Source organism: Cyclobacterium xiamenense (genome assembly GCF_042140265.1).
Lineage (GTDB): Bacteria > Bacteroidota > Bacteroidia > Cytophagales > Cyclobacteriaceae > Cyclobacterium > Cyclobacterium xiamenense_A.
In genome coordinates this window covers 4,477,712-4,593,054 of the sequence record NZ_CP159481.1, presented here as the reverse complement: position 1 = coordinate 4,593,054, position 115,343 = coordinate 4,477,712, and the positions used below count along the sequence as shown (strand labels likewise).

Genomic DNA, 115,343 nt, shown 5'->3' with positions numbered 1-115,343 from the left:
ATTTTTTCCCAGCGAAACCATAATGCCATCCACCCGGGCATCCAGTAACGCGTCGATGGTTTCTACTTCTTTCTGGTAATCGTCATAGGATTGGCTAATCATGACTTTGTAATCCCGCGCATTGGCGTATTCTTCAATACCCCTGACGATGGAAGAGAAAAAGTTACGGTTGATCGTGGGGACGATAATGCCAATAAGTTTGCTCTTTCCATGCCGCAGAGCCGCGGCAATTCGGTTGGGCTTGTAGTTAATGGCTTTGGCTGCTTCCAGAACCATCTTCTTGGTAGCCGGGCTGATCCGGGGGTGGTTATTTAACGCTCTGGACACGGTGGAGGCCGTTACTCCGATTTCCGTTGCAATGTCATGAATTGTGATTTTTTCTTTTTTTTTCATCTGTGCGCTTCGGAAAAGCGAATGGTAAAAAACGGTTGTATTGCCGTTTAAAATGAATAATAAGGAAATAATCCAGCAAATGCAATCGATTGCGCTAATATATGTTTTATTCTTTTGCGATATTCTTTATATTTAATCCGTTGTCGTGTTAGCTACTGCTTTGGATGTTCGGGGCCGTGCTCGAACCACCGCAGTCAACACCTTTTAATGAATCGAACGACTTTCGTTTATCAATCCTATCAATTTTAAAAATCGCTCTATGAAATTCAATAGTAAATTTTGGTCACCTATTGCTGCATCAATTTTACTTTTATCCATCGCATGTACCAACGAGAAAAACGTGGAAAAAGAAGTGAAAACAACCTTTTCTGGTGAGAAGAATGAAATCAAACTGCTCACGCTGGACCCGGGACATTTTCATGCACACCTGGTTAAAAAGTCCATGTACGAGCAGGTAGATCCTAAGGTGCACGTATATGCCCCAGACGGTCCCGAATTAGCTGCGTACCTGCAAGCCATCGAAAGTTTCAATACCCGGGAAGAAAACCCCACTTCCTGGGAATTGGATGTGTACAAAGGAGACGATTACCTGGAACGAATGATTCAGGAACGTAAAGGCAATGTCATGGTAACCGCCGGAAATAACCGGGAAAAGACCGCCAACATTAAAGCCACGGTAGATGCTGGATTCCATGTGCTTGCAGACAAACCCATGGCCATTGACGTCGCGGGATTTGAATTGCTGAAAGAGGCTTTTGCCTCGGCCGAGGAAAACAACGTATTGCTCTACGATATCATGACCGAGCGGTACGAAATATCTACCATTCTTCAACGAGAATTTTCCATGATTCCCGAAGTGTTTGGTACGCTGGTAGAGGGTAGTCTGGAAGATCCGGCTATCACCAAAGAAAGCGTTCATCATTTTTACAAACAGGTATCCGGCAAGCCCCTCATTCGTCCAGCCTGGTTTTATGATGTAAATCAGCAGGGAAACGGTATCGTTGACGTCACGACCCACCTGGTAGACCTGGTACAGTGGGAGAGTTTTCCGGAAAAAATTATCAACTACGAGACCGATATCGAAATGCTGGCGGCCGAACGGTGGACAACGGATCTCACGCTCGAACAGTTTTCCCGCTCCACTGGCCTCGATGCCTATCCCGCTTACTTGCAAAATGTGGTAGAGGACGATACACTCAGGGTCTATGGCAACGGTGAAATAAGCTACAAAATCAATGGCATTCACGCTAAAGTATCGGTGATCTGGAACTACATTGCGCCGGAAGGTTCTGCAGACACCCACTATTCCATCATGAGAGGTACCAAGTCCAATCTGGTAATCCGCCAGGATGCCGAAGAGAAGTACATACCAGAACTCTATATTGAGCCGGTGGAAGGGGTTGCTACCGAAGCCTTCGAGACCGAGGTAAAAGCCCAAGTCGAACGACTTGCGGGTAAATTTGCGGGCTTGGATGTGGTGAAAGTACCGGGAAAAGCCTCCTGGCGGGTGGTCATCCCGCAGGCATTTCGCACCGGTCACGAAGACCACTTCCGAGAGGTAACAGAAGCGTATATCCGGTACCTTACGGCCGGAAAGTTGCCCGAATGGGAGGTCCCCAACATGCTCGCAAAATACTACGTGACTACCCAGGGGCTGGAACTCGCGAAATAATTGAAGCTGTAAGCTAACCTGTACATGGAAAACGATCGAAGAAACTTCATCAAAAAAGCGGGGCTGGCCGGAGCAAGTCTGGCCGCCGGATTCTCTCTGCCTGCGACATCGAATCCCGGTCCAGTGACCGAAGCGAATACGCATCGGGCCCAACAGAGCATTATCGGTCCTTATGGGCCCTGGTTGGATCGCGTGAGGAGTAGTGAACTACCTTCCTTGTCTTTTCGTAACGACTCTTTTTCTGATGTGGCCGAATGGAAAACCCTCGCCCTCGCCCGCACCCGCGAACGGTTGGGTATTCCGGTGATGGGTGAGATTCCGCGCGTAACGATTCATGCCACTCACCGATACGAGGGACTGCTTTTAGAGGAAGTCTCCTGGCAGCTTCCCTATGGGCGACCCACCAAAGCCTTGGTATTGAAACCGGAAAATGCCAGTGGGAAATTACCGGGGATACTGGCCTTTCACGATCACGGGGGCAATAAGTATTTTGGTTGGCGAAAAATCACAAAAACTGGTAAAGATCAGCATCCTTTGATGAAAACCCATCAGGAGCATTATTACGAAGGAATGGCCTGGGCCAATGAAGTTGCCAAACGAGGCTACGTGGTCATGGTGTCTGACGCATTTACCTTTGCCAGCCGACGGGTAATGCTGGAAGATGTTCCCGAAAGCCATCGTTCCGGCCTGACCGACAGCGATCCGGAAAATCCGGCTTCTATTGAAGCATATAACCAATGGGCCGGAGCACACGAACATGTCATGGCCAAATCCCTTTTTTGTGGGGGGACCACCTGGCCAGGTGTTTTCCTGGCAGAGGACCAAATGGCCCTGGATATCCTGGCGGCCCGCCCCGATGTAGATAAAAATCGGCTTGGTTGTGGGGGGCTATCCGGTGGAGGCCTGCGTACGGTGATGATGGCCGGATTGGATCCACGCATTCGTTGTGCCGTTTGTGTGGGATTCATGAGTACCTGGACCGATTTCCTTTTGAACAAATCGTATACCCATACCTGGATGACTTACGTGCCGAGGTTGCCGGAGGAACTTGATTTCCCGGAAATACTTGGTCTCCGAGTCCCGTTACCAACCTTGGTTCTAAACGACGAACAGGACCAATTGTACACGCTTCCTGAAATGAAAAGGGCAGATGCGATTTTGCAAGAGATCTACCAAAAAGCCGGTGCGTCGGATCGGTACATGGCTTCCTATTATCCCGGACCTCACAAATTTGATCAACCCATGCAGCAAGAAGCCTTTGCCTGGTGGGATAAATGGCTGAAAAACTAACCCCATTCTTATGAAAGATTGCCCAATTTACCGCCTCGCCTGCTTAACGGGCATGCTTTTACTTTATCTGGTATTGCCTTTCTCTGTGGCAGTTTCCCAAACGAAACCCTCAGAAATGCTTTGCGTGGGCGCACACTGGACCGAAGACGAAGGCGCCGATTTCCTCCAACGCATGCGGGAAGCCTATCCTTCTGAAAAAGCTTGGGACAAACGCGCAAAGGCCATCCGAAAGCAGCTATTAAAAGGAACCGGCCTGACGAAAATGCCCAAAAAGACTCCATTGAATCCTGTTTTGGGAAAGGTGCGGGTGTACGAGGGCTATCAAGTACAAAACGTTGCCTTTGAAAGCCTGCCGGGAGTTTTTGTGACAGGGAGTATTTACATGCCCTCCGACCCGAGTGGAAAATTGCCCGGAATTCTGAGCCCTCATGGACATTGGGACCAGGAAGGAGAGGTCGGTCGTTACCGTCCGGACGCGCAAAAGCGATTTGCGTCCATGGCACGGATGGGGGCAATGGTTTTTGCCTACGATGCCGTAGGATACGGACAGCAAAAAGAACTGGGATGGGAACACCGGGCAAATGGAGAAATACTTAAGCTGCAGCTGTGGAACAGTATACGAAGTGTGGATTTTATACTTTCGCTGGGCGCCGACCCGGAGCGTCTGGCGGTCACCGGAGCCTCTGGTGGGGGCACCCAATCCTTTCTACTTGCCGCAGTGGACGACCGTATAGACGTTTCGGCTCCGGTAGTCATGGTTTCCGCCCACTTTTTTGGCGGCTGCGTGTGTGAAAGCGGTATGCCGATACACCGTGCCAAAAATTTTCAAACGAACAATGTGGAAATAGCAGGTGTAATCGCTCCCAAGCCTTTATTGCTGGTGTCTGTGGGTGGAGATTGGACAAAAAATACCCCCGAAGTCGAGTACCCGCACCTGCAGTACATCTATACCCTGAAAGGCAAGCCCGAACAGGTGCAAAATGTGCACATTCCCGAGGATAACCATGGCTACGATGCCAAAAAGCGTCAGGCGGTGTATCCCTTTCTAGCCAAACACCTTGGGTTGGATCTTTCGAAAGCGTTGCATGCCGATGGAAGCCTTAATGAAGAAAAAGTGGTAGTGGAGCCGCAGCAGGCCTTGCATCCCTTTGGAGCCGAAAACCCGTTTCCAGCGGGGGGCATTACCTCTATTTTTGATGTAAAATGGGACTGATCGTGGGTAACAAGCAAATAGAAAGGCGAGCGTTTCTCAAAAGAACAGTGGTTTCAGGACTTGCGCTTAGCGGTCTTGCGTCCTGGTACTCCCCTAAGGTCAGTTCAATGAAATTAGGCCTGGTCACCTATTTATGGGGCAAGGACTGGTCCCTTGCCGAACTCATCGCCAATTGCGAAAAAACCGGATATGCAGGTGTTGAATTGCGTACCGAACACGCGCACGGCGTAGAGGCATACCTGAGCAAGAAGGAACGAGAAGAGGTTCGCCGGCGGTTTGAGGACAGCTCGGTCACTTGTATCGGATATGGAAGCAACTTTGAATTTCACAGCCCGGATCCGGCAGTGCTAGTCGCAAATATTCAGCAGACCAAAACCTATATTCAACTATGCCGGGATATTGGCGCTTCGGGGATTAAAGTAAAACCCAATACCCTTCCCGAGGGTGTTTCCCGGGAAAAAACCATTGCTCAAATTGCCAAATCTTTCAATGAGATTGGCCAGTTTGCAGCCGATCACGGCCAATTGATCCGGGTAGAAGTTCATGGAAAGATTACCCAGCAGTTGCCGGTGATGAAGGCGATTTTTGATCAGGTAACTGCTTCAAATGTAAAGATTTGCTGGAATAGCAACGATACGGATCTCATGGAGCCCGGTCTCGAAGCGAATTTTGCGCTGGTGAAAGATCGGTTGGGAGACACTACCCATGTACGGGCCTTCAATGAAAACGACTATCCCTATCAAGAGCTTTTCCGCCTGTTGGATGGAGCAAACTACCAGGGCTGGATTTTATTGGAAGCACATAGCAATCCACCGGATAAAATCGCATCCATGATTACGCAAAAGGAGATGTTTGAACAACTCGTCACCCGTCTATAAATGGCACTACAAATTAACCGAAAATACACATGACCGAACGAAGAGAATTTATTAAAAAGAGCCTGTTGGGTAGCGCGGGCATTGCGATGGCCGGAATGACCATGAGCGCAAAGTCTTATGGCAAGATCTCAGGCGCCAACGAACGTTTGCACCTGGCCGTGATTGGTATCCGCGGGCAGGGAACCAACCATATCAATCAATTTTGCAAATTGAAGGAAAGTCGCAACGTGGTAATCAAGACCCTTTGCGATACAGACGAATCTACCTGGGCAGAAAAGGTGAAGCTGGTCAACGATCGGGTGGGGGACACGCCCGGAACCGCTTACGACATGCGCAGGGTTTTGGAGGATCCGGAAATTGACGCCGTGTCTTTCGCAACTCCCAACCATTGGCATGCACTGGGGACCATTTGGGCCTGTCAGGCGGGAAAGCACATATATGTGGAAAAACCGGCCAGCCACAATGTGTTTGAAGGAAGGAAAATGATCGAAGCCGCCCGGAAATACGATCGTATTGTACAGGTGGGCTTCCAAAACCGTTCCATTCAAAATGTGATGGAGGCAATGAAATTTTTGCACGATGGAAACATCGGGGATGTATACATGGCCCGAGGCCTGTGTTACAAGCCAAGAAATTCATTTGGAATTGCTCGTGACAGCGCACCCCCGGCCGGGCTGCACTACGACCTGTGGCTGGGTCCAGCTCCTTACCGTGCGTACAACGAGAAAAAGGGCCATTACAACTGGCATTGGCACTGGGATACCGGAAACGGAGATACCGGTAACCAGGGACCCCATCAATTCGATATTGCCCGGTGGGGTTTGAATAAAAACGAACATCCGGTTTCCGTCTATTCTACCGGTGGGATTTATGGAATCACGCCCCAGGAATGCTCGCAGGAAACCCCCAATACGCAAACCTCTCTTTTTAAATACGAGGATGGAAAAGTACTGGAGTTCGAAACCCGGGGAAGGTATACCCACGGTGAGTCCAGTTTGGGAATAAAAATTGGAAACATGTTTTACGGCACCGACGGCTACCTGGAATTGAATGGAAGCACCTGGAAAGCCTTTAGAAAAGACGAAAAAGAACCTTTTGCCAGTTCTCAGAAGGCACAGGCCGAAGCAGCTGCTGCTTCCAATGTTTTGGCCGCGCCAGGAGGAGCGGAACATTATGCAAACTTCCTGGATGCCATCCGCGATGGAAAGAAGGAAAGCCTGCATTGCGATATCCGGGAAGGCTACTATTCTTCGGCTTTGCCCTTGATCGCTAATATTTCCTACCGATTGGGAAGAGAGTTGAAATTTATGGGAGAGTACGAGAAGTTTGCCAACGATACCGAGGCAGACACCCTGCTAACCCGACCCAGCAGGCCTCCCTACGTGATTCCCGATCAGGTTTAATCGCCCGACCTGGCGCGGTAGCACGTCAACAAAAAACAAAAGGGGAAGGCAGATTGTCGTTCCCTTTTGTTTTTAACAAACCCGCCTCCCGGAAAGCCATAAAATACGGTGTCCCGGCAGCTTAGCAATGGATCAAAAAAATAACTCAGTCTCGTATGAAATACATTTCGTTTACCCTGCTTTTTGTCTTGATACTTTCTGCAGCAACTCTGGCGCAGGAAGATTTAAAAGTGATTCAACCCCAATGGGTAACCTTTACCGACGGGCCCAATGCCTTGTACAAGTACCAGGCTGCCCAGGCTTTCGACTTGCTGGATGCGAGGGAGGAAGCCGTCGCTCGACTCAAGACATTGGATGAATGGAAAGGGTGGCAAAAGCAGGCAAAAGAAAAACTAATGCAGGCTGTAGGGCCCTTTCCGGATAAAACCCCGCTGCATCCGGAAATCACGCGTACTATTCAGAAGCCTGGCTATCGCATGGAGCACCTGGTGTTTCAGTCACAACCGGGCTTTTATGTTAGCGGGACCCTTTTCATTCCACAGGGCTTGCCTGGCAAAGTACCGGCCATAATTTATTGTTCGGGGCACGCGCTGGAGGCTTACCGAAGCGTTACCTACCAGCATGTAATCCTGAATCTGGTAAAAAAGGGGTTCATTGTTTTTGCATTTGATCCGGTCGGTCAGGGCGAGCGCCTGGAGTATTTTGATCCCGAGACAGGAAATCCGACGATCGGCGGACCCACCAAACAACACTCTTATCCAGGGGCACAAGCTTTTATCGCCGGATCCTCTCAGGCCAGGTACATGATATGGGACGGCATACGGGCGGTGGATTACCTGATTTCCCGACCGGAGGTAGATGCGGAAAGGATTGGGATCACCGGCAGATCGGGAGGAGGTACCCAGGCGGCATACATCGCTGCTTTTGATGAGCGAATTCGTGCTGCCGCTCCTGAAAATTACCTGACAAATTTTAAGCGCTTGTGGCTCACACATGGACCCCAGGATGCCGAGCAAAATTTTTACCGGGGCATTTCCTCCGGTTTGGATCAGCCGGACCTGGTATTGGTGCGTGCGCCGAAACCAAATCTGCTAATCGCTACAACCAGGGATATTTTCAACATAGAGGGGGCAAGGGAGACTGCGGATCAGATTAGCCGCATTTATGCAGCTTACGGAAAACCTGAAAACGTGGAAATGGTAGAAGATGACGATGGCCACGCCTCGACAAAAAACAACCGCGAAGCCATGTACGCCTTTTTTCAAAAACACCTGCAGTACCCGGGAACATCAGTGGATGAACCCATCGATACCCTTTCTCGGGAAGACCTGCGTGTCAGTCAGACGGGACAGGTCCTCGGCAGCTATCCGGGAAGGACCGTATACGAGCTCAACAGAGATCAGCTGACGGGTAATCTGGCAGAGGGAAGCCTTGCGGAGCGCGTCGCTTCTTCCCGCGAACTCGCCGGCTACCGTGAACCCGATCCAGCATCGGACCGCATGATGACCGGTAGGTACCAACGCGATGGGTACACCGTAGAAAAGCATCTTGTACAGGGAGAAGGCGGTTACTGGATTCCTTTTCTACTTTTCAAACCAAACGAAGGAAGTTCGGAAGCGGTACTCTACCTGCATCCGGAAGGGAAAGGTGCGGATGCAGCTGTGGGAGGAGAGATAGAGGCACTTGTCAAACAAGGATCAACCGTATTGGCCCCGGACTTACTCAATACCGGGGAAATGGGAGGGGGAGCCTTTAACGGAGACTCTAATTTTGGAGGAAATTCGTACAACCATTGGTTTGGAAGTATTTTGATCGGTCGAAGCCTGGTAGGCTTGCACGCCGGAGATGCCAATCGCCTTGCCCAGGTGCTGCGGGAAGCTTCGGGTGAGGAAACCATCCGGGGCCTTGCCAAGGGGGCCATGTCGGCCGTCCTCCTGCACGCAGCCAATTACAGCGATGCATACGAATCGATCGCATTAATCGATCCGATGGTTTCCTATCGGGAATTGGTGGAGCGTCGGGACTACGATACTTCTCTTGTACCCTACGCGGTGGCCAATTCGCTTCCCTATTACGACCTACCAGATCTGTTGGAAAACCTTGCGGAAAAACGTCCACTGGTGATCCACGGCAATTCCGGAGATTCATTGACGGAAGGAAATCTGTTGCCCGAGCGGGGCTACCCGGAAAAAATCAACTACTTGCGGTCAGAAGATCCCGAGGAAAGAAGCAGCTACCTAAATCAATGGTTGCACCGCTGAGCTTCTGGGGCAGATTGGGGCCAAAAACGGCTAAATGAGTCACTCCTTGCATTTCCCGGCCGGCGTTTGAGCCGCCCCGGGAGCGCCTTTGAATGTTCCGGGTTCGATGCCCCCGGATTGGTCCGCTGCCTTTTCGCTGGTAAAGAAGCGAGATAAGGTGATGAGAACAAGGGTAAAAACCAAAAAGCCATCCCTTGGGATGGCTTTTTGGTTTTTTATTTTAGTCCTTTAATTGCGATTGATCGCGTTCAGCATATCGAAGGCCAATTCAAGGCGTTTTCCAAAATTTTCCTCTCCCTTGCGTAACCATACTCTCGGGTCATAGAATTTCTTATTTGGATTATCTGCGCCGTCAGGGTTACCCAACTGGGTTTGCAGGTACCCTTCTTTTTCCTGATAGTATTTCAAGATACCTTCCCAAAAGGCCCATTGTAGGTCGGTGTCGATATTCATTTTGATGGATCCGTATCCGTTTGCTTCACGAATTTCCTCTACCGTGGAACCAGATCCCCCGTGGAAAACGAAGTTTACGGGTTTTCCAGTCGTACCAAATTTTTCATTGATATAGTCTTGAGAATTTTTCAAAATGATGGGTTTCAACGATACGTTCCCCGGTTTGTACACCCCATGGACGTTGCCAAAGGCGGCTGCTACCGTGAACAAATCCCCCACCTTTTTTAATTCTTCATAGGCATAGGCCACTTCTTCGGGTTGGGTATACAGTTTGGAACTGTCCACATCGGTATTGTCCACGCCGTCTTCCTCCCCGCCGGTCACTCCCAGTTCAATCTCGATGGCCATCTGAAGTTTGGAAAACTCTTTGAAATAGTCTACAGAAATGGAAATATTTTCTTCCAAAGGCTCTTCTGAAAGGTCAAGCATATGGGAACTAAACAAAGGCTTTTTGAAGGCTTCGAAATAGGCTTTCCCTTCTGCAAGCAAGCCATCTATCCAGGGAAGCAGTTTTTTGGCAGCGTGATCGGTGTGAAGGATAACCGGCACTCCGTATACTTCAGCCATTTTGTGTACATGCATGGCTCCGGAAACACCGCCAGCGATCGATGCTTGCTGCTTGTCGTTGGGCAATCCTTTTCCTGCAAAAAACTGAGCTCCCCCATTTGAAAACTGGATCATCACGGGAGAATTGACTCGTTTGGCAGTTTCCAGTACGGAATTGACTGTATTGCTATTGATACAGTTAACGGCCGGCATGGCAAACTCACTTTCTTTGGCATACGCCAACAGGTCTTTAAGCTCTTCGCCGTATTTTACTCCAGGGTTGAATTTCATAAGGAACGAATTTTTGGTTTTTATCTTGCGGTCTTTTAAAAAGACCGAATCAGATTACAAAGATAGGAATACCGTCGAACAATTGCCTTATGAAGTGCATGAAAAAATCGGATAGACCAAAGAAAGCTAGTGAAAACAGGGATTTTTTCTTTATTAGAAACTATAAAATTTCCTTTTTATCTTTGAGTATGGAAAAAATAACCATTACCGGCGTTCCGGAGCATTTTAATTATCCTTGGATAAAATTGATCGAAAGCCAGCCCTTCCTTAAGGAAGACATTCAATTGATTTGGGAGGAGGAGTCCAGGGGATCCGGCGCCATGAACAAAGCCATCCGAGAGGGAAATTCGGATCTTGCCATTATCCTTACCGAAAGTTTCGTAAAGGATAAGATCGAAGGTAATCCGGGAAAAATAATTGGTTTTCACGTAGATTCACCGCTGGTCTGGGGGATACATGTGCCGGCCAAATCGGCTCTTCAGCACCCCTCCGATCTGAGAAACGTTCCTTTTTTAGTAAGCCGACTGGGTTCCGGATCTCATTTAATGGCTTTCCTTCTGGCCCAAGAGCAAGGCTGGGATACCCGATCGATGGAATTCGAGATAATCGGGAACCTGGATGGTGCCATCAAATCGTTTAAAAGTAGCAATCCGAAGGCTTTTCTCTGGGAAAAATACACCACGCAACCGCTGGTATACGGCGGTGGGTTTCGGCGCATTGGTGAAATCCCTACACCCTGGCCCTGTTTTGTGATTGTGGCCTCTGAAAGCTTTCTTGCGAATCATCCCAGGCTGATGCAGGGGCTTCTTGGCGAAATTTACCGTACAAACGCCCGCCTGATGGCGGATAAAGCAGGGATCGTTCCTGAAATAGCCAACAGGTATAAGCTGGACCAAAAGGATGTGAGCGAATGGTTGCAACAAACCCATTGGGCCACCTCCGAAAAGATTGATCCTAGCCACTTGCAAAAAACCATGGATATCCTGGTACAGCTCAGGTTGATCCAGAAAAAGATGCCTGTGGCGGACTTGTGTTATCAGGGGGGAGCATAAAAAAACATGCTGCCCCGATAGGGGACAGCATGCTGAGTAGTTCGTATACCTGAATCGGGACTAAAAATCGGAATAGTCGGTCGGGCGAAGGAGACGTGTATCGTTTTTTGATACCGTATTGCGGTACTCTTCCAGGTCCTTCATGGCAATCCAGTCCGGATCCACACGAAAAGCATCCCAGTGGGCGTCACGGTCTGCTCTGTTTTCAAAGGTCGTCATGTAGACAAGGTTGGGCATGTTTGCTCCCGCCAACGTTTCGGCGTAGAAAACCGGATTAAAGTTCAATTTGTCAAAAATATCGATCTCGCCGCTGTTGAACATTTTTACTTTTTGTCGGTACAGACGTTCCGTAGCACCTTCGTAACTTCTCAATTCATAGACACGCTCCGATTTTGGCCCACTCAGGTTCGGTGTGGCCATCCGCGGACTTCCAGTAAATGCTTGTAACAAAGAAGTCTCCAGCCGAACGAAAGGTGCTTGATCATGGGCAGCATAGATATAGCTTTTTCCAGCGGTCTGGTAGGCTTGGTCTTTGTCCAACTTCCCCTGAAATTGGAAATACTCCTTGGAATTCCGGAAGGGCAACAGCACGTAGATTTTTTTACCTGCCTCCGCTTCGATAGGTTTAAAAACGCCTACATTGGACACGCCGGCTCGATGAGCGGCGGGGATAAATGCCGATTCCAAATAGTCATCCACCATCTTTTCCTGAGCTTCCGTTTCCAGGTGGTAAATTTTCAATTCGTACAGATCCCTTTTTCCATCCTGGGCCTGGGATTCGGTAAAAGCTGCGAGAAAAGCCAAAATCAAAAAACTACCTCCGAGCAGTAGTGAATAATCTTTAAACATGTTAGTTTGCGTTTAATGTGTAGTTACCGGAACAAAAGTTCCATTTAAGTTGCTAAAATAGATAAAATCGAACTACTTTTAAAAATAAATTATAGCAATGGAAATTTTCTTATTATTTTTGGTTTACCTTTTGTGATTATTGTTAGGTTTTATTCTTTATTAGTTAATTTTAAAAACATGAAGCGGATTTTAGTAACGGGAGGGGCTGGTTTTTTGGGCAGCCACCTTTGCGACAGACTTTTAAGCGAAGGAAATGAGGTAGTATGTGCCGACAATCTTTTTACCGGACGAAGAAAAAACATTCATCATTTGCTCGACAATAAGAATTTTGAATTTCTTAGGCACGATGTCACACTTCCCTTGTACGTGGAGGTGGACGAAATTTATAATCTCGCATGTCCGGCAAGCCCGGTGCATTACCAGTTTGACCCGGTGCAGACTACCAAAACCAGTGTGATCGGTGCAATCAATATGTTGGGATTGGCCAAGCGCTTGAAAATAAAGATCCTCCAGGCAAGTACCAGTGAGGTATATGGGGACCCGGAAATCCATCCCCAGCCCGAGTCCTACAAGGGAAGTGTAAGTGTCACCGGACCCAGGGCCTGCTACGACGAAGGAAAAAGGTGTGCGGAAACCCTGTTTTTTGATTATCATCGGCAACACAAACTGCAGATAAAGGTGATGCGGATATTCAATACGTACGGGCCCCGAATGCATCCTTCGGATGGGCGCGTCGTAAGTAATTTTATTGTTCAGGCCCTGAAAGGCGATGATATCACCATTTTTGGAGATGGAAAGCAAACCAGAAGTTTCGGCTACGTGAGCGATTTGATCGCTGGTATGCATGGTTTGATGAACAGTCCAAGTGACTTTATCGGTCCTGTTAATATCGGAAATCCGGTAGAATTCACCATGCTTGAATTGGCTGAAGCCGTTCTTGAACTTACCGGCTCGAAGAGTAAATTAAAATTTTTACCCCTTCCACAGGATGACCCGATGCAGCGAAAGCCAAACATTGATTTGGCCCGGGAAAAACTGGGATGGGAGCCCAAGGTACAACTCCGGGAGGGCCTGGTGGAGACAATTTCCTATTTTGATCAGGTTTTACGAGAAGGGTCGTACTAAAGACTACGCGGTCTTTTTTGCCAGAGCATTGTTTTCGGATTTCGAAAACAATGCTTTTTTTTTTTTCCTACCGGTTTTGCTACCAAAGGAGCTTTTTCCTTTAGAGACGAAATTTAGTTGTTCAAATAATAAATTTTGTATTTTGTGTCAATTCAGAATAATTATTATTTTTTTTTAAATTTGAATTTATTTTTTAAGAAAAATAATGTGTAAAACCTTTTTTTATTTGTTCGGTGCTGGCTATATTTAACCGGTAAAATACGTCACCTAATCCTACATGCACTCATGAAAAGCAGGTACAAAATTTTTGCTATCGATGATGAGCCTTCCGTTTTGCTAATCATTCAACACTACTTCAAAGGTAAGTTTGAAGTCAATGTATTTAATAAGCCTGCCGATGCCGTTGCAACCATGCACGAAGGTAATCTGCCGGATATTATTATTTGTGACCTTAACATGCCAGAAATCAGTGGAACCGAGTTTGTGGAATTGATTCGCTCCAGCGGATTCTTCTCGGCTATTCCGCTAATCGTTCTTTCTGCGACCGACTCTTCCGAAAAGAAGATCGACATCCTCAATCTCGGCGCGGACGATTTTATGGTGAAGCCATTTAATCCAAAGGAGCTGGAGGCTAGAATTAATTCTATCTTGAGGAGGACCGGTAAACCTTCATTTCAGACGCTGAATGGATAAGTCTATCGGTAAAATTGCGTTGATTTCTGAAAATCAACAACTTGTTCAGGAAATTGCCGAAGCGGTGGAAGGTGTTTTCGAAATGAACACCTTTACTAACGGGATTACCTTTTATAATCACCTTTCCAAGTTGAAGGGTGATGATTTTATGGTGTTGAGCGATTCTTCCTTGCTGGGTGTTCATGGACTTCCGCTGAAGCAAACCATGGAGAAATTGGGTTTTGGTCACCTGCCATTTTTTTTATTGGTGGATCAGGCAAGTCGCGAAGAGATTCAGCAGGCCATTCAGCAGGGTGTTTCTGATTTTATCATGAAACCCATTGACCCGAAAAAGTTGGTCACCCGCCTGGAGTTTCAGGTTCACCATCCCATCGGAAAAACCAAGGATTCCGAGATCGTACCGGTCAAAGAATACACGATGCCGCTAATCAAGCGGTTGTTCGATGTCGTGGTATCCGGGCTCATTTTGATCGGATTGTCTCCATTGTTTTTGGTTGTGGCCATTTTGATCAAACTGGAATCTCGAGGACCGGTTTTTTACTACTCTTACCGGGTAGGGACGGGGTATACGATATTTAAGTTTTACAAATTCCGGTCCATGGATCCGGATGCCGACGCCAAGTTGCAGCAGTTAAAACACCTGAATCAATACCAAAAAGCGGAGGACGCGCCGCAGGAGGAAGTCCAGGCCACTTCTTTTACCGAAGTTAAGGAATTGTGTGAATTTTGTGAACAAGCGGGTGGTGGTTGTCTGCAGCCCATGTACGACGACAATAAAATGGTTTGCGAAAAAATTCTATTGGCAAAAAAAGCGGGTAACCAGGAAGCTGCATTCATTAAAATCAAAGACGATCCCAGGGTTACCCGTATCGGCAAGTTTATCCGGAATACCAGCATTGACGAATTGCCGCAACTGTGGAATGTTTTGCGAGGAGACATGTCGCTAGTAGGCAATCGCCCACTGCCTCTTTACGAAGCCGAAAAGATTACCACGGACAAGTATTCTCTCCGTTTTCTAGGACCTGCGGGGATTACGGGTCTGTGGCAGGTAGAAAAAAGAGGGAGAGGAGAGATGTCCGAAGAAGAACGGTTGAGTCTGGATAACGACTACGTAAAGAATTTTTCCATTTGGTTTGATCTCACGATACTATTGCGCACCGTTCCGGCTTTGTTTCAAAGCGAAAACGTCTGATTTATCAGTTTCCAGAATAAGGATACACGTCCTTCCCAGGTATTGGCGGCAGCTTCCTGATACCGCTTGGCCGCCTTCTCCGGAAGGTCTTGCGCAAGTTCTTCGTCAATGGCCTGGACAAAGGATTGCTTATCTGCTTCCAATCGGATGTGGGGGTGAAACGACCGGATGTCTTCCGAGAAAGGCGTTGCAACAACGGGCTTTCCGGAGGCCAGGTACTCGTTGATTTTTAATGGATAGATACTTTTGGTTACCTTATTGCACAAAAATGGTAGTACCAACAGATCAAAATGAGCTAAATAAGCCGGCAACTGTTCAATTTTCTTTGGTCCGGTAAAATGCAAATTAGGAAGGGCATCCAGGTCAATGTCCGTGTGCCCCCAGTGGTTTCGAGGTCCCACCATCACCAAGGTTTTTTCTGGGTTTTTCTCGCAGATTTCTTGTATGATTTCGTAGTCGATCCGATGGCAGATATTACCGGTATAGCCTATGATAGGCCGGGGTAGCCCGTCTAACTCCCGCGGAAGTGGTAAATCGGCTTCGTAGGCCGCCTTAAACAGATTAAAATCAGCTGCATTGGGGAAATAGGCAACCTTATTTCCGGACAGTTCTTCCAGCTCTTTCTTTAAGAGACGGGAAGTAGCCAGGCTAAGGTCAGCTTCTTGAATCGCGTCGATTTCCAGGTAAGACCCATGCTTTCGCAGATAAGGCTCAAGCGCTCGGATATTGTCCCTGGACTGATAGATAAAGGCCTTTGGGGAAAACCCGGTAGGAAGACTGCTTAGGTAGAGCGGGTTGAAGGAATTGAAAAAAATGAAATCCGACCACCCAAGATGCCGTAGTCCCTTCGTTATTTGCCGACTCAGGCGCCGGTCGTTCCAGCCTGCCAATTTCCGGTACAGCCAGCCCGGAGGCAACCAATTTATCGGAAGCATGAGCGGTGGCGTGAGGGCATACAAGTTGGGGCCGTAATCGGTAAGTGGTTTCAGGCAATTTTCCCCAAACAGCAGGGCACGTTTTCTTGCCTTTACGCTTGGTTTTTTTCGTTCCCGGAAAAAATCCAGTAACGTGAAGGGGTAGTCAACATAGATCACTACCTGGTCCTTGGCGAAAGTTTTTGCCAGGGACCAGGAAGCCGATGAAAAATCACCGTCCCATCGGGACATACTGGTCATGACCAGGGGCAGCTGTTTGAATTTGGAGAGAGAAAAATTGCTCATAAAAATCGAATTTTTTATCGACACAAGTTGTCGAATTCTATTCAAGAAATTGTAAATTTAGGATAAAAATAATCATAAATTTTTGGAGCTTTGATCGTATTTGAAATTATTGCCTGGCTTTGCTGTTTTTACCTTGTTTTTCCCTTCTTGAGTGGTTTTTTTGCGGTTTTGGGAAGGAAGGAATCCCTAGAGGAAAAACCTTTTTATGCGGACTTCGCGTGCATCATCACTGTCTACAAAGAAAAGGACATTGCCTGGCCGCTGGTCCGGGCCTTGTTGAAGCAAGAACACCCGAATTTCAGGATATACCTGGTAGCAGATGGAATCGAGGAAGCATTTGAGGCAAAAGTGCTGGACGAACGACTTTCGATTTTCCAGCCCCGTTCGTTTTTAAATAGTAAAGTCGCGTCGATTGCGATGGCATTGGAAAAGATGGCAACCCGTCATACGCATGTAGTTATTTTTGACCCGGATAACCTGGTGCCCCCCCATTTTCTACGGGTCATTGACCGTTACCATGCCAATGGCTTTCAGGCGGTGCAGGGCAAGCGCATTGCTAAAAACACGGAGGGAACCTATGCGGCGCTGGATGCACTTGGTGAATATTATTACGATTTTGCCGTGCGGAACGTACCCTACCTGCTGGGATCTTCCTCTACCATTGCCGGGTCCGGTATGTCGCTGGAGATTGATTTGTACCGGAAAAATATTGCGGGAGAAATGCAGGTTTTGCAAGAAAAAGGAGTGGTCGTTGCCGAGGATAAGTCCTTGCAGTTACAGCTGGTGGGACAGGGTGTTCGGATTGCCTATGCCGGTGCAGCCGTCCTGTTTGACGAGAAAATTACCGCCGCAGCCCAAATCGGCAGGCAGCGTGGTAGGTGGCTCAACAGCTTTTTCGGTCAATTACCCGCTTCCCTTCGCCTTTTGGCCAAGGGCCTGACGCAGCTGGATTGGAACCGCATCTATTTTGCGCTGATGGTGGCCATGCCTCCCATGGTGATGCTTATAGGAATAAGCGGAATGGTGGCGCTGATAGCCTTATTCGTGAATGTCGGCTACTTCTTCTTGATGGTTGGCTGCCTATTCGTGTTTGGGTTGGGTTTTTTAACGCTGCTGACCTTTAATCACACGCCTTCTGAAGTACTCCGAGCCATACCGAAAATTCCACTTTTCGTTTGGGGGCAACTCTCCGGCATGCTCCACATACGCAAGGCCAACAAGGATTTTATGGCCACCAGCCATCAGGAGATAAGCGAAATCGAGCCACTTTGGGCCAAACGGAAAGTGGAATTCAGACACCTGGAAAATTGGTGGAAATGAATCCTGCCTTTCTGGGATTAGCGTCTTGCCAGTTTTTCCCGGACAGAGCTTACCATGCTGGGGTACATGCGAAAGGCCTGCACCAGGCACTGAAAAAAGCGGATGGGCAGGTATTTTCTCAGGATCAGGTGCTTGATAAACGCTGTGCAGAAAACCGCGGCGACCAAGCCATATGCTGCGCCGGATAATCCAACCCAGCGTATAAACAGCCAGCTCAATCCCGCCCCGTATACGAAGGTACCGAAGACCATGAGCATGTTGACAAAGGGTTTGCCAATTGCGTCCAAGAACACACCCGATTGGCGATCAAACGGTCTGATTAAGGCTAAAAATGCCATAATTCGCAGGAAAGGAACGGCATCCAAATACGCTTCTCCGGCAACGAATAAGACAATATAATGTGCGAATAGAAGGCAGAACAGCCAAAAAGGGCCGGTCAGGCTTAACATCATTCCCAATGTTTTTTCGTAGAGAATCCCCAGACTGTCTGTTTTTTTTGCGTCATGGGCTTCCGCGGCCTTGGGATAGCTGATAGAGGCAATGGAGTTTACCGGTATTTCCACCACATTCATCACCCGCCCGGCTGTATTGGCCAGGGCTACCTGTACGGGCGACAGCAAGGCGCCGAGTAGAAATTTATCCAGTCCATTGGTAAGCATGGAAATCAGGTTGGTACCAAAGACATATTTCCCAAAATGAAAGACCTTTGAAAGCCAATAGTTTTTCACCTGCCACTGAATCCGAAAATACTTCCGCACCTGGTAAGCCGACATCAGGGTGGCCAAGGCAAATGCCGCGTTTTGGTACCAGGCAAGCGCAAAGAGCGTCAGTTCCATTTCCAGCAGGTAGCTTAGGGCGATGATCAGAAAAAAGGGGAGGCTCTTGCTAATGCCAGCGAAGAAATACGCTTTGAAGTCGTATCGCGCTTGCATTAATACCAAATTGTGGGTATGAAAAACCAATACAGGTAAAACCCAGGCGTAAATTAGTAGAATTTCTGCCAACTTTGGCGCATTGAAGAGGCTGGCAAGGGGAGAAGCCCCCAGTACTAGCAGCAGGGCAAGCAAAAGGGTTAACAGGAAATTCAGTAGAAGCGCGGCGGTTTGAATTTTCCGTTGGACCAACAAATTTTTACCTACGATAAATTTAATCATTCCATTCTGAATAAAGCCGTTGCGCGCCATATCCAGAATAGCAGTGATGGTGATCAGCAACACCCATACGCCAAAATCCTCGGGTGAGAAAATCCGCACCAGCAACATGAAGCCCACAAAGCCCAGAAGAAAATCCACTCCGCGGTGCATCATGGTAAAAAAACCACTCGTTAGCCAGTATTTCTTATCGCTCATGTGTTGCGAACGAGTTGTTTGTAGCAGTCCAGTGTAAGGCGGGCGCCTTTTTTGTAATCGAAAAGGGGTGGGCGTCGATAGCCTTTTTCGATGCATTCCGCGCGGGCGTCCGGGTGGGTGAGCAGGTATTCGATTCCTTCGCTAAGGCTGAGCGGATCGGTGGGATCGATGAGCATGGCAGCATCGCCTGCTACTTCGGGCATGGAGGAAGTAGTAGAGGTAATGACCGGGCATCCGCAGGCCATTGCTTCCAAAATCGGAAGCCCAAAACTCTCGCGAAGCGAGGGGTAAAGAAATAGAACGGCCTGGCTGTAAATTGCGGGAAGGTCTTCGTTTGGGATATATCCTGTGAGGTGGATCTTGGCGAGCAATTGGGGGGAACCAATTTCGGAAAGCATGGATTGCAGTATTTCTTTTCCGATATCGGGCATGACCAGGTCCGGGAAAGGCACTTTTCGGGATTCCAGGAGAGCCAATCCTTTCAGTACACCTCGCAGATTTTTTTTGGGATCGGTATTGCCCAAAAACAGGATGAAAGTTTCGGGAAGCGCGTATTTTTTTCGAACCGCTTGCTGCCTTTCGATCGATTCTTTTTGAAAATGACCGGCCACCCCGTTATAGACCACCTGTACATCGGAGTTGTTCATCCGAAAGTGTCGGGCGATGCGCTCTTGTTCGAAGGCGGAAACGGTAAAAATAGCGACGGCCTTTTTGACCACCCTCGGTACGTTCCACCGGCGGTATAAATTGCCGAACCGTTGGTACAGCGATCCCTCTTTCAAGTTGATTTTTTCCAGGTAGATGATATCGTGGAGGGTAATTACCAACGGGGCCTGGCAATTTACAGGAGCGGTATTGCTGGTGCAATGGAGCAGGTCAAGTTGGTATGAACTCACCGCTTTTGCCAAATGGTATTGTTCCCAGACCGGGTAAGGGCTGGGAGGTAGCGGAACAATGGTAAAGTTTTCCGTTGGGCTCAAGGGGGAAGTATCCTCCATTTCGTTGACAAAGATGAAATACCGGTTTTCCCGGTCCATTTCCTGCAGGTTTCGGATAAGCGCCAGGGCCACCATGTCCATACCGTGTCGTTTTTTACGAAAAATGCGCTGCGCTTCAATTCCGATTCTCATGGTGGATTAGGGTTAGATTTTCTTGAATGTTTTGCATAAAAAGTCCCGCCACAGAACCATTGAGGTAGGTTTTGGCATGTGCCCACTCGCCTTGGGTCAGGTGCACCAGGATATTTTTGGGTAAGGCTACGGCAAAGTAGTAGGCGGCGGTAAAGAAAAACAGGGGCCAGGTCACATTTCTGCGCAAAAATAGCCAGCGGTTTCTGCTCATGTAATAGGTCTTCAGCAGAGAGTTTTTCCCCACACTCATGGACTCTTTGTGCAATACATGGCTTCCCGGCTCGTACCACAGGGTGTAGCCTGCATCTTTGATGCGTTCGCAGTAGTCCATTTCCTCGTAATACAGAAAGTAGAGTTCGGCCATCATGCCAATTTCACGCACCACGGACCTGGGAATAAACATGGCGGCGCCATGTGCCAGTTGGGTGGGTTCGGCCCGCTGGTACTGGCCGCGATCCTTTTCCAGGTATCCCTTTCCTTTTCCCCTTCCGGTGATGGGGTTAATCGCAGAAAACCCTGCGTATTGGATCGTATCGGGTTGGTCGTAGTATAAAATCTTGGGGCAAATAAGACCTGCTTTTGGACTGGTGTTTGCTCGTTCGAACAACACGTCCAGGATGTCTTCGGCGACCTCGGTATCGTTGTTTATCAGAAAGAAATACTCCCCTTTTGCAACTTCCATGCCCCGGTTGTTTCCGCCCGCAAACCCCTCATTTTCGGGGTTCCGAACCAGAACGGTATTCGGGTAGCGTTCGGTAATGAGCCCCGGGTCTTCGCTGGATGCATTGTCTACTACAATGATTTCAACATTCGGATAGCGGACCTTCTGAAAGGAGGCTAAAAAATCCAGGGTATGGCTCAATCCGTTGTAATTGATCGTGATGACAGAGATCAGTGGCTTATCCATGATTATCCAATTTGGTGGCGTTTGGTTCGAGTTTTGGTGCCAGGTACAGGTAGGCCCAGGACATGTACAGAATGATTCCCGTAGGCATTTGCCCCAAAAGGGGGTTTCCAAGCGAAGCGGCTGCAATTCCCACATAACCGGAGAAAAGGGCTAGTAATTTTTGCCGCAGACGGGGATCTTTTACCTGCCATATGCGCAAAAGGCCCATCAATCCAATAAAGGCGAGAATACCAATGTGCAGGTACAGCCCGACAATTCCCATCTCTGCCCAGATCTTAATAAACCAGCTATCGTTGGGTGTTTCTGCCAGGAAGGTTCCGGGACTAAAGCGCTGTCCCCAAAATCCGGAAGTGCCGATACCTCCGCCAAAGGGGCGGTTTTTTAAGTATGCGGAGAATTTTGCTTTGTTTTCCAACCTTACGTTGAGCGAGGCATCGTTGGGATCAAGTGCGGAACGAAGCCGCCGGATCTGGTAATTTTCATTGCCGATGCTGGTGAATTTCAGGAAAATAAAGACCAGACTAAGCGCTCCTAGTCCAATGGCCATTAATTTAAAATTTTTCGATGCGAAGAGGTAAGCCAAAGAACCTGCTACTGGCACCATTAGCGCTCCGCGGGTACCGCTCATGATCATCAGATAGAAAAATAACAGTGCACAGGTGGCAAAAATCAACCGTTGTTTTACCCGGAAGGGTCCCAGTGCCAACACCAGTGCGATCATGGCCGAGTGAGCGATCCCTGCGCCGAACTGCCCCGCATCTGAAAAGAAGCTGAATACCCGTAGGTTTCCAAACAAGACGTGAGTGGATCGGGATCCCGCGTCCAGCCACCGGTTTTCCGCAAAGTCCAGACCGATGTAATACTGCCGCAATCCCCAAAAAGACGCCAGGATGGACAATGTAAAAATAATTTTAATCATCCGGTTCAGGTCTTTTTCTGTATTGGCATACAGCAAGGTCAGCGGGACAGTCAGGAACATGTAGAGGGCCGTGCCTCGTACCGCATAGACCCAGGCAGTCACGCTTCTGGCCTCGGGATTAAAAATCTCCGCTACGTTGTAGGCCATCCACAGCAAGGTCACTGCCATTAATGGATTTTTCAATCGATTAAAATCGGTTTTTATCCGGTTATGAAATATTGCGCTGAGGATTACAAGGACCAGGGCAAAATCGACGGTCAGCCCAAGCGGCAGGTTGGGAATGTACCTGGCTGCCCCGATGGAGACAAATGCAAGGACCAACGCGGTATACAAGGCGTGATTGGGATTCCATAGTATAAATATGCCGATACCCACACCTATTGGCAGCGCAAAAAGTGTGGCGATCCCGATCAACTCCGCCTGAACGATCCATAGGCTGATCAGCAAGGATAGAAGTATCGCAACAATGGGGAAAGCGAGCTGGGTTCGGGCGTACTCCATGTCCTTCAGGAAAGGTATTTTTTGACTTTTGCACGCAAAAAGGACCGGTTTCGCGGGATCTCTCCATTCATGTCCTCCAGTTCATCCGCTTGCAGCCGGTTTAGCCAGACAGTATGGGGTATTTTTACCATTTCTTTCAGGCTTTCGTGGAAGCGCTCGTCGGCCGGTTTCCAATTGCGTTGGCCGTCCAGTACCATGACCATCACATTGGCCTGGTTGATCAACTGGTAATTCAATGGCACTTCTTCTATCGGGGGTAATTCCCATAAAATAAACTCTTTCTCGGACTGAGCAATCCGCTCTTCCCAATAGGTGTCCTGTTGGTCGTAAAGGATGGCCTGCTGATCGTAGGAAAGCGTATCGCAGGGCATTTCTTCGGTGTCCCGTGAATGACCCCAGTACACGATGTCTCGGTGTTGCAGGTTCAATTCCTCTACCAGCTTACGGATCAGAAAAGTTTTTCCCTCAGCAGGTTTAAGACTGTAAAAAAGGACGATCTTTTTTCCTTGCCTGGGGAGGTATTTACCCAGATTATTGTACACCTGCTTTCGCAACCGGTTGTACAGGATGTCTTTTTTCACTGCACCACTCAAGCCGGATTCATCGATCCAGGCGCCGGAGACCTTCAGTCCGGTTAGTTTTTCTGCCTCCGGAACAGATTTAATGGTACGGTCGATAAAAAAGGAAAGGATCGCAACGGAAAGCCCTAAAAAACCAGTAGCCAGACTTCCTCCGATAACAAAAATTAACCGTTTTGAAGGAAGCGGCTTTTTAGGATAGTATGGCTCATCGATTAGTCGTTGGGGAGAAGACATTTGCAGATCGTATTTTTGAAGGTAGGCCATGTTTAATCCATGTAGGATGGACAGGTATTGGTCTTCATTCACGCTTACTTCCCGTTCCAGTTTTTTCAATTCGGCACCTAAGGGGGCAAATTCCTGAATTTTTTCCGACAGATACGCTTTTCGGCTTTGCATGACATCCAGTGCTTGCTTTTGCTCTTCAAAAAGAATCTTAAGCCGCAACCATTCTTCCAGGACAGTTTCCCGCTCAATACCTTGCAGTGAATTGCTGTTTCGAAATAGTGCTTTTGAATCCTCGGAGATTTGTTCTTTCAGGGTAGCGATCTCTTCCTGTAATTGCCCGATCCTTGCTTCGGCACTGTTTTGGGCCTGCAAGCCCTGGATTTCCATGTCTCGGGTCACAATTTCATCTTGAAGTTTCGAGATATTTTGAATGATCACTTGTCTTTTGTCAAAGTTTTCAAACATCTGCTGGATTTCATTTAAATTGGATTCCGTTCCCGATAACACCCGTTTGGATCGCTCCTCGTCCTGTTCGTGCTCCAATTTGGCAATATCCAGGTATTTCCCCTGTTCGTAGTAGTTTAGGATCCGGTTTTCTGTCATAAAAGACTTGAGCTTTTCCTCCGCATCCCGCAATTTACCCTGGGCCATGTCCAGTTGGCTTTGGAAATAGGCAATGGAATTGATATTCTCCGTTTGCTTCATGCCCGAATACCGCTCCATGAAAGCCTCAGAAAGTAGCCGTAAGGTGTGGTAGCAAACGCCCGGATCGTCGGTCCGGTAGGCCAGCTCCATCATGTCGCTGGAGAATTTCCTGGCAACACTTAATCGTTGTAAAATTTTCGTGGTCGAATAGTGCCGGTGCTCGCGCAGCAGGTATTCTATCGGTGAATCGGGTACACTGGTGTAATGGGCTTTCACCCGGAGGAGTGTTTCCTTCTCGTCTCCGGGCACCGATAACTCCTGCCAGAGAGCCGGTTGAATGTGCTGCTGAAGGTCCAGAAAGCAATCATTGTGGATTACGGTAGGATCGGGTTCCGGTAGGGATATATGAAGGGCGAGCAGGCGAAGTGAAGCCTCTTCTATCGTCTCCCGTGATTTTACGAGAAGCGTAAGGTTATCAAATAAGTTATTGGAGGTATAGAAATCCATTCGGATGGCACCTCCATCAGTGGCTCCGCGATTACTGGTTGGATTTGTAAATACAATGGTATTGCTTTCGTACTCCCTTGTCATGTTTTGCGTCAGAAAAAATACCGCAATACCTACCAGAATCGGAGGCAATAGAATTCGGAATTTATTCTTCCAAAGAAGACGAAAAAGTTGCTTAAGGCTCATTTTTTTGAACAATTTGCTTCAACGAAACGCCAGTCAATAATTCCAACTTTTGAACGGCGACAAAAAAACTACTCCTTGCATTTTCATATTCGGATTGGGCGATGGTATGTATTTCTGCATTCCTCATGTAGCTGGAGGCATCCAGATTTCCCAAATTAAATTCCATTTCTACCTGTGAAAGGTTGGTTCTTGCCTTTTCCTGCATTTGCATGCGGATCTTCATCAGTCGTTGGGCAAGGATTAGGTTATTGTATTGTTCGATGACCTGATCCGCTATTACCAGTTCCATTTCCCGGGTTTTATAATACGTGGCCTCCATTTCCTTTTTTTGGAGATTGATGCGATCCCCCCGATTCAAGATTTCAGACAATGGGATACTCAGGTTCGCACCGGCCCTGTACCCGTTTGCAATGTTTGACAGGTCGGCTCCCTGTGTTCCCGTCGTAACGATGGCCTGATTGCCATAGCCGTAATCCACGTAACCCCGTAGCAGACTCGTCCAGGATTTTCTGGCAAGTTTTAATCGTGACTCGGCCGACCCGATCAGCGCTTCGTTCAGACGGATGGTTGGATGCTGTGCGATTGCCATATCAATCAGGCTGTCCAACGGAGGTAATTGTTCCTCCAGGGATAGGTTCAGATCGATGTCCTCATAATAGGTTGTGGCCTGCTGGGCACGTAAGCTATCGAGGGAAATAGAAAATCCCAAAAAGTAAATCAGGCCAAGGAAAAGTAACCATGAAGGGTTTTTTAACATGAATTTCATTTATTTATATATCAATGACAAAAATCGAATTATGTAAAATAAATTTCTGTTTTTGACTTAATTTTAAAATAAAAGTAACAAAATTTTTAATTTATCCTTTTTTTTTGAATTTAAATTTTCACCCCATATATTCATTAATTATTTAGAAGAACCATGATTCAGCAGCAATTAGCGGAGAGATTATCCCGAAAAAGCGAAGCGATTTACGGTAGGGAAGCACATTCCACAGGCGAGAAATTAGGCCTTTACCTGGCGTTTTTTAGCGAACTGGTACAGGGTGTTTTTCGGATTATTAATGCAAAATACCGCCTGAGGAAATGTGTTGCGGTGGGTAAGCTGGTGACGGTCCGGGGTAACCTCCGGGTGGAAGGGTTGGGAGAAATCCGAATCGGTGATCGTTGCACCCTATGGTCTCATATGGGAATCACTCAGTTGTATGCCGACAGGGGCGCGGAATTGGAAATTGGGGAGGGTACCTTTATCAATACCGCCTGTATCATTTCTGCGAGCGAACGAATCTCGATAGGCAAAAACTGTCAGGTTGCCAATCAGGTTATCATCATGGACGGGGATTTTCACGGCGTGGAAAACCGTTCGGAAAAAGGAAAGTCAGGAGCCATTACCATCGAGGATGGCGCATGGCTTGCCACCCGATGCATGGTGTTAAAGGGTGTGCACATTGGCAAGGGTGCGACGGTAGCAGCCGGGTCGGTTGTCACCAAAGATGTACCACCGTATACCCTTGTGGGAGGAGTACCTGCACGGGTGATCAGAAAATTGCCGGTACCCGAGTCAATGCCAGCGATGGAATCGGATTCAAAGTTTTAGTTTTTGAAACCAGTATAAACGTATCCAGATAATATGAATCGTTGTGTAGTTATCGATGACGATGCGGCCAGCATAGCAGTCTTGTCGCATTATATTTCCAAAACAAAGTCGCTGGAACTGGTGGCTACATTTACGGATGCAATTGAGGGATTAAACTTTCTGGTGGAAAAGAAAGGAACGATTGATTTGATTTTTCTGGATATTGAAATGCCCGAAATGAACGGATTTGAGATTCTGAAGCACAGCCAGTACGATGGGGCGCTGATTGTCATTTCGGCCAATCACGAAAACGCCATATCTGCTTTTGAGACCAATGCCTGCTTTTACCTTCCCAAACCCTTTTCGTACACTCAATTTCTAAAGGGGATTGAAAAATTCAAAGAGGCGGAAGTTAGGATTGACCCCAACTCCTACTCCCGGGATTTTATTTTCGTAAAGGACGACCGGCTATACAAGAAAATACTGTTTGCAGACATTAGTTATTGCGAAGGCAAGGGGGACTACATCAGCCTCAAATGCAAAACACAAACCTATACCATCAAATCGACCATTTCAAATTTTTTAGATAAGCTCGCCTCGAATCCGGAATTCGTGCAAGTACACCGTTCTTACGTAATCAACCTTCATTACCTGACGGATTTTGATAGCGATACCGCGGTGGTCGATGGAAAAATCATTCCCATCGGTGCCAAGTACAAGGAGCAATTAAAAAACAGTGTCAATTTTTTGTAGCCATCCGGCATCCGGCTCCTTTTCAGGAACGGCAGGAATTCCGGGCAGGTTTTTGACCGGATCTAATCGGAGTCCACATGCTGTTGGATGAGTTTTGTCACCAGCGCATTCTCTTTAGAAAAATCTTCCAGTAGTTTCGCGATTGTTTCTTCTTCAAATGTTTCTAGCGACTCAATCGTCACTGCAATGGCATACAGCACATCCAGTCCGGCAGTCAGTGCAGAACCCTTTACCTTATGACCCTCGGAGGAAAGTCCTTCCAGGTTTTTTTCGGCAAAGTGTTTCTTTAGAATTTGGTCGGATTGCTTTAATTCGTTGACAGTCAGCTTGAGAACTTCCTTGATTACCGCGGGTTCATTCCCCAGGTACTCGATCACTTTACCTAGATTAAAGTGGGACCGCAATTCGTCTTCAGTAAGGTTTACTTGTTCTGCCAAGGCCGATTCCCCTCCGGGAGCGGGTTCCCGGGCTGGCAGCTTTTTGGCAGGCAGCCATTGCTCAAAAATGTGTCGGATATTTTTTTCCACGATGGGTTTGGCAACAAAATCCACCATTCCGGATGCCAGACACTTTTCCCTTTCCCCTTTGATATTACCTGCGGTAATGGCCACCATAGGAATATCTTTGAGTGCCGGGGATTCCTTGATCCGCTTTGCAGCCTCATGGCCACTGAGAACGGGCATCTGTATGTCCATTAAGATAATATCTGGTTGATGTGCTTCTGCCATTTGCACCGCTAATAGGCCATCTGTTGCCTCCAGAATTTCCGTATCGGGTGACACCTTTAGAATGATGGTTTTTGCCAAAAACATGTTAATGGAGTTGTCCTCGGCGATGAGCACTTTAAAATTATCGCGGAGTGATTTTTCGGCCGAGGGTACTGGGGCGGCGGGTGCCGGTCCCTCATTGCCTGGGTTAAGCTGGGCCAGCGCATCGTACAGGTCTTTGATTTTAATGGGCTTGGCCAATTTGATGCAGATGTCTAATTCCCTGCACCTTTTATGAATGTAGTCGTCGTCGGCCGAACTGTGTAGCAAGACGATGGGTAGACTCGCTTTTTCATCCGAAAAATTCTTTCGTATTTTTTCGGCTGTTTCCAGTCCATCCATATACGGCATGTTCAGGTCCATCAAAACGGTATCGTAGCCTCCATTCGATTCGATTTTTTGCAAGGCATCGAAGCCGTTGGTCGCTTCCTCCATTTGAATGCCTTTTAGAGAAAACATTTCCTTCAAAATTAGTCGGTTGTTTTCGTTGTCATCCACAACCAATACCTTTTTGATAAAATCCGTATCCGATTTTTTGATGAAGTCTCCGTTTTCTGTCGCCAGTTCGATGTCAAAATAAAATTGGCTCCCTTCTCCCAGGGTACTGATTAGTTTCAATTCAGACCCCATCATGGCCAATAGCTTGTTCGAGATGGTAAGCCCCAATCCGGTACCTCCGTATTTTTTGGTGGTGGAGCCATCTTCCTGGGAAAACGCATCAAATATTCTCTTTTGGTTCGTTTCGGAAATACCGATCCCCGTATCACGAACTTCAAACCGAATTAGCTGTTTTCCATTCGCACGGACTTCCAGGGTTTGTACTTTTAGTTCGATTTCCCCTTCTTTGGTGAATTTTACCGCATTGCCAAGCAGGTTGATCAGGATTTGTTTGAGGCGGATATCGTCAATATAGATGAATCGGGGAAGCCCTTTTTCCAGATTGAGCAGCATTTCCACGCCTTTTTTCTGCGCCTGGTACGAGACTACATCGGTGGCCTGGCCCGCCAATTCAAAAACATCGGTTTTGCTGATGTCCAACTCTAGTTTGCCCGCCTCGATTTTTGAAAAATCCAGGATATCGTTAATGATGTTGAGCAGGGTGTTCGCCGACTGGTTAACAATACCTATGTATTGATTTTGAACCTCATTCAGTTCGGTTTTTAGTAGAAGGTCCGTAAAGCCAATGATACCGTTGAGCGGGGTACGGATTTCGTGACTCATATTCGCCAGAAATTCGGACTTCGCCAGACTTGCTTTTTCGGCAAGTTCTTTTGATTCTACCAGGTTACGCTCCAGGATATTGCGGTCAATGGCATTGGAGATGCTGTTTGCAAAGCTTTTGAGCAGGGACAATTCCGCCTGGGACCATTGCCTTTCCAGTTTGCAATCGTCGTACCCGGTAAACCCCCAAAATCCTTCCTCGGTAAAAATCGGAATTGCCAGAATGGACTTGATGTGTTGTTCTTCCAGAAACTCCCGGGTGGACGAAGTCTCCGGCATCTCCGAAATGACGGCCTGGAATACCTCGTTGTTTTCCATGGGTTTGACAAAGTCCCCGAAAATATTGATCGGCACGTCCTGCAGATCCGGGTTGTTTACCTGAGGGTCCACTTCATCGGCACTCCACTCAAACCGTTGAGAGGTGAGGATCGTACCGTCAGGGGATTTGCTATTTTCCCAATAATATACCCGATCCACATCTGCAGCCTTCCCAATAAGCTCCAGACTTCTTGAAATGGCTTCGTTTAGGTTTCGGTTGGAAAGCAGTTCGTCGGTAGCTTTCGAAATGGCTGAAAGCATTTGTTCTTTTTGAATCAGCTGGTTTTCCCGATTTACTGCGTCGTCTATGTCTTGAATCGTTCCAAAAAGGTACAGGCATTTTCCTTCTTCGATGTGTGCTTCGCCAATACTGCGCACCCAAATTTCCTTCCCGGCATCGGTGACGATTTTTAATTTTTCATCCCAGGCTTTACCGTATTCCTTCGCCAGCGAAAAAAGCTCTTCCATGCGTTCCCGATAAAACCCGTCTTTGTAAAACCTGTAGGAGTCCTGCAAATTCGGTTTGTATCCCTCATCTACCTCAAAGATCGCCTTGGTAATGTCGGTCCAGCTCAAAAAATCCTTCTCTACATCGTATTTCCATCCGCCGATTTTTGCCATCATGTGCGTTTGATTCAGCAGCTCTTTGGCATTTTGAATGGTTCGTTCCAGCCGTAGTCGTTCGGTAATGTCGATGGAGTTGCCGATAACGTAGCTCTTGCCTTCATGGTCCTTTTCCAGGGTATTGCTGTAAAGCCAGACTTTCAGCGTTCCGTTCGCCTGACGGGTAGTCATCAGGCCTTGTGCTTTCCCGTCATTTTTTAATTCCTCAAAATAGCTGTCTATATCGGAATGAAAACGGGATGGAATGATGTCCCATAGCTTTTTGGATACCATTTCTTCTACGGTGTACCCCAGAAGACGCGCTCCGTAATTGTTAAAGCTCAAGAAATTACCCTCCAGGTCGTGCGTTAGCATTAATCCCTGACTGTTTTCAAAAAATGAGCGGAACTTTTCCTCGCTGGAAAGCAGCCGCTCTTCCTTGTCTTTCTCTTCGGTAATGTCCCTTCCGATAGCGAAGATCCATTTGTTTTTTAAATCACCCGTTGCCGTCCAGGCGAAGGTTCTGTAGCCTCCCCCATGTGTTTTTAGGCGGTGATTGAAATTGCTGCTTGCCTCACCTTTGATCAACTTGTTGATTTCCACCATGGTTTGATCCACGTCTTTTGGATGGATGTAGTCGGTCATCGGCTTTTCCGAAAGTTCTTCTTCTCCGTACCCCAGCAGGGTCTCAAATGCTGCATTTACCTTGATGAATTTCCCATCAAACCGTATAACGGTAATCAGGTCCTGAGAAAGTGACAGGGCTTTGCTGAGAATGCGGTCTTCGAATATCTCTGTTTTGATACGAATTTGTTCCCAGGTGGCTTTCGACAATAGGCTTAAATTTTCCGCTATCCTTTCGGTATGCTCCCGGGGTTTGCTGTCCATTACCACCAGGTAACCCAAAATCCTCTCACCTGATTCGGGCACCGGTTGAACGGCCAGGTAGCCTATTTCATGATTCTCCCTTAAAAAGTCGCTGGTTTCAAGCTCATTTTTTTTGGATACATCCGGTAGTTCTTCGAATGCGTTGGCGTCTGTTATCCACTGGCAGAAAGGATCACTTGTGGAGATGGCCGAGGATGAAATTTTCTCCGATTTGGACTTAAACCAGAGCCCTTCATTATCGGGAAAAGCTATAAATGCGTGCGCGCATTCGGTAAGTTTTTTGGCTAACAATACAATCCGGTCAAAATTTTCATTGGGAACACCTTTTCCCAGGTAAAAACCGGAAATTTTTTCGGCTTTGTTATTTCCTCTTAAAGAATTACCTTTATTCATGGTGCGAATACTGAAGGTTGGCGGTTAGTACAATTTATAAAGTTACGACGAAAATAATGACAATTGCTCAAAGAAATGAATCGCCGGTTTCAATGAGTAAAAAACGAAAATTTTTGGTTGATTCAGCAATGCTTTCCAATCATTCCACTTATTTTTACAAATTCGATATTTTAATTTAAAAATCAAATCAAGGCGCAAAATTATATCCCATGCTTGATGTATTGTTTTGGATGGCCATTGGCATAGTTTTTTATGCTTTTTTAGGATATGGCCTTGTCTTATTCATTTTGGTTAAGGCAAAAAATGCTTTTTCATCTCCTCGAGACCGTCACGAACCGGAGGAATGGCCTAGGGTGAGTTTGGTGATTCCCTGCTTCAATGAGGCGGATATCATGAAAAGCAAAGCGACGAATTCCCTTTCGCTGGAATACCCGGATTCCAAATGCGAGGTGGTATTTATTACGGATGGGTCTACGGATAATTTTCGTGAGGCCCTGGCCGAGTTTCCCAAGGTAAAAATTCTCCACGAGGACCGAAGGGCTGGCAAGACAGCAGCTGAAAACCGAGCCATGGAGGAAATCGATACCCCCATTGTGGTATTTACCGATGCCAATACCTTGCTGAATAAAATGGCGCTGAAAAATATCGTGCGCCATTTTTCTGACGCGCAGGTGGGATGCGTTTCCGGCGAAAAACGGGTGTTGATAGAAGAAGTCGATTCGGCCAGCTCCGCAGGCGAGGGGATGTATTGGAAATACGAATCCTTTCTGAAAAAACTGGACTCCATGCTTTATTCCGCTGTGGGAGCGGCGGGGGAACTGGTGGCCTTTCGTTCTTCCTTATACCAGCCTTTGCCGGAAGATACCATTCTCGATGATTTCATGCAGTCCATGCTCATTGCGTCGGCGGGGTACCGGATTGTCTACGAGCCCGAGGCGTATGCGATGGAATCAGGCTCCGATTCGACCGGGGAAGAATTGAAACGAAAGATCAGAATAAGCGCAGGTGGCTGGCAATCCATGAAACGGTTAACTTCCAAAATCACACCCTTTAAGCAACCGCTATTGTTTTTTCAGTATTTTTCCCATCGTGTACTCAGATGGACCGTCACGCCTTTTCTACTGGTGTTCATCTTCATTGCCAACCTGTTTTTGTGGGACCAGGGTTGGGTATACCAGGTAGTGATGGTGGGGCAGTTTTTTTTCTACCTTGCTGCTGCGTTGGGCTATGTTCTGGAAAACCGAAAGCTTCGGATAAAGGTACTTTTTGTACCGTATTACTTCTGCCTGATGAATTATGCCGTCATTGCCGGGCTGATTCGGTTTTTAAAGGGTAGCCAAAAAAGTACCTGGGAAAAAGCCAAAAGAAGACAAGCCTGAACCTCGTCGGTACTTGCTGCATTCCGGTTTCTTTAAGGATAGGGCAGGCGGCGCTTTTTGGAGGATTGCCCCTTATCCGGCACCGGACGCTTGTGCGCACCTGCCGATTGCTGTCAGGGAGTCCGAAGTCACAAAGGCTAGAGATAGGGTGGTAGTACCCATTCCTTCAGGTGCAGGATAGTCCATTAACCGTCGGATGCAGACCTTGGATAAAACTAACCCACATTGGCCATTTTCAAGGCCTTCCGCTTTTGGAAAAACGTCCGCCAGCGGGGAAACTACCCGGCCGGGCAGAAAACCGGATTCCGGACATACGGAATCATTTCAGCCTGGAACCGAATGGACAGGACCAAAGGAGGCTTTTTGCTTGCGCATTCGTTCGAGTGCAGGATGTCCCAAGTCTGAGGCAACCGGGGAACCTGCTCAATGCCTGTCGATCCCAATTTTGGCACAGGGTGTCAGCCATATTGCCGCTACCAGGATGACCCCTGGCGTTGACAAATTGGATTTTTAATTAGGATACCTTCGGATCGACCGGCAAATCGGTAGCCAAAACGGTCGGAAACGGGTAGCCTGCTCGTGTACGTCAAACAGTGGACCGACCTCTCCAGACCTGCTATCCCGGAGCGTAGTTCCTTTTTTGGCAAAAGGCGGAAATGCGAGCCAGGTAGCCACCGCATTTGATACCGGACCGGGAGCCTGGTATTCAGGCAACGCCGTGAGGATGGCGGCGACTCTCCGTGCAGGATCGCAACGAAATCTTTTCACAGGGTTTACTTGAATGGGCGCGCGTTTTTATCGGGCCGTTGCGGGTATTAAATTGTTTTGCTAAAAAAATTACCCTATTTTCACCCCAATATAAACCCAACTACCAACATGAAAATCCTACTATCGCTTGCCTTGCTACTGGTATTCGGCCATGCACAGGCCCAACAGGAAAAACCACACCCTTCGGCGGCATTTGAGTTTAAGATGCTACCCACGGCAGCACACGAGCGTGGGGAAGAAAGAAGGTTAATGGATTGGCCCACGAAAACGCTGGAAAATTTCCGCGTGGCGCACCGGGTACTTACCAAAAGGGATCCGCTGTTAGTGAAAGAAGACCGTGAAATGTTGGTTTTGGTCACCGCCGGTGGCCTTAGATTTCAGACGGGGGAGACGGTCGAGACCCTTGGCGAGCGAAGTGTCGCATGGCTGCCCCGGGGGGCGGAGGTCCTGCTATCCCCGCAGAATTCCCAGGTTTCCCTGTATTTGATCGCGTGGGATGTATACCCGGCTTCCGGGGAAACCAATGTTGAGGGTTGGAAGCCCAGGATTTTTCACTATGCCTCAATGGACTATCAGGAAACGAGCAAAGGGGGCAGGCGTTCGGTGATGCGAGCCGCCACCGAAACCCTTCAGGAGTTGGAGATGCACATCACCACTTTAAAGGAGGGTGAAAAAAGTCACGATCCTCACGTGCATGCCGACGAAGAGATTATACTCGTTTTACAAGGAGAGGTAAGCGAACACATCAACGGTACGGAGTACCGGCTAGGGGAGGAGTCGCTGGTGTTTTTATCCGCTATGGATCCCCACGGCATCCGCAACGTGGGAACAGGGGAATGCGAGTATTACGCCATTCGGTGGATTACAGCCAAAACCGGAAGTGGACAATTTTGAGGCGCAACTCCTTAAATAAACGTAATTTTTTATTTAAAATGAAATAGGGTATATTGTACCGGCTTGATTTTCAAACCAGTTATACCTTTCCGGTGCTTTTAGCAAGTTGAAGCCCGATCCTACGAAATCATTCCATGGGAGTTTTACACAAACATACGGATAATGAATTGCTGGTTTGCCTTCGTCAGGGAGATGGCGCGGCTTTTGACGAACTTTATCGACGGTATGCAAAAAAGCTGATGGCCTTTTCCCGTACCTTTTTTTTTGACCAGCACCTGGCGGAAGAGGCTGTGCAGGTAGTTTTTGTTAGGATTTGGGAGCGGCGGGATAAACTGGATGCGTCGAAGTCGTTTAAGAGCTACCTGTTTCAGGCAGTGAAGCATTACATGTACAATCACGTTCGGGACCGGAAAAAGGAATGCTGCCTGGAAGAAGCAGCCGGACAGGTCGAATTTACAGAACAGCAGCGAGAAAGTGAGCGGGCTTACCAGGAATTGGAAGAGCTGGCGATGGAATTGATCAACAACCTTCCCAAGGTACAACAAGAGGTATTTAAGCTAAACAAGCTGAGTGGTTTGAATAGCGAACAGATCGCTGTTCGAATGAATCTCTCCAAACGTACCATCGAACACCATATTTACCTGGCTACCAAAACGCTGAAAAAAAACCTCCTTCAGTACCCCTCCTTTCAAATGCTATTTTTCTTCAGCATCAACTTTGAAGTCATTGCCTGATTCCGGATACTTACGGAATATGGGTTTGTTGTTTGTTGGAATCATGTAATCGGAAAATTATTTCGCATTTTTTCATTTTTCATTAAGTAAATCAACTGGCTGCCGGTTTATACACCAAACAGCAATAAGCCCAGTGAAAAAAGAGCAACTCATTCGATTTTTAAACGGTACAGCCAGTAAAGCCGAGCAAAAGCAGGTGCTGAATTGGTTGGAGCAGGAGGGTGCCAGGGAAGTTTTTGACCAATTTTTAAACGAAACCTGGCGGCATTCCCGCCCGGATAGGGACGATCCCACCGACTACGAAGCCCTATTGGAGCGGATACACAAAACAATCCGCCCAAAGTCAACAAGCAGAAATAGTGGTTCGGGCCTTTCCTTGGGAAAGATTTTTCGAGTGGCGGCCTCTTTTCTATTGCTGACCGGCAGTATTTTCTTTTTAAGGGAAGGCATGCAGTACCAGAAACCCGCGCCGGTTGCGATTGCTCAGACCACAATTACGAAAAAAACCGGGGATGGAGAAAAGCTGACCCTGCAGATGCCGGACGGTACCCATATCACCCTAAATGCAAACTCTGCCTTGTCGTTTTCTTCCGGATTTGGGAAGCAGGACCGGGTCGTTTACCTGCAGGGAGAAGCCTATTTTAGCATTGCGAAAAATCCACGGCTTCCCTTTCAGCTACATACGGGGGAAATGATTACGACGGCTCTGGGTACGGAATTCAATGCCTATGCGCGTTCGGGGAGGTTCGCGCTAGCCCTTACAGAGGGGAGGGTGGCCGTTGATGCAGCCAAAAAAAGAGTGGAACTGGAACCGGGTCAAATGGCTACGTTGCATACGGAGCGAGAGCCAGATGCTCTGGATGTACGCCCTTTTGACATAGACAGGACCGTTGGATGGAAGGAGGGGCAACTGGTACTTGACAGAAAGCCCCTAAAGGCATTATTGGCTGACCTGAGCTCCTGGTACGACGTGGAAATGAAAATTGATCCGCGTTTGGATCTGAATGCCCGGGTCATTGGAACCTTTCGAAACAAAAATCTGGCGGACGTATTGACGGGCCTGGGTTTTTCCATGGGCTTTGATTTTGAAATAAACGATAAAATGGTTGTCATAAAAAAAGAAAGCCTATGAACTAAGCAAAAAATGCAGGGCAAAACTCCCATCGCCAAATGAAATGCTTTACCCTGCAGATTTCAATCAGTAACAATTAAAATCCTTTAAAATTATGAAAAGAAAACTACTGTACCTAATCAAAATGGTATCGAAGAACCTACTGTACGGATTGGTACTTCAATGTCTGCTCCTAACGACATTGATGGCGCACGAGATGCACGCCCAGATTATACCCATCGACGAATCGTATATAAGGCTGAAAAAAGCCGATTGGGACCTCAGAGAGGTCTTCCGCGAAGTGGAAAAAGCAACGGATTACCAATTCGTATTTCCGGAAGAAATATTGACCGCTTCGACCCAACTGACCCTTACTAGTAAAAAACAAACGGTTAACGAGCTGCTTGTGGACATCGCACTCCTCGCCAACCTGCGATTCAAACAGGTCGATAATTCCATATACGTAGCGAAGGGTAACCGCTCTCTAGCTGAATCGGCCGTGGAAATTCGCATCGAGGCCCGCCCGATTACAGGGAAGGTGGTCGATGTCAATGGTGAAGGTATTCCCGGAGCCACCGTCCTGGTGGAGGGTACTGCCACCGGCACGGCTTCGGATATCGATGGAAACTTCAGCCTGGAAGTACCGGACAATGCTGTTCTGGTCATTTCTTACATCGGCTACGAGTCTCAGCGAGTAGAAGTCGGCAATCAAAATGAACTCACGATCACCCTTTCCGAAGACCTTTCCTCCCTAGAGGAAATCGTGGTAGTCGGCTACGGTACGCAGAAAAAAGTGAACCTTACCGGAGCCGTGAGCACGGTCACTTCGGAAGACATTGTGAATCAACCGGTGGGGCAGACTTCTATGGCACTGCAGGGAGTTGCGCCCGGTGTGACCATCACCCAGCGAAGCGGGCAGCCCGGAAGAGACGGAGGCGCCATCCGAATCCGCGGCGTGGGAACCCTGGGGGATTCCAATCCGCTGGTCATGGTGGATGGCGTCGAGACCAGCATTGATAATGTGGATCCCAACGAAATAGAAAGTATTTCCATTTTGAAAGACGCCTCTTCGGCCGCGATTTACGGTGCCCGGGCAGCCAATGGAGTGGTCTTGATTACCACCAAACGAGGTGTAGAAGGCGTTCGGGTAAACTATAATATGTACGCGGGCTTCCAGATGCCTACCCGGTTGCCCTCGATCGTGGGAGCCCTGGATCACATGGAAATGGCCAATGAAGCTTTTACCAACGTAGGCAATGACCCCCAATACTCCGAGCAATTTCTTGCCGATTACCGGGCCGGGATGCCTTCCGATCAGTACCCCGATACCGACTGGCAGGCGCTGACCATGAAAAACTCGGCCTTTATGCAAAATCACAATGTCAGCATCAATGCCGGCAGTGAGAAAGCCAGGGTGTTTGGTTCCATCAGCTACCTGGACCAGGACGGGATTATTCCCAATACCGATTTTAACCGGTTTAACCTGCGGCTCAATTCGGACGTAAACGTATCGGATAAACTTACCCTGTCCACGGATTTATTTTTGAGCAGGTCGTTTCAGCGCGAACCATCCTCCGGTACGGGCTACGTGTTTCACTGGATGCGCCGTATTCCGGCCAACGAAGTAGGAATTCTATCCAACGGACGATACGGAGAAGGCTGGAACGGGGACCATCCGCTGGCCCGGGCCCGGGACGGTGGCCTGCGTACCGTAGAGAGCCTGGATGCCATTCTCAACTTTCGTCTGAATTACAAATTCACCGATTGGCTATCCGCTGAGCTGATGTATGCACCGAAGTTTTGGAATCCGCATACCAAGAGTTTTTCGAACATCACCCAGACCTATGCCCGCGATGGGGAGACCCCTACGCACTTCGTGCCGCAGCGGAATTCCCTCACCGAACGGTACGATCGGGAATGGTACAATAACATCCGGGCCATCGTTTCAATGAACAAAACCTTTGGCGAGGTGCATACCCTCGGGATCACGGCAGGTTACCAACAGGAAGACCAAACCAATCAGTGGATTTCCGCTTATCGGGAGGTATTCCCGCTTCCACAATACCAGCAAATCAATGCCGGCAACCGGGCAAACGAGCAAACGGGCGGTGCGGCTTCTCACTGGGCCCTGCAGTCTGTTTTTGGCCGGGTGACCTATAATTACGACGAACGGTACCTGCTCGAAGGAAATGTGCGCCGGGACGCATCGTCTCGTTTTGCAGAAGGAAACCGGTCGGGTGTGTTCCCCTCGTTTTCCGCTGGATGGCGAATTTCTGAGGAGCGCTTCATGCGGGGTTCATCCGGTATCATCGACCAGTTGAAACTACGTGCGAGTTGGGGCCAATTGGGCAACCAAAATATTGGCTTGTATCCGTTTGCAGCGTTTATGTCACTCGGGGGCAGTGGCCAAGACTACGTGTTTAACGGTGCCAACGCGCCCGGTGCCGCATTAAATAGCATGGCCAACTCCGCCATACAATGGGAAACTACAGAGACGACAGATATCGGACTGGAATTTAATCTTTGGGGCAAACTGGATGTTACCGCCGATTACTACATGAGAAGGACAAAGGATATTTTACTTGCCCTAAACATCCCCCAAACCATCGGTCTGAGCGCTCCTTTCCAAAATGCGGGAGAGGTGAAAAATAACGGATTCGAATTGATGGTAAACTACCGAAACAAGATCGGCGAGCTAAATTACAGCGTCATGCTCAACTATTCGGATGTGCGCAATGAAATTGTGGATATGCGGGGTATTGAAAATACCGGATTGACCGTAAACAGGGAAGGGTATCCCATTGGATCGTTCTTCGGCTACATTTCCGAAGGTTTGTTTCAAACTCAGGAGGAAGTAAACAATCACGCCGATCAGTTTGGTAACGTTGCTCCCGGCGACATCAAGTACCGGGATGTAGACGGCGATGGCATGATCAATGACCGCGATCTGGCGGTGATCGGAAGTCCTATCCCGAGACATACCTTCGGCCTACGTCTGAACGCAGATTATAAGGGATTTGATTTTTCCCTGTTTCTGCAAGGTGTTGGCCAAGCCGATGGCTATTTGTTTGGACAGGGGATTATGCCCTTTTTTCTCGGAGGAACCGTCCATGAGCAGCACAAAGACCGCTGGACGCCGACCAATACGGATGGATCCTTTCCCCGATTGGCCTGGAATCAAACCAATAACGAGCAGAATTCAAGTTTTTGGATGCGCAACGCGGCCTATCTGCGGGGTCAAAACCTTCAACTAGGCTATTCCATTCCAAAGCGCGTGCTGGAACCGATGAATATTGGAAACGTACGGGTGTACCTGAGCGGAAGAAATCTATTTACCGTTACGGATTTTTACGAAGGATACGATCCGGAAGCACCGGTCAGCAATGGGGGCTGGTACCCGCAGATGACCACCTACACCATGGGCTTGAATGTCAACTTCTAAACAGCAGCAACCGATGAAAAATCTATTTAAATATATCTTACTGATACCGATTTTGCTCCTTGCGTTTTCTTGTGAGGACGCGTTTCTGGAGCGGCTTCCCCTGGATTCTCCCTCCAGTGAAACCTTTTTTGAAAACGAGACCGAATTGGAAATGGCTGTGACGGGCGTGTACAATCGCCTCTGGTACTGGCCGGCAGGGATTGCCTGGTTTTTGTCTTTTGATTTTGCATCCGATGACGGCTGGGATCGAAACGGTAGCCCCTTGCAGGCCTTGGGCCGGGGTGAACAAAATGCAGATAATTCGTATACCAATGGTTTTTGGGCCCACTTTTACCGGGCGATCAACCGTACCAATTTTATTACCTCGCGGGCAGAACACCTACGGGACGAAATGGATCCGGCCGACTATGACCGGCTGGTAGGAGAAGCTCGTTTCCTGCGCGCTTACTTCTACGCCTACCTGGCGGAATTGTATGGAGATGTTCCATTGGTCACCGGTACGCTTACCCTCGAAGAATCGCAAACTCCGCGTACCCAAAAATCAGCGGTCATTGATTTTGTTTTACAAGAACTCAACGCGATCAAACCCCACCTTCCAATGAATGTTGGGGAAAAGGGTAGAATCAGCCGGGGTACGGTTTTGGCGCTTATGTCTCGCGTGGCCTTATGGAACGAGCGATGGGATGTGGCTGCTACGGCAGCGAAGGAATTGATCGATTCCGGAACCTATTCCGTGGATCCCAATTATGAGGGTATGTTTACCTTTGCCGGGGATAATTCTCCGGAAGTAATCACCCGCATTCAATACCTACGTGGGGTACAAACCCATAACCTGCCTCGAAATTTCTGGTCGCGCATGGCGCTGGGGCACTCCAATAAAAAACCGCCGCAAGACTTCGTAGATACCTACGATTGCACGGACGGTTTGCCCATTGATGAATCGCCTCTGTACGATCCACAACGGCCCTTCGCAAACAGGGATCCACGGTTGCATTATACCCTGGTGGTACCCGGCACCCGATTGGTGAATTGGATCTATGAAACCCACCGGGATAGTACCATGACCTGGGAATTTCGCGGGGAGGATAGTGTACGTGTACCGAATATCGAAGCACAGCATGCCTTTGCTTCCTTCACCGGATATTTGTACCGTAAGCACATTGATTTGGCAAATTATCCGACGGATGTAGGCTCAACGGACCAAAACCTTACCATTTTCAGGTTCGGCGAGGTGTTGTTGAATTATGCCGAGGCGAAAGTCGAACTGAACCAAATTGATGAGAGCGTTTACGATGCGATCAATATTCTGCGGCAGCGAGAATCCGTACAAATGCCGCCCATTGCTCCCGGTAAGACGCAGCAAGAAATGAGAAATCTGGTGCGAAAAGAACGGCGGCACGAATTGGGTATGGAAGGCTTTCGCTATTTTGATATCCGTCGCTGGGGAATTGCCGAAGAGGTGATTCCGGGCCCTTACCGCGGCAGGGTAAACCGCTACGGTGAAGGAGGCTGGTTAAGTGAAGCACCGATGATCGATCCCATTGGTACGCCAAGCTACGACCATATTAGCAATGTGGGCGACATGGTCGTGATCGAGACCCGCAATTTTAATCCCGATCGAGATTACCTGTGGCCCATTCCACGAATTGAATTGGAAACGAATACCACATTGACTCAAAATCCGGGTTATTGATCCTGTACCAATGCACCAGCATGTGGTAGCCTTGGAATCCTGCCGCCCACCCAGGCGGCGGGATTCCGTTTCTTTCGTAATCATGCCTCCCTTGAGGAACGATAGGAAGCACGGGAGACCCTCTGGAAAACCCACTCCGCCTATCAAAAGGGCCGGCTGGGTTCCTTGCTTGCCATACGAGAATTCCGGTGCGCCTGCGCAGAGTGGTCTCGCCTTGGACTACCCGAACGAACCCATGTGGCGGGCGGGGACAGGAGCCTTTTCGGCCATCGGTTGGGACCATTTGGTGCGGGATTTGGCCTAATTGCATTAAAAATCAGCAATAATCGCCGATCAACAGCGGCGGGAACAATAAAAATTGCTTAGATTCAATTTGGTATAATTGCTCAGATTCTATTTATTAAAAATCCAAAATACATGAAAAGTACATTTACGGCTTTATGTTTCCTTTTTTCAATCCTGGCTTTCACTTCAGCCACGGGACAAAGCCAATCGTATGACATCGTCATTTACGGAGGGACCTCCGCCGGAGTAGCGGCTGCCATCCAAAGTTCCCGCATGGGCAAATCGGTCATCCTGATCGAACCCTCGGCACATGTAGGCGGACTCACCACGGGTGGCCTGGGAGCCACCGATATTGGAAACAAACAGGCCATCGGAGGGATATCCAGGGAGTTTTATCGGGGGATCAAACGGTACTACGACGATCCGGACAACTGGACCTGGCAGGAACGATCCGACTATTTTACGCGCCCGGACCAGGGAAGATCCAGAGAGGGAGAGGATGCCATGTGGACCTTCGAACCTTCCGCAGCCAAAGCGGTCTATGCGGAAATGATGGCCGCCGAAACCATTACCCTGGTTACCGAAAAACGCCTGGACCGGGCCGATGGGGTGGAAACTAAAAACAACCGCATTACCGCCATTACCATGGAAAGCGGGGAAACCTACCGGGGCAAAATGTTTTTGGATGCTACCTACGAAGGGGACCTGCTGGCAGCAGCGGGGGTAAGTTACATGGTCGGTAGAGAGGCCAATAGTGAGTTTGGAGAGACGCTCAACGGCGTCCAGGCCAATTATTACAACAGAACCCTGAAAAACAATCTGTCTCGTAATGCCGTTCACCACAATTTCATTCCGGGAGTGGATCCCTATGTGGAAAAAGGAAATCCCGCCAGCGGCTTGCTTCCCTTCATCATCGAAGGTGGTCCCGGTATCGATGGGACGGCGGACAATAAGCTTCAGGCCTATTGCTATCGGATGACGCTTACCGATCATCCGGACAACCGGATTGCCTTTGAAAAGCCCGCCAACTACAAGGAACTGGAATACGAGTTGTTGTTCAGAAATTACGAGGCAGCCACCGGACCACTGGAAGAAATGTATCACTACGGGGATCCCCTGGTGCCCTGGATCAATACCCCCATGCCCAATAGAAAAACGGATACCAATAACCAAAAGGGTTTTTCTACAGATTTCGTCGGTCAAAATCACAATTTCGCCGATGCAAGTTACGAAGAACGAGAGGCCATTGCCCAACGCCATCTGGACTACCAGCAAGGGTTGATGTGGACCCTGGCCTACCACCCGCGGATTCCAAAGAAAGTACGTGATGTCGTTTCTAAATGGGGTATGGCAAAGGACGAATTTGAAGCCCGGGGAGGCTGGACACCCCAGCTGTACATCCGGGAGGCGCGCAGGATGCGCAGCGATTACGTCGTCACCCAACGGGACTGTGAAGGCCTCGAACCGCCGGTGAGCGACGTCGTAGGTTTGGCAGCCTATGGCATGGACTCGCACATGGTGCAGCGTTACGTGGACCACAACGGCTTTGTGCAAAACGAGGGAAATTTTGAAGCACGCGTGGAAGCACCCTATCCCATTCCCTATCGGGCCATTGTTCCCAAAAAGGGGGAAGCAGAAAATTTACTGGTTCCTGTATGCGTGAGTTCCACCCATGTGGCCTTCGGGTCCATCCGCATGGAACCGGTTTTCATGGTATTGGGGCAGTCTGCCGCCACCGCAGCCTCCCTGGCGATCGATCGGGATGTTTCGGTTCAGGAGCTGGATTATCAGGTATTGGGAGCCAAATTGAAGGCCGATGGGCAAATTCTGGTACACCGCTAATCAGGCCGGTATCCCATCCCAGGCTGCGATGTTCTTGTCCTGAAAAAAGAGATTTGGAATCCGTTCTTCCCTTCTCAAAAATGGCAAGGGTATGCCCGGGAGGAGCTTAAATAAAAACAATAGTCCAGGAAAACGAGCCTGCAGGAGGCCGGGTGGGAATTGGCGGTTTCCCCGAAAGCACGTTTGCTATTCGGCCGGCAGGAATAATTCCTAAAATTCGCTACTAGATAAACGATGAACCTACGAAGTCCAATAAAACCCCTCAGTCGTTTCTTACTAAAAAATCGGCAACTCTGCAGGGATAGTCGCCAAAGTTCCGCCAGCCTGAACACAGGGGGTAGCCAGCGGGACCGAATTATCCCTGGTTAAAAAAGGATGGAAACATGCCTTTGGGCATCCCAACTAAAAACAGAGCTAGCCACCTATCACCGAAAAATTTTCACTACACGTTAAATCTTATTTCGAATGATCCAGTTACACCGAATGAAACATGCCCTGCTGGCGCTGGTCCTGCTGCCCTTATGGGTAGCCTGTAGTCCAGGCCAGGAGCAGGAGGAAATCACCGATCTCATCGTCTATGGAGGTACTTCCGGTGCCATAACCGCAGCCATTCAGGCTAAAAAAATGGGCAAATCCGTACTCGTCATTTCCCCGGATAAACACCTGGGCGGACTGACGGCAGGCGGGCTGGGGTGGACAGATACCGGGAAAAAGGAAGTCATTGGCGGTCTTTCCCGGGAGTTTTACCAACGCGTCTACGACAAGTACCAGGAAGAAGGTGCCTGGAAATGGGAGGACCGGGAGGATTTTGGAAACAAAGGACAAGGCACGCCCGCCATAGACGGGGAGTTTCGGACCATGTGGATTTTTGAACCCCATGTGGCCGAAGAAGTCTACGACGAATGGGTCGCCGAGCTGGAAATCGAGGTACTCAGAGACGAATGGCTGGACCGAGAAAACGGCGTGACCGTTGAAGATGGCAAAATCACCGCAATCCGCACCCTCAGTGGAATGGAATTCAAAGCAAGAATGTTCATCGATGCTACCTACGAAGGGGACTTAATGGCTGCTGCCGGCGTGAGTTACCATGTCGGAAGGGAAGCGAATAGCGTATACGATGAAGAGTGGAACGGTGTACAGACGGGCGTATACCACCACAAACACCATTTTAAGGTACTGGACCAGCCCATCGATCCGTATTGGGTTCCGGGAGACCCGTCTTCGGGCCTCTTGCCGCGAATAAGTGCAGAGGATCCGGGAGTAAAAGGTGAAGGCGATAATAAAGTCCAAGCCTACTGCTTCCGAACCTGTATGTCCAACCATCCGGACAATCGGGTGCCCTTTCCCAGACCGGAAAACTACGATTCCACCCAATACGAATTGCTCGTTCGGATTTTTGATGCAGGTTGGAGGGAGTGGTTCGGAAAATTCGATAGGATACCCAATCGAAAAACCGACACCAATAATCACGGCCCCTTTAGTTCGGACAATATTGGCATGAACTACGACTACCCCGAGGCAAGTTACGAACGCAGGAAGGAGATCATCAAAGAACACGAGGACTACCAAAAAGGACTGTTGTATTTTGTAGCCAACGATCCCCGGGTACCTAAAGAAACGCAGGAGGAATTTCAGAAATGGGGATTGGCCAAAGATGAGTTTACCGATAACGGCAACTGGCCCCATCAGATTTATGTTCGGGAAGCACGGCGCATGATCGGTTCCTACGTCATGACGGAAAACGAGTTATTGCAAAAAAAGCCAACTCCTGAATCGGTGGGAATGGGTTCCTACACCATCGATTCCCATAACATTCAGCGATACGTGGACGAAAACGGCCACGTGCACAACGAAGGGGATATCGGTGTACCGCTGCCCCAGCCCTACGAGATCGCCTACGGATCGCTGGTTCCCAAGAAAGAAGAGGTTCAAAATCTGGTCGTGCCGGTGGCGGTTTCTGCCAGCCATATCGCATTCGGTTCCATTCGCATGGAGCCCGTATTCATGATTTTGGGTCAGTCGGCGGCCACGGCTGCAGTCATGGCCATGGAAAAGGGAATTTCCGTGCAGGACCTACCGTATGCCGAACTGCGTACACGCTTGCTTGCCGACGGGCAGGTACTGACCCTGGAAGACCGAATACAATAAACCAACCCGCGGATGAGTCGATGGATAGCGTATCTTTTTTTACTGGGTGTTGGTGGATCCCTGCTGCCGGCTTGCCAGCCGGCTGCCCCGGAGCGCCCTCCAAATGTGCTGATAATCCTGACCGACGATCAGGGATGGGGAGACCTGAGTCACTCGGGTAATCCCCACCTTTCCACTCCGGCTATCGATGGGCTTGCCCGGGAGGGCGTGAGTTTCGATCGGTTTTACGTGTCGCCCGTGTGTTCGCCTACCCGGGCGGAAATGTTGACGGGGCGGTATCACCTGCGGGGAGGGGTAAGGGGAACCTCCGCAGGAGAGGAGCGGCTGGATTTGGACGAAACGACCTTTGTAGAATTGTTTCAGCAAGCAGGATATGCAACGGGTGCATTTGGTAAATGGCACAATGGCATGCAGCATCCGTACCATCCGAATTCCAGGGGCTTTGATACCTTTTACGGATTTTGCTCCGGCCATTGGGGGGATTACTTCAGCCCGCCACTGGAGGAAAACGGCATTCCCGTGCAAGGACAAGGCTACCTACCGGATGATTTGACAGAAAAGGCCATGAACTTTATCGATGCGCACCGGGAAGCCCCCTTTTTGGTTTATTTGCCGCTGAATACACCCCATTCTCCGATGCAGGTACCGGACTCCTGGTGGGAACGTTTCGAAAACGAGCCGCTGGATAGCCTGGTAGCTGGAGAAGATCCGGACTTTACCCGGGCAGCCCTGGCCATGTGTGAAAACATCGATTGGAATGTCGGCCGCCTGCTGGAAAAGCTGGAAAACCTGGGACTTACCGAACATACACTGGTGGTATTTTTTACCGATAACGGCCCCAATAGCTACCGCTGGAACGGAGGCATGAAAGGTAGGAAAGGTTCCACGGATGAAGGAGGGGTACGAAGCCCTTTCTTTATGCAACGAAAAGGCCACATTCCGGAAGGAAAAGTGATTCGGCAGATAGCCGGAGCCATCGATTTGTTTCCCACGTTATTGGACCTGGCGGGATTGACCCACTCCGGTGAAAAGCGCCTGGATGGCAAAAGCCTGAAGCCCTTGATTATGGAAGAAACACCTTCCTGGGCCGACCGAATGCTTTTCAGCCACTGGAATGGAAACAGCAGCTTGCGTACGCAACGGTACCGGCTGGATAAGGATGGAAACCTGTACGACATGGAATCGGATCCCGGGCAGCAGCTACCCGTTCAGGACCGGTACCCGGAGGTAGCGAAGAATCTCAGGGCATCCCTGGCAGATTGGGAAGCCGAGATGGCGGACGAGCGAAAGAAAGATCCGGAGACCCGCCCCTTTACCCTGGGTGCGGCGGAGGCCCCACTGACTCAGTTGCCTGCGCGAGATGGAATGGGACATGGCACGATACAAAGATCCAACCGTTTTCCCAACGATTCCTTTTTCACCCATTGGGTCAGTCTGGAAGACAGCATTACCTGGGAGGTGGAGGTTTTGGAGGCAGGCGACTACCTGGTGGAGGTGTACTACACCTGCCCGATGGAAGATGTGGGATCCGAAATTCGCCTGCAGGCGGGGGAAAACCACCTGGATACACGGGTAGAGGAAGCACACAATCCTCCCCTCAAGGGAATGGAAAACGACCGCATCGACCGCATGGAGTCCTATGTGAAGGATTTCAAACCCATGCTGATGGGTAGCATCGCACTGAAGCAAGGGATACAAACGTTCAGCCTGAAAGCCCTGCGCATTCCGGGAAACCAGGTGATGGACGTACAAAAATTACTCGTCAAACCTATAGAAACGAATTAGCAAACGTAAAAGAAAATGAAACGAAAACTGCTCCTTTGGGCTTCCCTGGTTGGGATGCTCTTTTCCTCCTGCAAGGAAGCGAATGATCCAACGTCAACCCATGAAACCTACGATGTAGTCGTGTATGGGGCTACGTCCTCCGGCGTAATTGCCGCCTATACGGCCAAAACCATGGGGAAATCCGTCTTGCTGGTAGAACCAAGCCACCACTTAGGGGGCCTGACAACCGGGGGGCTTGGTTATACGGATATTGGTAACAAATATGCCGTGACGGGACTTTCCAGGGACTTTTACCGAAGATTGGGCGATCACTATGGAAAATTTCGAACAGTGGATATTCGAGCCCAGCGTGGCTAAAAAGACCTTTCAGGAATACCTGGACCGCGTCGGAATTGAGGTGCAGTACGGATGGAGAATGGAGGCGGCAACGAAAGAGGAGGGTTGGATTACCCAAATCCGGTTGGAGAATTCGGATGATCCTTCTGAGGCAAAACGATCCGTTTCCGGGAAAATGTTTATCGATGCCAGCTACGAAGGAGACCTGATGGCCCGGTCCGGCGTTTCCTACACCATCGGTCGGGAATCCAACGATACCTACGGCGAAACCTATAACGGAGTGCAGTTGATGACGGGGCACCAGTTTCCCGACGGCGTAGACCCCTACCAAATACCCGGTGATCCCTCTAGCGGTCTGCTGTGGGGAATCAGTGAGGATGCCTTGGAACCAGATGGTACCGGTGATGCGAAAATTCAGGCCTATAATTACCGTATTTGCCTGACCAATGATCCGGCAAACCGCATAGAAATCACCGAACCCGAAGGATACGATCCTTCCGTATTCGATTTATTGGTTCGGCTGTTTGAGGCACAACCCGACCGGCGAAGTCTGGGTAATTATTTCATCTGGAGCCGCATGCCAAATAACAAAACAGACATCAACAACCGAGGCGGTTTTTCTACAGATATGATTGGCATGAACCACGACTATCCGGAGGCGGATTATGCCACCCGTCAGGAGATCATCGATGCACATACCCACTATACCAAATCCCTGCTCTATTTTTACAAGACAGATCCCCGGGTACCAAAGGAGCTGCAAGCGGAGATACAGGAATGGGGCTACCCGAAGGACGAGTACACGGATACCGATCATTGGACTCCGCAGTTGTATGTGCGGGAGGTACGCCGAATGGTAGGCGAATACGTCATGACCCAAGCCAATTGCGTGGGAGAAGTGGTGGTAGAGGATGCGGTAGGGATGGCTGCCTATACCATGGATTCCCACAATATTCAGCGCCTTGTGATCGAAAAGGACGGCAAAAAGATGGTCAAAAACGAAGGCAATGTGGAAATTGGCGGGTTCGGCCCTTATCCGATTGCCTACCGTTCCCTTATTCCCAAGTCGGCAGAGGCAAAAAACCTGCTGGTACCCGTAGCGCTATCCGCCAGCCATATTGCCTACGGTTCCATCCGAATGGAGCCCGTGTTTATGGTTCTGGGTCAGTCAGCTGCCGTAGCAGCCAGCATGGCCATTGATGCGGAACAGGCGGTTCAGCAAGTGGATGTGTCCGCCCTTCAGAAAGAACTGAATACCAACCCGCTGGCGGATGGAAGTACGGCGGATGTACTGGTGGACAACGACGATTCGGCGCAGGTGAGCCTGGTTGGAAATTGGGAAACGATGAGTAGGGGAGGCTATGGACCGAGTTTTCTAGTTGCGGGTAGCGCCGGTGAAAGTTCCGCCCGGTTTCGCCCAATCATTACGGATGAAGGAAAATATGGTGTTTACGTTTACTTTTCCCGGGTGGCCGATGCCAGCTCCCAAACGCACCTTGTATTGGGAGATGGATTTGAGGAGCACGAAATGATGATCAGAGAAGCGGACATTCGGGTAGAAGGGCAAACCTCCGGCGAATGGGTGCATTTGGGAGATTTTGATTTCAAACCCGATACCGCGCCTTTTGTGAAGGTCTCCAATAAAAATGCCGACGGCAATGTGGTCGCAGATGCCGTCTTGTGGGTACCGGTACGATGAAAATGCGCGCCTTCGACAGGCTCGGCGGGCCCACAACCTACGGTTCGGTTAAGAAACCCGGGGCAATCCGCAGGATAATCGGTATCAATGAATAGCATTAAACGCATTCCATTAAACTCGCTACCTCTATGCCAAAACTGATTGTTGCCTTATGCTTTGCGCTTTTTTGGGGGCGGCTGTGGGCACAGGCATTCGTTCCGGAAAAACCGGATCCGGCCATGCTCACCCTAACGGTAGATCCGCAAATAAGCTATCAGACCATCGATCATTTCGGGGCCTCCGATGCCTGGTCCGGGCAGTTTGTGGGCAATTGGCCCGAACACAAAAAAAACGCCATTGCCGATTTACTATTTAGTAAAGAAAGGGACGGCAGAGGAGATCCCTTGGGTATTGGCCTATCCTTGTGGCGGATGAATCTGGGCGCTGGTAGCGCCGAGCAAGGGGCTGCAAGCGGAATAAAAGACCCCTGGAGAAGGGCACCTTCTTTTGTGGACAAAGATGGAAATTTCACCGTTAAAGGGCAAAAAGGGCAACTGTGGCTGGCCAATGCGGCTAAGAAAAGGCAGGTGGAATACCTGCTTGCGTTCATCAACAGCCCACCGGTCTGGCTAACCCGAAATGGAAAAGCCTTCGCAGATACCGGCAGACAATCCAACCTCGCACGGAAGAATTACGGTGCGTTTGCAGATTTTATAGTGGCTTCCCTGAAGGGTCTCCGGGAGCAGGGGCTGACCGTCGATTTCGTCAGTCCGGTCAATGAACCTCAATGGGACTGGGAGGATGGCGGGCAGGAAGGAACTCCCTTCTGGAACCACGAAATCGCAGGAATCGTCCGCTCCCTGAACGGAAAGTTGAAAAAGAGCGGTCTTTCTGCCAAGATCGATATTGCCGAGGCTGGCCAAATAGAATACCTATACGGGGAGCACAACCGCCCCGGGAGGTCCAATCAAATTGTTGAGTTTTTTGATAGCAGCAGCCCACATTTCCTTGGGGAGTTGGAACATGTGAGCAAGGCTATTTCCGGGCACAGTTACTTCACCACATCCCCTTTCCAGGAAGCAGTGAGGAAACGGGAATTACTGGCTACGGCCGTGCAGCAGGTCCCCGAATTGAAATACTGGATGTCCGAATACTGTATCCTCGGGGGAAACAATGGGGAAATCTCCGGTAACCGGAAGGATTTGGGAATGGCCCCTGCCCTGTACATGGCCCAAGTGATTCATAACGATCTGGTCGTGGCAAACGCCTCCGCCTGGCATTGGTGGTTGGCCATTTCTCCGTACGATTACAAAGACGGATTGGTATATATTTCCAAATCAGAAGCCGACGGGGAATTGGAAGAAAGCAAACTGCTGTGGGCCCTGGGAAATTACAGCCGTTTTATCCGACCCGGGTACCAGCGGATTTCCGCCAGGCTGCATGGGGAGAATGCTGCGAACGGGAACGTATTGGCTTCTGCCTACCGGGACCCCGACTCGGCGGGTCTGGTGGTTGTTCTGGTAAACGCAAACCCAACCGAGGCAAAGATAGCCTTGCAGCTGAAAAGCGGACAAACCGAGGGAAATTGGACGGCCTACCTTACCGATTCGGATCATGATCTGGCTTTCAGGGAAATTTCTACGTACAAAGAAGTATTGGTTCCCAGCGGTTCTGTGCTTACACTTACCAACGGCGTCTACTGAATCGGAAAGAAACCAATCTGGCGCTAGTCGGACCCGATGGGCCACTGCTCGACCGGACCCTCTGGAGACGGCGGGTTCATTTTTAGTTGGGGTAGTTGTTTTACCCAAAGGGTTGGTACCGGATGAGCCTACGGATACTGCGCCTTTGATGAATTTGCCGGTAGCAAGCAGGGTAGCCAAAAGGGATTACATACCGTATGAATAGTTAAAAAAATACGGTAATTTTGGTTATTTCACTAAACTTTCACTCGCCTATGAACCTCACCAAGACCTCTTCTATTCTGTTACTATCGCTTGTAACGCTTATTCTTCAGTGCAGTCCGGCAGGGGAAAAAAACCAGGATCTCAGCAGTGAGCTAAACGAATGGCTGGACCAGCAATACGAAGAATGGCTGCAGTTTAGCCCCTTGCAATTGACAGCGCAGGGCCGCAAAGAGCGGTACAGCGAAATCGACGACATGAGCGAGAAGGCCGCTAACGAAAAACTGGCCTGGCTGGAAGGCAGCGTGGCGGAAATGCAAGCGAAATTTCCGAAAGACCAACTCAACCCCGAAGCCCAGGTTTCGTACGAGCTATGGCAATACCAGTACGAGATCGCTCGGGAGGAAGCTAAATACCGGCAATACCCCTACGTTTTTCACCAAATGGGCGGGGTCCACGCCGGTCTGCCCAATACGCTGATCAATTACCACAAGGTGCAGGAACCCGCAGACATGGAGGCGCTGATAAGCAGAATAGGCGAAACCGGCAGAGCCATTCGTCAACTACTGGTACGGGCAAAAAAACAGGCAGATGCCGGTATCCGACCTCCTCGATTTGCCTATGAGATCGTTATTCCTCAGGCAGAGGCGCTTATTCAAGGGAAACCGTTCGATTCGGGAGAACAGGGTTCGCCCTTGTGGACCGATGCCCTGACCAAAATCGATCAGCTGCTGGCAGCTGATAAAATTGATGAAAATCAGGCAGCTGCTTTTCGGGAATCTACTGAAACAGCATTGAACGAGCAATTTAAACCTGCCTACGAAGCCTTGATTGCCTGGCTAAAGGATCAGCTTCCCGAGCTGGAAGAAACGCCTACGGGGGTCAGCAGGCATCCGAATGGAGAGGACTACTACCAACTCCGGTTGAAGGTGTCGACGACCACCGACCTCACGGCCGAACAGATCCACCAAATAGGGCTGGAAGAAGTAGACCGCATCCAACAGGAAATGCTGGAAATCAAAGAAAAAGTAGGTTTTCAAGGTAGTCTGGAGGAGTTTTTTGAATTTATCAATACCGACGAACAGTTTTTCTACCCCAATACGGATAGCGGAAGGCAGGCCTACCTGGACGATTTCGAAGGCTTTTTTGGATGCGATTACGGAAAGGCTTCCCGACTATTTTGGTCTGTTGCCCAAAGCAGAATTGCAGGTCAGGCGGGTGGAGGCCTTCCGAGAGCAGGACGGAGCACCCCAGCATTATTCGCGGGGAACACCGGACGGCTCGCGAAAGGGAACCTATTATGCCCACCTGTCAGACATGCGCGCCATGCCCAAGTCAACGATGGAAGGTGTGGCCTACCACGAGGGTAATCCTGGCCACCACATGCAGGTTTCCATCGCCCAGGAGCTGACAGGCATACCCAAATTCCGCACGCAAATGGGTTTCAACGCGTACGTAGAAGGCTGGGCCTTGTACGCCGAGGTACTTGCCAGGGAAATGGGGGGCTACGAAAATCTGTACTACGACTTTGGGCGCCTGGTTAACGAAATCTGGCGGGCCATCCGTCTGGTGGTAGATACAGGGCTGCATGCCAAAGGATGGACGGAAGAAGAGGCCATGCGTTATTTTTCGGAAAATTCCTCCATTTCTGAGGGGGCGATCAGAGCCGAAGTGCGCCGATACATGGTGATTCCCGGGCAGGCCACCGGCTATAAAATTGGGATGCTAAAAATTCAGGAACTGCGTGCATTGGCTGAACAGGAGCTGGGTGAGCAATTTGACCTTGCCGGTTTCCACGATACGATTTTGGGTGGGGGAGCCCTTCCTCTGGGGATTTTGGAAGCCGAGGTAAAGCGGTGGATTGCCGGGGTGAAAGGATCCTAGATCCTGCCTTTTTTCCTTTAGGCGCTGAGGATATTTCAATAGCTTTCGAGGACTACGTTACCTTGAACGTGTTCGTCTTGGACCTGCGATACCGGCACGTTCGGGAAACGACTACCGGAGAGTGAATGGCCCGATAGCTTTTGCATTTCCGCACATCTGAAATTCCCCGATCTCCCCGGAAGAAAAACGCTTACGGTTTTGTATCCATTTCCTTCTCCCAGGCATCTCGCGCTTGGAATAGTTCCCGGACCAACTGCGGATAGTCTTGCTTTAAATCGCTTGTTTCAGACAGATCTCTTTCGAGGTTGTAGAGTGCGAGGGAGCCGTTTTCCCGATCTTCCAGTAGTTTCCAGGGACCTTTTCTCACGGCAATGGCTTCTGGCGTCCGCCAAAACAGGGTTCGCTCCGGCATGACTTTTCCCGAAAGCAAAACCGAAAGAAAGCTCTGGCCATCCAGACGATCCGCTCCTTTCGGATCAGGGAGGGGCTGATCGGTCAAATCAAGAAAGGTTGGCAGCAGGTCGAACGAGGCTAGCGTTGCCTCAGAGCGACTACCGGCCCTAATCTTACCGGGCCACCAGGCGATGCTGGGTACCCGGTGTCCTCCTTCGTACAAATCGGCCTTTTCTCCGCGAAGCAGGCCGTTGGAACCCACAGCAGGCCAGGTATCTCCCTGGTAACTCAGGTACTGTCCGTTGTCGGCGGTGAAAAAGATCAGCGTGTTTTGGTTCAGCCCAGCTGTTTTGAGGTAGGCCATGAGTTTGCCCACATTGCGGTCGAGTGCTTCGATCATCGCCACCAGGGCGTCCGGAACTTCAGCGGGGGCATGGGGCCCTAATTTACTCGCCGGGCCTGGCTTGCTGGAGGTGTAATCGGTCCCTTCTATCCGTGTTTCCAATGCACCGTCCTCTGGGGATTGCCAGGGAAAGTGGACCCCCAGGTGGGCCATGTAAACAAAAAACGGCTGGGTTCTGTGTCTTTTTATGAATTGAATGCCGTTATCGGTAATTACATCTGTGGTATACCCCTCCTGAAAACTTAGGCGTTTGTTATGCCACCAATCCGAATAACCGTGACGATCCAGTTTGGTGAAATAATCGCCGTCCCCAGAGGTCAGTCCTCTGAACTCATCAAATCCGAAATGAAGGGGGTTGGCGCTGGGGTGATTTCCCAAGTGCCATTTGCCAAAAAAAGCGGTGGCATAACCTGCCTTTCTGAGGTAGTCGGCCATGGTCGGCGAGGAATACAGCTCGTCCCCGGCAATGCCTTTGATCGCGCCGATTCCTTTTTCTTGCCAGTCCCCGGGTAAAGGATCCTCGATTCCGAGGCGTTGTTGGTACCTTCCGGTCAGCAAGGCCGCCCGGGTAGGCGAGCACATGGCCCCATTGCTGTGAAAGTCGGTAAATAGCATCCCTTCTTCGGCCAGTCGGTTGAGATGGGGTGTATGGGCTTTTCCCCCAAAATAGCCTCCCAAATCGCCGTACCCCAGGTCATCGGCCAATATGACAATTATATTGGGTCTGGTAAGGTGGGAATTACCGTCCTGCGCTTGTAGGTGCAAACCAACGAGCGCAAGGCAAACCGAGACCGCTAAACGATGGATTTTCATTTTCACAAATCGGATTTTTAATAATACGACAGCGCCTTCCTATCGGGCCATTGGCCGTTGCGGAAGCCGGGTGAATTTACGGAGCCTGTGGTGGAATATAGCATCGCGTTGCGGATCTCTCACCAGCAACTACGGGAACGAATGCTTCTCCAACCCAAATAAACACCCGATCAAAAATGCGCCAATTTCGGATATTTCCTTGAATTTTAAAAAAAAGTTCGTTAACAAAATAAAAAATTTGTTTAACTATTGGATTTTGTTTAAAAAAATTATGTAATTGACCTCTTAATTGTTTCTTGTAATTATTCGTCAAATGTAAAATTAGGTATTGCCTATGAGAGAAGTAGCCTGACAATCGTTGTCTATTGTCCAATCAACAAAATTTTAGTTAAAAATTTATCCAAATGTTCAGGCGTTGCCAAGGCGTACCTGGACCTGACCCATCAACAAATGAAAAATGAGAAAAAACTACTAGTAAGCTCCGTTGGCATAAAAAAGACGCTGTTCTTTTTGATTCAAGGGATTGTGCTGACCTGTGTCGTAGCTACACAGGCATTGGCTGCCGCCGGTTCGGCAGCACCTGCAGCGTTTGAAGCAGCTGCCGCTGACGTGGATATCCGGGTATCGGGTACCATTACCGATGAAAACAGTGCTCCCATGCCGGGAGTAACCATTACCGTGCAGGGAGCATCCATGGGTACGGTTTCCGATATTGAAGGAAAATACAGCCTGAATGCCCCGGATAATGCCACCCTGGTATTTTCTTTTATCGGTTTTAAAACCCAAACCATTCAGGTAGGAAACCGCAGCACCATCAACGTCACCATGCAGGAGGACGTAGGAAGCCTGGACGAGTTTGTGGTGACTTCTTTTGGCGTCGCCCGGGAGCAGCGCGCCCTAGGCTACGCTACCACTACCATTAAATCGGACGAATTGGTCAAGGTGGGGACCCCCAATGTGGCGACTGCCCTGTACGGAAAAGCCCCAGGTGTTCGGATTCAGGCGGGTGCCGGTGGTGCTACCTCTGCGGTAAACATCACCATTCGGGGAATCAACTCCATTACCGGAAGAAACCAACCGTTGATTATTCTGGACGGAGTTCCGATCCGGAACGAGGAGGTAAACAATACCAACTATTGGGGTGACCAACGGTTGCGAGGAAATGGCCTGCTGGACATCAACCCAGAAGACATTGCCGATATATCCATATTGAAAGGGGCTTCGGCGGCCGCATTGTACGGATCCGAAGCGGTAAACGGTGTGGTCTTGATCACTACCAAAAAGGGCACCTCCAAAGGGTTTACCGTTGACTTTAACGCCAATTACGCACAGGATCGCATCGCGTACCTGCCTCGGTACCAGAACGTTCGGGGACCAGGTGCTCCCCAGCACGTACAGGCGCTGAGCTTTGCAAACAATGGCGTAAACGAAGACGGCTTCTTCATTTACGAAGACGGTTCTCGTGGCCTTCCCAATACGAATATCAATTACGGCCCGAGATTTGACGGGCAGCCTGCTCGGTCATGGGATGGGGAAATGAGACCCTACGTGGCGCAGGAAGACAACTATTCGGCCCTGTTTAACGATCCCATCAGTTCTCAGGTGAACGTAGCCATCTCGAATTCTACGGATGTAGCGGATTTTCGGGTGTCGTTGACCCGACAGGATAACGAAGCGTTGAGTTTGAATTCCAAAAACAGCAAGAATATTGCGAATTTGAATGCCACCTTCCGCGTGTCGAAAAAAATTCGGACGGATGTGATGGTAAACTACATCAACCAGTACACGGCCAACCGCCCGTATTCCGTAGACCGGCTGATCAATAATTTTGGTGGAATGATGACCCGCTTTGATAACGGTGCCTGGTACCTGGACAAATACAAGACCAGCCTCGGCTACCGCTTTGTGACCGGAAACGGACAAAGCCTAACTCCCGATGAGAACATTACCCTAAACGGGTTTCAGGGAGCTATTGGCGATTATGTTTGGCGGGTAAATGAGCACCGGGCATCTGAGTTGAGCAACCGGGTTATTGGTAGCATTACCAATTTCATTGATTTTACAGACGAATTGACGCTGCGAGCCAGGATTTCCACAGATTTTACCTATAGAAATAGCGAGAATGAGACATCGACAACACGTCCTTTGGCTTTTGGCCCTTCGGGAGGTTTCAGCATGTCTAACGAGACCTTTAATATCCTCTACGGAGATTTATTGCTAACCTACCGTAAGCAGCTGACCGATGATTTTACCTTCAGCGCAATGGCAGGCTATACCGCCAATAAGGAGAGCTTTTCCATGGTGTCCCGAGGGACCAACGGCGGCTTGAGTTCCGAAAACCTTTTCGATATCGTTGCCTCGGTCAACATACCAAACAATGGCTCCAGAAGAACTTCTCGTGTAATTGACGCGGCATTGGGTACCGTAAACCTGGACTACAAAGGTATCTTGTTTGTAGAAGGAACCATTCGTAGGGACCGCACCTCCACCATGAATCCGGATAACAACGCCTTTGTCTACCCTTCGGCCAATACCAGCTTTATCTTGTCAGATGCAGTGGACCTGCCCAGTTTTGTTAGTTTTGCCAAACTTCGTGGATCCTGGGGTATCGTAGGTAACTATCCGGATGTGTACCGGGCCAATATTGCCTATAACCAAAACACGCTTGGCGTACAGCAGCCAGGAGGATCCCCGGTTTTGTATACCAATATTCCCAGCAGTTTTGGAAACGACGGCATTCGCCCCGAACAAAAGCATGAATTTGAGCTGGGATTGGATAGTAAATTCTTCGCAGGCAGACTTGGACTTGAGTTTTCTTACTACAACGCGCAGATTCGCGACCAGATCCTACCCTTGACTTTGCCTGCTACCTCCGGAGCGAACTCCGTACTGGCGAATATCGGTACGCTGCGAAACAAAGGAATCGAAATCGCATTAAACGGAACCCTGTACCAGGGACGTGGCCTTACCTGGATGGCGGGAGTAAATTTTGCCCGTAACATGAACATGGTAGAGAAACTAGCCAACAATGCCACCGAATTGTTACACGCCGATTACGATGGCAATGCGGCGCAGCTTCGTTCCGTTGTAGGCCGCCCCATGGGAGATTTCTTCGCCCGTCCGGTAGAGACCAATGCCAACGGAGAAAAAATCGTGCAGCCAAACGGGATGTATAAAATCGACGCCAACAATTGGATTTTGGCAGGAAACGCCATGCCCAAAGCAGTGGGTGGAATCTTCAATAATCTTGCCTACAAAAATTTCTCGTTGGACATCTTGGCGGATTTCCAGATCGGAGGACACGTGATGCCTACCGGTATCAACTGGATGATCAGTAGGGGATTGACCGAAGAAAGCTTGAAGTACATGGATGCGGAAAGCGGCGGATTGGCGTACTACGTCGATGCCGACGGCAAGGGCGTTCAGACTTCCAGCCCTCAAGGACCCAATGGCGAGACCGTATACAATGACGGCATGCTGATGGAAGGTGTGACTGCCGATGGCAATCCCAATACCAACGTGATTTCCCAAGCCATGTACTACCAACGAACCTACAACTGGGGTGGTCCGCAATACAGTCAGGCCAGATACGAGCTGTACATCAAGGAAAATACCTACCTGAAATTGCGTGAGCTATCTCTGGGGTACCAGGTACCTACGGCTATCGCTCAGAAATTGGGAGCTACGAGTATCAACGTTTCTGCGTTTGGACGAAACCTGTTTTTCTTCTACCGAAACATCAAGGATCTCGATCCTGAAGTGTTGACAGGTGGCTCCAGGTGGTCGCAAACGCTGACCAGCGCTGGAACGAATCCGGCCACACGTACCGTAGGTTTAATGCTTAGGGCGAGATTCTAAGCGGTCGTTTTACTAAAAAATATACGCATTATGAAAAATAAACTAGTCATACTGAGTCTCGCACTGCTTATCGGTCTCGCGGGCTGTCAGTATTCCGAATTTGAGGAGAATTATACCGATCCTTCCAAGGTATCGGAAACCTCTGTAGAAAAGCAATTTACCGGTTTCATGATTGCAAACCGGACGTACGTACTTCCCAGTTATTGGAATTATTTCGTGGTATTGCGCATCACGCTGAACCGCTATACACAAGCGGTTGGATGGGCCAACGAGGAGAACCAGTACGTACCCGGTTCCGCTGCCATTAACGACCGATGGAATAACTACTATCAGTTCCTCGCACAGTACCGCGAGCTGGAAAAGGTGTATGCGGAACTCACCGATGTTCAGAAGCAGAATAACCGCGTGTTCATGATCGCGGCGGCCACCTATTTGTACGACCATACCCAGAAAATCGTGGATTTGCACGGCGCTATTCCGTTTTCTGAAGCGGGTATGTTGAGTACCAATGGCGGTGATTTCGGAAAATCCTATCCGGGTTACGACGAACCACAGGCCATCTACACGAAGATGTTGGATGACCTGGCAGGGTTTGCGGATGAGCTGCGTACCATGACCATCAATCCGGGAATTCTGACCGGTTTCCAAACCCAGGACCTGATTAACCGTGGGGATATCGACATGTGGTTGAAATACATCAACTCGCTACGTCTGCGCATGTTGACCCGGGTAAGTGGAACCTCGGAATTCTCTTCCCGAGCGACCGCGGAGATCAACGCGATTTTGTCGAACCCCACCAACTATCCCATCGTGTCTTCCAATGCGGATAACATCACTTTCCGGAAGCATGAATTGGGAACCCTAATCGGTGCCAATGATTTTCAAACGGGTCTCGAAGACTGGAACGGTAACATAGCCGGTAAAGTGATTTTGGAACACATGCTCACCAACGGCGATCCCCGACTTTCCTATGTCTTTGAGCCAGGCGAAGCAGCCGAGGGCGAATACATCGGACTGGATCCGTTTTTGAGCTCTTCTGAACAGACCGAATTGATCGGCTCCAATACGGTAGCCATTTACAATCGGTCTACACTGAGCCGAAACCAGTATTTCCCCGGAATGCTGATCAATTCCAGCCAGGTTCATTTTATGGCCGCCGAGCACTACCTCAAGGCCGGGCAGGATGCACAGGCAAAGGCGCATTACGAGACGGGAATACGGGAGTCCGTTCATTACTACGACATGCTTCGTGGCATGAGTAATAACAATGTTTCTCCCGAGCCTACCGCTCCGACGGATGCAGCCATCGATGCTTACCTTGCCGATGCCGACATCAGCTGGGACGGGGCTGCCGACATGAACGAAAAGATGGAGCGGATCGCTCAGCAGCGCTGGCTGCATTTCAACGTGGTGCAGCCCAACGAAAACTGGGCGGAAATGCGGCGTGTGGATGAATTTGAGCTTGAGTTCTGGGAAGATAGCTCCAATCCGCAAAGCCTTCCCCCCAACCGATGGATTTACCCCGGATCGGAAGCTACTTATAACCTGGAAAACTACCAGCGCGTACAAGCGAACGATAATCTAACTACGCCCCTTTTCTGGGACAATTAATTATCGGCAATTACAGGTATTCCTGAGATAAAAAGGGCACCCCCACCGGGTGCCCTTCTTTTTTGCCCGGCGTCCCAGGCAGGCTGCAACTGGAAAATCGACTGACCCTGGCGAACGGATTTGATAAAAAATTTCTATCTTGTTTATAAAATTTTACACACCCTAAATGAATGGTTCTTACATGGCTCGATTTACATTGACAATACCCCTGATTTTCAGCTGTATTTTTACTTTTTTTTCCGGCTGTTCCTCCGAAAAGAATGAGGAGGAAAACCCCGCAAAAAAGCCCAATATCATTGTCATCTACATGGATGACCTGGGATATGGGGACATGAGTGCTTACGAGGCCGGTAGCCTGGAAACCCCAAACATGGATTTTTTAGCAAATGGAGGGATGAAATTCACGAAGGCCTACGCTTCCTCGGCTACCTGTACCCCCAGTCGCTATGCCTTGCTCACCGGAACCTATCCCTGGAGAAACAAAGAGGCGAAAATTTTGCCGGGAACCGCTCCTTTGGTCATTGGTACGGATGAATTGACCCTTCCGAAAATGTTAAAGAAGCAAGGCTATACCACCGCCGTCGTGGGCAAGTGGCACCTGGGTCTGGGGACCGGGCAAGTAAACTGGAACGAACCGATCAGCCCGGGACCGAATGAAGTGGGCTTCGATTATTCCTATATCATGGCGGCTACCCAAGATCGGGTGCCCACCGTCTACCTGGAAAACGGGTTGGTACAGGGCTTGGACCCCGACGATCCCATTGAAGTCAGCTATAGCGAAAATTTTGACGGAGAGCCCACCGGCAAAGACAACCCCGAGTTATTATCCATGAATTGGCACCACGGGCACAACAACAGCATCGTCAATGGAATCCCACGAATTGGCTTTATGAAAGGTGGCGAGAAGGCTCGATGGGTGGACGTAGACATGGCCGATCATTTTTTGGAAAAGGCCAGCGCTTACGTTCGGCAAGATCGGGAAGAACCGTTTTTTCTATACTATGCCTTTCAGCAACCCCATGTGCCGCGCACGCCGCATCCACGATTTGAAGGCAAGTCGGGCATGGGCCCGAGGGGAGACGTGATTTTGGAAGCAGATTGGTGCATTGGACAATTTATGGAAACCCTTAAGGAAGAGGGCTTGCTCGAAAATACCCTGCTGGTATTCAGCAGTGACAACGGCCCGGTACTCAACGACGGCTATTACGACGAAGCGGTAGAAAAACTAGGCAACCATACGCCCTGGGGACCCTTCCGAGGAGGGAAATACAGTTTGTTTGAGGCCGGCACCCGGCTACCTTTCATTACCTACTGGAAGGGGACCATCGAGCCGGGAGAATCGGATGCGCTCGTTAGCCAATTGGATTTGCTAAATTCCCTGGCCGCCTTGACGGGAAGTACCGAACGCAGCCTGGATGGAAAAGACCTGATGGATACTTTTCTCGGTAAGTCGGAGCAGGGGAGGGAGTCCCTGGTATTGGAAGCTACCAGCCGTACTGCATTCAGGCAAGGCGACTGGGCGCTTATCCCTCCCTACGAAGGGCCGGCAGTTAATACGCAGGTAAACATTGAGTTGGGAAACGATGCGGAGTTTCAGTTGTATGATTTGAGCCAGGATCCGGGACAGCGGGAGAACCTGGCGGACAAACATCCCGAAAAGCTAAAAGCCTTGTTGCAGGATTTTATTGAGATCCGTGGGGAAGGTTTTGTGAATACCGAGGCGCTGGAACTGAAGTAATACAGGTAGGCAAGTTGCGTCGGTGGATACCCAGGTCTCCCCGACAGCCGCAGCCTACCGTTTAAAGAAATCATCAAATGAAAGGATATTCCTACCTAATCGTTTCGTTGTTGTTCGGCTTTTTTCTGCCGGGCAATGGAAGCTGCCAGCAGAAACCACGGGTAATCGTGTTGACGGATATCGGAGGAGATACCGATGACGAGCAGAGCCTGACCCGCTTCTTGTATTATGCAGATCATTTTGACATCCTGGCATTGTGTGCCACGAGTAGGATGGGGCACGGGCAAGACGTCCGACCGGAAATCATCCGGGGACACCTGGCTGCTTACGAAGAAATTTACCCCAACTTGCGCTTACATTCCGATGATTTTCCCCATCCAGACTCCCTATTGTCCCGGGTGCGCGAAGGCCTGGGCAATTCCAAAGACCTTGGAGAAGGTTTGGATAGCGAAGCCTCCGAAGCCATTATTGAATGGGTTGACCGATCGGAGCAGCTGGTCCATATCCCGGTTTGGGGCGGTACGCGCGAACTGGCACAAGCACTCTGGCGGGTAAAGCAAACCCGGTCATCGGAGGAAGTGGATGCCTTTTGCAGGAAAATTCAGGTGCATGCGATCGGTGATCAGGACGGGCACCGGGAGTACCTACTATCCGAGTTTAAGGCACTGAACCTGATTGCCAATGGTTTTGCCTGGCAGGGCTTTACGGGGATACGGGAGCTATCCGTCTTTCGGGGCATGTACATGACCGGCGACCAAAGCATGCAGGACGGTGATTGGGTGCGGGCGAATATCCACGGAAATGGGCCGCTCAGCGAGCGGTATCAGCTGCACGGACATGGAACGAACGGGATGAAAGAAGGGGACAGTCCTTCTTTCATGGGTCTGCTTGCTAACGGGCTGAACGTACCGGATCGCCCGGAATGGGGCGGCTGGGGAGGTCGGTACCGACGGCTACGTGGAAATCTCTTCATAGACGCGCCGGATTTTCTGGACGGTACCCTCAACGAACGTCACTCCGTGGCACGCTGGCGGAAGGCGTTTCAATCCGATTTTATGGCCCGGGTGCAATGGGCCCATCGCTCCTACGGAGAGGCGAACCACAATCCCGTACCTGTAGTGAATGGGCAATCCGGTCCCGAACCTCTGCTCATTTCTGCGAAAGCTGGGGAACAGGTACGTCTGGAGACGCAGGGAACCTACGACCCCGACGGGCAGGAACTGGTATTCCACTGGTGGGTATACGAGGAGATTTACCGGCCCGAGACGGACCTTCGGATGGCTTACGAAGCAGGTGGCGAAGCCCTGAGGTTTACCATGCCGGTCCTGCCTCCCAAAAAAGCGGTGCACCTGATTCTTGAAGTGCGTGATGTCGGCCTCCCCTCCCTGACTGCATACAAGCGTATCCTGCTAACTTCTCCGGAATGAAAGTATTTACTGGCGATATGGTTTTTTTTCTGGTCTTGCTGCTGACCGCTTGTGCGTCCCCATCCACTGAACGGATGGTACCGGAAGCGCGCTCCGGAATCCGGCCCTGGGCCGAGAATTCCGCTTATTGGGAATACCGGGGCAAACCGGTGCTCCTGCTGGGCGCTACGGACAATGACAATTTATTTCAGAACGCTCACCTAAAATCCCACCTGGATAGCCTGCATGCCGTGGGAGGAAATTACATCCGCAACACCATGAGCGATCGGGATCCGGGGGATCTGCGCGCTTTTGCCCGAAACGAGGAGGGGACTTACGATCTGAATGCTTGGAACGAAGCCTATTGGCGCCAACTGGACAGCTTGTTGCATTGGACGTCGGAGCGAGATATTGCGGTTCAGATTGAAATATGGGACCGCTTTGACCATTCCCGCGACAATTGGCTAACGGATCCCTACCACCCGGCCAATAACATTAATTATACCTACGAAACCTCAGGACTGGATAGCTTGTATCCCAAGCATCCCAGAGCAAATGAGCAGCCTTTTTTTTACACCGTACCGGCCTTGGAAAATAATCGGGAGGTCTTGGCCTATCAGGAAGCATTTGTGCGAAAACTGTTGGAGCATACGCTGGAACACGATCACGTTCTGTATTGTATTGATAACGAAACCAAGGGGGAGGATGAATGGGCGCTTTACTGGGCTGCATTTTTAAAAAAAGAGGCAGGGGAAAAGGAAATAATGATCACCCAGATGTGGGACGATTGGGATATTACCTCTGCCATGCATCGGAGAACCCTCGATCGACCGGATACCTATTCCTACACCGATATGTCTCAAAACAGCCATAATACCGGGCAACAAAACTGGGACAAGGCCCGGGCCATCTTTGAGTACATCGAAGCCAATCCCAGACCAGTCAACAGCACCAAAATTTATGGCAGTAGTACCAGTTCCTGGGTGAACCGGGGAATTGACGGCAGGCATGCGGTAGAAACGTTCTTTCGCAATATCCTTGGCGGCTTTGCATCGAGCCGCTTTCATCGTCCGCCATCCGGTCTGGGGCTCTCGATTCCCTCCATGCGGGCCATCGCATCGGTAAGAAAAGTGGAGCAAAAAGTACGTTTTTGGGAAATGCAGCCGCGCATGGACCTGCTTATTGGCCGGGAGGAAAACGAAGCGTATTGTGCTGCCCAAGAGGGCAAGTACTACCTGATTTATTTCCCGGACCAGGGAGAAGTAGGCCTGGATATTTCCGCCCTGGACGGACCCGCTGCGCTGCATTGGCTTTCGGTAAGCGAGGCCAAATGGCTGTCTTCCAACGATATTCCCGATGGAAAAACCGTCCAATTGAAAAGTCCGGTGCGAAACGGCAGCCTGGCATTACTGGTTAGAGAGTGAAGCCATCAAACCAACATCAATGCTGCCGAAAACCTATGCGGTAAGCCGGCCATTGGTGCAGGGGTTTGCAGGCTTATGAAAAAAAGGAAAAGGTAAGAAAACAAAACATGAACCGTACAGCCTATACAACGCCTGGCGGACGCAGCCTCCAATCGTTGCTGCTGCTTCTCTTTGGATTGGTCGCCTGTGGTGCGCCCGAAGCCTCGTTGGATCGCCCCAATATTCTATGGATTTCCCATGAAGACCTGAGTCCCATATACGGCTGCTATGGTGACAGCTATGCACAGACCCCAACTATTGATCGTCTGGCGGAGAAGAGTATCCGGTTTACCCAGGCATTTTCCAATGCACCCATTTGCGCACCTGCGCGCTCCACGCTGATTACCGGCAGGTACGCAGTTTCGTTGGGAACACAGCATTTGCGCTCTGAAATTCCGGTGCCAGAGGGCATGAAAATTTTACCAGAGGTATTACGCGACGCCGGCTATTACACAAGTAACAATGTCAAAACCGACTATAATTTCGACCATCAGGGTCGCTGGGACGAAAGCAGCAGCGAAGCTCATTGGAGAAAGAGGCCGGAGGGAAAGCCTTTTTTTAGTGTTTTCAACTTTATGATGACCCACGAAGGCCCAACAAATGCCTTGCGGAGCAGCGATACCGAGTCGTTGGAGGACTTTCATGACCCCGAGCAGGCAGTGTTGCCACCCCACCTGCCCGACAGTCCTAAAATGAGAGAAATTTGGGCCCACATGTACGATTTGCTGGCGGTGTTCGATAGAGAGGTGGGTAGGCTTCTTGCCGAGTTGGAAGCAGATGGGCTGTTGGAGGAAACCATTGTGTTTGTTTTCTCGGATCACGGAAATGGCTTACCCGGGCACAAGCGATGGTTGGACAATGCCGGCTTGCAGGTCCCGTTTATTCTGCACGTGCCGGATAAATACAAGCACCTGACCAGCAATTTATCCGGCCGGGTGACGGACCACAAGGTGGGTTTCGTGGATTTCGCTCCTACGGTGATCCGACTGGCGGGTGCTGAAGTTCCGGATGCCATGGAGGGGAAAAGCTTTCTCGGAGAAACGGCCGAGGAAAAAGAGTTTATTTTTGGCTACCGGGACCGGGCGGACGATTGTTACGAAGTATCTCGTTCGGTATTTGATGGCAGGTACCTGTACGTACGGCATTTTATGCCGCAGTTGCCTTATTACCAGAATGCCTTGATTTTTAACAAAGGGGGGAGTTACGAAGAAATCAATCGCTTGCGGGCCCTGGGACAGTTGCCCGACCCGGTGTTACAGTTTTTTGCTCCCAAGCCGGTAGAGCTACTGTATGATTTGGAAAACGACCCTTTGGAACAGACCAACCTGATCGATCATCCGGAGGTAGCCGATCGGGTTTCGCGCTTGCGGGACGAATTGGATGCCTGGATGATCCGATATCGGGATACCGGGTTGATTTCTGAAGGTATCATGATGGCACAGGCCAAAGCGGCGGGGAAAAGCGTTTACGAAATCGCCCGGGACTATTCTTCCGAGCAGTTTCGCGCCATTCTGGAGGTAGCCCAATGGGTGGGACAGGTCGAGGATCCGGCCGTATTGGTGCCGTATTTTGATGCCGTGGAACCGGCTCAACGGTTTTGGTCCCTGGTTGCACTGGATGCCTATTCCGGAGAAATCGAGTCCGTATTGCCTGGGGTGCGCCGCCTCATGGACGACGATATGCCGGCCGTACGAACCAAAGCTGCCGAGATTTTGGCCAAGAGAAAAAATGATCCGCAGGCTTTTGCCGTGCTGGAACAAATGCTAAAACTCGAGGACGAAGTACAGGTGTTGCAGGCGGCGATCAGCGTGCGGCAGTTGGGAGAGAAAGCCCAACCCTTATTGGCTACCATTCAAAACGAGGTATTTCCAAACTATTCCGGGGAAATCTGGGGCCGGTACAAAAGCTGGAGTTATCCCATGTTTATCGGCATGGCATTGGACCAAACTCAAATAAACTGTGGCGTGGAGGTGGATACTCGTCGGTAAAGGAAGGCTTTTTTACCGAATCGGGCAGGCTGTGATCGATCAGGATGGATAATTTTTACCAACGCCGCATTCATTGACTAAAATAAATACCGTGAAATCGAAAAAAGAAGGAATTTGTTTGATAGTTTTACAAGAGGGAAGTAGCATTTTGTTTTTTTGGTTTTAGCATTTCGACTACTAAAACTGATTTTTAACGATAACCATCGGTCATTCTTATGCGTTCGATCAAAAAAAATGCAGACCCATTTGGTACCGCATCGTTCCGGATGGAATTGTTTTTTGACTTATCACTGGATTTATTATGTGTCGCGGGTTTTGACGGTTTTTTTAAGAAGGTCAATCCTGCCTTGAAAAAAGTGTTGGGCTATTCCGACGAGGAGCTGTATTCCCGGTCGATCAATACCTTTGTGCATCCCGACGATCAATCCCATACTTCCCGGTCTCGCGAAGCACTTGTTGCAGGTATGCCGCTGATGAATTTCGAAAACCGGTATTTATCCCGGGATGGAAACGTTCTTTGGTTTTCCTGGACATCGGTTCCGGATCAGGAACAGCAGCTGGTTTACGCGATTGCAAAAAACGTCACCCACCAGAAGAAAATCGAAGAGGAGCGGAATCTGCTGATTGCCAAATTAACGCGTTCCAACAAACAGTTGAAAGAATTGACCTTCACAACCTCGCACGATTTGCGTTCTCCGGTAAATAATTTACTGTCCTTATTTAGCTTGATCAATGCCGGGGGCATGGAAAAATCCGAAATGTCGGAATTCATTGATTTGATGCAGGTTTCTACCGAAGGACTAAAAAGCACACTCGATGGCTACCTGGACCATATGAGTCAGCGGGAGGCAGCGGCGGTACCGCTGGCACCGGTGGAACTACACAGCACCTTAAAGAAAGTCGTGCATTCCATCCGGTCGCTGATCGATACGTCAAAGACCCAAATCAGGACCGATTTTTCCGAGGCAGCTACGGTCAACTTCAATGCGGGTTACCTGGAAAGTATTTTTCTCAACCTGCTGACCAACTCCATTAAATATGCGAAGCCGGGGATTATTCCCCAAATTTCGATCCATTCACGGCTGGGTAGCGGAGGCACTCAGTTGGTTTTTTCTGACAACGGGATCGGTTTTGATACGGACAAGGTCGGAGACAGATTGTTTGGTTTCGGAGAAACGTTTCATTCGCACGCAGACAGCAAGGGCATTGGCCTTTATCTGGTACATAGCCACATCACAGCTCTGGGGGGCAAAATTGACCTGGACAGCAAACCGGGAGAAGGAGCCCAGTTTACCATGAGCTTTAAGGACTGATGCCGATTGCTTACCGATCTGATTGCTCGCCACAGTCTCGACCTGGCGCCCCCTGATGGCTGTTGATGCCTGATAAATTGCGCCGAATGCTGGCTTTTACCGCGGTCTTGCTCGTTGTTTAAGGTTTATGTCTTATATTCCGGGCATGTTACTACAGGGCATAGATTGGCTGATCCTCTTTCTGTTTTTTGCATTATCCTTGGGTATTGGCGTGTACAGTTCCAGGAAGTCCTCCGAAAACGTTCAGGAGTTTTTTAAAGCGGGAGGCAATTTGCCCTGGTGGGTATTGGGAATATCGATGGTTGCTACGACCTTCTCTACCGATACTCCGAATCTTGTCACGGATATCGTCCGAAAAAACGGCATTTCCGGAAACTGGGTTTGGTGGAGCTTTTTGCTGACCGGTATGCTGACCGTTTTTTTCTTTGCCAGATTATGGAAACGTTCCGGTGTACTTACCGATATCGAGTTTTACGAATTGCGATACAGCGGCCGGCCCGCGTCTTTTCTTCGGGGCTTTCGGGCGCTGTACCTGGGTATTTTTTTCAACGTGGTCATCATTTCCGGGGTTTCGCTTGCAGCGATTAAAATCGGAGGGGTACTCTTGGGGTTGAACCCCTTGCCCGTTTTGCTCATATCCGGTTTTGTCACCGTGCTCTACAGTTCGTTGGGAGGATTGCGTGGCGTGGTATTTACGGATTTTCTCCAATTCGGCCTTTCCCTGGCAGGGGCCATCGCGGCCGCCTGGGTCTCGGTCAATCATCCTGCCGTGGGTGGTTTGGACCAATTGATTCAGCATCCCGAAATTATCGATAAACTCAACTTTATCCCAGACATTAACCACTGGGAACTATTTTTGGCGGTATTCCTGATCCCGGTTTTTGTGCAATGGTGGTCGGTTTGGTACCCCGGGTCCGAGCCGGGAGGGGGCGGATTTATTGTGCAACGAATGCTGGCCGCCAAGAATGAAAACCACGCGCTTTCCTCGATCATGCTGTTTACAATCGTGCACTATGCCATCCGACCCTGGCCCTGGATTCTCGTTGCCCTTTGCAGCATCCTGGTTTTCCCAAACATGGAGTCCCTTCAGGAGGCTTTTCCGAATGCCGACGCCGCTATCGTTCAGGACGACATGGCGTACCCCGCCATGCTTTCCTTTATGCCGGTCGGGATCATGGGTTTGGTAGTCACCTCGCTGGTAGCTGCCTACATGTCTACCCTGTCTACCATGCTAAATCTCGGTTCTTCTTATGTGGTAAATGATTTTTACCAGCGATTTATCCGCCCCGATGCTTCTCAAAAACACCTGATTGCCATTGGGCGGCTGACCACCGTGGGCATTATGGTAGTGGGAGGGTACGTGGCTCTGCACCTGGAAAATGCCCTGCAGACCTTTGATATTTTACTTCAGATCGGGGCAGGTACCGGACTGATTTACATCTTGCGGTGGTACTGGTGGCGGATCAATGCTCTTAGCGAATTGGTGGCCATGGCAGCGTCCTTTTTTGCTGCGTTGTACTTTACCTTTTTGCACGAGGTGTATTTCGAGCCGCTCCCAAATGCTATGGAATTGATCGGGGGTATTTTGTTTACCACAGGGAGTTGGGTGCTCACTGCTTACCTTACCCGGGCGACCGACAAAGAGGTCTTGATCGCTTTTGTCCAGAAAACCAAAGCCCCCGGCCCCGGCTGGGAACGAATTTACGGCTTTTTGAAAAATAATGGAAAAAAGGTGGATGCGCGACCGCTTTTTGACTTTCAGGCCGCACTATTGGCGTTCGCTGCAGGGATTACCGCCGTGTATGCTTTTTTATTCGGAACAGGTTCGATTTTATTCGGAAACCTCGGTTCCGGGCTGTTGTTACTTCTCCTGGCTGCTGTTGCCTCTGGGGCCTTGTTTTTATTGAAAAAACGGTTGCTGTAGCCATGCGAAAGGGTGCAACCAGTCCGAGGCCCGGAAGGCATCGGAATCCCTGTTCTCCCCGTGGCCGGTGCACCCAACCCCTCCCCGTGCGCGGCAGGGTCTTGGCAGCCCGATTCACCGAAAGTGAAAAAAGTAGCTGCAGGGGTAATTTTTTTTCATCGTTGCCGGGTTTCTGTGTAGCATCTGCAGCCCGTTTCCCGTCCTTACGGTGTACACCGGCCTTTGCAAAACGACGAAGGTAGATTCCATCGCATCCCTTGTTTCCACCCGTGCGTAGTCGAAGACGAACAGCGGATACCGGTACACTATATAAATGGTAATAATTTGCTATTGGATTTACTAATTGTTTCTGGTTGCTAAAAAAAAATCTAATAAATTTGAAAGAAAATTTCCGTTGACCCCAAGGGTTATTCACCGTATTCTTCCAATGAAACACCAGATTATAAGCTTTTTTTTCCTGCTACTCAGTATTTCCGGCTTTGGGCAGCGGATTTCCATTAGCGGAACCGTGACCGAGTTGGGTACGGGTGAACACCTCATTGGTACCAACGTGTTTGATCGCGTTTCCGAAAAAGGTGCCGTTGCCAATCAATTTGGCTTCTACAGTTACACCACCACGACGGATAGCGTGGACCTTTACTTTAGTTTTGTCGGTTTTCAGACCAAACGAATTCAAATGCGGGTCGCGCGGGATACTGTACTCAATGTGGCACTGCTTCCAGACGGAAACCTGGAAGAGGTCGTGGTCTCGGCGGCGGAGATGGATCAGATACAGGAAGTAACCAAGATGAGTTCGATCAACGTTCCCCTGAAGCAAATCAAAGAATTGCCCGCCTTTATGGGGGAAGTGGATGTATTCAAGGTATTGCAATTGCTCCCCGGTGTACAATCCGGTACGGAAGGGGGCAGTGGGCTCTATGTCCGGGGCGGAGGACCGGACCAAAACCTGATTTTGCTGGATGGGGTACCGGTGTACAATGCTTCGCACCTTTTTGGCTTTTTTTCCATTTTTAACGCCGATGCCATCAATAACGTGGAATTGATCAAAGGAGGTTTTCCATCCCGATATGGCGGTCGGCTGTCATCGGTAATCGATATCAGCATGAAGGAGGGCAACATGCAGGAGTACAAGGGAGAGGGTTCTATCGGGTTGATTGCTTCCAAAGTGACCGTGGAAGGTCCCATTGTGAAGGATCAAACCTCCTTTATTATTTCCGCGCGGAGAACGTACCTGGATTTACTGGCGCGTCCCATCATCAAAGCGGCCACCTCCGGAGAGGAAAATATCGGGTATTATTTTTACGACCTCAACGGAAAGATCAACCACATCATCAACGATAAAAACCGATTGTACCTCAGTGTGTACTCCGGAGACGACAAAGCCTATTCCCGATACAAGGATTTTTATGTTTTCGAAAACGAACGGACCGATTATGAAGAAGAATTTGGGCTTAGTTGGGGGAATTTTATTACCGCACTTCGCTGGAATAATGTGATCAATAGCCGGCTCTTCAGCAACCATACCTTTACCCATAGCCGGTATAGATTCGACCTGTTTAGCAATTACGACGAGCGGGTTACCGGGGCAGGTGTAGACGAAAGGAGTTCCTATTCCGAGCGGTATTTTTCGGGGATCCGGGACTGGGCAGCGAAGTCGGATTTCGAGTACATCCCCAATCCCGATCACTACATTCGTTTTGGGGCACAGGGAATTTTTCACCGATTCTCTCCGGGCGTGTATGCCAGCAGAAGTAGTTCGGCCGATAACGATCTCCGCCTGGGAGCCGAGGAACTCGATTCCTTCGAGTACGCCGCCTATGCGGAGGACGATATCAACTTTAGTAGTCGTTTGAAGGCCAACCTTGGCCTCCATTATTCCGGATTTCTTTCCGATGGGCAACATTACCGCTCCCTGCAACCCCGCGTCGCCGCCCGCTATCTGGTAAATGCGTCTACCTCGGTAAAGGCTTCTTTTGTTACCATGGCGCAATTTATCCATCTGCTGACCAATGCAGGATTGGGACTTCCTACGGATCTCTGGGTACCGGCTACCCCGAGGATTGGTCCACAGGAAGCCATGCAGGTAGCCCTGGGGGCTGTGAAAAACGTGAATGGTTTTGAAATTAGTCTGGAAGCTTATTACAAAACCATGGATGGTCTGATCGAATACAGAGACGGGGCCACGTACCTGAACCTGGATGAAGATTGGCAGGACAAGGTGGCCGTGGGCGAAGGCAAAAGTATCGGCGCGGAGTTTCTGGTGCAGCGCAAGGTTGGCCGGGTTTCGGGCTGGTTGGGCTATACCTTGTCCAATACCGAAAGAAGGTTTGACGAAGTCAATTTTGGGGAGTGGTTTCCCTACAAATACGACCGCAGACACGATGTAAGTTTTGCCCTTACCCACGAATGGAAGGACAACAAGGATTTTTCCCTGGCCTGGGTATACGGGACAGGAAATGCGGTCTCGTTGCCTACTCAGCGGTACGAGGGTCTGGAAATGAGCCGGTTTGGAGGCCTTTCCAGACCGAACGTCAATTATTACGAAAGTAGAAACAATTTCAGAAACAGGGATTACCACCGCCTGGACCTGAGCTTCAGCTGGTGGAAAACGAAACGGTGGGGCGAGCGCAAATGGACACTGGGCATTTACAATGTCTACAACCGCTTGAATCCGTTTTTCATGGATTTGGGTTACGACCGTCAGGGTAGCAGGAAATTGATGCAATACAGTCTTTTTCCCATTATTCCATCGTTTGCCTACTCATTTAAATTCTAAAAGCTGATGAGAACACACCTTCGCCAATTTCGGAATTTCTGCCAACTTCGGCACCTGCTGGTACTTTCTGCTGTACTTTTTTTCTCCTGTGAGACGGTTATCGATATCGAAATTCCTTTTGAAAAACCACAGGTAACGATGAATGCCAACCTCCAACACAACTTGTTTCCTGCGGTGCGCCTGACCTATAGCAAGCACATTTTGGATAACGATTGGGAATTCCTGCCCATCCGCGATGCTGCGGTTAGCCTGATCCATCAGAACGAACGCTACCCACTGAGCTTCAATGACGATACCGGCGAATACACCAACCTGCAGCTGTTGCTTCGGGAAGGAAATACGTATACGTTGGAAGCGGAGGTGCCCGGATACGAGACCGTCCGGGCTACCGAACGTATCCCGGTATCCGTACCGATTAAAGAGGTGGTTTACCAGGGTCGGGTGCAGCTGGATGCCTGGTCTACCCGAGAAGACCTCCGGTTTCTTTTTGACGATCCGGAGGGCGAAAACTACTACGAAATTTCGGCCGATTTTTACGGGTTTTTTTCCTACACGGACGAGGACGGGAATACCGTCCAGTATGAAAACAACTATCCACTGTACCTGGAGCCGAAAAATCCCAGCTACGAACGGGATTACAATACCGACGGCAAACTTCTTATCGACGACACGTTGTTTGACGGAGAGGAGGCCGCTATTGAGCTTTTTATCGACAATGTGTTTTCTCAGGAAAACACGGAGGGCGAAATTCGATTTACTCTAAAGGCCGTCTCCAGTACATACTTCCAGTTTCACACCACCTACGGGTTGCAGTGGTGGAACGAGGGGGATCCGTTCGCACAGCCGGTGCAGGTTTTTTCCAATATCTCCAATGGAATCGGGATCCTGATGGCCGAGAGCGTCTCCGTTCTGAGCGTAGCTCCACCCCAGCAGGAGCAGTAGGGGCAAGGCTAACCGTTTTTACACGGTTCCGGTTGCTTCTGGAGAGTGGATTGTCCTCGGAATACAGCGTCGAGTGAAACATACCCTGTGAACGGTAAAAAAGACCGCACCCGTCAATCGCTCAGCCGTTCCAATTCCTCGGAGGAAAGTAGGTTTTCTTCTTCAAACCGAAGGGTCCAACCCATTGTTTTGGTTAGGATGTAGATCTTCGACAACTCGCTGAGTAACCGTTCCCGGGCATCTTCCTTCAGGTCGGATTGTTCAATCTTCTTCTCCAGAAGCTGGTGTACACTTCCTTTGATCTTGTTGTAATCGTCTGCATCAAACTTGTTAAAATAATCTTGACTTACATCGTAGTACTCTAAATCCGGATAGATGTTGATTTCCGGCTCCGGCAGTTGAAGGATGCGTACCTGCCTGGCTTCTGCATCCACTTCCGTTTCTAGTTGCCGTAAATCGTATCCCACGGTTACCTTTGCGTTGACGATGACCAATGCTTTTTTATTCGCAGAAAAAATATCGAAGTAGTTTTTTCGAGAATTTTTGTAACTCAGCACCTGGGAAAAGTGCCCTTCGGTGACTACTAGCTTTCCCACCTGCCGGATTTGTTGCTCCAGCAGAGCGGTATTTTGTTGAATTTCTTGTTTCTCATTGGCTTGACGGACGAAAAACTGAATCAACCCATACAACAAGAGCGCCGTAACGATTCCAGCCAGAAACCTACCCATAATTCTTAGTTTTTCTTATTCCTCCAAACGATTCTGTAAATGAAAGGAGAAAAAGGGGAGCGTGCAACCGGTGCGGCCTGGAAAGATTGAATTTCTTTGCAAAAGGCCTCTCCGCAATTAAATTTTACAAAACGTTTTAAAAGAAGCGTACATTCAATATCTTAGTGGCATTGGCCCAATTACCTGACCTTAACTAATCGGACATGCAAGATTCCCCCTGGTTTAAATTTTACCCCGAATCCGTACCCACCTCCATTGACCCGGATGAGTTCAGCAGTGTGGTGGATTTATTCGAAGAAAGTATCGGGAAATACGGAGATGCCGTAGCCTATGAGTGCATGGGTAAAACCGTCTCGTTTAACGAATTGGACGTTTTATCGAAAACCTTTGCAGCGTTTTTGCAGGGAGAGTTGCAGCTAAAGAAGGGAGACCGCATCGGGATTCAAATGCCCAACTTGCTCCAATATCCTGTGGTCATGTTTGGAGCCCTCCGGGCGGGTCTGATTGTGGTAAACACCAATCCGCTGTATACGGCATCCGAAATGAAGCATCAATTTACCGATGCCGGTGTGAAGGCGGTGGTGATTTTAGCAAACTTTGCGCATAATCTGGAAAAAATAAAAGAGGAGTCCGGGGTCAATCACGTGATCATCACCGAAATCGGAGACTTGCTGGGTGGGATAAAGGGAGCGATTGTTAACCTGGTCGTAAAATACGTCAAGAAAATGGTGCCCGCTTATTCCATCCCCTCTGCCTGGTCCTTCAAATCCGCCATGGCAGCGGGCAATCCGAAGGCCTTTGAAAAGCAGGGAATGGAGGGCGCCGATTTGGCTTTTCTCCAATACACCGGAGGTACTACCGGGGTTTCCAAGGGGGCGATGCTGAGTCACCGCAACATTGTGGCCAACATGCAGCAAATTTCTGCCTGGATGAAGCCAAAGCTCCGGGAACGGGAAGAGACGGTTATAACGGCGCTGCCGCTGTACCATATTTTCGCCCTCACCGTCAATTGCCTGGCCATGATGAAAATTGGTGCGCATAACGTGTTGATCACCAATCCCCGCGACATGCCCGGTTTTTGCAAAGAACTCAAAAAGCATCGCTTTACTGTATTTACCGGTGTCAATACATTGTTCAATGGATTATTGAATCAGGAAGCCTTCCGTGCCCTGGAATTTGGCTCCCTGAAAATTGCCGTTGGGGGGGGCATGGCCGTGCAGCAGGCGGTAGCCCGCCGCTGGCAGAAGGTGACCGGGACTCCACTTGCGGAGGGCTACGGTCTTACCGAAACCTCCCCGGTAGTTTCCTGCAATCCCATCGATGGGACGGAGCGCCTCGGGACGATCGGAGTGCCGCTGCCCAATACGGCCGTAAAAGTGGTGGACGATGCCGGAAATGAGCTTCCCCTGGGAGATCGGGGTGAACTCTGTGTCAAGGGTCCCCAGGTAATGCCGGGGTATTGGCAACGGCCCGAAGAGACCGCCTCGGCATTTCTGGGGGACTGGTTTAAGACGGGAGATATCGCCGTGCAGGACGAAGATGGATTTCTGCGAATCGTTGACCGCAAAAAGGAAATGATCCTGGTGTCGGGGTTCAACGTGTATCCCAATGAGGTCGAAGATGCCCTGGCAGCCCACGAGATGGTAAACGAAGTGGGAGTGATCGGGATTCCGGACGAGAAATCTACCGAACGCGTAATTGCTTACGTAGTCAGCAACGATCCTTCGCTTACAGCAGAGGAATTAATTGCATTTTCCCGGGAAAGCCTGACAAGCTACAAGGTACCGAAGGAGATTTATTTCGTACCTGAACTCCCCAAATCCAACGTGGGGAAGATTCTCCGGCGGGTCATCCGGGAAAATCATGAAAAAAAGCTGCAAGCCTGAGCTAGGCCCGCTGATCTCTATCGTTTAGGTTTTTGAGGATTCGGGCCGGATTCCCTCCTGCTACCACATCCGAAGGCAGGTCTTTGGTAACCACGGCTCCGGCTGCTACGATGCTGCGTGCTCCGATACTTACCCCTGGACAGATGATCGCCCCTCCGCCTATCCATACATCGTCTTCGATGCGAATGGGTCGGCCGTATTCCTGCAAGGATCCACGGGTGGTGGCATCCAGTGGGTGGGTGGCGGCATAAATCTGCACATTGGGCCCAAAAAGGCAGCGGTCACCAATGTGTACCGGTGTCACGTCCAATACGACACAGTTGAAGTTGAAAAACACCTGATTGCCCACCCTGATGTTGTAGCCATAGTCGCAGAAAAAGGGCGGTTCCAGCCCGAAATCCGTCCCTACCGCCCCCAATAATTCGGAAAGGACCTGCTGCCGAAGCAAGGTTTCATCCGGGGCGCTATCGTTCAGTTTTTTTAACAGGACCCGTGCCTGCAGCCGTTCTCTCGAAAGCTCCGGATCGGAGGCGAGGTATAACTCGCCTGCCAGCATTTTTTCTTTTTCTGTTTTCTTCATTCGGCGGCCAATAAGGATTTCAGTTGCTTGCAATGCCTTTTCTCGTGAGCGATAATAATATCTATTGCAGTATCCAGTGGGTATACCAGCCAACGATTGGCGGGAGATGCGATCATCAAACCCCGGCCAAAAAACGGTTCCAGCTCCTGAACATACGCCGATAACCGATGCTGGGTGTCAACGAAGGCCTGTAACAGTTCGTTGTTATGCAGGGTATCGGTCGGTTCCCAGGGGCCAAAGGTTTTGATTCGGGCCGGTTTTTTGTTGGCCGCAAGAATCAATTCCCCCAATTTCCTGCCATAGAAAGAAATTTTCCCCAGCAGTGGGGCTTTGTACTGTTTGGCGATCAGTTGATCAAAGGTGGGAAAATAGGACCGGTTTACCAAAATCAGGTGTTGCAGTACCTGCATGGGGCTCCAGGTTTTCGGGTCAGGTTTTCGGTTCAGGGTAGTCAGGTCGTAGTCGTGCATCAGCTTGTCTACGGTGTAGGTAATGCGCGTCAGTTCCATCTGCCAGGCATCGGCTTTATCGTTCATTGCATTGCGGTTTCGTTGGTTGATCCATCCGGATGTCTGGGATTGTGTAAAAATCAATGTCCCGCTATCCAAATATAATAGTAAGCAATTGAGTAGAGGAATTCAAGTAAGAATTTAAATCAATTCTTTTTGATTCTCTCCCCAATAGCCGTTATTTTACCCCTAGCTTATATGTATGCCATTGTAGATATTGAGACTACCGGCGGCTTTGCTGCCCAGCACCGGATCATTGAGATTGCCGTTGTCTTGCACGATGGGGAAAAGATTACCGGCCACTACCAGCAATTGCTGAATCCCGGAAGGTCTTTGCCTGATTTTATCACCGGTCTTACCGGGATCGACTCGGGCATGTTGACGGATGCGCCCGATTTTTCCGAAGTGGCCGTTGAATTATGGGAGCTGCTAGCGGGAAAGATTTTTGTGGCGCATAACGTGAGTTTCGACTATAATTTCATCAAGCAGGCATTTGCTCGGGAAAACAAGGATTTCAGACCCCGCCGATTATGCACGGTCCGGCTTGGCAGAAAGATTTTTCCCGGTCTCAGAAGCTACAGTCTGGGCAGGTTGTGTGAAGCCAGAGGCATTCAGGTAACGGATCGGCACCGGGCGCTGGGAGATGCCTGGGCCACGGCCTTGCTATTCGGGCAAATGCTTCAGGAAGATCGTACCGGTGAAATTCCCCGGGCCATCAAAGGAAAGGAGAAAGCCCGCATACTTCCGCCGAATATCAGCCACGAACAGTACCGTCAGTTGCCCGCTTCCACGGGTGTGTACTATTTTCACGATCAAAACGGCAAGGTCATTTACGTAGGCAAGGCAGTCAATATAAAAAGCCGGTTTGAGAGCCATTTTACCGGAAAATCGAAGGTAAACCTGAAATCCGAAATACACTCCGTCAGCTACGAAGTCACCGGAAGTGAATTGCTTGCGCTGTTGCTGGAGGCGTTGGAGATAAAACGGTTGTGGCCAAAATACAACCGCTCCCTAAAAGTGAAAGCAGCCTCCTGGGGGATCTTTGCTTACAGCGATCAACAGGGGTATCAACGGTTTCAGGTAAGTAAAATTTTGCCGGGTGTAAAACCCATCCTGACCTTTGGTACCCATGCCGAAGCCTGGAAACAGCTGCTGGAAAAAACCGGCGAACTTGCGCTGTGTCCAAAATTGACGGGGATACAAAAAACTCCCGGAGCTTGTTATGATTTTTCCCTGGGAAAATGCAGCGGTGCCTGCTGCGGCGCCGAGGCTCCCGAGGCGTACAACCGAAAGGCAGCGGGCTTGTGGGAGGAAGTCGGTGCCCGTACAGGACAACGCTTCCTTATCAAAGACCGGGGAAGGAGCCCTGAAGAGGAAGCCGTGCTACTTGTGGAGGATGGGTTTCTGGCGGCCTTTGGCTACATCGATCAGGCAACAGACCTTCGGCACAGTGGGGAAGTACTCTCGTTTTTGAAACCGGTAAAACGCCTGGTAGAAACCCAGGCGCTTTTGCGGTCATTTTTGCCGAAGTTACCTCAAACACGGATTATACCCCTGGCGGAAGATTGATTTCCATTTTCTGGAATAAAGTGTACCTTTAACGCCCCAACAAACCAAAAAATTACCGATGAAAATTAACGATTTGGATCCATTGATGCCCTACCAGCCGAAAGAAAACAGGTACGAATCCATGAAATTCAGGAGGTGTGGCAAAAGTGGTTTGGACCTGCCCCTAATTTCCCTGGGCCTTTGGCATAATTTTGGCCATAGCGACGACTTCAGAAATGCGAGAAGCATTCTCCGTACCGCATTTGACCTGGGAATCACGCATTTTGATCTGGCCAATAATTATGGACCACCCTACGGAGCCGCGGAAGAAAACTTCGGTCGGATTTTTCATAAAGATTTTAAGCCACTTCGCGATGAACTCCTGATCTCTTCCAAGGCAGGATGGGACATGTGGCCGGGCCCTTATGGAAATTTTGGCTCCAAAAAATACCTGGTCGCCAGTCTGGATCAAAGCCTTCGACGGATGGGTTTGGACTACGTGGACATCTTTTACCACCACCGCCCCGACCCGGACACTCCACTGGAAGAGACCATGGCTGCGCTGGACCTGATCGTGCGACAAGGGAAAGCGCTTTACGTAGGGATTTCCCAGTACAATGCGGCAGATACGGCACGTGCATCCAAACTCCTGAAAGACATGGGGACGCCCTGCCTCATTCACCAGCCGCGGTACAGCATGATGGATCGTTGGGTGGAAGAGGGATTGTTGGACGTGCTGGATACCGAAGGAATCGGAGCGATCGCTTTTTCCCCGCTGGAGCAGGGCATACTGACCAATAAGTACCTGAAAGGATTTCCGGAAGACTCCAGGGCCGTTCGGGATGGGAGGTACCTCCAAACCGACAAAATTACCCCCGAACTACTGTCTACAGTAGAGCAGCTCAACGCCTTGGCGGAGAACAGAGGCCAAAGCCTGGCTCAAATGGCCATTGCCTGGCTACTGAAAGACCCCCGAATTACCTCTGTGCTGGTCGGAGTAAGCAAAGCGGAACAGCTCAAAGACAATGTAAACAGCCTGCAAGCGCTCGATTTTTCGGAGCAGGAACTGAAAAAGATCGAAGAATTGCTTCAGGCATAGGCCGGATAGGCAACGACTGAATTACGTGGCCCTGGATAGTTTTACCTGTCCAGGGCTTTTCATTTGCAATAAAACTCATGCAAATGGTGATAAAAACGGATAATCGGTATTTTTTCTGTGTAATTATTTGTACCTTATCAGAGAACCCAATTAACCGAATTATGAGAAAGCAGCTAATCACGGGGTGTGTGGCTTTACTGGTAAGCCTAAACCTCATCGCACAAGAACAGCAGTACCTGGTCTTCGAATTTATCAAAGTTGAACCCAACCGGGTGTTGGATTACCTGGAGTACAAGGATTTTTTGGCGCAGGTACATAAAGTTTCCAAATCGGAAGGAAACATCGCGGGTTGGGACTTCTGGTCCCTGCAGTCGGGCTCCGATCTGGAGGGCGAGAATTTCCAGTACGTAACCGTCACCTACTATCAAGATCCCGTAAAAATGATGAATGGCAACGACCCGGACCGATCGGTGGACCTGGCTATCAAGGCCCATCCGGAGCTGACCGAGGATCAGGTACGGAACAAAATCAAGGAGGCCATGGACATGCGGGACCTGGCGGTACGAAGCTACATGGTGGAAGTGGCCCGGACCTCTGAGAGCTTTGAGTTCAAGCCTGGAATTCTTGCCTCCTTTGACCTGATGAAGGCAGTAGAAGGGAAGTTTCAGGACTACGAACGGGCCGAAAAGGAAGTATTTTTGCCCATTCACGAAAAAAAGATACAAGCAGACCTCATGGAAAACTGGTGCTTCCTGCGCACGGCACTCCCCACCGGTAGTGAGGCCAAATCCACCCATCTCACCATGAATATCTATGCCGATTACATGCAATTCTTCAATTCCATCGAGTACGAGGACATGGAGGTGACCGAAGAGCAACAACGGGCAGTGGAAGCCGGTCTGAATTCCAGGGACCAGAAATGGGTATACCTGGCTACCCTGGAAAGCCTGGTTCGCTAAATCAAGCGGGAAAAAACACTTCGTTTCGCCAGCCCATGTGCCGACATATTTGTACCATCAGGTAGTTGACACCGGTGTGGAACACTACCAACAGGAAGATGGCCAAGAGGGGCACGCCGAAAAACTGATAGGGCCAGGCGTAGGTCCATACGCCCATCTGTATGGTGATGATCTCGCCGTAGGTAGGAAAAATCAGGGCTACCATTAGGGTACGGATTACCTTGTCACGCGTACGTTCCATTCCAAGGGATGCAAACAGGTCTTTTTCCAGCTGATACACAAAGGTAAAGGCCAGGGCCCAGGCAAAGGGCAGCCAATAGGGAAAAGTACGCCCTTCCAGATCGTGGTATTCCCAGTGTCCGTAGTAAATCCCCCAGGCTTCGCAACAGACACCCAAAAACCCTCCTAAAATGGAACCTGTGAGGTATACGTACCGATCTTCGGCCTTGTTTTTGAATTTTCTAACTAGCGAATAGGCCAGGTACAGCATCAAAATCAATCCTACCCAGGCATCCTGGGCGTGAAAACCGCCTATAAAGAAACCGGCAATGCTGAGCTTCAGGACGTTTTTTGCAACAAGGAAACCGGTATCGGTTTTAGTAGAACGGTTAAGGACTGTTTTCAAGGGATGCTGTTTTGGAAACAAAAGTACTAAAAAAACGATTACTGCGAAAAGAAGACGTTTCGCAGGTGCTGCTCCAGGAGGAAGACGCCTTTTCCTGCCGTTTCTTCGATGGGAGTCAAATTTGCCGCAGGAAAATAGCTGGGCATTCTGGGATCCACGATGTACTTTGGAATTTCCACTGCGGCAAAATCCAGCAATCCGGCTGCCGGGTATACCAACAGCGAGGTTCCGATCACCGCAAATGCATCTGCATCGGTGACGGCCGCGATGGCGGCATCCATCATCGGGACCGGTTCGCCAAACCAGACCACAAAAGGCCGCAATTGCGAGCCTTTTTCACAGGTGTCCCCCGGATTGATTTCCACTCCCTGCATGGGGTAAACCAGGCTGGGATCCAAGCTGCTTTGCGCCTTGAAAAGCTCTCCATGCAGGTGAATGACCCGGCTGGAACCGGCTCGCTCGTGCAAGTCGTCCACATTCTGCGTAACGATCGTTACCCGGTACTGCTGCTCCATTTCCGCAAGTTTCCGATGGGCTGCGTTGGGCTGGGCCTGCCGACAAGCTTTCCGTCGTTGATTGTAAAAATCCAGTACCAGTTCCTGATTTTTTTTCCAGCCTTCCGGCGTTGCCACTTCCATCACGTCGTGGCCCTCCCATAAGCCGTTGTCGTCCCGAAATGTTCGGATTCCACTTTCCGCAGAAACGCCGGCTCCGGTCAATACAACCAGGTGTTTTTTCTTATCCATCCTAACTGACAGGTTTCGCTATTGAATCCTTGAATTTAAAAATAAAATCCGAACTTCTACTTTTCTATCCTCAGGTGCAGCCGCCGGCGCCGGACCTCGTATCAGTTGCGCACCGGGGCCAATTTGGATGCGCTGTCCGGCAATGCCAAATGTTTCTTCGAGGGCTCGGGCAACCGACTGCGTTCGCGCTACCGCCAGCCTGAGATTGTATGCGACGCTTCCGGTATGGTCTGCATAGCCCCTGAGCAGTACCCGGGAATCCGGCATTTGTTCCAGGGTTTCGGCAATGGCTGCCAACTTTTCCAGGGCAGTTTCTGCCAGGCTGCTTTGATCACGTTCAAAATACAAGGTCGTGAAAAGCAGCGGAAGGATTGGTTTTTCCGGAGGCCGGAAACGGTAGGCCAAACCGTAGGGGGTTACCTTCCCCTCGCTCCAGCCGACCGGATCCATCCCTGTTCGGACGGGTCGCTGTGCCTGCAGCCGCAAGCCTGGCGGGCTGGGAAAGGCGGTTGCCGTTGCATCATCCGGCAAGGCTACTGCCGGATCCGCGGCATTGTTCCTCGCGGCCGAGTCCAGAGGAGCGGCAGGCCGTTTGATGGTCGCGGGAGGCAGCAAAGGTACAAACCTCAGGTAGCTGCCTTGGTTCGACGGACTTCTTTGACGGGTTGCGTATGGAGGTACTGCTTGCGATAGTTGCCGGATTTGTTTGTTTTTAGCTTCCGCCTGACCTTGCCTGTATCGGCTAGCTGGCGGAACCAGGTTTGGGTAAAAACGGCTTGGTTCTTCTACGTCATAGGGATACAAGAACGGCGTTTCTACCCGCGCTGGTACGTAGCGGTTTCCCATTTCCTGCTCGGGTAGAGGGATTGTACCGGATTCCGGCAGGTCTTCCGGCCGTTGAACCGGTTCCTGTACTTCCCCGAAGGTTGGATTCGCCGGATTTTCGGATAGCTCCGTTGCCTCTTCCATTTTCCGGGTTTCGGAGGCTGTAGTGTCGGAAAGGGTGGTTTCCGGGATAGGCGCATTCCTGCCTGCGAGTCTGGATGGACTGATGGCATTGGCCCGAAAGGCAGCGCTGCGTGTACCGAAGCTTACCTTGATTCCCAGTTGGTGTTGAAACAACCAATCGGCACTTCCGTTCGGTCGATTCCAAGGATTCTCCGGACCGGGGAAGCCGGGTAGTGTTCTTTTCACTCCAAAAAAATGGTCTCCATTTGTTTGTGCATTGGTTTGTATAAATAGTTCGATCCGGGTGCCGAGTCGGAAGCGTAGTCCCAGTCCCATATCCAGGTAAAACCGCTCTTCCCGTTCCACCTGCCCGTACAGCGGCTGTACCGCGGTTCCGGAACCCTCCCTTTGGGGATCGTCTGCCAGCAGCAATCGGGTTTGGCCATTCCAGCGATGCCACCCGAGCCCAACTTGTCCGTATGGGGCGATGAAAGAAGTTTCCCGAAGCAGCTTTCCGTTATCGGACCGGAAAACAAGTGCCGTTCCCAGGGACCAACGGCTGGCCTGGTACTGTGTAATTGCCTCATTCCTTGCGCTCTTTTCCGGGCCGGACCCGAGCAGGGCCTGCTTGCCTCCGTAGAGTGAGAGTCCCAAGCCAGCCGTCAGCCGCTTTTCCAGACTTGCATTCCAATTGGATTCCGGCGATAGGGGAAGGGAAGGACGGAATACTTCCCCTGCTGCCGTAAAATCATTGGTAGGAAAGGGGTTTAATTGACCCTGATACTTCGTATACCCCGTCGAGAGTCCCAGGCGCCACTGGTACTGTTGGGAAAAACCCGGCACCAGGCAAGGAAGCAGAAGCAGGCACAGCAAGATACTACTTTTGGTCTTCATCCACTTTTATTTTCGTAATCCTAACCAAAGACTGGACTCCGCGCTAAAGCCAACAAAGGGGTATAGGGTGATGTCTTCGACGCTCGAATTTACATCCGTTGACGTCAGAACGGCACCGGCGTTGAAGCGCAATACCCGGAATAAACTGTATCCCAGGCCTACATAGATCGGCCTTCCGATGAGCGGACCGCTGATCTCTTGCTCGTTGCTATCCCGCATATTACTGAAAAATACGCCTGTTGAAACGGAGGCATTTCCCAGCACCTTGGTGAAATTTTTATTTCCCAATGGAAGCGAGATGCCACCGAATGCCGAGGTACCGTAGTCCAGGCTGTTGAAATTGCCACGAAAGTAAGTACCCCCGTATCCAATGCTCAGGGGCAGGTAGTATGGCTTGTTTTCCGTGGGGTAATGGTCGATCACCCGTACGTCCACCAGCATCAACATCTGGTTTTGCAAGTATTGGGTCGTTTCTGCTTTGAGGAGTTTGATTAACTCTTGTTTTAGCTGATCGGCAAAGCGTGCCTGATCCTGAATGTCCGGATCCGTTTTTTTTTGCCAGCAAATTAAATTCCGCCTGTTTTAGTTTCACCCGGTCCAGTTGGGTAATTTTTTGTTTTACCACGTCGGAGAATCCCTCAAATTCCTGATCCAGCGGATGCTGGAAGTTTTTTAATCCCTGCCAGACGATTTCATTTAGGTGATCCAGCATGGCAGCGGGGCGACTCAAGGTTTCGGTCCCGCGCTTGCCTGCCAGTATGCTGGCCTGTATGTAGCTTTCCAGGTTTTCGTGTAGCGCTTCTTGTAGGGAACGGGTTTCTTCCTTGTCCGAGGCACTGTAGAAATAAAATTTCAGCGTGTAATTTTCGCTGCTACGCAAAGGATAGGCTACAAAGAGCTCGTCCGTAGTCGGGCTGCGCAGGTAGGGCGCTTTCCAATAATAAAAATCGGCCTGATTTTCGGTCTTTTTACTTTTGAATACCTTGACTTCCACGCGTTTGACGCCCTCAGGTAGGCTTCCCTCCAGGTAGAAGGGGGTCTCGGAAGGCAAGGGAAGCCCGGCGTTCAGTTGATTTTTTTCGGCGGAAAATACTACCGATTCGTATTGTGCACGTACCAGTGCTGGCCAACATAGCAAAGCGGTGATCCATAAAATTCGTTTCGTGAGCATTGTCAAAAGATCGTATTTAAAGGGTTAGATAAGACTTATTCGCGAAAAAAATCGAATAAGTAGCCGTATCTTTTACTAACAGTGCAAAAACTAAGCCGAGCTTTGGTAGAAGTGTTCCTGGTTTGGTCGGTTTGGTATATAGGGAATAGTTTTTTTGAAACCGTTCGATTTTTCAGGAGGAAGGATAGCAGGGATTTGCGTGCCTGGCATTGGAACAAAAAAAGAGGTTGCTTCCTGAAGAAGCAACCTCTTTTTTTGGGATGTGAGCCGGGTAATTAGAGCGCTTTCACCCGGATGTTTTTGAAAAATACCACGTCTCCATGGCCCAGGAAGCCGATATGCCCTTTTTCCCGGAAAAGCCCCGGATGCTCCCTACCGTCCAGGGTACCGTTTTTCTTGGCCGCCGCGATGTTTACATCCAGTATTTTCGTACCGTTCAGGATGACCTGGATTTGGTCGCCCTGTACGATCACTTCCTGGTAGTTCCATTCGCCCACCGGCTTTTGGTGGCCTTTGCTGGCGGCCGCCACCCCGTAAAGGGAGCCGTGGTACTGGTATTCTTTCAATTGACTGTATATTTCAGCGGTATCGTCCAGAATTTGCAATTCCATGCCCACATAGGCGGCATCTCCTTCCAGAGGGGCCCGGATTCCCAGCCCGTTATTGGCACCCGGGGTGAGCTTGAATTCAAAGCGGAAGACAAAATCACCGTATTCTTTTTCCGTCATCAGGTTGCCGCTGCCGCCCCTGTCCGGGTAGATGGCCAAAACGCCATTGTCCACCACGTAATCCGTCTTGTTTCCGGTCCATTTATCCAAATCGTTTCCGTCAAACAGCACCTCGAATCCTTCCTCTTTTTCTTCTTGACTAAGTTCAAAAGTCGGTGCACCCGTTAGTTCGCGGATGTAGATGTCCCGGTAGGCCACGTACGTACCGTGCGCCTGCAGTTCCAATTGCCCTTCCGGAAAAATCGGTTGATCGCGGTCCCAGTAGTTTTCCAGAGGAACCTCATCCACCACCCGCTCGCCATTCAGGAATACGGTGACTTTTTCCCCCTGCATGCGAATATGAAAGGTATTCCATTCGCCCACCGGATTGTCTGCCACTTTTAGGGGTTTGCTGGGGTAGGTCTGGTTGTTGTACAAGCCGCCGGAGCCTACCTCGGCTCCTACATCCGTACGGGCAGTATCCCATATTTGAACCTGGGGTGTGCCTCTCAAATAAAGCCCGGCATCCCCGTCTTCCGTTATTTTCCAATCTACGAACAACTCAAAATCACCAAAGTCCTTGGTAGTGCCGATGTTTTGTCCCTCTCCGGTAAAAATCAGCAGGCCGTCTTCGGCTTTCCAACCGGTCTTCATGATTTCGTCGGCTTTCGCCTGCTCTCTTGCACGCGTGCGTTCGTTCATTTCGGCCCGTTTAATGGGGTTACTGATTACCCCTTCCCAGCCCTCCAGGTTTTCTCCGTTGAACAGGGAATAGTAGCCTTTGCCCTCCGGCATTTCATCCAGGTATTTCTGCAAGGAGGTTTTGTAATACTGACTGTCTTGTCCACTGATAACCGCAATGGTTTTTGACACGATCTCCCGTACTTTTTCTCCATAGATCTCCTCGTTGTTCAGCACGATGTTCATCACCGCTCTCGCGGCAGACTGCTGGTAGGCCCCTTGTTCCTGGTATTCGGCGGCTACCAACAAGGCTTGCAGGGTCGGGTAGTTACCCAACTGCCCCAGTGCTGCCAGCACCGTTTCATCGGATTCGGCGAGTTCCAGTGCATTGCGGAGCATGAGTACCTTTTGCGTGGCTGTTGCGTCCACGAGTGGTACCAGACGGATAAACCCCATCAAGGCATCTTCACGCAGGGGGGCATTTGCCGCCTGACGGGCGATGTGGAGCAAGGCCACATTGGCCGCCGCGTCGTCTGCCTGATTTAGTGCGGCTACCACGGCTGCCTGCCGGGAGGGATTGCCGGTTTCGTAGATGTTTTGCAATTTATCCAGGGCTACCTTTCCGCCAGTTTTCGCCAATACTTTATACAGGTACGCTTGTTTGTCTGCAGGTAGCTGGGGCAACAGGTCCATCGCCCATCGGGTTTCTGCGGCAAGATCGTCTTTCTGGGCGTTTGCTACGATGATGGCCTCCTGGATTTTTTCCAAATTGGCGGGATTTTGTTCGCTGCGTAACAAGCCGACCAATTTATCCAGGTCGCCGGGGCTGGCCATGTCTGCGAGGGCCGACAGGGCGGCTTGCTTCACTTCCGGGTTGGAGTCCGCCGTGGCTTCAAACACCACGCCTATTTGCGCTTCGGCCGCGCGCGATGCCAGCAATCCGATAAGCTGGATTTTCGTTGCCGGGGACGCATCGGAAATTCGGTCGGCAATTGCCTCCGTCACTTGTGGGCCTTTCATGGTTTTCAATGCGGTAAGCAGAACTTCGGTCTCCGCTTCCTCCGGAGTCATTTCCAGCCGATCCAGTAGCGGCTCCAGCGCCAGGTCGTTGCCGGCAGTTACCAAGGCGGGTACGACGGCCATTCGGACTGTTTCGTTTTCATTGCTCAGGTAAGGCAGCAGCGCCTGGGCAACCGCCGGGTCCTGCACCTTTCCCATCCTTCGGATAAGCGCTGCTTTTGCCTCCGGTGTTCCTTTATCGAGGGTGTTTTTCCAGACATCCAGCTCCGCTACCAAGGTCTCATCTGTCAATAGGGTCAATGCCGTTCCCCGGAAACGGGGATGCGTATCAAGGGCGGCTTCGGATAACAGGTCACTGCTTTTTTCCGGTTGAAGTTGGACGATCAGGCCCAAAGCACCGGCTTTGGTATGGAATTGGTCGCTGGTACTGGTTTTTTTATAGAGCTTCTTCGCCAGTTTCAGTGCCGTTTTTGTTTCTCCTTTTTCTGCGAGCCTGGCTATGTAGCCCAGGTATTCCCCCGAAGCATTGCTGGGGTCGTAGGTGAAACCCGCATTTTCCGCTGCCGTGTAGAGCACTTTTGCGCTCGCCGGGTCAGCGATTTGAGAAAGGGCGTATAGCGCTACTTTTTTCAATTCCGGATCGGAAGCGCTGGCATAGGGAGTGATTTCATCCAGGGCTTCGGAGCTGGAGAAACTCCCCAGTGCTTCGATAAAATTGGCCTTTTGGCTGTTCGAATCGGTGGCACTCAAAGCCAGGACCAGGGCGCGTTCCGCAGATTCCGAACCAATATTGGCCATCACGCGTGCGGCCGTACCCGAAAGGCGTTCGTCTAGCAAATAGGGCTCCACGTAAGGCGTGGCATCCTCTTTTCCGATCCACTTGAATTGCGTCAAAAGAAAGTTTTTCGCCTCCGGATCTTCCAGTTGATCCAAGGCTTTTCCATACGCCTGCACGGCCATACGTGCCAGGTTTTCCCGGTAGGGATCGCTGGCATAAAACGCGAAGCCTGCCAGGGCGTATTCCAGTTTTTCATTGGCTGAACCTGGCTTTAGCATTAGGGCCATCTGGGTAATTCCCTCGCTGCCCAGATCTTCCATCTGTTCCATGGCGTTTTGCAAGGCCTGCGCATTTGGGGCAGGAAACCGATTGAGCAGATCCGCGATTTTGGTGGCGGTGGTCCGTCCCTGATCCAGTTGATTTTGCGCCAGGCCGAAAAATACCTGTCCAAGGACCAGGCCCACTACCAAGGCTATTTTTTTTATGGGGTGTTTTTGCATCGTTTTGAATTGTTCCTTTAAAATAAGTTGCATTTAGATGGTATATGGCGCGCGCATGGGTTGATCGATTAGTCGGTTGGCGCCTTCGTCGTTAATAAACTCCTGCTTATCCGGATCAAACTCCAGACTTCTGCCCAGGCGAAGGGCCACCAGTCCCATGTTTACCAGCGTACAGGAACGGTGCCCGTTCTGCTCGTTAAGAGCAAATTTCTTCCGATTTTTCACCGCATCTACAAAGTCCGTTACCTGGGGAGCAGGATCCGGAAACTGCGCCAGTTTGCGTTCCATATTCGGGATATCCGATTTGAATCCCCGGTAGAGTTTTCCGTTGGGACCTTCTATGTAGGGGGCTTCGGTCGTGCCCTCTCCGTCCAGAATGATCTGGCAACCGTCGGCATAGGTATAGGTGATTTTTCGCCAGGTGCCCACGGCATCCGGGTGCTGCTGGGGTGCATCGATTTCCACCTTCACCGGATTGGTATCGTCCTTGCCCAGAAAATACTGAATGGGGTCCATGTAATGCTGTCCCATGTCTCCCAGGCCGCCTCCGTCGTAGTCCCAGTAGCCGCGGAAGGTGCCATGGGTGCGGTGCTCGTGGTAGGGCTTGAAAGGGGCAGGCCCCAACCAGCGATCGTAATCCAGTTCCCGGGGTACGGGCATGGTATCCAATCCGGTCCTTCCTACCCAGTAAAATTTCCAATCAAAGCCCGTCAGCTTGCCCACGGTTACTTTCAGTGGCCAGCCCAACATTCCCGAATCCACCAATTTTTTGATGTTTTTCACTTCCGTATTCATGCCGTAAAAATTGGCATCGAAGCGAAACCAGGTGTTCAAGCGAAAGATATTCCCGTGCTGCCGGATGGCTTCTACGACCTTTTTTCCTTCCCCGATGGTGCGCGTCATGGGTTTTTCGCACCAGATGTCCTTGCCCTCGCGCGCGGCATCTACGGCCATGATTCCGTGCCAGTGCGGGGGAGTGGCAATATGAACAATATCCACTTCGGGCAATTGGATCAGCTCCCGGTAGTCCGAAAACGTTTTTACACCCTGGCCCAGCGTTTCCTGTGCAATGCCAATGTGCCGGGTATCTACGTCACAAATGGCCACGGTCTTGGTTCCTGCGTACTTGAAATGACCCCTTCCCATGCCACCGACCCCAATAACACCCTTGGTCAGGTGGTCACTGGGGGCCAGATAGCCTTTTCCCAACACGTGTCGGGGGACAATGCTGATGCCTCCCAGGGCCAGGAGACTTCCCTTAAGAAAGCTTCTTCTTGATTTTTTTGAATTATCGCTCATATTTCTATAAAATTTTTTCGAACTATTGCTACGTGAATATATTTCCTTGGGAAAGGATAAGCAAATAAAATGGTACTTCAGGTAAAATTTTCCTGTGAAAAAAGTTCTTGGGGTCTTTTTGGAATGGTTTTGGATTCCTGTTTGGTAAAAGGAAAAAAGTAAAAACCCATGATGACGAAAAAAAACACACAGTCCGAGACGGGGGATTTCGAAGACAATAGTTTTCAACGAGCCCAGGAAGAAGTCAGAGACGGGAAGCAAGCCGCTACTGACAAACCTTCCAGCAAGAAAAAGTCTACGGAAGAAATGAAAAAAGCGAAGGATGAACTGATGCGTGCCAAAGAGGCCGACAAGGAATGGAGCAGTGAAAGCGATCGGTTCAGAAGAGATAACGCCTAACCAACACGATCATGCCAACTGAAAAACGTCCGCAAATCAAAAACGAAGAACAGTACGAGGCCCTGAGGGAAAAGGGTTACGGCAAGGAAAAAGCCGCCCGGATTGCAAATACCCCGGATCGGGTGGCCGGTAAAAAAGGAGGAAGTGCATCTCCCTATGAAGAGTGGACCCGAAAGGAATTGTACCAGAAAGCGCGTGAAATTCCTGTTTTGTGCAACGCATGACCCAAGATTAAATTTCCAAATTTAATAACCATTCCTGCTCGTTCGTAGGCTTTAGGATTTTGGTTTTAGTCTCTTTTGATTTTGGTAAGGTATAGCTCAGCTGCTTTATTTCCTTGATCTCGTTTATGGCTTTTTCGGGAGATAGTCTGATTTGGTTAATAATGATAAGCCTTTCGAGTTCTTTATATACCGTGTAAGCTGCAAAACAAATACAAATGTGGGCCTCTATCCGGTTTCTGAGCCTGTGATAAACCGGTCGGATTCTTAGGTCTGTCTTTGATATTCTAAAGGCTTTTTCTATTTGCCATAGCTGTGAATATTGGCCAATAATCTCCTCCCTGCTGAGCAGAGTGTTGGTTATATATCCTTTCAGCCCATCCCAGATTTTATCGGCATTATATTTCTGATAATCAATGTTCACGCTGGCTTCTCCTTCCAATCTAAGGTATTTGTTGTACCCTCGGTTGTTGATGTGTTGCTTGCTGATCTTTCCGGTTTTTACTTTCGATTCCAGTCTTTTCAGCCCCTTTTCCCGGTTTTTTTCATCCTTTTTAGCCCTTCCTGCTGAATAGCTGACAATCAACCTCCCGTTTTTTGATTTTATTTCTTGTGGCCTGCCTTCGGCTACCTGAAGGGCAATTACTTGCTGTTTTATGACTTCCGTCTCATTTTTCACTCTTCCTCCCAGTATGTATTGGTAACCATGTTCTTGCAAAGCATCAATATTGGCTTGGGATAACAGGGCCGCATCTGCAACTACTATGGGTGTGGCGATATCAAACTTCTTTTGAAAGTTCTGGAGTACAGGTATTAAAGTTTTTGTCTCCGATGTGTTCCCCTCAAAGATTTGATAGCCGATGGGATAGCCATTGTTACTGACCAAAAGTCCGATCATGATCTGGGGATGCTGATGCTTGCCGTCCTTGTTGAAACCCGGAATCCGGTAATCATCGGGCTCTGAGGCCTCAAAGTAAAGGGTAGTCATGTCATAAAAGACGACTCCGATACGACCATCCAAAAGCTTTTTGGTGTAGTTAAAAGTTGTTTTCTCGATAATAGGTTTCAGACTTTGATCCACCTGGTCAAGAAAACGATAAATAGAATAGACACTGACATCTACTTTTAGATGTTTCTTAAAGTACTCAACGGTCTTTAGCTTGCTTCCAGGATAAACCAACCGACACAAAACGAGATTTTTAAAATAATCGAGTGACCCGCCCTGCGGGAAGCCTATTTTTTGGTATATCCTGCCTAAAACAAGTTCTGCTCCAACCTTCTGCAAATGGTCGTTTGAGAGGCTTTCTACAAAACTTTCTACTACCAGATCATCATGTTCAACAAACAGCGCAGAAACACCTTTCAAACGTTCAATTTCATTGTTAGCAAGCAATAAAAGCAGTTCTTCTTCCCTCTTGGTGTGGGCAATGCCCACCGTTTTGATCAATTTGTTTTTCCGCTTAACCTTTCGGACAATCTGAATGCTTACCGAACCACTTCTATTCTTGTTCTTTCTAACAAACATAGGCTAAAAATAGCCCCGCATGACCCAAAATTCAAATCTAAAAATCGTAAATAACTGAAAATCAATAGATATAAAAAAGAGCGATCACGTCGCGCACAAAACAGGAGTGGACCCGAAAGGAATTGTACCAGAAAGCGCGTGAAATTGGGCTTTCGGGCATCAGTAAGCTTCGCAAAAGTGAATTGATCGAACGACTCAGGAACCACTGATCAGGCTTACTTTTCCTGCTCCCTTTCGGCGTTCCTTTTTTTTACCGCCCGTCTCCAGAAAAAAATCAGAACGATTATGATGGCCGGAAGGATGATAAAAATCACCAGATTGCTTGTATCGCTCAAGTCCACGGGTCCCCGGGGCTGAGGGATGTCGGGCTGCATCTGTGCTAAGGCAGGAGCGTAGGTAAGCAGCGAAAACAGCCCGGTGAGCGAGAGGAAGGGTGTGGTACGGAATAGGTATCTCATGTCCTTACCAAAACAAATAATACGCCAAACTCGACACCGGGTGCCGAATTTTTATTCCGTTAGTTCCCTCAGTAAGCCTCTCAGGTCCAGTTGGCGGGTATACATTTCCAGGGAGCCGTCTGGTTTTCTTGGCCACTGATCTACCGCCCTGTCCCAATACAATTCCACCCCGTTCTTATCCGGGTCGTCCAGGTACAGGGCTTCGGATACCCCGTGGTCGGCCGCTCCTGTCAGGGGATACCTTGCCTGGAGCAGGCGCTGAAGAATAGCGGCAAGTTCCTTTCGGCTCGGATAGAGAATGGCCGTGTGAAACAGGCCGGCGCTGTTTTTGGGAGCTGCCGTTCCGTTTTTGCTGAACCATGTGTTTAGACCGATGTGGTGGTGATATCCGCCGGCCGAGATAAAAGCAGCATCTTTGCCATAGGTACGCATCAGGTCAAAACCCAGGAGTCCACAGTAGAATTCGAGCGATCGTTCCAAATTCGTTACCTTTAGGTGCACGTGCCCGATTCGGGTACCGGCGGGCAAGGCATAGGCATCGTCTGGGGTAGCTTCCAAGGGTTTTACGTTTTTTGTTACTTCAGGGATTTTTTGGACAAGCAGTACGGTTCAGGAAAATAGCAGGTGTTGGCGACCGGTGTTAGATGTTCGTTTTCAGGCCTTCCCAATCCCAATCGTCGTTTATCTGCGCGATGGCATGGTGTGCGGTCATATCAAATTGGCAGGGGACCACGGCGGCATAGTTATTGGCGATCGCCCATTCGTCGTTGTCTTCTCCTTTGTCAAAATTGACGAAATTACCTGCCATCCAGAAATATTTTCTTCCGTTGGGGTCGTATCTTTCTTCAAAGTCTTCCTGCCATTTGGCCCGTGCCTGCCGGCATATTTTGATCCCCTTGAGCGGCTCGTTTCTTTTGGGCGGGAAATTCACGTTTAAGGCCACTCCCTTGGGTATGCCAAATTCGAGGACTTGCTTTGCTATCTGGTACACGTAATTCTCCACGTGAGAAAAATCTGCATGCGAGCCATAGTCACACAAACTAAAGCCAATCGAGGGGTAACCTTCTATGGCTCCCTCGATGGCGGCGGACATGGTTCCCGAGTACAAGACACTGATGGAAGTATTGCTTCCGTGGTTGATCCCACTGACGATCAGGTCGGGCTTTTTGTCTTTTAAAACGTAGTGCTTGGCCAGTTTGACGCAGTCTGCCGGTGTCCCGCTGGATTTGTAGGCCAACACGTCCTGAAAAATTTCTTCCTCCGACAGGCGGAGGGTGTTTCCAATGGTGATGGCGTGTCCCATGCCCGACTGGGGGCTGTCCGGAGCCACTACCACTACCTCTCCCAATTGCTTCATTACGTCGACGAGTACCCGAATTCCCCGGGAGGTGATCCCATCGTCATTGGAAACCAAGATTAACGGTTTTGTCATTAAGAATTCTCTTTAATTTGGTTGTAATAGGCCGTAATCCGGAGCAAATCTCCGCGCTTATCGTGCGAAAGCCTGTTTTTTCTCATGTAAAGTTTCACCTCGGCGGAACGGTCATCCATGAATTCGTTGAACAACTCCCGCTTTTTCTGGCTGTACCGGTAGATTTTCTGGTCCCGAAGGAAGAAAAACTCAAAATCCAGCCGGTTAAACCCCATTCCCATGGGCATTCCCCACATGGGGTTCATGTACATGCCTCGCATGCCCATGGTGTTGAAATTTCGGTTATCTACCGTGATAAATTCCCTACAAAGCAAGGTGATGTCTTCGCCCTCGGTCAGTAATTCGAAGAAAATCGGTGTTTTGTAATCGGAATTCAGCGCATAGGGCAGGCTGTAAAAGACCCGTATACCTCCGTAAATTTCGTCAAAAATTTCAAAATGGCTGATGGAGGCGGAACTGAAGGTTTCCATTACATTTGACTGCACCTGCACAATATTCGCTTCCAGGTCGTATTTAACTTTCCCTTCATGGATTTGGCCCGAGCTTAGAAATACCTTACCGTCGTGCCAGACCTGCGAAGGAAACTCCTGAGCAAAGGTGCCGGAGGAAATCAGTACCAGTAGTACCAATGAATAGATGGCTCGTTTCATAACTGTGTTGATTTTTGTTTCTACCCCCTGATACGTAATTACTGTACGGTTTGTTGAAGGATTTCTACCAAGAGCCCGTTTACTCCTTACTCTGTGAGAGGATTTGATGGCCCATTTTATCCCGCTTGGTTTGCAGGTACCGCTCGTTGTGGGGGTTGGAGGTGATCTCCAGCGGCACGGTATCCACAATCTCCAGCCCGTACCCGGATAGCCCCACGCGTTTGGTAGGATTGTTGGTGATCAGCTTGATCTTGCTCACACCCAGGTCCCGCAGTATCTGTGCGCCTACCCCGTAATCCCGTTTGTCCATGGGGAAACCCAGGGCCAGGTTGGCCTGCACGGTATCCATCCCTTTTTCCTGCAACTTGTAGGCCTTTAGCTTGTTGATCAGGCCGATGCCACGTCCTTCCTGATTCATGTACAGAACCAGTCCCTTTCCGTTTGCTTCCACCATTTTCATGGCCTTGTGCAGTTGCGGACCGCAATCACAGCGGCAGGAACCAAAAATATCCCCTGTAATGCAAGAGGAATGTACCCGTACCATGACTTCCTCGTCGGGTTCCCAGCTGCCTTTGATCAGGGCCATGTGAATCTCATCCGTATTTGTCTGCCGGAAGGCGATGAGGTCAAAATCACCCCATTCCGTGGGCATTTCCACCCCGATTTCCCGCCTGATCAGGGATTCGTGTTTGAGCCGGTAAGCGATCAGGTCTTTGATGGAGACCAGTTTCAGGTCAAATCTTTTGGCTACCTCTATCAGGTCCGGCAATCGGGCCATGCTCCCGTCTTCGTTCATGATTTCGACCAGCACACCCGCGGGTTGCAAGCCGGCCATGCGCGCCAGATCAATCGCCGCTTCCGTGTGGCCGGTCCGGCGCAAAACACCGCCCCTTTTGGCTTTCAGCGGGAAAATATGTCCGGGTTTTCCCAGCTCTTCCGGCTTGATGGAGGGGTCAATCAGCGCTTTGATGGTTTTGGAGCGGTCGCTGGCTGAAATACCCGTGGAGCAGCCGTGTCCGATCAGGTCCACGGAGACGGTAAAAGGTGTTTCAAAGGCCGCGGTATTGGTGCCGACCATCAGTTCCAGGCCCAACTCTTCGCAGCGGTCCTCGATCAGCGGTGCACAGATTAGACCCCGGCCATGGGTTGCCATAAAATTGATGATCTCCGGGGTGACCATCTCTGCCGCACACACAAAATCTCCTTCGTTTTCACGATCTTCGTCGTCCACGACGATGACGATCTTTCCATTTTTGATGGCATCTATGGCTTCCTCTATCGGATCTAATTGAATGGTATCGGTCATTTTATTCGTTCTACGCGATAAATCAAGTTGCAAAATTACGATTAATTATTTTCTTAACCGTTTTTACAAAATTTTAGTTTAGTTTTTGGAAGGAATCACGTTTCCCAGTTCCCGGTCAATTTTGGTTGTTAACTGGGTAATTTCCATGTGAATCCGCAGCAATTCCTCCACATCGGATTCCCCGGCAACTTTGATTTTTTCCTGCACTTCCAGGCGCATCTTTTTAAGGTAGGCGCTCTTGAGGCGAAGGGAAGTACGGTAGGTGGTCGCCGACAAATCATCTGTTTCCCGGTGGGTGAATATTTGATGCCTTGATTCCCAATTTGCGGATATTTCCCGGCTTTGTGCAATCATGTCTACCACCGTTTGTTTGATTTCCCCGTCCTGGATTTTCAAAAAATGATCAAATTTCGGCAATATGCCCTGAAGAAGGGCTTGTTTGTAATGCTCCAGAAGTTTCTGGTACACCGGGGTGGAAAATTCCAGTTCCCTGATTTCCTCCAGCAGGTATTCGCACACGTGCATTTCGTCGGAAACTTTCTCGAAGCCATAATTGATCAGGATACGGATCAGTTCCCGCTCTTCCTTCTGCTGCCGGGGTCCGGGTTTTTCCTCCAGGGCCGGGTCGACGGGTAGCAGGTCTTCCACAGGACTAGGCAGGCTTTCGCCGGACTGCCTGGCATCCTTCGAACGGGTTTTTAGCAACTGCCGATTGAGTTCTGCCAGCAACAGGTCCTCTTCCATGGACAGCAAGCGGGCCGATTCCCGGGCATAGACGGATCGGGTGATCGGATCGGGTATCCGGGCAATGCTACTCACCACCTCTCGGATGGCGGCGGCTTTTTTTATTGGGTCGTTCTCCGCATCGCGGGTAAAAAAATCAATCTTAAACTGTATAAAATCCTTGGCTTGCGATTCGATAAAGCGGCGGAAATCGGCGGCTCCTGATTTTCGGGCGAAACTATCGGGGTCCTCTCCGTCCGGGAATACCACCGTTTTGACGTTCAGCCCGCCTTCCAGCAACAGGTCGACGCCCCGCAGGGAAGCTTGTATACCGGCCGCATCTCCGTCGTACAAAACCGTCACGTTGTCGGTAAACCGTTTGATTAGCTTGATTTGGCTTTCGGTCAGCGAGGTGCCCGAGGAAGCAGCCACGTTTTCTACTCCGGAAAGGTGCATGGAAATCACATCCGTGTAGCCCTCTACCAGGTAACAATTGTCTTGCTGCCGGATGGCCTGCTTGGCCTGGAAAATCCCGTACAGCACGTCGCTTTTGTGGTAGATCGCCGTTTCGGGAGAATTGATGTATTTGGGTTGTTTTTTATCCTGCGTCAGGATGCGGGCGCCAAAGGCGATGGTTTTGCCGCTCAGGTTGTGGATGGGGAACACCACCCGGCCCCGAAATCGGTCGTAGTAGTTGTCGGGGTTGTTTTCCCGTTCCAGAATCAGGCCTGCTTTTCGCAGAATTCCGGTTTCAAACCCGGATTTCCTTGCCTGTACCAGTAGCCGGTCCCAACTGTCCATGGCATAGCCCAGCTGAAATTTTTCGATAATGGCCGGGGTAAAACCCCTTTCCTTGAAATAACTCAGACCGATGGATTGTCCTTCTTCCGTGGTCAGGTTTTGCTGAAAAAATTCCCGTGCAAAATTCAGGGCGATGAAAAGGCTTTCTTTCTCGTTGTAGGCCTGCAGGGCTTCCGGGTCCGTATTATTGCTTTCTTCTTCGATTTCTATCCCGTACCGGTTTGCCAGGTGGCGGATGGCTTCTACAAACCCGATACCCTCGATGTCCATAATGAATTGGATGGGATCACCCGCCTTACCGCAGCCAAAGCATTTGTAGATTTGTTTGGCGGGAGAGACCGAAAAGGAAGGGGTTTTTTCCTGATGAAAAGGGCAGCATGCCCACAGGTTTTGCCCTTTTCTCTTCAGGGTAACGTAGTCGTTGACTACTTCTTCAATGTCAACGCGTTCCCTGACTTTTTCGGTGGTTTCATTGGAGATGGCCATAGGTAACTATCGATCTACAAAGATAGGGTTAATCGGTGAAAGATGGTAGGTACATAACTTTTCTCGAAAAGAAACTATTTATCTACGGCGAAAGTTGACATAACGAAGGACGTATTACCTCCGGTTTTAATTTTAATAAACGGCAGATTACCCCTAAATTGCAGGAAAATCAAAAAAACAGGAATGACCCTTTCTAAAGAGAATGTATTAAAAGCGCTAGCAACGGTAGAAGATCCGGATTTGAAAAAGGACCTGGTCACTTTAGGAATGATTCAGGACCTGGAGATTACAGCCGATCAGACCATTCGTTTCAAGGTGGTATTGACCACACCCGCTTGTCCGCTCAAAGAGCTTATTCGGATGAACTGTGAGGAAGCCTTGAAAAAAGCCTTTGGAGAAGAGGTGTCGACCGACATATTCATGACGTCCAATGTCACCACCATCCGGGACAATGCGCCGCTTTTACCCAAAGTACGAAACATTATTGCGATAGCCTCCGGCAAAGGGGGAGTGGGAAAGAGTACCTGCTCGTCGAACCTGGCCGTTTCACTGGCCCGGTCGGGTGCCCGGGTAGGCTTGATTGACGCCGATATATTTGGACCCTCCGTACCTACCATGTTTAATGTAGAGGGCGAACAGCCCGCTGTGAAACAAGATAACGGAAAAAACGTTATCCTACCCATAGAGCAATACGGAGTCAAATTGATGTCGATTGGATTTCTGACGCCCGCAGAGAGTGCGATGGTGTGGAGAGGCCCCATGGCCAGCTCGGCGCTAAAGCAGTTTATCGGCGATGTGGATTGGGGAGAGTTGGATTACCTGTTGATCGACTTGCCTCCCGGGACTTCCGATATTCACCTGACCATGGTGCAGACCGTGCCGGTGACCGGTGCGGTCATCGTGACCACGCCGCAAAAAGTAGCGCTGGCAGATGCGACCAAGGCGCTTACCATGTTTCAGCAGGCTCAGATCAACGTTCCGGTTTTAGGAGTTGTGGAAAATATGGCTTACTTTACACCTGCTGAATTGCCGGAAAACAAGTATTACATTTTCGGTGAAGGGGGTGGTAAACGCCTGGCAGAAAAATACAACGTGCCTTACCTGGGTGAAATACCGCTGGTACAGGGCATTCGGGAAAGTGGCGATAGCGGCTATCCTGCGGTGATGAAAGAGGGGTTGATCGCGGAGGCATTTGGCAATTTTGCCGAAAATGTCGCCCGACAGGTAGCCATCCGGAACGCGGAAATGAGTAAAACAGAGGTAGTACAGATAAAAGTATAGATGATGCTGGAACAATACAAAGATCAAATCGAGCTTGCGTTGGATACGATCAGGCCCTATTTGGAAGCGGATGGAGGGAATGTCCGGGTAATCGGGCTTTCGCCCGAGATGGTTTTGCAGCTCGAGTTGACCGGTGCATGCAGTTCCTGCCCCATGTCCACCATGACCCTGAAAGCAGGCGTAGAGGAGGCCATCAAGAAAGCGATACCGGAAATCACCAAAGTGGAAGCGGTCAATGTTGAAGTGGCCTGATGCGGTTCCTGTAATGGCAAAAACGAACGGTCAAGCACTGATACGGATAGCGGTATCAGTGCTATTCTTTTTTCTGGGGTTTGCGGATAGGGTATCCGGGCAAGTTTCCCTTCCACTATCGGAGGAGCACGTTCATTCGGAGCGCTGTGGAGCCGTTTTTATCGAAAAGAAACAAGCCGATAAACTCGGCTATTTTGGTTCAAGGGGCTACTTTGAAGGCTGGCTGGACGACAAAAAAGAACAACTCCGGGAAAGTTCCCGGAACAGCCGCCGACAGTCGGAGGGGCTTCGTCAGATTCCCGTCGTCGTGCAAGTGATTCACAAAGGCGAGTCGGTGGGCGCGGGTACCAATATCACCGAGGCCCAGATTTTGGACCAAATCCGAATCATCAATGAAGATTTTCAACAACGAAATCCGGATTTTTCCAATACACCCAGCGAATTTTTAGGCGTAGCAGCGAGCCCCAACCTGGAGTTTGTTCTGGCCAGGCAACGTCCCGATGGCTTGCCTACGAACGGTATCAACCGCGTGCAGGGACCCAAAGACGAATACAGTTCCCGGGATGCAGCCTTGGTTGCCGATATGGTGTCCTGGCCACCGGAAGAGTACCTGAACATCTGGGTGCTTCCGCTGGTACCCACACAATTGGGCTATGCCAGTTTTCCCGTTTCCGACGAATTGGACGGGCTGACCAATCCGCCCACCTTCCGTGAAATGGATGGAATCGGGATCGACACCTTCCATTTTGGAAGCGTGGGGAATGTGACGGAAAGCTCCAGGGGACGGACCGCCACCCATGAGTTGGGCCATTTCTTTGGCCTGCGACACATCTGGGGAGACGGGGGCTGTGAAGTAGACGATTTTGTGACGGATACGCCCCTGCAAAACGGATTCAATGCCGTTTGCTCGCCCACTCCCCGGGAAACCTGCAATTCCCGGGACATGGTGGAAAATTTCATGGACTACACCCCCGATCGGTGCATGAGTTTGTTCACGGCCGGTCAGGTGGATCGCATGGAGGTAGTATTGGCCTTCAGTCCGCGAAGAAATTCCCTGCTCAGCAGCCGGGCCCTGCAAGAGCCGGAAATGCTCGATTTGGATCTGGCACTCGAAAAATTTCTATCTCCGGTGGGCTTCAACTGCTCCGAGCAGGTACCCACAAAGGTCCGCGTGCTCAATACCGGATTGTCCACCATCACCTCTGTAGAGCTTGAATTGGCCTTAAACGAGCAGGTTTTGGTCCGTCAGACCTTTGCGCTCAGCCTGGAATCGGAAGGTCAGGCCGACCTGACATTCGATCCGGTACTTTTTCCGGGATTGGAAAACAACCTGGAGGTCAGCATCTCTCAAGTCAACGGTGCAACCGACGGCAATCCCTTTAACAACCGGATTCAAACCATCGCGCGGTTGGTTCGCGAGGAAGATTTACCCTACGACTATCCGGGTCACCTTGCCCAGACCGGCTGGGACATCCTCAATCCCGACAATGCCATTACCTGGCAACCCATTACCCGCCTGCTCGACGGAACGCAGCAAGACCTGTTTTACGTCAACAGTTTTAATTACAACGGAAGCGGGGAGTTGGACTACCTGATCAGCCCCCGTTTCGATCTAAGCAATCTCCCGCGACCGCAGCTGTCGTTTGAAATGGCTTATGCACCCTACGACAATCCCAGCCTGCAGGAGAATCTGTTGGTAGCCATTTCTACCGATTGTGGCAACACCTTTGACCTCTTGTCCGCGGCATACAACAAAAGCGGTGAGAGCCTGGCTACCCAGCCAGAAACCCTCAGTGAATTTGTGCCGACCAACTCCGGGCAGTTTCGGAAGGAGATCATCAACCTGTCTCCCTATGCGGGCAATCCGGACGTTCGGATCGCATTCGTTTCCATCAATGGCTTCGGGAACAATCTGTATATCAAAGATATTCGGGTGGAGCCGGAGGAGATTTTTACCTACGAATTTGCCCTGAATTCGCTGCAAAACCCACTCCCCGTGGTGGGCCGGGACCAGAGAAGGGAACGGGTACTGGTTCAAAATACCGGGAACCTGGACATTGAGCGGTTTCGGGTGGTACGCACCCTCAACATCAGCCTCACCGACACCCTGGTGGTGGAGGAGGAGCTGCCGGCGGGCACCTCGGCGACGGTGGTGCTGCCCAATACCAATCCACTACGCCTGGGACTCAACCGACTGGATTATGTCTTGCGGGACCCCAATTTTGATCAAAACCAACCGGCAGCCGACGAGCTGCGGCAGTACCTGGTCTTTGACAGCACCCGGGTGCGTAGTCCCTGGAGGGCGAATTTTGACCGACCGGAGCAATTTGAGGAATGGGTGAGCATCAATCCGGAATCGAATCAACTGGCCTGGGATACCTATGCCGAAAGCAACGGGGAAAGCGAATTGCTGGTGCTTACCCGAATGGAGCCCGACAATACCTATTGGCTGGCTTCCCCGCAGTTTTCGCTAACAGGCACTTCCCGTGCCGGCCTGTTTTTTGATTGGGCCGGGGCCGGGTTTACCCAACAGGAAGGCTCCCTTTCCCTGTGGATCAGTACAAACGGGGGTCTCAGTGGAATTCAGCTGTGGGAACAAAATGGCGATGCCCTGGAAACGCTGCCCGGGCCTCCGGGTGTGTTGCCGGAGTCGAAGGAATCCTTTACCTCGGCCTTTATCAACCTGAACAACTATGCGGGCTTGGAAGATTTACGCCTGTATTTCAAGGTAGAAGGCGTGCGGCGTCCGGAAGCCGTCCTGTACCTGGACGATATCGAATTGTTCTTGTCGGACAATCCGCAGCCGGTGGTGCCGGATTCTGATGAGCTGCTGCTGTATCCCAATCCGGCTAACGAAGTGTTCAATTTGGCATTTAACCTGGAAGATTACGAGGACCTGCGCGTACAGATTTATACCACCTCCGGGCAATTGGCCTGCGATAAGCTGTTTCCCAGTACCCTTAACCAGACGTATTCCTTTAGCAGGGCGCTGTTGGGGCCGGGATTTTTTGTCGTGAAAATTACCGGAGATCGTTGGACCCAGGTGAAAAGATTACTTATTCAGTGATACCAAACCGTCGACGCCCACGTTTTATGGTAAAAATACCCGCTTTATCCTACTTCTTCTAAAATTATAGCTGTAATTTGCCGGTACTTAGGAAACGACCCGGGAAGCGGTTGCGCGTACTGGGAAATAAGTGTAACTACGATGAGTGAATTAAAAACAGGATTAAAAAAAATAGGAATGCACCTATTGATCATCATGGGCATTGCATTCGCCCTATTGTTGGTGTTTTTTAAAATCTATTTACCCGGATATACCCACCACGGCGAGTCCGTCACCGTTCCGGATCTGGAGGGCTTCGACTACGAAGAGGTACGTTCCTACCTGGAAGGCAGGGGACTCTTGCTGGAGATTGAGCCGGACAGCGGGTTTGTGGCCGAAGCGGATCCCCTGGAAGTGCTGAAGCAACATCCAAAACCCGGATCCAAAGTCAAGCAAAACCGGAAAATCTACGTGACGCTCAATGCCAGAAATGCACCCATGGTGCGCATGCCCAATCTGGTCAATACCCCATTGAAAAATGCCCAGGAAATCCTCGCTAATTTTGGTCTGGTCCGGGGAGACATTGTGTACGTGCCGGACATCGGTCTAAACGCGGTATTGGAACAAAAATACCGGGGAAGAGAGATCAAAGAAGGCTTTGAGATTCCCAAAGGTTCCCAAATAGACCTGGTGGTCGGGGACGGCCTCGGCAACCAGGTTTTGGAAATGCCTAACATCATTGGAATGGACGATGTGGAGGCAGAGTTCCTGATTCTCGGGTCGGGATTGAGTATGGGAACCATTAATTACGTCGAAACCGACACCGTACCCAAGGGAACGGTCATCAAGCAATTGCCGCCCCCCGGACTGGACATGAAGACCGGCGAACGCGTGGATGTATGGGTATCCCAACTGACCGATGAATTAAACTTTGAATGACCGCTCACGGAATCCTCGGTTTTTGCTGCCTTTTTTTACTGGGCCTTGCGCTTCCACCGGAAGTCCTGGCCCAATTTCGCCAATTGCCCCTGGTACCGAACCATCCGCAGGAAATGCCCACAAAGGAGGCATTGCGGACGCAGGAGATTCCCCTGAGTTTGCCCTTTTGGGACGATTTTTCAAGTGGTATCCTTTCGGAGGAAAAGTGGGAAACGCAAGGGGCCTTTCCTTCCTATAGCATCGGCATCCAGCCTCCCTCACTGGGCGTGGTATATTTGGATGGGGTGGATGCCAGCGGCAACCCCTACTCCCGAAATGCATTGGAAAATGGAGAAGGGGATGCGCTCCTATCTCTGCCCATTGATTTGACCGGAATCAGCGCTGCAGAAGAGGGGAGCCTCTACCTGAGCTTCTTCTGGCAGGCGGGCGGCAGGGGGGAGCAGCCCGATGCGCAGGATGCGTTGGTCCTGTCCTTTTTGGACGAACAGGGAAACTGGGTACCCGTCTGGACGCAGTCGGGTGGGGATGAGAACTCCCCGGAGGAGTTTCAGCAAGAAATCCTGCCCGTACCGCCCGCGTACCAACATGCCAATTTTCGGTTCAAATTCGGCCAAACCGGGCGCTTGTCCGGTCCTTTTGATACCTGGGTGGTCGATTACGTTTTTCTCAACAAAGGCAGAAGCGCGCAGGATCTGTTTCGCAGCGACCGCGCATTGACCCGACTCCCGGGCAGCCCCTTTGCGCCCTATCACGCCATTCCCCATTTTGAATTTGCGGGAGATCAGGTATCCGGAAGGGTGGAAAGCCAGTTCTACAACCTGACCAATCGCTTCCGGGCCATGCAATTTACGGTGGAGTTGCGGGAGCTGAGCTCGGGGCGGCTTATTGCCCAGCCGGATCTGAATAGTCCGATTAATCCGGTGCCGCAGGCGCTGGAACGCAGGGATTTTTTCAGCAGCCTTTCCGGGGAACTCGAATTGCTGACCGACAGCCCCTTTGACCTGCAGGTACAGGTGCAACTTTCTGCCGGAGATGGTTTTTTGGTGGAGTCCGTTACCGGTGAAGACACCTTGTTTCAGGAATCGGTGGATTTTCGACGAAACGATACCGCCCGCATGGTAATCCCCTTTCGGGATTTTTACGCCTACGATGACGGTTCGGCGGATTATGCGGCAGGTATCAATCAGCGGGGAGGCATGCTGGCCGTACAGTACCGGGCGCTGAATCCAGGTCGATTGACGGGGATCAGCATGAAATTTACCAATGCCCTCCAGCGTGGAAACGGCATTGAACTGATGGTCTGGGATTCCCTGGAAAACGAACCTTTGCTGCGGCAGGAAGTGGTGATTCCACCGGATACCGATCCGGCGGGATTTGCCTATTTCTCCATCGACACGACCGTGGTGGTACGTGACACTTTCTATGTGGGGTTTACCCAGTTTTCCAACGACTACCTGCACCTGGGCCTGGACAAAAGCAGCGATACCGGCGAGCGGATCTTTTACAACGTCCTGGGGGCCTGGCAGCAAAACGAGCAGGTACGCGGCAACCTGATGATCCGACCGCACCTCAGCCCGGAATTGCTTCCGGAGGGCGCCGAACCGGCGAATCCGGACGTTCGCCTGTACCCCAATCCGGTAACGGAGCGCTTGTGGATTCGTGGCGAGGTACAGGATGTGGTCGTGTACGATTTTCAGGGAAGGCAGATAAAAATCCCGCAGGAGGGGGATAAAAATGGGAAAATGCTTACTTTTACAGCGGTCCAGAAGGGGCTGTACCTCATCAAATACACGCAGGGTAACCGCGTAGTTACCGAGCGAATAATCGTTAAATAGGTTATGAAAGATATAGAAGTAGACGAATTGAAAGAACGTCTGGATAAGAACGAAAAGTTTGTGTTTATCGATGTGCGGGAGACCTACGAATACGAGGAAGATAACCTCGGTGCCTGGTTGATTCCTTTGGCCCAGTTGCCTCATAAGTTGGCCGAATTGGAGCCTCACAAAGAAGAAGAGATCATCATCCATTGCCGTTCCGGCGCCAGGAGTGGCAATGCCAAGCAATTTCTCGAAAGCAAGGGATTTCCCAAGGTACGAAACGTGCTTGGCGGAATTTTGGCCTACCGGGAATTGGAGGAAGAGGACTGAAATTTCGCGAGGTCGCATTTCCCGGGTAGCGCAGGGCTGCTACGCTCCAACAAGGTCCAGGAACAAATCTTAATGCCAGAAACGTACCTAAAAACCTGATCGTAAGCAAATCCCCCTTGCCCCCTTATTAAGGGGGATTCATGTACGTTCGACTTGGTCGTCTGAAAAAACCTGTTCCTACCCCAAGCCGATTACATTGGCAAAATTCAGCAGAGAATTCCAATTTCAGCAAATCCCCCTTGCCCCCTTATTAAGGGGGAATCATGTACGTTCGACTTGGTCGTCTGAAAAAACCTGTTCCTACCCCAAGCCGATTACATTGGCAAAATTTAGCAGTGATTTCCAATTTCTGCAAATCCCCCTTTTTTCAAGGGGGCAAGGGGGATTTTTTTAAAGGTTTTAAACTTGAACTAAAACTATTTTCCGGTTAGTAGCCTTCAGCATGGAAGTAGCTTACTCCATCAATTTCAATGACCAATGGTAATCTCTTGCAGTAAAAATCGACAATAAAATCTGCTAATGGCTTTTGCCTGTTACATGCGTAGCCTCGAAATTGACTTGCCCGTAGTTTTTGCCAAAATAAAACCTCGGATAGCGTTGAATGAGATCGTACTTCTCTTGAAAATTCTTTCAAATTTTTGTTGCAGGGAAGAAATCGCCTGAAAGAACCTAAAAATTATCCATTAAACCTCAATTTTTTACTTAGAAATTTTAATTCGTAAGGAGGGGATTTTTCAGATGGTTTCCTTTATTCTATATACGGATTTATTGATAGTTACGTAGGTAAATCCCCCTTGCCCCCTTATTAAGGGGGAATCATGTACGTTCGACTTGGTCGTCTGAAAAAACCTGTTCCTACCCCAAGCCGATTACATTGGCAAAGTTCAGCAGTGAATTCCAATTTCAGCAAATCCCCCTTTTTTAAAAGGTGCAAGGGGGATTTTTTTCAAGGTTTTAAACTTGAACTAAAACTATTTTCCGGTTAGTAGCCTTCAGCATGGAAGTAGCTTACTCCATCAATTTCAATGACCAATGGTAATCTCTTGCAGTAAAAATCGACAATAAAATCTGCTAATGGCTTTTGCCTGTTACATGCGTAGCCTCGAAATTGACCTGCCCGTAGTTTTTGCCAACGTAAAACCTCGGATAGCGTTGAATGAGATCGTACTTCTCTTGAAAATTCTTTCAAATTTTTGTTGCAGGGAAGAAATCGCCTGAAAGAACCTAAAAATTATCCATTAAACCTCAATTTTTTACTTAGAAATTTTAATTCGTAAGGAGGGGATTTTTCAGATGGTTTCCTTTATTCTATATACGGATTTATTGATAGTTACGTAGGTAAATCCCCCTTGCCCCCTTATTAAGGGGGAATCATGTACGTTCGACTTGGTCGTCTGAAAAAACCTGTTCCTACCCCAAGCCGATTACATTGGCAAAATTCAGCAGAGAATTCCAATTTCAGCAAATCCCCCTTTTTTAAAGAGGGCAAGGGGGATTTTTTCAAGGTTTTAACTAGATAACCGTTACTCGATCATGAAAGGTTGGGGGATAAAGCAAAGGACAAAGATCAGGATAGCGATCCAGCCGATAAGCTTTCGTCGGTCGTCCAGGGGGCGGCCGTCGGGTACTTCCGGGTGGCGGATGCCCAGGACCCGTCCGATAAGAAACGCAAACAGCAGCCAGCCGGAATACCCTTGAATGCCGGGGAAAAAGCTGGAAAGGCTGTATTGGAGGGCGGCAATGCCCAGGGCCAGTAGCCATTGGTTGGCCGGGGATAATCCGGATTTGCGGAAGCAGATATACAAAAAGCCGATGTACAGCGGTAGGGCGAATACCAGGTAACTGAGTTCTTCAAAGGGGCTTACCACCCCCAGTCCGGCAAAAAACAAAAAAACGGTATAGGCGATCAGGGACATTTCCTTGTGCAGTTTGGGAAAGAGGCCAAAGACCACGTGTCCCCCATCCAGTTGTCCAATGGGCAGCAGGTTTATGGCCGTAAAGAACAGGGCCAGGTAGCCGGCAAACAAGTAGGGGTAATGGATCACCTCGGCCATTTCCGGCATTCTTTCCGGGTCGGCCAGGGTCTCCTGCATCAGCCAAAACAGGAGATTGTAGCCCAGTTCCAGGTCCATCACATTTTCATCCGCTGCTTTGTCGTAATTGGGATCGGCGTATTCCGGGTGTATTTCGTAGATATACGAAGCCTCCGGCAGGTGGGTAAATCCATACGCCAATACGGCCACAGCCAGCACAAACCCCGCCAGGGGTCCGGCTACGCCGATGTCGAAAAACTTTTTGCGGCTACTGACCAGGCTTTTCATCTGAATGACGGCGCCGAAGGTCCCGATAGAGGGGGCGCCGATAAATCCCAGCCAGGCCGGAATAAAGAAGGGCAGCGAGGAGCGTACCCGGTGGTAGATGGAGGTCAGCAGATGTCCGAGTTCGTGTACCAGCAGGATGCCCAAAAAGGGTACGGAAAACTCCAGGGAGCGCAGAAAGTAGGGCCAGGTGAGCGGTTTTTCACTGGAGAGGATGCTGCGTCCAAACAGCCATTCCCCTCCGGCGAGGGTGGTGGCAATCAGCGTCAAGAAAAAGAGAAATCCGTGTTTGAAGTAGTCTTTGGTACTATACATGTTGTTGGAAAAAGTGGATCAGCGCTTTTGGATGGTCGATGTGGTGGGTTTGTATGCCAACCTTCTCTGCTCCCAAAAGGTTTTCTTTCAAGTCATCAAAAAACAGACATGCTTCCGGTTTGGCGCCCAAGGTTTGCAACACCGATTGGTAGATCGCTTCCCCGGGTTTACGCAGGCCCATCTCGTGACTCAGAAACAAGTGATCGAATAGCCGAGGCCAGGTATTTTCGGGGAGTTTTTGCAAAAACACCTGTTCCACCACTGTAAAATGGATGGAATTGGTATTGCTCAGCAGGTACAGGGGGTAGCGTTGTTTGAGTTGTAGCAGCAGGTCGATGCGTTCCTGAGGGATATCCACGAGCAGGCTGTTCCAGACCTCGTCGATCCAGGCATCTTCCCAATCTGCGGTGAAGTAGTCCCGCACGCCGTTTCGAAAGGCGGCTTCGTCGATTTTTCCCGTTTCCAGGTCCATGTGCAGCGGGGATACCATAAATTCCTTTACCAGGGGATGTTTGTCTTCCGGCAGGCGGCTATAGAGTTTGTCAAAGGTTCGCTGGTAGTCAATATCGTAGATTACATTCCCCAGGTCAAAGATCAGGTGTTGGATTTCCGGACGGTTTTTCATGCAGGTATAAGTTGTGAAAGTAAAATCAAATATGTAACATTGCAGTCCCAAAAGCAAGGTAAAACGGGTGAAAAGCCACTTTCGGAGCCTCCGAGGGATTTGCACAAAATAGCCGGCTTTTGGGAGTATGTTGAGGGCCTATAGCTCAGTTGGTTAGAGCTTCTGACTCATAATCAGGAGGTCCCTGGTTCGAGCCCAGGTGGGCCCACAAGCCGCTTCGTTTCGAAGCGGCTTTATTGTTTGTCCCTGAAATAGCGATTGCTGCTGACTGCCTGGAAAGCTTTCGGGGCAGGAGGATCCCGGTTAGAGCCCAAGTGGGTCTAACATATCTTCGATTATCAGGTGGTTACAATAATTTGATGCACATTTACCAAATCCATGTAGAGGAAATTAGTCCTGTCAGTTAATGCTGGCAGGATTTTTTTTGTCTGATCTCGAAAGATCAGCGGGCTGTAATGGAGGATCAAGGATCAAGCGAAAAAGTTCGTTGGCCATATCATTTTTTGATCACTATATAACCGGTTTCCTGTGATCGTCCAAAGTGGCACGGTTTGAACCAATATGAAAGGCATAGGACCTACCGTTTCAGCGCCAGACCTGCGACCTGCTTAAAAAAAGCTTAAACAGTTTGGCCCGGAATCACTGGCATACAAATACCGGATGGCTGGAATTAGACGAACCGTTACATTCTGCTGGTAATCGGTAAGTAGTGATAGTATCCGGTAGCTGTTTCAATCCTGGCTTAACCTAAGAATTACTAATCAGGGCAATCTAAGGCATATACTGTTCCCTCTGTTGCAAATGGCATTTGGAGGGTATATGTTTTGGCATACTCCGGGCACATCCCTTTCTTTTGGAATCGTACCAAAAATAGTGCTACCAAATTGAATTTCATCTATTTAGCAGTTTTGTTTCCTGTAAAAATATCTTAGAAGGTAGCATCAATCTTGATTCGACGACTACAGTTGGTATACATAACACTGTCTTTGCTAGCTTTTTCTTCGGATCGAAAAAACATTAAGATTACAAAATTGTAACAATCGAGTAAAAAACAAATAATATTATGATCAAATACTTACTAACAATCCTATGCTTTAGTCTGTCAGTGAAGGTAGTTTTCGCACAGACTACTGAGGTACGCGGGACGATTATATCGTCCGAAGAGTCTGATCCCATCCCGGGAGTCAGTATACTTGTAAAAGGTACCAATATCGGTACGATCTCCGATTTAGAAGGAGAATATTCCATTGCTGTTCCTGCGGGGAGTACAACGCTTCGGTTCTCCTTTATTGGTCTTTCCAGTCAAGAGATCGAAATCGGCGGACGGACGGTAATTGACGTTACCATGGATCCGGATGTCAAATCACTTGCTGAGGTGGTGGTAACCGCCCTCGGCGTATCTCGAGAAAAGGCGTCTTTAGGCTATGCTGTACAGTCGGTGGATGCAGAGCGCTTGGCAGAAACCCGAGAAACCAACATTGTCAATGCCTTGCAGGGGCAAATAGCCGGGGTTCAGATACAAGGTTCGCCGGGTGCAATTGGTGGTTCTTCCCGTATCACCATCCGTGGTGCCAATTCTTTTTTGGGTGAAAACCAGCCGCTATTTGTTGTGGACGGTATGCCCATTAATAACGATAATTATGCTTCTACTGCCCAACAACGAGGCTTTGGCGGTGGTAGTTACGACTACGGCAACGCGGCTTCCGACATTAACCCAGCGGATATTGCTTCGATGGAAGTGTTGAAAGGCGCTGCGGCAACGGCACTATACGGTACGCGAGGATCTAACGGGGTGATTTTGATCACGACAAAGAGTGGTGGCACCAAAAAGGGGCTAGGGGTGGAAGTTAATTCTACTACGACCTTCGAAAATCCCATGGCCCTTATGGCTCACCAGCAACTCTATGGTGGAGGTGATATTTCTCCTACTGAGTCCGGCTTTGTGGAGTTTACGGAAAATGGCCAGCAGTTTCTTGCCCCCATTTATGCCAAAGATGGTGCTTGGGGCCCTCGTTACGATCCGAACGTCAGCGTACGCCACTGGGACTCTTGGGATAAGGATTCCCCCAACTATGGTGAAACCCGTCCTTGGGTCGCTCCTCCTATGGGGTACGAAAGCTTTTTCGAAACGGGTATAACACGGCAAAACAGTTTAGCTGTTACTGGATCTAACGACGTTGGCAGCTTCCGCTTGAGCTACACAAATCTGGACCAAGAGGGTGTGATCCCTAATTCTAATCTCTCGCGAAACACCATCAGTATTAACACCAGTTATAAGGTATCTGACCGCCTTACGGCTTCAGCCGCAGGTAGCTTGGTTCTTCAAGCTGCAGATGGCCGCAACGTTACAGGCTATGATAATGCTAATCCAATGCAAGGCTTTACGCAATGGTGGCAAACTCAGTTGAATGTTGACAGGTTGAAAAACGATCGGTTCACAGATGGGCGTCAGCAAACCTGGAATCCAATAGGACCGGTTATTGACCCCGAAACCGGTGAATTGATTTCTTTCAACCACCGTCCACGTTTCTTCGACAATCCATACTGGGTGCGAAGAAACTATTTACAGGAGGACACCCGCGATCGATTCTTCGGCAACTTCAACCTGAATTACAGGATCATGGATGGCCTGAGTTTCAATCTAAGGGCGATGCGGGATGGGTTTACGTTCCGTTCCCGCGAAGGTATCCCGCAGGGGGGCATTACGCAGTCCAGCTATGCTGAGGATGTCAGGACGTTTTCAGAGACCAACTTAGAAGCCAAATTACTTTACGATAAGCGGTTAAGTGACGATTTGTCAGTGACTGCGATGGTTGGTGGTAACTTGATGAATCAGAGCAATACCCGTAACAGGATCAACACAGTAGGGGGCTTGGCGTTGGATGGTTTCTTCAATATTGCCAACTCAGTCGGTTCGGCGCAGGTAGTTACTGCGGAGGAAAACAGGGCCATCAACAGCTTGTTTGCTACTTCTTCTATTGGGTTTAAGGATATGGCTTATGTTGATTTGGCGCTGCGTGGCGACTGGTCTTCTACTTTACCCACCGACAATAACAACTATTGGTATCCTTCCATATCCTCCAGCTTTGTGTTTACAGAGCTGGAAGCGTTGCGAAACTCGTTCCTTTCCTTTTGAAAACTTCGTGTAGGTTATGGTCAAGCAGCTAATGATGCGTCTCCCTATCTACTACGAAATGTCTTTCAAAATCTAGTACCTAACTTTGGTAACTTTCCTCGGTATACCGTACCGTTGGGTAGCCCCAACGCCGATCTTCGCCCGGAACGTACAAATGAGATCGAGTTTGGTTTAGAGTTTGCCGTGCTAAATGATCGGCTCTCTTTTGATGTTTCCTACTATGATCGTACCACGGTAGACCAGATTTTCAACGTTCCCTCCTCAGCTTCAACCGGATTTACATCAAGGATATTGAACGCTGGATCTATGCGTAATCGAGGCATCGAAGTGATGATGAACGCGCGCCCTGTAATCAAAAATGACTTTACCTGGGATTTGATGGTAAACTTTGCGACCTTCAATAACGAGGTAATCGAATTGGCACCTGGCGTTGAGAATATTATCGCCGGCACAACTTGGGCTGCCGATGTGCGCGTACAGGAGGGCTTCCCTTACATGTCCCTTTTCGGAGCAGATTTTCGCCGAAATGACGCCGGCCAGATAATAGTGGGGGCTAATGGGTTTCCGTTGGTAAACAGCGATAGGGAATTTTTGGGTAGTACTATTGCCGACTTTGCAGGCGGTATTCGAAACAGTTTTTCTTACAAAGGTTTGGAATTAAGCGCCCTGATAGACTATCAAGGAGGAGGAATCATACACTCGACTTCCTTGCAGTGGTCCAAATACTCAGGTATGGATCCGGTAACCGCTGAAAACAATGTACGCGAAACCGGACTCGTCGTACCGGGTGTCACAGAGTCTGGAGAGACGAATACCGTGTCCGTCACGCCGCAAGCGTATTACCAAACCATCTGGTCAGTAGCAGCTCCAAACGTTTTCGATGCTTCTTTTGTCAAACTTCGGGAAGTTTCGTTGGGGTATAGCCTGCCCAATAGCTTGATCTCCAAATTACCTGTACGTGATGTCCGCTTTCGTTTGTTTGGCCGTAACTTGGCTATCCTGCACAGTAACCTACCCTACCTTGATCCGCAAGGAGTGAACGGCGCAGGGAACCTTCAGGGATTGGAAAACGCACAGGTGCCGACTACGCGTTCCATGGGCTTCGACATCAGCTTTAAATTCTAAGCGTTTTCGTCAATTCAGCAGGTAGGCGATATTCCCAAAGGTAATGTTTTACCTGCTTGTTCAACCCTGTTTAAATGACTATTTAAAATTTTAACTTATCATGAAACATATTGCAAATTACCTAATGATCTTGTTCCTCTCCAGCTTAGGAGTTATGAGCTGTACAGAAGGCTTCGATGAGATGAATACAGATCCCAACAATCCCGTAGAGGTTCCGGCCGAGAATCTGCTTACACAGGCGGAGTTTTCTCTTTCCAATTTGATGTGGGGAGGTGGGCTTAACTACGGATTTGGAATGTTGATGGTACAGCACTTCTCCCAAAGTGAGTATGCGGAGGATACACGATTTAACCAAAACCCTTCTGACTTCGACGGTATTTGGAACACCTTCTATGCCAATGGCATGAATGACCTGCAGGCAGCCATGCAAATCACCGCGGACTATGGCGGTATCACAGAAGTTCAGCGGGATAATCGTATGGCTATACTGGAACTACTTCGTATTTGGTCTTTTCAGAACGTGACAGACATTTGGGTAAATGTACCTTATTCACAGACCTTCAATGCCGCTGAGTTCCCAAATCCTACGTACGATAGACAGCAGGACATTTATGCCGGTTTAGTTGGTGAAATCGACGCAGCGCTTGGTAAAATTACAATTGGTTCCCCAAGCTTCAATTCGGGAGATATTTTTTATGGGGGCGACATGGCCATGTGGCAGCGGTTCGGTAACTCGCTTAAGGTACGGCTCGGGATGCGGATGGCTGACGTTGATCCCGCTACAGCCTCCCGGGTGGTTTCTGAAGCCTTTGCTGCTGGTGTTATCAGTTCGTACGACGAAGGTTTTCACTTCCCTTTCCAGTCCGACCAGCGCTTAGCCAATCCCTTATTCGTGAATCATTTCATCAATAACCGTGACGATTTTACGCTGTCTGATGTGTTGGTAGACGCGTTGAAAGAACGTAACGACCCCCGTCTAACGGTATACGCGAAGCCGAACGTGGGTGGTGAGTTTGTTGGGCTGCCCTTTGGCCTTACCGATGGCGAGACGTTTGCCTTGCAGGGCACCGCTTCCAGGCCAAGCGACCTACTGCGGTCCGCTACAGCTCCAGCATACCTATTGACCGATGCCGAAATGAAGTTTTTTGAGGCGGAGGCTATTGAAAGGGGCTTTATCAACGGAGATGCTGCGGCGGCATATAACGCAGCGGTTGCTGCTTCTATGATGCAATGGGGATTTACCGACCAAGCAGCAGTAGATGCATACTTGGCCGAGCCCATCAACTCCTATGATGCCGCCAACTGGAAAAATACCATTGGTATGCAAAAGTGGATCGCTCTTTATGGCAACGGTATTGAGGCTTGGGCAGAATGGAGAAGGATGGACGTACCCCAGCTGGCGGTTCCTGTCGCTGCTGTACGCCAGTATATTCCTGTAAGGGCTTTATATCCCGCTGTAGAGCTGGGAAATAACCCTACCTCAGTCGCCGAAGCCGGATATGAAAACGAAATGAACATCAAACCTTGGTGGGATGCGAATTAAATTTAAAACAGTCAGTTGACTTGTGCAAGTAAAAGCCGCTTCCATATCGGAAGTGGCTTTTACTTTATTGGACATTTTTATAAAATTTATTTACCCATACGCTCGGATA

Annotated in this window: 85 protein-coding genes, 1 tRNA gene and 2 pseudogenes (1 of these 88 cut by a window edge); 54 read left to right on the top strand and 34 right to left on the bottom strand. The window is 49.8% G+C overall.

Translation table 11 applies throughout. From position 1 onward, the window contains the following. A protein-coding gene (locus ABWH99_RS18725; RefSeq protein WP_375583338.1) for a LacI family DNA-binding transcriptional regulator crosses the window boundary here: on the bottom strand, positions 1-393 show its 5' end (the start). 648 nt of this gene lie to the left of the window's left edge; the window shows 393 of its 1,041 coding nt (coding positions 1-393); the start codon lies at positions 391-393; its stop codon lies beyond the left edge, outside the window. A 259-nt stretch (positions 394-652) separates the two neighbouring features. On the opposite strand from ABWH99_RS18725, the gene ABWH99_RS18720 reads away from it, so the two are divergent. The 6 genes from ABWH99_RS18720 to ABWH99_RS18695 all read left to right on the top strand — a co-directional run bounded on the left by ABWH99_RS18720 (position 653) and on the right by ABWH99_RS18695 (position 9,110). After that, entirely contained in the window at positions 653-2,065 is a 1,413-nt protein-coding gene (locus ABWH99_RS18720) for a putative oxidoreductase C-terminal domain-containing protein (protein WP_375583337.1), read from the top strand. A 24-nt stretch (positions 2,066-2,089) separates the two neighbouring features. Further along, entirely contained in the window at positions 2,090-3,355 is a 1,266-nt protein-coding gene (locus tag ABWH99_RS18715; protein ID WP_375583336.1) for a prolyl oligopeptidase family serine peptidase, read from the top strand. A 10-nt stretch (positions 3,356-3,365) separates the two neighbouring features. Continuing rightward, a complete protein-coding gene (locus ABWH99_RS18710; RefSeq protein ID WP_375583335.1) occupies positions 3,366-4,568 on the top strand; it encodes an alpha/beta hydrolase family protein in 1,203 nt (400 codons plus the stop codon). 107 nt (positions 4,569-4,675) lie between these two features. After that, positions 4,676-5,446 (top strand): sugar phosphate isomerase/epimerase family protein, encoded by a 771-nt coding sequence (locus ABWH99_RS18705; protein ID WP_375583334.1) that lies wholly within the window; start codon positions 4,676-4,678, stop codon positions 5,444-5,446. Between the two features lie 29 nt (positions 5,447-5,475). Continuing rightward, positions 5,476-6,849 carry a Gfo/Idh/MocA family protein gene (locus tag ABWH99_RS18700; protein WP_375583333.1) on the top strand — a complete coding sequence of 458 codons (1,374 nt, stop codon included), beginning with the start codon at positions 5,476-5,478 and terminating at the stop codon, positions 6,847-6,849. Positions 6,850-7,004: 155 nt separating this feature from the next. After that, positions 7,005-9,110, top strand: coding sequence for an acetylxylan esterase (locus tag ABWH99_RS18695; protein ID WP_375583332.1), 2,106 nt, complete (start codon positions 7,005-7,007; stop codon positions 9,108-9,110). A 228-nt stretch (positions 9,111-9,338) separates the two neighbouring features. On the opposite strand, the gene fbaA is transcribed toward ABWH99_RS18695, so the two are convergent. Further along, the gene (fbaA, locus tag ABWH99_RS18690; RefSeq protein WP_375583331.1) at positions 9,339-10,400 is read right to left on the bottom strand and encodes a class II fructose-bisphosphate aldolase; all 1,062 of its coding nucleotides are present in this window, start codon (positions 10,398-10,400) and stop codon (positions 9,339-9,341) included. Between the two features lie 188 nt (positions 10,401-10,588). On the opposite strand from fbaA, the gene ABWH99_RS18685 reads away from it, so the two are divergent. After that, the gene (locus tag ABWH99_RS18685; RefSeq protein WP_375583330.1) at positions 10,589-11,452 is read left to right on the top strand and encodes an ABC transporter substrate-binding protein; all 864 of its coding nucleotides are present in this window, start codon (positions 10,589-10,591) and stop codon (positions 11,450-11,452) included. 60 nt (positions 11,453-11,512) lie between these two features. Here ABWH99_RS18685 and ABWH99_RS18680 read toward each other — a convergent pair whose 3' ends face one another. Then, positions 11,513-12,301 (bottom strand): NIPSNAP family protein, encoded by a 789-nt coding sequence (locus tag ABWH99_RS18680; RefSeq protein WP_375583329.1) that lies wholly within the window; start codon positions 12,299-12,301, stop codon positions 11,513-11,515. Between the two features lie 177 nt (positions 12,302-12,478). Between ABWH99_RS18680 and ABWH99_RS18675 the strand changes: the two genes are divergently transcribed. From ABWH99_RS18675 to ABWH99_RS18665, 3 genes are all read left to right on the top strand, one after another. Beyond that, the gene (locus tag ABWH99_RS18675; protein ID WP_375583328.1) at positions 12,479-13,426 is read left to right on the top strand and encodes a UDP-glucuronic acid decarboxylase family protein; all 948 of its coding nucleotides are present in this window, start codon (positions 12,479-12,481) and stop codon (positions 13,424-13,426) included. Positions 13,427-13,711: 285 nt separating this feature from the next. Continuing rightward, positions 13,712-14,119: a response regulator transcription factor gene (locus tag ABWH99_RS18670; RefSeq protein ID WP_375583327.1), complete on the top strand. Its 408-nt coding sequence runs from the start codon at positions 13,712-13,714 to the stop codon at positions 14,117-14,119. Further along, positions 14,112-15,311 carry a sugar transferase gene (locus ABWH99_RS18665; RefSeq protein WP_375583326.1) on the top strand — a complete coding sequence of 400 codons (1,200 nt, stop codon included), beginning with the start codon at positions 14,112-14,114 and terminating at the stop codon, positions 15,309-15,311. Before ABWH99_RS18670 ends, ABWH99_RS18665 begins: the two co-directional genes overlap by 8 nt. Here ABWH99_RS18665 and ABWH99_RS18660 read toward each other — a convergent pair. Then, positions 15,293-16,531: a glycosyltransferase gene (locus ABWH99_RS18660; RefSeq protein WP_375583325.1), complete on the bottom strand. Its 1,239-nt coding sequence runs from the start codon at positions 16,529-16,531 to the stop codon at positions 15,293-15,295. The genes ABWH99_RS18665 and ABWH99_RS18660 overlap by 19 nt on opposite strands. 90 nt (positions 16,532-16,621) lie before the next feature. On the opposite strand from ABWH99_RS18660, the gene ABWH99_RS18655 reads away from it, so the two are divergent. Next, positions 16,622-17,851, top strand: coding sequence for a glycosyltransferase (locus ABWH99_RS18655; protein ID WP_375583324.1), 1,230 nt, complete (start codon positions 16,622-16,624; stop codon positions 17,849-17,851). A gap of 17 nt (positions 17,852-17,868) precedes the next feature. On the opposite strand, the gene ABWH99_RS18650 is transcribed toward ABWH99_RS18655, so the two are convergent. The 6 genes from ABWH99_RS18650 to ABWH99_RS18625 are packed head-to-tail and all read right to left on the bottom strand — an operon-like array spanning position 17,869 to position 25,567. After that, positions 17,869-19,200, bottom strand: coding sequence for an oligosaccharide flippase family protein (locus ABWH99_RS18650; RefSeq protein ID WP_375583323.1), 1,332 nt, complete (start codon positions 19,198-19,200; stop codon positions 17,869-17,871). Next, a complete protein-coding gene (locus tag ABWH99_RS18645) occupies positions 19,197-20,330 on the bottom strand; it encodes a glycosyltransferase family 4 protein (RefSeq protein WP_375583322.1) in 1,134 nt (377 codons plus the stop codon). Before ABWH99_RS18645 ends, ABWH99_RS18650 begins: the two co-directional genes overlap by 4 nt. Then, positions 20,314-21,237 (bottom strand): glycosyltransferase family 2 protein, encoded by a 924-nt coding sequence (locus tag ABWH99_RS18640; protein WP_375583321.1) that lies wholly within the window; start codon positions 21,235-21,237, stop codon positions 20,314-20,316. Before ABWH99_RS18640 ends, ABWH99_RS18645 begins: the two co-directional genes overlap by 17 nt. Further along, the gene (locus ABWH99_RS18635) at positions 21,230-22,657 is read right to left on the bottom strand and encodes an O-antigen ligase family protein (protein WP_375583320.1); all 1,428 of its coding nucleotides are present in this window, start codon (positions 22,655-22,657) and stop codon (positions 21,230-21,232) included. Before ABWH99_RS18635 ends, ABWH99_RS18640 begins: the two co-directional genes overlap by 8 nt. Positions 22,658-22,662: 5 nt before the next feature. Then, positions 22,663-24,801, bottom strand: coding sequence for a GumC family protein (locus ABWH99_RS18630; protein ID WP_375583319.1), 2,139 nt, complete (start codon positions 24,799-24,801; stop codon positions 22,663-22,665). Beyond that, entirely contained in the window at positions 24,791-25,567 is a 777-nt protein-coding gene (locus tag ABWH99_RS18625; RefSeq protein ID WP_375583318.1) for a TolC family protein, read from the bottom strand. The genes ABWH99_RS18630 and ABWH99_RS18625 overlap by 11 nt, the downstream gene beginning before the upstream one ends. A gap of 153 nt (positions 25,568-25,720) precedes the next feature. On the opposite strand from ABWH99_RS18625, the gene ABWH99_RS18620 reads away from it, so the two are divergent. Then, positions 25,721-26,395 carry an acyltransferase gene (locus tag ABWH99_RS18620; RefSeq protein WP_375583317.1) on the top strand — a complete coding sequence of 225 codons (675 nt, stop codon included), beginning with the start codon at positions 25,721-25,723 and terminating at the stop codon, positions 26,393-26,395. A 33-nt stretch (positions 26,396-26,428) separates the two neighbouring features. Beyond that, positions 26,429-27,127 (top strand): LytR/AlgR family response regulator transcription factor, encoded by a 699-nt coding sequence (locus ABWH99_RS18615; protein ID WP_375583316.1) that lies wholly within the window; start codon positions 26,429-26,431, stop codon positions 27,125-27,127. Between the two features lie 62 nt (positions 27,128-27,189). On the opposite strand, the gene ABWH99_RS18610 is transcribed toward ABWH99_RS18615, so the two are convergent. Further along, positions 27,190-31,317, bottom strand: a complete 4,128-nt coding sequence (locus tag ABWH99_RS18610; protein WP_375583315.1) for a response regulator — start codon at positions 31,315-31,317, stop codon at positions 27,190-27,192. 209 nt (positions 31,318-31,526) lie between these two features. On the opposite strand from ABWH99_RS18610, the gene ABWH99_RS18605 reads away from it, so the two are divergent. Beyond that, positions 31,527-32,696: a glycosyltransferase family 2 protein gene (locus tag ABWH99_RS18605; protein ID WP_375583314.1), complete on the top strand. Its 1,170-nt coding sequence runs from the start codon at positions 31,527-31,529 to the stop codon at positions 32,694-32,696. A gap of 510 nt (positions 32,697-33,206) precedes the next feature. On the opposite strand, the gene ABWH99_RS18600 is transcribed toward ABWH99_RS18605, so the two are convergent. After that, positions 33,207-33,464, bottom strand: coding sequence for a hypothetical protein (locus ABWH99_RS18600; RefSeq protein WP_375583313.1), 258 nt, complete (start codon positions 33,462-33,464; stop codon positions 33,207-33,209). 108 nt (positions 33,465-33,572) lie between these two features. Between ABWH99_RS18600 and ABWH99_RS18595 the strand changes: the two genes are divergently transcribed. The 13 genes and pseudogenes from ABWH99_RS18595 (at position 33,573) to ABWH99_RS18535 (ending at position 53,200) form a co-directional block, all read left to right on the top strand. Then, positions 33,573-34,358 (top strand): cupin domain-containing protein, encoded by a 786-nt coding sequence (locus tag ABWH99_RS18595; RefSeq protein ID WP_375583312.1) that lies wholly within the window; start codon positions 33,573-33,575, stop codon positions 34,356-34,358. Positions 34,359-34,492: 134 nt separating this feature from the next. Next, positions 34,493-35,092 carry an RNA polymerase sigma-70 factor gene (locus ABWH99_RS18590; RefSeq protein WP_375583311.1) on the top strand — a complete coding sequence of 200 codons (600 nt, stop codon included), beginning with the start codon at positions 34,493-34,495 and terminating at the stop codon, positions 35,090-35,092. A 133-nt stretch (positions 35,093-35,225) separates the two neighbouring features. Beyond that, positions 35,226-36,224 carry a FecR family protein gene (locus ABWH99_RS18585; RefSeq protein WP_375583310.1) on the top strand — a complete coding sequence of 333 codons (999 nt, stop codon included), beginning with the start codon at positions 35,226-35,228 and terminating at the stop codon, positions 36,222-36,224. Positions 36,225-36,318: 94 nt separating this feature from the next. Then, the gene (locus ABWH99_RS18580) at positions 36,319-39,645 is read left to right on the top strand and encodes a SusC/RagA family TonB-linked outer membrane protein (RefSeq protein WP_375583309.1); all 3,327 of its coding nucleotides are present in this window, start codon (positions 36,319-36,321) and stop codon (positions 39,643-39,645) included. A 13-nt stretch (positions 39,646-39,658) separates the two neighbouring features. After that, entirely contained in the window at positions 39,659-41,338 is a 1,680-nt protein-coding gene (locus ABWH99_RS18575) for a RagB/SusD family nutrient uptake outer membrane protein (RefSeq protein WP_375583308.1), read from the top strand. 417 nt (positions 41,339-41,755) lie between these two features. Next, positions 41,756-43,465 (top strand): FAD-dependent oxidoreductase, encoded by a 1,710-nt coding sequence (locus ABWH99_RS18570; RefSeq protein ID WP_375583307.1) that lies wholly within the window; start codon positions 41,756-41,758, stop codon positions 43,463-43,465. Between the two features lie 465 nt (positions 43,466-43,930). Further along, a complete protein-coding gene (locus ABWH99_RS18565; RefSeq protein ID WP_375583306.1) occupies positions 43,931-45,613 on the top strand; it encodes an FAD-dependent oxidoreductase in 1,683 nt (560 codons plus the stop codon). Positions 45,614-45,625: 12 nt separating this feature from the next. Beyond that, positions 45,626-47,398, top strand: a complete 1,773-nt coding sequence (locus ABWH99_RS18560) for an arylsulfatase (RefSeq protein WP_375583305.1) — start codon at positions 45,626-45,628, stop codon at positions 47,396-47,398. A gap of 15 nt (positions 47,399-47,413) precedes the next feature. Then, a complete protein-coding gene (locus ABWH99_RS18555) occupies positions 47,414-47,755 on the top strand; it encodes an FAD-dependent oxidoreductase (RefSeq protein ID WP_375583304.1) in 342 nt (113 codons plus the stop codon). Further along, positions 47,712-49,433 carry an FAD-dependent oxidoreductase gene (locus ABWH99_RS18550; protein ID WP_375583303.1) on the top strand — a complete coding sequence of 574 codons (1,722 nt, stop codon included), beginning with the start codon at positions 47,712-47,714 and terminating at the stop codon, positions 49,431-49,433. Before ABWH99_RS18555 ends, ABWH99_RS18550 begins: the two co-directional genes overlap by 44 nt. Positions 49,434-49,561: 128 nt before the next feature. Beyond that, positions 49,562-51,115, top strand: coding sequence for a glycoside hydrolase (locus tag ABWH99_RS18545; RefSeq protein WP_375583302.1), 1,554 nt, complete (start codon positions 49,562-49,564; stop codon positions 51,113-51,115). Between the two features lie 254 nt (positions 51,116-51,369). After that, positions 51,370-52,395, top strand: a pseudogene (locus ABWH99_RS18540) (DUF885 family protein); the annotation flags it as partial. Continuing rightward, positions 52,376-53,200 (top strand): DUF885 family protein, encoded by an 825-nt coding sequence (locus tag ABWH99_RS18535; RefSeq protein WP_375583301.1) that lies wholly within the window; start codon positions 52,376-52,378, stop codon positions 53,198-53,200. The pseudogene ABWH99_RS18540 and the gene ABWH99_RS18535, both read left to right, overlap by 20 nt. 190 nt (positions 53,201-53,390) lie before the next feature. Here ABWH99_RS18535 and ABWH99_RS18530 read toward each other — a convergent pair whose 3' ends face one another. Next, positions 53,391-54,809 (bottom strand): sulfatase-like hydrolase/transferase, encoded by a 1,419-nt coding sequence (locus ABWH99_RS18530; RefSeq protein ID WP_375583300.1) that lies wholly within the window; start codon positions 54,807-54,809, stop codon positions 53,391-53,393. A gap of 450 nt (positions 54,810-55,259) precedes the next feature. On the opposite strand from ABWH99_RS18530, the gene ABWH99_RS18525 reads away from it, so the two are divergent. From ABWH99_RS18525 to ABWH99_RS18480, 10 genes are all read left to right on the top strand, one after another. After that, positions 55,260-58,667: a SusC/RagA family TonB-linked outer membrane protein gene (locus ABWH99_RS18525; RefSeq protein ID WP_375583299.1), complete on the top strand. Its 3,408-nt coding sequence runs from the start codon at positions 55,260-55,262 to the stop codon at positions 58,665-58,667. A 30-nt stretch (positions 58,668-58,697) separates the two neighbouring features. Then, positions 58,698-60,278, top strand: coding sequence for a SusD/RagB family nutrient-binding outer membrane lipoprotein (locus ABWH99_RS18520; protein WP_375583298.1), 1,581 nt, complete (start codon positions 58,698-58,700; stop codon positions 60,276-60,278). Positions 60,279-60,444: 166 nt separating this feature from the next. Further along, complete coding sequence (locus tag ABWH99_RS18515) at positions 60,445-62,016, top strand: arylsulfatase (protein ID WP_375583297.1); 1,572 nt, start codon at positions 60,445-60,447, stop codon at positions 62,014-62,016. Positions 62,017-62,093: 77 nt separating this feature from the next. Beyond that, on the top strand, positions 62,094-63,443 hold the full coding sequence (locus ABWH99_RS18510; protein ID WP_375583296.1) for a DUF1593 domain-containing protein: 1,350 nt from the start codon (positions 62,094-62,096) through the stop codon (positions 63,441-63,443). Beyond that, a complete protein-coding gene (locus ABWH99_RS18505) occupies positions 63,440-64,846 on the top strand; it encodes a hypothetical protein (RefSeq protein WP_375583295.1) in 1,407 nt (468 codons plus the stop codon). Before ABWH99_RS18510 ends, ABWH99_RS18505 begins: the two co-directional genes overlap by 4 nt. 107 nt (positions 64,847-64,953) lie before the next feature. Beyond that, positions 64,954-66,873, top strand: a complete 1,920-nt coding sequence (locus ABWH99_RS18500) for a sulfatase-like hydrolase/transferase (protein ID WP_375583294.1) — start codon at positions 64,954-64,956, stop codon at positions 66,871-66,873. A gap of 215 nt (positions 66,874-67,088) precedes the next feature. Then, entirely contained in the window at positions 67,089-68,186 is a 1,098-nt protein-coding gene (locus ABWH99_RS18495; RefSeq protein ID WP_375583293.1) for a PAS domain S-box protein, read from the top strand. Positions 68,187-68,331: 145 nt separating this feature from the next. Further along, on the top strand, positions 68,332-70,110 hold the full coding sequence (locus ABWH99_RS18490) for a sodium:solute symporter family protein (protein ID WP_375586597.1): 1,779 nt from the start codon (positions 68,332-68,334) through the stop codon (positions 70,108-70,110). A gap of 427 nt (positions 70,111-70,537) precedes the next feature. Continuing rightward, positions 70,538-72,886 carry a TonB-dependent receptor domain-containing protein gene (locus ABWH99_RS18485; protein WP_375583292.1) on the top strand — a complete coding sequence of 783 codons (2,349 nt, stop codon included), beginning with the start codon at positions 70,538-70,540 and terminating at the stop codon, positions 72,884-72,886. Between the two features lie 6 nt (positions 72,887-72,892). Beyond that, positions 72,893-73,828 (top strand): DUF4249 domain-containing protein, encoded by a 936-nt coding sequence (locus ABWH99_RS18480; protein WP_375583291.1) that lies wholly within the window; start codon positions 72,893-72,895, stop codon positions 73,826-73,828. Positions 73,829-73,941: 113 nt separating this feature from the next. On the opposite strand, the gene ABWH99_RS18475 is transcribed toward ABWH99_RS18480, so the two are convergent. Beyond that, complete coding sequence (locus ABWH99_RS18475) at positions 73,942-74,556, bottom strand: DUF4230 domain-containing protein (protein ID WP_375583290.1); 615 nt, start codon at positions 74,554-74,556, stop codon at positions 73,942-73,944. A gap of 203 nt (positions 74,557-74,759) precedes the next feature. On the opposite strand from ABWH99_RS18475, the gene ABWH99_RS18470 reads away from it, so the two are divergent. Further along, on the top strand, positions 74,760-76,442 hold the full coding sequence (locus ABWH99_RS18470; RefSeq protein ID WP_375583289.1) for an AMP-binding protein: 1,683 nt from the start codon (positions 74,760-74,762) through the stop codon (positions 76,440-76,442). A gap of 1 nt (position 76,443) precedes the next feature. Here the strand turns inward: ABWH99_RS18470 and ABWH99_RS18465 are convergent, their stop codons facing one another. Together ABWH99_RS18465 and ABWH99_RS18460 are read right to left on the bottom strand one after the other, a co-directional pair. Continuing rightward, positions 76,444-77,022, bottom strand: coding sequence for a sugar O-acetyltransferase (locus tag ABWH99_RS18465; protein WP_375583288.1), 579 nt, complete (start codon positions 77,020-77,022; stop codon positions 76,444-76,446). Further along, complete coding sequence (locus ABWH99_RS18460; RefSeq protein WP_375583287.1) at positions 77,019-77,558, bottom strand: DinB family protein; 540 nt, start codon at positions 77,556-77,558, stop codon at positions 77,019-77,021. The genes ABWH99_RS18465 and ABWH99_RS18460 overlap by 4 nt, the downstream gene beginning before the upstream one ends. Positions 77,559-77,729: 171 nt before the next feature. On the opposite strand from ABWH99_RS18460, the gene ABWH99_RS18455 reads away from it, so the two are divergent. The 3 genes from ABWH99_RS18455 (at position 77,730) to ABWH99_RS18445 (ending at position 81,137) form a co-directional block, all read left to right on the top strand. Then, on the top strand, positions 77,730-79,100 hold the full coding sequence (locus tag ABWH99_RS18455; RefSeq protein WP_375583286.1) for an exonuclease domain-containing protein: 1,371 nt from the start codon (positions 77,730-77,732) through the stop codon (positions 79,098-79,100). 58 nt (positions 79,101-79,158) lie between these two features. After that, complete coding sequence (gene mgrA, locus ABWH99_RS18450; RefSeq protein WP_375583285.1) at positions 79,159-80,178, top strand: L-glyceraldehyde 3-phosphate reductase; 1,020 nt, start codon at positions 79,159-79,161, stop codon at positions 80,176-80,178. A gap of 161 nt (positions 80,179-80,339) precedes the next feature. Continuing rightward, positions 80,340-81,137, top strand: a complete 798-nt coding sequence (locus ABWH99_RS18445; RefSeq protein WP_375583284.1) for a hypothetical protein — start codon at positions 80,340-80,342, stop codon at positions 81,135-81,137. Position 81,138: 1 nt separating this feature from the next. Here the strand turns inward: ABWH99_RS18445 and ABWH99_RS18440 are convergent, their stop codons facing one another. The 7 genes from ABWH99_RS18440 to ABWH99_RS18410 form a co-directional block, all read right to left on the bottom strand. Then, positions 81,139-81,762: a hypothetical protein gene (locus ABWH99_RS18440; RefSeq protein WP_375583283.1), complete on the bottom strand. Its 624-nt coding sequence runs from the start codon at positions 81,760-81,762 to the stop codon at positions 81,139-81,141. Between the two features lie 38 nt (positions 81,763-81,800). After that, on the bottom strand, positions 81,801-82,508 hold the full coding sequence (locus tag ABWH99_RS18435) for an NAD-dependent deacetylase (protein WP_375583282.1): 708 nt from the start codon (positions 82,506-82,508) through the stop codon (positions 81,801-81,803). Positions 82,509-82,526: 18 nt separating this feature from the next. After that, a complete protein-coding gene (locus tag ABWH99_RS18430; RefSeq protein WP_375583281.1) occupies positions 82,527-84,350 on the bottom strand; it encodes an OmpA family protein in 1,824 nt (607 codons plus the stop codon). A gap of 6 nt (positions 84,351-84,356) precedes the next feature. After that, on the bottom strand, positions 84,357-84,638 hold the full coding sequence (locus ABWH99_RS18425; protein WP_375583280.1) for a hypothetical protein: 282 nt from the start codon (positions 84,636-84,638) through the stop codon (positions 84,357-84,359). Continuing rightward, the gene (locus ABWH99_RS18420; RefSeq protein WP_375583279.1) at positions 84,628-85,521 is read right to left on the bottom strand and encodes a hypothetical protein; all 894 of its coding nucleotides are present in this window, start codon (positions 85,519-85,521) and stop codon (positions 84,628-84,630) included. The genes ABWH99_RS18425 and ABWH99_RS18420 overlap by 11 nt, the downstream gene beginning before the upstream one ends. A gap of 275 nt (positions 85,522-85,796) precedes the next feature. After that, positions 85,797-89,207 carry a DUF1080 domain-containing protein gene (locus ABWH99_RS18415; RefSeq protein WP_375583278.1) on the bottom strand — a complete coding sequence of 1,137 codons (3,411 nt, stop codon included), beginning with the start codon at positions 89,205-89,207 and terminating at the stop codon, positions 85,797-85,799. Between the two features lie 33 nt (positions 89,208-89,240). After that, entirely contained in the window at positions 89,241-90,506 is a 1,266-nt protein-coding gene (locus tag ABWH99_RS18410; RefSeq protein WP_375583277.1) for a Gfo/Idh/MocA family oxidoreductase, read from the bottom strand. Between the two features lie 168 nt (positions 90,507-90,674). Between ABWH99_RS18410 and ABWH99_RS18405 the strand changes: the two genes are divergently transcribed. Together ABWH99_RS18405 and ABWH99_RS18400 are read left to right on the top strand one after the other, a co-directional pair. Continuing rightward, entirely contained in the window at positions 90,675-90,905 is a 231-nt protein-coding gene (locus ABWH99_RS18405; RefSeq protein ID WP_375583276.1) for a hypothetical protein, read from the top strand. A gap of 11 nt (positions 90,906-90,916) precedes the next feature. After that, positions 90,917-91,129: a Rho termination factor gene (locus ABWH99_RS18400; RefSeq protein WP_375583275.1), complete on the top strand. Its 213-nt coding sequence runs from the start codon at positions 90,917-90,919 to the stop codon at positions 91,127-91,129. Between the two features lie 7 nt (positions 91,130-91,136). Here ABWH99_RS18400 and ABWH99_RS18395 read toward each other — a convergent pair whose 3' ends face one another. Further along, positions 91,137-92,651 (bottom strand): IS1634 family transposase, encoded by a 1,515-nt coding sequence (locus tag ABWH99_RS18395; protein WP_375583274.1) that lies wholly within the window; start codon positions 92,649-92,651, stop codon positions 91,137-91,139. Positions 92,652-92,773: 122 nt separating this feature from the next. On the opposite strand from ABWH99_RS18395, the gene ABWH99_RS18390 reads away from it, so the two are divergent. Further along, positions 92,774-92,860: a Rho termination factor N-terminal domain-containing protein gene (locus ABWH99_RS18390; protein WP_375586596.1), complete on the top strand. Its 87-nt coding sequence runs from the start codon at positions 92,774-92,776 to the stop codon at positions 92,858-92,860. A 6-nt stretch (positions 92,861-92,866) separates the two neighbouring features. Here ABWH99_RS18390 and ABWH99_RS18385 read toward each other — a convergent pair whose 3' ends face one another. The 6 genes from ABWH99_RS18385 to dnaG form a co-directional block, all read right to left on the bottom strand. Continuing rightward, the gene (locus ABWH99_RS18385) at positions 92,867-93,109 is read right to left on the bottom strand and encodes a hypothetical protein (protein ID WP_375583273.1); all 243 of its coding nucleotides are present in this window, start codon (positions 93,107-93,109) and stop codon (positions 92,867-92,869) included. 51 nt (positions 93,110-93,160) lie between these two features. After that, complete coding sequence (locus tag ABWH99_RS18380) at positions 93,161-93,667, bottom strand: VOC family protein (RefSeq protein ID WP_375583272.1); 507 nt, start codon at positions 93,665-93,667, stop codon at positions 93,161-93,163. A gap of 82 nt (positions 93,668-93,749) precedes the next feature. Continuing rightward, positions 93,750-94,541: a 5'/3'-nucleotidase SurE gene (surE, locus tag ABWH99_RS18375; protein ID WP_375583271.1), complete on the bottom strand. Its 792-nt coding sequence runs from the start codon at positions 94,539-94,541 to the stop codon at positions 93,750-93,752. After that, positions 94,541-95,191: a hypothetical protein gene (locus tag ABWH99_RS18370; RefSeq protein WP_375583270.1), complete on the bottom strand. Its 651-nt coding sequence runs from the start codon at positions 95,189-95,191 to the stop codon at positions 94,541-94,543. Before ABWH99_RS18370 ends, surE begins: the two co-directional genes overlap by 1 nt. A gap of 79 nt (positions 95,192-95,270) precedes the next feature. Further along, entirely contained in the window at positions 95,271-96,497 is a 1,227-nt protein-coding gene (locus ABWH99_RS18365; RefSeq protein ID WP_375583269.1) for a bifunctional 3,4-dihydroxy-2-butanone-4-phosphate synthase/GTP cyclohydrolase II, read from the bottom strand. 78 nt (positions 96,498-96,575) lie between these two features. Next, positions 96,576-98,507 carry a DNA primase gene (gene dnaG / locus ABWH99_RS18360; RefSeq protein WP_375583268.1) on the bottom strand — a complete coding sequence of 644 codons (1,932 nt, stop codon included), beginning with the start codon at positions 98,505-98,507 and terminating at the stop codon, positions 96,576-96,578. A gap of 183 nt (positions 98,508-98,690) precedes the next feature. Between dnaG and ABWH99_RS18355 the strand changes: the two genes are divergently transcribed. The 6 genes from ABWH99_RS18355 (at position 98,691) to ABWH99_RS18330 (ending at position 106,172) form a co-directional block, all read left to right on the top strand. Then, the gene (locus tag ABWH99_RS18355) at positions 98,691-99,788 is read left to right on the top strand and encodes an Mrp/NBP35 family ATP-binding protein (protein ID WP_375583267.1); all 1,098 of its coding nucleotides are present in this window, start codon (positions 98,691-98,693) and stop codon (positions 99,786-99,788) included. Between the two features lie 3 nt (positions 99,789-99,791). Next, entirely contained in the window at positions 99,792-100,040 is a 249-nt protein-coding gene (locus ABWH99_RS18350; RefSeq protein ID WP_375586595.1) for a NifU family protein, read from the top strand. Next, entirely contained in the window at positions 100,024-103,107 is a 3,084-nt protein-coding gene (locus ABWH99_RS18345) for a M43 family zinc metalloprotease (RefSeq protein WP_375583266.1), read from the top strand. The genes ABWH99_RS18350 and ABWH99_RS18345 overlap by 17 nt, the downstream gene beginning before the upstream one ends. Before the next feature lie 141 nt (positions 103,108-103,248). Next, on the top strand, positions 103,249-104,025 hold the full coding sequence (locus ABWH99_RS18340; protein ID WP_375583265.1) for a PASTA domain-containing protein: 777 nt from the start codon (positions 103,249-103,251) through the stop codon (positions 104,023-104,025). Then, positions 104,022-105,860, top strand: coding sequence for a T9SS type A sorting domain-containing protein (locus ABWH99_RS18335; RefSeq protein WP_375583264.1), 1,839 nt, complete (start codon positions 104,022-104,024; stop codon positions 105,858-105,860). The genes ABWH99_RS18340 and ABWH99_RS18335 overlap by 4 nt, the downstream gene beginning before the upstream one ends. Before the next feature lie 3 nt (positions 105,861-105,863). Next, the gene (locus ABWH99_RS18330) at positions 105,864-106,172 is read left to right on the top strand and encodes a rhodanese-like domain-containing protein (RefSeq protein ID WP_375583263.1); all 309 of its coding nucleotides are present in this window, start codon (positions 105,864-105,866) and stop codon (positions 106,170-106,172) included. A gap of 427 nt (positions 106,173-106,599) precedes the next feature. On the opposite strand, the gene ABWH99_RS18325 is transcribed toward ABWH99_RS18330, so the two are convergent. From ABWH99_RS18325 to ABWH99_RS18310, 4 genes are all read right to left on the bottom strand, one after another. Beyond that, positions 106,600-106,806, bottom strand: coding sequence for an endonuclease domain-containing protein (locus tag ABWH99_RS18325; RefSeq protein ID WP_375583262.1), 207 nt, complete (start codon positions 106,804-106,806; stop codon positions 106,600-106,602). Positions 106,807-107,154: 348 nt separating this feature from the next. Next, positions 107,155-107,361 (bottom strand): endonuclease domain-containing protein, encoded by a 207-nt coding sequence (locus tag ABWH99_RS18320; protein ID WP_375583261.1) that lies wholly within the window; start codon positions 107,359-107,361, stop codon positions 107,155-107,157. A 334-nt stretch (positions 107,362-107,695) separates the two neighbouring features. After that, positions 107,696-108,805, bottom strand: a complete 1,110-nt coding sequence (locus tag ABWH99_RS18315) for a site-2 protease family protein (RefSeq protein ID WP_375583260.1) — start codon at positions 108,803-108,805, stop codon at positions 107,696-107,698. After that, positions 108,798-109,430 (bottom strand): HAD family hydrolase, encoded by a 633-nt coding sequence (locus ABWH99_RS18310; protein ID WP_375583259.1) that lies wholly within the window; start codon positions 109,428-109,430, stop codon positions 108,798-108,800. The genes ABWH99_RS18315 and ABWH99_RS18310 overlap by 8 nt, the downstream gene beginning before the upstream one ends. A gap of 134 nt (positions 109,431-109,564) precedes the next feature. Here ABWH99_RS18310 and ABWH99_RS18305 point away from each other — a divergent pair. From ABWH99_RS18305 to ABWH99_RS18290, 4 genes and pseudogenes are all read left to right on the top strand, one after another. Next, a tRNA-Ile gene (locus ABWH99_RS18305) sits at positions 109,565-109,638 on the top strand. 855 nt (positions 109,639-110,493) lie between these two features. Next, the gene (locus tag ABWH99_RS18300; protein WP_375583258.1) at positions 110,494-112,566 is read left to right on the top strand and encodes a SusC/RagA family TonB-linked outer membrane protein; all 2,073 of its coding nucleotides are present in this window, start codon (positions 110,494-110,496) and stop codon (positions 112,564-112,566) included. Positions 112,567-112,581: 15 nt separating this feature from the next. Further along, positions 112,582-113,691, top strand: a pseudogene (locus ABWH99_RS18295) (TonB-dependent receptor domain-containing protein); the annotation flags it as partial. Between the two features lie 100 nt (positions 113,692-113,791). Beyond that, positions 113,792-115,234 (top strand): SusD/RagB family nutrient-binding outer membrane lipoprotein, encoded by a 1,443-nt coding sequence (locus ABWH99_RS18290; protein ID WP_375583257.1) that lies wholly within the window; start codon positions 113,792-113,794, stop codon positions 115,232-115,234. Positions 115,235-115,343 lie beyond the last annotated feature (109 nt).

Bases quoted from the DNA above. Each gene is read 5' to 3' on its own strand.
- ABWH99_RS18495 (WP_375583293.1), top strand. From the start codon at position 67,089: ATGCGTTCGATCAAAAAAAATGCAGACCCATTTGGTACCGCATCGTTC.
- ABWH99_RS18405 (WP_375583276.1), top strand. From the start codon at position 90,675: ATGATGACGAAAAAAAACACACAGTCCGAGACGGGGGATTTCGAAGAC.
- ABWH99_RS18660 (WP_375583325.1), bottom strand. From the start codon at position 16,531: ATGAGCAATTTTTCTCTCTCCAAATTCAAACAGCTGCCCCTGGTCATG.
- ABWH99_RS18395 (WP_375583274.1), bottom strand. From the start codon at position 92,651: ATGTTTGTTAGAAAGAACAAGAATAGAAGTGGTTCGGTAAGCATTCAG.
- ABWH99_RS18455 (WP_375583286.1), top strand. From the start codon at position 77,730: ATGTATGCCATTGTAGATATTGAGACTACCGGCGGCTTTGCTGCCCAG.
- fbaA (WP_375583331.1), bottom strand. From the start codon at position 10,400: ATGAAATTCAACCCTGGAGTAAAATACGGCGAAGAGCTTAAAGACCTG.
- ABWH99_RS18560 (WP_375583305.1), top strand. From the start codon at position 45,626: ATGAGTCGATGGATAGCGTATCTTTTTTTACTGGGTGTTGGTGGATCC.
- ABWH99_RS18550 (WP_375583303.1), top strand. From the start codon at position 47,712: ATGGAAAATTTCGAACAGTGGATATTCGAGCCCAGCGTGGCTAAAAAG.
- ABWH99_RS18435 (WP_375583282.1), bottom strand. From the start codon at position 82,508: ATGGATAAGAAAAAACACCTGGTTGTATTGACCGGAGCCGGCGTTTCT.
- ABWH99_RS18430 (WP_375583281.1), bottom strand. From the start codon at position 84,350: ATGAAGACCAAAAGTAGTATCTTGCTGTGCCTGCTTCTGCTTCCTTGC.
- ABWH99_RS18470 (WP_375583289.1), top strand. From the start codon at position 74,760: ATGCAAGATTCCCCCTGGTTTAAATTTTACCCCGAATCCGTACCCACC.
- ABWH99_RS18580 (WP_375583309.1), top strand. From the start codon at position 36,319: ATGAAAAGAAAACTACTGTACCTAATCAAAATGGTATCGAAGAACCTA.
- ABWH99_RS18555 (WP_375583304.1), top strand. From the start codon at position 47,414: ATGAAACGAAAACTGCTCCTTTGGGCTTCCCTGGTTGGGATGCTCTTT.
- ABWH99_RS18340 (WP_375583265.1), top strand. From the start codon at position 103,249: ATGAGTGAATTAAAAACAGGATTAAAAAAAATAGGAATGCACCTATTG.
- ABWH99_RS18310 (WP_375583259.1), bottom strand. From the start codon at position 109,430: ATGAAAAACCGTCCGGAAATCCAACACCTGATCTTTGACCTGGGGAAT.
- ABWH99_RS18570 (WP_375583307.1), top strand. From the start codon at position 41,756: ATGAAAAGTACATTTACGGCTTTATGTTTCCTTTTTTCAATCCTGGCT.
- ABWH99_RS18460 (WP_375583287.1), bottom strand. From the start codon at position 77,558: ATGAACGATAAAGCCGATGCCTGGCAGATGGAACTGACGCGCATTACC.
- ABWH99_RS18415 (WP_375583278.1), bottom strand. From the start codon at position 89,207: ATGCAAAAACACCCCATAAAAAAAATAGCCTTGGTAGTGGGCCTGGTC.
- ABWH99_RS18620 (WP_375583317.1), top strand. From the start codon at position 25,721: ATGATTCAGCAGCAATTAGCGGAGAGATTATCCCGAAAAAGCGAAGCG.
- ABWH99_RS18670 (WP_375583327.1), top strand. From the start codon at position 13,712: ATGAAAAGCAGGTACAAAATTTTTGCTATCGATGATGAGCCTTCCGTT.
- ABWH99_RS18710 (WP_375583335.1), top strand. From the start codon at position 3,366: ATGAAAGATTGCCCAATTTACCGCCTCGCCTGCTTAACGGGCATGCTT.
- ABWH99_RS18625 (WP_375583318.1), bottom strand. From the start codon at position 25,567: ATGAAATTCATGTTAAAAAACCCTTCATGGTTACTTTTCCTTGGCCTG.
- ABWH99_RS18505 (WP_375583295.1), top strand. From the start codon at position 63,440: ATGAAAGTATTTACTGGCGATATGGTTTTTTTTCTGGTCTTGCTGCTG.
- ABWH99_RS18355 (WP_375583267.1), top strand. From the start codon at position 98,691: ATGACCCTTTCTAAAGAGAATGTATTAAAAGCGCTAGCAACGGTAGAA.
- ABWH99_RS18720 (WP_375583337.1), top strand. From the start codon at position 653: ATGAAATTCAATAGTAAATTTTGGTCACCTATTGCTGCATCAATTTTA.
- ABWH99_RS18685 (WP_375583330.1), top strand. From the start codon at position 10,589: ATGGAAAAAATAACCATTACCGGCGTTCCGGAGCATTTTAATTATCCT.
- ABWH99_RS18480 (WP_375583291.1), top strand. From the start codon at position 72,893: ATGAGAACACACCTTCGCCAATTTCGGAATTTCTGCCAACTTCGGCAC.
- surE (WP_375583271.1), bottom strand. From the start codon at position 94,541: ATGACAAAACCGTTAATCTTGGTTTCCAATGACGATGGGATCACCTCC.
- ABWH99_RS18630 (WP_375583319.1), bottom strand. From the start codon at position 24,801: ATGAGCCTTAAGCAACTTTTTCGTCTTCTTTGGAAGAATAAATTCCGA.
- ABWH99_RS18640 (WP_375583321.1), bottom strand. From the start codon at position 21,237: ATGGATAAGCCACTGATCTCTGTCATCACGATCAATTACAACGGATTG.
- ABWH99_RS18650 (WP_375583323.1), bottom strand. From the start codon at position 19,200: ATGAGCGATAAGAAATACTGGCTAACGAGTGGTTTTTTTACCATGATG.
- ABWH99_RS18665 (WP_375583326.1), top strand. From the start codon at position 14,112: ATGGATAAGTCTATCGGTAAAATTGCGTTGATTTCTGAAAATCAACAA.
- ABWH99_RS18410 (WP_375583277.1), bottom strand. From the start codon at position 90,506: ATGAGCGATAATTCAAAAAAATCAAGAAGAAGCTTTCTTAAGGGAAGT.
- ABWH99_RS18290 (WP_375583257.1), top strand. From the start codon at position 113,792: ATGAAACATATTGCAAATTACCTAATGATCTTGTTCCTCTCCAGCTTA.
- ABWH99_RS18385 (WP_375583273.1), bottom strand. From the start codon at position 93,109: ATGAGATACCTATTCCGTACCACACCCTTCCTCTCGCTCACCGGGCTG.
- ABWH99_RS18345 (WP_375583266.1), top strand. From the start codon at position 100,024: ATGTTGAAGTGGCCTGATGCGGTTCCTGTAATGGCAAAAACGAACGGT.
- ABWH99_RS18315 (WP_375583260.1), bottom strand. From the start codon at position 108,805: ATGTATAGTACCAAAGACTACTTCAAACACGGATTTCTCTTTTTCTTG.
- ABWH99_RS18705 (WP_375583334.1), top strand. From the start codon at position 4,676: ATGAAATTAGGCCTGGTCACCTATTTATGGGGCAAGGACTGGTCCCTT.
- ABWH99_RS18515 (WP_375583297.1), top strand. From the start codon at position 60,445: ATGAATGGTTCTTACATGGCTCGATTTACATTGACAATACCCCTGATT.
- ABWH99_RS18400 (WP_375583275.1), top strand. From the start codon at position 90,917: ATGCCAACTGAAAAACGTCCGCAAATCAAAAACGAAGAACAGTACGAG.
- ABWH99_RS18365 (WP_375583269.1), bottom strand. From the start codon at position 96,497: ATGACCGATACCATTCAATTAGATCCGATAGAGGAAGCCATAGATGCC.
- ABWH99_RS18635 (WP_375583320.1), bottom strand. From the start codon at position 22,657: ATGGAGTACGCCCGAACCCAGCTCGCTTTCCCCATTGTTGCGATACTT.
- ABWH99_RS18525 (WP_375583299.1), top strand. From the start codon at position 55,260: ATGAAAAATGAGAAAAAACTACTAGTAAGCTCCGTTGGCATAAAAAAG.
- ABWH99_RS18545 (WP_375583302.1), top strand. From the start codon at position 49,562: ATGCCAAAACTGATTGTTGCCTTATGCTTTGCGCTTTTTTGGGGGCGG.
- ABWH99_RS18695 (WP_375583332.1), top strand. From the start codon at position 7,005: ATGAAATACATTTCGTTTACCCTGCTTTTTGTCTTGATACTTTCTGCA.
- ABWH99_RS18605 (WP_375583314.1), top strand. From the start codon at position 31,527: ATGCTTGATGTATTGTTTTGGATGGCCATTGGCATAGTTTTTTATGCT.
- ABWH99_RS18475 (WP_375583290.1), bottom strand. From the start codon at position 74,556: ATGGGTAGGTTTCTGGCTGGAATCGTTACGGCGCTCTTGTTGTATGGG.
- ABWH99_RS18595 (WP_375583312.1), top strand. From the start codon at position 33,573: ATGAAAATCCTACTATCGCTTGCCTTGCTACTGGTATTCGGCCATGCA.
- ABWH99_RS18445 (WP_375583284.1), top strand. From the start codon at position 80,340: ATGAGAAAGCAGCTAATCACGGGGTGTGTGGCTTTACTGGTAAGCCTA.
- ABWH99_RS18485 (WP_375583292.1), top strand. From the start codon at position 70,538: ATGAAACACCAGATTATAAGCTTTTTTTTCCTGCTACTCAGTATTTCC.
- ABWH99_RS18465 (WP_375583288.1), bottom strand. From the start codon at position 77,022: ATGAAGAAAACAGAAAAAGAAAAAATGCTGGCAGGCGAGTTATACCTC.
- ABWH99_RS18645 (WP_375583322.1), bottom strand. From the start codon at position 20,330: ATGAGAATCGGAATTGAAGCGCAGCGCATTTTTCGTAAAAAACGACAC.
- ABWH99_RS18530 (WP_375583300.1), bottom strand. From the start codon at position 54,809: ATGAAAATCCATCGTTTAGCGGTCTCGGTTTGCCTTGCGCTCGTTGGT.
- ABWH99_RS18330 (WP_375583263.1), top strand. From the start codon at position 105,864: ATGAAAGATATAGAAGTAGACGAATTGAAAGAACGTCTGGATAAGAAC.
- ABWH99_RS18500 (WP_375583294.1), top strand. From the start codon at position 64,954: ATGAACCGTACAGCCTATACAACGCCTGGCGGACGCAGCCTCCAATCG.
- ABWH99_RS18370 (WP_375583270.1), bottom strand. From the start codon at position 95,191: ATGAAACGAGCCATCTATTCATTGGTACTACTGGTACTGATTTCCTCC.
- ABWH99_RS18575 (WP_375583308.1), top strand. From the start codon at position 39,659: ATGAAAAATCTATTTAAATATATCTTACTGATACCGATTTTGCTCCTT.
- ABWH99_RS18350 (WP_375586595.1), top strand. From the start codon at position 99,792: ATGCTGGAACAATACAAAGATCAAATCGAGCTTGCGTTGGATACGATC.
- ABWH99_RS18420 (WP_375583279.1), bottom strand. From the start codon at position 85,521: ATGCTCACGAAACGAATTTTATGGATCACCGCTTTGCTATGTTGGCCA.
- ABWH99_RS18675 (WP_375583328.1), top strand. From the start codon at position 12,479: ATGAAGCGGATTTTAGTAACGGGAGGGGCTGGTTTTTTGGGCAGCCAC.
- ABWH99_RS18590 (WP_375583311.1), top strand. From the start codon at position 34,493: ATGGGAGTTTTACACAAACATACGGATAATGAATTGCTGGTTTGCCTT.
- ABWH99_RS18715 (WP_375583336.1), top strand. From the start codon at position 2,090: ATGGAAAACGATCGAAGAAACTTCATCAAAAAAGCGGGGCTGGCCGGA.
- ABWH99_RS18520 (WP_375583298.1), top strand. From the start codon at position 58,698: ATGAAAAATAAACTAGTCATACTGAGTCTCGCACTGCTTATCGGTCTC.
- ABWH99_RS18490 (WP_375586597.1), top strand. From the start codon at position 68,332: ATGTTACTACAGGGCATAGATTGGCTGATCCTCTTTCTGTTTTTTGCA.
- ABWH99_RS18610 (WP_375583315.1), bottom strand. From the start codon at position 31,317: ATGAATAAAGGTAATTCTTTAAGAGGAAATAACAAAGCCGAAAAAATT.
- ABWH99_RS18700 (WP_375583333.1), top strand. From the start codon at position 5,476: ATGACCGAACGAAGAGAATTTATTAAAAAGAGCCTGTTGGGTAGCGCG.
- ABWH99_RS18680 (WP_375583329.1), bottom strand. From the start codon at position 12,301: ATGTTTAAAGATTATTCACTACTGCTCGGAGGTAGTTTTTTGATTTTG.
- mgrA (WP_375583285.1), top strand. From the start codon at position 79,159: ATGAAAATTAACGATTTGGATCCATTGATGCCCTACCAGCCGAAAGAA.
- ABWH99_RS18615 (WP_375583316.1), top strand. From the start codon at position 26,429: ATGAATCGTTGTGTAGTTATCGATGACGATGCGGCCAGCATAGCAGTC.
- dnaG (WP_375583268.1), bottom strand. From the start codon at position 98,507: ATGGCCATCTCCAATGAAACCACCGAAAAAGTCAGGGAACGCGTTGAC.
- ABWH99_RS18335 (WP_375583264.1), top strand. From the start codon at position 104,022: ATGACCGCTCACGGAATCCTCGGTTTTTGCTGCCTTTTTTTACTGGGC.
- ABWH99_RS18510 (WP_375583296.1), top strand. From the start codon at position 62,094: ATGAAAGGATATTCCTACCTAATCGTTTCGTTGTTGTTCGGCTTTTTT.
- ABWH99_RS18565 (WP_375583306.1), top strand. From the start codon at position 43,931: ATGATCCAGTTACACCGAATGAAACATGCCCTGCTGGCGCTGGTCCTG.
- ABWH99_RS18300 (WP_375583258.1), top strand. From the start codon at position 110,494: ATGATCAAATACTTACTAACAATCCTATGCTTTAGTCTGTCAGTGAAG.